At 60.9% G+C, this 115,343-nt stretch carries 94 protein-coding genes, 1 pseudogene and 4 riboswitches (1 of these 99 running past the window's edge); of the genes and pseudogenes, 47 read left to right on the top strand and 48 right to left on the bottom strand.

Annotation, left to right across the window (positions count from 1 at the left end; translation table 11 throughout):
- The 7 genes from DYI20_RS02110 to DYI20_RS02080 all read left to right on the top strand — a co-directional run.
- A protein-coding gene (locus DYI20_RS02110; RefSeq protein ID WP_122548735.1) for an efflux RND transporter permease subunit crosses the window boundary here: on the top strand, positions 1 to 1,522 show its 3' end. The gene continues 1,622 nt to the left of window position 1, outside the view; only the last 1,522 of its 3,144 coding nucleotides appear in the window; its start codon lies off the left edge, out of view; its stop codon occupies positions 1,520 to 1,522.
- Between the two features lie 272 nt (positions 1,523 to 1,794).
- Complete coding sequence (locus DYI20_RS02105) at positions 1,795 to 4,584, top strand: HAD-IC family P-type ATPase (protein WP_244924641.1); 2,790 nt, start codon at positions 1,795 to 1,797, stop codon at positions 4,582 to 4,584.
- A gap of 9 nt (positions 4,585 to 4,593) precedes the next feature.
- Complete coding sequence (locus DYI20_RS02100) at positions 4,594 to 5,622, top strand: MsnO8 family LLM class oxidoreductase (protein ID WP_208392207.1); 1,029 nt, start codon at positions 4,594 to 4,596, stop codon at positions 5,620 to 5,622.
- A 112-nt stretch (positions 5,623 to 5,734) separates the two neighbouring features.
- Positions 5,735 to 6,598 carry a cyclase family protein gene (locus DYI20_RS02095; RefSeq protein ID WP_110099160.1) on the top strand — a complete coding sequence of 288 codons (864 nt, stop codon included), beginning with the start codon at positions 5,735 to 5,737 and terminating at the stop codon, positions 6,596 to 6,598.
- On the top strand, positions 6,595 to 8,403 hold the full coding sequence (locus DYI20_RS02090) for a thiamine pyrophosphate-binding protein (RefSeq protein ID WP_110099159.1): 1,809 nt from the start codon (positions 6,595 to 6,597) through the stop codon (positions 8,401 to 8,403). The genes DYI20_RS02095 and DYI20_RS02090 overlap by 4 nt, the downstream gene beginning before the upstream one ends.
- Before the next feature lie 148 nt (positions 8,404 to 8,551).
- A complete protein-coding gene (locus tag DYI20_RS02085; RefSeq protein ID WP_110099158.1) occupies positions 8,552 to 8,935 on the top strand; it encodes a YtxH domain-containing protein in 384 nt (127 codons plus the stop codon).
- A gap of 348 nt (positions 8,936 to 9,283) precedes the next feature.
- The gene (locus DYI20_RS02080) at positions 9,284 to 11,071 is read left to right on the top strand and encodes a BCCT family transporter (RefSeq protein WP_122548734.1); all 1,788 of its coding nucleotides are present in this window, start codon (positions 9,284 to 9,286) and stop codon (positions 11,069 to 11,071) included.
- Positions 11,072 to 11,165: 94 nt separating this feature from the next.
- Here the strand turns inward: DYI20_RS02080 and DYI20_RS02075 are convergent, their stop codons facing one another.
- Together DYI20_RS02075 and DYI20_RS02070 are read right to left on the bottom strand one after the other, a co-directional pair.
- Entirely contained in the window at positions 11,166 to 12,575 is a 1,410-nt protein-coding gene (locus tag DYI20_RS02075; protein WP_110101333.1) for an LLM class flavin-dependent oxidoreductase, read from the bottom strand.
- A 12-nt stretch (positions 12,576 to 12,587) separates the two neighbouring features.
- Positions 12,588 to 12,685: riboswitch (SAM riboswitch) on the bottom strand.
- 97 nt (positions 12,686 to 12,782) lie between these two features.
- A complete protein-coding gene (locus DYI20_RS02070; RefSeq protein WP_244924640.1) occupies positions 12,783 to 14,042 on the bottom strand; it encodes an acyl-CoA dehydrogenase family protein in 1,260 nt (419 codons plus the stop codon).
- Between the two features lie 326 nt (positions 14,043 to 14,368).
- Between DYI20_RS02070 and DYI20_RS02065 the strand changes: the two genes are divergently transcribed.
- The 4 genes from DYI20_RS02065 (at position 14,369) to DYI20_RS02050 (ending at position 19,119) form a co-directional block, all read left to right on the top strand.
- On the top strand, positions 14,369 to 15,925 hold the full coding sequence (locus DYI20_RS02065) for a Cys-Gln thioester bond-forming surface protein (protein WP_122548733.1): 1,557 nt from the start codon (positions 14,369 to 14,371) through the stop codon (positions 15,923 to 15,925).
- A gap of 151 nt (positions 15,926 to 16,076) precedes the next feature.
- Positions 16,077 to 16,211: riboswitch (SAM riboswitch) on the top strand.
- Between the two features lie 3 nt (positions 16,212 to 16,214).
- Positions 16,215 to 17,105 (top strand): ABC transporter ATP-binding protein, encoded by an 891-nt coding sequence (locus tag DYI20_RS02060; RefSeq protein WP_122548732.1) that lies wholly within the window; start codon positions 16,215 to 16,217, stop codon positions 17,103 to 17,105.
- The gene (locus DYI20_RS02055) at positions 17,102 to 18,163 is read left to right on the top strand and encodes an aliphatic sulfonate ABC transporter substrate-binding protein (protein ID WP_122548731.1); all 1,062 of its coding nucleotides are present in this window, start codon (positions 17,102 to 17,104) and stop codon (positions 18,161 to 18,163) included. The genes DYI20_RS02060 and DYI20_RS02055 overlap by 4 nt, the downstream gene beginning before the upstream one ends.
- Positions 18,163 to 19,119 (top strand): ABC transporter permease, encoded by a 957-nt coding sequence (locus DYI20_RS02050; RefSeq protein ID WP_122548730.1) that lies wholly within the window; start codon positions 18,163 to 18,165, stop codon positions 19,117 to 19,119. The genes DYI20_RS02055 and DYI20_RS02050 overlap by 1 nt, the downstream gene beginning before the upstream one ends.
- Here DYI20_RS02050 and DYI20_RS02045 read toward each other — a convergent pair.
- The 9 genes from DYI20_RS02045 to DYI20_RS02005 all read right to left on the bottom strand — a co-directional run bounded on the left by DYI20_RS02045 (position 19,116) and on the right by DYI20_RS02005 (position 30,627).
- Complete coding sequence (locus tag DYI20_RS02045; protein WP_122548729.1) at positions 19,116 to 20,555, bottom strand: HNH endonuclease; 1,440 nt, start codon at positions 20,553 to 20,555, stop codon at positions 19,116 to 19,118. The two genes, DYI20_RS02050 and DYI20_RS02045, sit on opposite strands and share 4 nt — an antisense overlap.
- A 91-nt stretch (positions 20,556 to 20,646) precedes the next feature.
- Complete coding sequence (locus tag DYI20_RS02040) at positions 20,647 to 21,492, bottom strand: lytic transglycosylase domain-containing protein (RefSeq protein WP_243857646.1); 846 nt, start codon at positions 21,490 to 21,492, stop codon at positions 20,647 to 20,649.
- 12 nt (positions 21,493 to 21,504) lie between these two features.
- Entirely contained in the window at positions 21,505 to 22,569 is a 1,065-nt protein-coding gene (locus tag DYI20_RS02035) for a WxL protein peptidoglycan domain-containing protein (RefSeq protein ID WP_147472502.1), read from the bottom strand.
- 103 nt (positions 22,570 to 22,672) lie between these two features.
- Positions 22,673 to 24,217, bottom strand: coding sequence for an HtaA domain-containing protein (locus tag DYI20_RS02030; protein ID WP_122548727.1), 1,545 nt, complete (start codon positions 24,215 to 24,217; stop codon positions 22,673 to 22,675).
- A 77-nt stretch (positions 24,218 to 24,294) separates the two neighbouring features.
- Positions 24,295 to 25,860: an HtaA domain-containing protein gene (locus DYI20_RS02025; protein WP_122548726.1), complete on the bottom strand. Its 1,566-nt coding sequence runs from the start codon at positions 25,858 to 25,860 to the stop codon at positions 24,295 to 24,297.
- Positions 25,861 to 25,863: 3 nt separating this feature from the next.
- A complete protein-coding gene (locus tag DYI20_RS02020; RefSeq protein WP_110101324.1) occupies positions 25,864 to 27,420 on the bottom strand; it encodes a hypothetical protein in 1,557 nt (518 codons plus the stop codon).
- Positions 27,398 to 28,303: a heme ABC transporter ATP-binding protein gene (locus DYI20_RS02015; RefSeq protein ID WP_110101323.1), complete on the bottom strand. Its 906-nt coding sequence runs from the start codon at positions 28,301 to 28,303 to the stop codon at positions 27,398 to 27,400. Before DYI20_RS02015 ends, DYI20_RS02020 begins: the two co-directional genes overlap by 23 nt.
- Positions 28,303 to 29,466 carry a FecCD family ABC transporter permease gene (locus tag DYI20_RS02010; protein WP_110101322.1) on the bottom strand — a complete coding sequence of 388 codons (1,164 nt, stop codon included), beginning with the start codon at positions 29,464 to 29,466 and terminating at the stop codon, positions 28,303 to 28,305. Before DYI20_RS02010 ends, DYI20_RS02015 begins: the two co-directional genes overlap by 1 nt.
- 9 nt (positions 29,467 to 29,475) lie before the next feature.
- Complete coding sequence (locus DYI20_RS02005) at positions 29,476 to 30,627, bottom strand: heme/hemin ABC transporter substrate-binding protein (RefSeq protein ID WP_110101321.1); 1,152 nt, start codon at positions 30,625 to 30,627, stop codon at positions 29,476 to 29,478.
- Positions 30,628 to 30,911: 284 nt separating this feature from the next.
- Positions 30,912 to 31,012: riboswitch (SAM riboswitch) on the top strand.
- Positions 31,013 to 31,232: 220 nt separating this feature from the next.
- Here DYI20_RS02005 and acs point away from each other — a divergent pair.
- Entirely contained in the window at positions 31,233 to 33,209 is a 1,977-nt protein-coding gene (gene acs, locus DYI20_RS02000) for an acetate--CoA ligase (protein ID WP_370443921.1), read from the top strand.
- On the opposite strand, the gene DYI20_RS01995 is transcribed toward acs, so the two are convergent.
- Complete coding sequence (locus DYI20_RS01995; protein WP_110099142.1) at positions 33,206 to 33,868, bottom strand: TetR/AcrR family transcriptional regulator; 663 nt, start codon at positions 33,866 to 33,868, stop codon at positions 33,206 to 33,208. The genes acs and DYI20_RS01995 overlap by 4 nt on opposite strands.
- Before the next feature lie 92 nt (positions 33,869 to 33,960).
- Between DYI20_RS01995 and DYI20_RS01990 the strand changes: the two genes are divergently transcribed.
- From DYI20_RS01990 to DYI20_RS01975, 4 genes are all read left to right on the top strand, one after another.
- Positions 33,961 to 35,520 (top strand): class I adenylate-forming enzyme family protein, encoded by a 1,560-nt coding sequence (locus DYI20_RS01990; RefSeq protein WP_110101319.1) that lies wholly within the window; start codon positions 33,961 to 33,963, stop codon positions 35,518 to 35,520.
- 32 nt (positions 35,521 to 35,552) lie between these two features.
- Entirely contained in the window at positions 35,553 to 36,635 is a 1,083-nt protein-coding gene (locus tag DYI20_RS01985) for a phosphotransferase family protein (RefSeq protein WP_110101318.1), read from the top strand.
- A 32-nt stretch (positions 36,636 to 36,667) separates the two neighbouring features.
- Positions 36,668 to 38,023 (top strand): MFS transporter, encoded by a 1,356-nt coding sequence (locus tag DYI20_RS01980; protein WP_110101317.1) that lies wholly within the window; start codon positions 36,668 to 36,670, stop codon positions 38,021 to 38,023.
- Positions 38,024 to 38,461: 438 nt separating this feature from the next.
- Positions 38,462 to 39,148 carry a biliverdin-producing heme oxygenase gene (locus DYI20_RS01975; RefSeq protein WP_110101316.1) on the top strand — a complete coding sequence of 229 codons (687 nt, stop codon included), beginning with the start codon at positions 38,462 to 38,464 and terminating at the stop codon, positions 39,146 to 39,148.
- A gap of 35 nt (positions 39,149 to 39,183) precedes the next feature.
- Here the strand turns inward: DYI20_RS01975 and DYI20_RS01970 are convergent, their stop codons facing one another.
- From DYI20_RS01970 to DYI20_RS01955, 4 genes are all read right to left on the bottom strand, one after another.
- The gene (locus DYI20_RS01970) at positions 39,184 to 40,083 is read right to left on the bottom strand and encodes a siderophore-interacting protein (protein WP_110101315.1); all 900 of its coding nucleotides are present in this window, start codon (positions 40,081 to 40,083) and stop codon (positions 39,184 to 39,186) included.
- Between the two features lie 33 nt (positions 40,084 to 40,116).
- Complete coding sequence (locus DYI20_RS01965) at positions 40,117 to 41,502, bottom strand: NtaA/DmoA family FMN-dependent monooxygenase (protein WP_110101314.1); 1,386 nt, start codon at positions 41,500 to 41,502, stop codon at positions 40,117 to 40,119.
- Positions 41,502 to 42,851: an acyl-CoA dehydrogenase family protein gene (locus tag DYI20_RS01960; protein ID WP_233487987.1), complete on the bottom strand. Its 1,350-nt coding sequence runs from the start codon at positions 42,849 to 42,851 to the stop codon at positions 41,502 to 41,504. Before DYI20_RS01960 ends, DYI20_RS01965 begins: the two co-directional genes overlap by 1 nt.
- Positions 42,852 to 42,862: 11 nt before the next feature.
- A riboswitch (SAM riboswitch) is annotated at positions 42,863 to 42,961 on the bottom strand.
- Positions 42,962 to 43,050: 89 nt separating this feature from the next.
- Positions 43,051 to 44,430 carry an NAD-dependent succinate-semialdehyde dehydrogenase gene (locus DYI20_RS01955; protein ID WP_110101312.1) on the bottom strand — a complete coding sequence of 460 codons (1,380 nt, stop codon included), beginning with the start codon at positions 44,428 to 44,430 and terminating at the stop codon, positions 43,051 to 43,053.
- A gap of 156 nt (positions 44,431 to 44,586) precedes the next feature.
- On the opposite strand from DYI20_RS01955, the gene DYI20_RS01950 reads away from it, so the two are divergent.
- Together DYI20_RS01950 and DYI20_RS01945 are read left to right on the top strand one after the other, a co-directional pair.
- Positions 44,587 to 45,333 (top strand): hypothetical protein, encoded by a 747-nt coding sequence (locus DYI20_RS01950; protein WP_110101311.1) that lies wholly within the window; start codon positions 44,587 to 44,589, stop codon positions 45,331 to 45,333.
- A 13-nt stretch (positions 45,334 to 45,346) separates the two neighbouring features.
- Positions 45,347 to 46,786 carry an MDR family MFS transporter gene (locus DYI20_RS01945; protein WP_110101310.1) on the top strand — a complete coding sequence of 480 codons (1,440 nt, stop codon included), beginning with the start codon at positions 45,347 to 45,349 and terminating at the stop codon, positions 46,784 to 46,786.
- 93 nt (positions 46,787 to 46,879) lie between these two features.
- Here DYI20_RS01945 and DYI20_RS01940 read toward each other — a convergent pair whose 3' ends face one another.
- On the bottom strand, positions 46,880 to 48,874 hold the full coding sequence (locus tag DYI20_RS01940; RefSeq protein WP_110101309.1) for a BCCT family transporter: 1,995 nt from the start codon (positions 48,872 to 48,874) through the stop codon (positions 46,880 to 46,882).
- Positions 48,875 to 49,021: 147 nt separating this feature from the next.
- Positions 49,022 to 49,750 (bottom strand): DUF8175 domain-containg protein, encoded by a 729-nt coding sequence (locus tag DYI20_RS01935; RefSeq protein WP_146206437.1) that lies wholly within the window; start codon positions 49,748 to 49,750, stop codon positions 49,022 to 49,024.
- Positions 49,751 to 49,921: 171 nt separating this feature from the next.
- Here DYI20_RS01935 and DYI20_RS01930 point away from each other — a divergent pair, with 171 nt between their 5' ends.
- Both DYI20_RS01930 and DYI20_RS01925 read left to right on the top strand, forming a co-directional pair.
- On the top strand, positions 49,922 to 51,220 hold the full coding sequence (locus DYI20_RS01930) for an O-acetylhomoserine aminocarboxypropyltransferase/cysteine synthase family protein (RefSeq protein ID WP_122548725.1): 1,299 nt from the start codon (positions 49,922 to 49,924) through the stop codon (positions 51,218 to 51,220).
- A gap of 18 nt (positions 51,221 to 51,238) precedes the next feature.
- Positions 51,239 to 51,754, top strand: a complete 516-nt coding sequence (locus tag DYI20_RS01925) for a CoA-binding protein (protein WP_110101306.1) — start codon at positions 51,239 to 51,241, stop codon at positions 51,752 to 51,754.
- A gap of 185 nt (positions 51,755 to 51,939) precedes the next feature.
- On the opposite strand, the gene DYI20_RS01920 is transcribed toward DYI20_RS01925, so the two are convergent.
- The 5 genes from DYI20_RS01920 to DYI20_RS01895 form a co-directional block, all read right to left on the bottom strand.
- Complete coding sequence (locus tag DYI20_RS01920) at positions 51,940 to 57,495, bottom strand: YPDG domain-containing protein (protein ID WP_122548724.1); 5,556 nt, start codon at positions 57,493 to 57,495, stop codon at positions 51,940 to 51,942.
- 297 nt (positions 57,496 to 57,792) lie between these two features.
- Positions 57,793 to 58,605, bottom strand: a complete 813-nt coding sequence (locus DYI20_RS01915) for a thiamine pyrophosphate-binding protein (RefSeq protein WP_110101303.1) — start codon at positions 58,603 to 58,605, stop codon at positions 57,793 to 57,795.
- 533 nt (positions 58,606 to 59,138) lie between these two features.
- Positions 59,139 to 59,669, bottom strand: coding sequence for a TetR/AcrR family transcriptional regulator (locus DYI20_RS01905; RefSeq protein ID WP_110101302.1), 531 nt, complete (start codon positions 59,667 to 59,669; stop codon positions 59,139 to 59,141).
- Positions 59,662 to 60,195 carry an SRPBCC domain-containing protein gene (locus tag DYI20_RS01900; protein ID WP_110101301.1) on the bottom strand — a complete coding sequence of 178 codons (534 nt, stop codon included), beginning with the start codon at positions 60,193 to 60,195 and terminating at the stop codon, positions 59,662 to 59,664. Before DYI20_RS01900 ends, DYI20_RS01905 begins: the two co-directional genes overlap by 8 nt.
- Positions 60,196 to 60,248: 53 nt before the next feature.
- Complete coding sequence (locus DYI20_RS01895; protein WP_146206436.1) at positions 60,249 to 60,764, bottom strand: DUF2306 domain-containing protein; 516 nt, start codon at positions 60,762 to 60,764, stop codon at positions 60,249 to 60,251.
- An 86-nt stretch (positions 60,765 to 60,850) separates the two neighbouring features.
- On the opposite strand from DYI20_RS01895, the gene DYI20_RS01890 reads away from it, so the two are divergent.
- On the top strand, positions 60,851 to 61,495 hold the full coding sequence (locus DYI20_RS01890; RefSeq protein ID WP_110101299.1) for a MerR family transcriptional regulator: 645 nt from the start codon (positions 60,851 to 60,853) through the stop codon (positions 61,493 to 61,495).
- 890 nt (positions 61,496 to 62,385) lie between these two features.
- Here the strand turns inward: DYI20_RS01890 and DYI20_RS01885 are convergent.
- The 4 genes from DYI20_RS01885 to DYI20_RS01870 form a co-directional block, all read right to left on the bottom strand.
- Positions 62,386 to 63,186 carry a carbon-nitrogen hydrolase family protein gene (locus DYI20_RS01885; RefSeq protein WP_110101298.1) on the bottom strand — a complete coding sequence of 267 codons (801 nt, stop codon included), beginning with the start codon at positions 63,184 to 63,186 and terminating at the stop codon, positions 62,386 to 62,388.
- 15 nt (positions 63,187 to 63,201) lie between these two features.
- Positions 63,202 to 64,617 carry a threonine synthase gene (gene thrC / locus DYI20_RS01880; RefSeq protein ID WP_122548723.1) on the bottom strand — a complete coding sequence of 472 codons (1,416 nt, stop codon included), beginning with the start codon at positions 64,615 to 64,617 and terminating at the stop codon, positions 63,202 to 63,204.
- 34 nt (positions 64,618 to 64,651) lie between these two features.
- Positions 64,652 to 65,944, bottom strand: a complete 1,293-nt coding sequence (locus DYI20_RS01875) for an adenylosuccinate synthase (RefSeq protein ID WP_110101296.1) — start codon at positions 65,942 to 65,944, stop codon at positions 64,652 to 64,654.
- A gap of 148 nt (positions 65,945 to 66,092) precedes the next feature.
- Complete coding sequence (locus tag DYI20_RS01870) at positions 66,093 to 66,752, bottom strand: thymidine kinase (protein WP_110101295.1); 660 nt, start codon at positions 66,750 to 66,752, stop codon at positions 66,093 to 66,095.
- An 87-nt stretch (positions 66,753 to 66,839) separates the two neighbouring features.
- On the opposite strand from DYI20_RS01870, the gene DYI20_RS01865 reads away from it, so the two are divergent.
- The 8 genes from DYI20_RS01865 to DYI20_RS01835 all read left to right on the top strand — a co-directional run bounded on the left by DYI20_RS01865 (position 66,840) and on the right by DYI20_RS01835 (position 73,152).
- Positions 66,840 to 67,205: a TetR family transcriptional regulator gene (locus tag DYI20_RS01865; RefSeq protein ID WP_110101294.1), complete on the top strand. Its 366-nt coding sequence runs from the start codon at positions 66,840 to 66,842 to the stop codon at positions 67,203 to 67,205.
- Positions 67,206 to 67,211: 6 nt separating this feature from the next.
- On the top strand, positions 67,212 to 67,661 hold the full coding sequence (locus DYI20_RS01860; protein ID WP_110101293.1) for a TetR family transcriptional regulator C-terminal domain-containing protein: 450 nt from the start codon (positions 67,212 to 67,214) through the stop codon (positions 67,659 to 67,661).
- Positions 67,658 to 69,256, top strand: coding sequence for an ABC transporter substrate-binding protein (locus DYI20_RS01855; protein ID WP_110101292.1), 1,599 nt, complete (start codon positions 67,658 to 67,660; stop codon positions 69,254 to 69,256). Before DYI20_RS01860 ends, DYI20_RS01855 begins: the two co-directional genes overlap by 4 nt.
- Positions 69,253 to 70,203, top strand: a complete 951-nt coding sequence (locus DYI20_RS01850; RefSeq protein WP_110101291.1) for an ABC transporter permease — start codon at positions 69,253 to 69,255, stop codon at positions 70,201 to 70,203. Before DYI20_RS01855 ends, DYI20_RS01850 begins: the two co-directional genes overlap by 4 nt.
- On the top strand, positions 70,200 to 70,841 hold the full coding sequence (locus tag DYI20_RS01845; protein ID WP_244924638.1) for an ABC transporter permease: 642 nt from the start codon (positions 70,200 to 70,202) through the stop codon (positions 70,839 to 70,841). Before DYI20_RS01850 ends, DYI20_RS01845 begins: the two co-directional genes overlap by 4 nt.
- Complete coding sequence (locus DYI20_RS12500; RefSeq protein WP_244924646.1) at positions 70,736 to 70,972, top strand: hypothetical protein; 237 nt, start codon at positions 70,736 to 70,738, stop codon at positions 70,970 to 70,972. Before DYI20_RS01845 ends, DYI20_RS12500 begins: the two co-directional genes overlap by 106 nt.
- A complete protein-coding gene (locus DYI20_RS01840; protein WP_110101290.1) occupies positions 70,969 to 72,651 on the top strand; it encodes an ABC transporter ATP-binding protein in 1,683 nt (560 codons plus the stop codon). The genes DYI20_RS12500 and DYI20_RS01840 overlap by 4 nt, the downstream gene beginning before the upstream one ends.
- A 240-nt stretch (positions 72,652 to 72,891) precedes the next feature.
- A complete protein-coding gene (locus DYI20_RS01835; protein ID WP_110101289.1) occupies positions 72,892 to 73,152 on the top strand; it encodes a hypothetical protein in 261 nt (86 codons plus the stop codon).
- Positions 73,153 to 74,198: 1,046 nt separating this feature from the next.
- On the opposite strand, the gene DYI20_RS01830 is transcribed toward DYI20_RS01835, so the two are convergent.
- Both DYI20_RS01830 and DYI20_RS01825 read right to left on the bottom strand, forming a co-directional pair.
- The gene (locus DYI20_RS01830; protein WP_110101288.1) at positions 74,199 to 74,801 is read right to left on the bottom strand and encodes a response regulator transcription factor; all 603 of its coding nucleotides are present in this window, start codon (positions 74,799 to 74,801) and stop codon (positions 74,199 to 74,201) included.
- A gap of 14 nt (positions 74,802 to 74,815) precedes the next feature.
- Positions 74,816 to 75,571 carry a sensor histidine kinase gene (locus DYI20_RS01825; protein WP_166769900.1) on the bottom strand — a complete coding sequence of 252 codons (756 nt, stop codon included), beginning with the start codon at positions 75,569 to 75,571 and terminating at the stop codon, positions 74,816 to 74,818.
- A gap of 2,344 nt (positions 75,572 to 77,915) precedes the next feature.
- Between DYI20_RS01825 and DYI20_RS01815 the strand changes: the two genes are divergently transcribed.
- From DYI20_RS01815 to DYI20_RS01780, 7 genes are all read left to right on the top strand, one after another.
- The gene (locus DYI20_RS01815) at positions 77,916 to 78,794 is read left to right on the top strand and encodes an ABC transporter ATP-binding protein (protein WP_110110510.1); all 879 of its coding nucleotides are present in this window, start codon (positions 77,916 to 77,918) and stop codon (positions 78,792 to 78,794) included.
- A 9-nt stretch (positions 78,795 to 78,803) separates the two neighbouring features.
- Positions 78,804 to 79,511 carry an ABC transporter permease gene (locus DYI20_RS01810; RefSeq protein ID WP_110101284.1) on the top strand — a complete coding sequence of 236 codons (708 nt, stop codon included), beginning with the start codon at positions 78,804 to 78,806 and terminating at the stop codon, positions 79,509 to 79,511.
- A 488-nt stretch (positions 79,512 to 79,999) separates the two neighbouring features.
- Positions 80,000 to 80,473 carry an HTTM domain-containing protein gene (locus DYI20_RS12255; RefSeq protein ID WP_158278390.1) on the top strand — a complete coding sequence of 158 codons (474 nt, stop codon included), beginning with the start codon at positions 80,000 to 80,002 and terminating at the stop codon, positions 80,471 to 80,473.
- A 787-nt stretch (positions 80,474 to 81,260) separates the two neighbouring features.
- Positions 81,261 to 81,812 (top strand): hypothetical protein, encoded by a 552-nt coding sequence (locus tag DYI20_RS01800; protein ID WP_122548721.1) that lies wholly within the window; start codon positions 81,261 to 81,263, stop codon positions 81,810 to 81,812.
- On the top strand, positions 81,809 to 82,552 hold the full coding sequence (locus DYI20_RS01795) for a class I SAM-dependent methyltransferase (RefSeq protein ID WP_110101280.1): 744 nt from the start codon (positions 81,809 to 81,811) through the stop codon (positions 82,550 to 82,552). Before DYI20_RS01800 ends, DYI20_RS01795 begins: the two co-directional genes overlap by 4 nt.
- The gene (locus DYI20_RS01790; RefSeq protein WP_110101279.1) at positions 82,549 to 83,160 is read left to right on the top strand and encodes a response regulator transcription factor; all 612 of its coding nucleotides are present in this window, start codon (positions 82,549 to 82,551) and stop codon (positions 83,158 to 83,160) included. Before DYI20_RS01795 ends, DYI20_RS01790 begins: the two co-directional genes overlap by 4 nt.
- 1,616 nt (positions 83,161 to 84,776) lie before the next feature.
- Entirely contained in the window at positions 84,777 to 84,974 is a 198-nt protein-coding gene (locus tag DYI20_RS01780) for a hypothetical protein (RefSeq protein ID WP_183145574.1), read from the top strand.
- Between the two features lie 37 nt (positions 84,975 to 85,011).
- Here the strand turns inward: DYI20_RS01780 and DYI20_RS01775 are convergent, their stop codons facing one another.
- Entirely contained in the window at positions 85,012 to 85,929 is a 918-nt protein-coding gene (locus DYI20_RS01775) for a C40 family peptidase (RefSeq protein WP_110101277.1), read from the bottom strand.
- A 278-nt stretch (positions 85,930 to 86,207) separates the two neighbouring features.
- Between DYI20_RS01775 and DYI20_RS01770 the strand changes: the two genes are divergently transcribed.
- Positions 86,208 to 87,974, top strand: coding sequence for a choline/carnitine O-acyltransferase (locus tag DYI20_RS01770; RefSeq protein ID WP_110101276.1), 1,767 nt, complete (start codon positions 86,208 to 86,210; stop codon positions 87,972 to 87,974).
- A gap of 75 nt (positions 87,975 to 88,049) precedes the next feature.
- On the opposite strand, the gene DYI20_RS01765 is transcribed toward DYI20_RS01770, so the two are convergent.
- On the bottom strand, positions 88,050 to 88,472 hold the full coding sequence (locus DYI20_RS01765) for a DUF3151 domain-containing protein (RefSeq protein WP_370443920.1): 423 nt from the start codon (positions 88,470 to 88,472) through the stop codon (positions 88,050 to 88,052).
- A 233-nt stretch (positions 88,473 to 88,705) separates the two neighbouring features.
- Between DYI20_RS01765 and DYI20_RS01760 the strand changes: the two genes are divergently transcribed.
- The 3 genes from DYI20_RS01760 to DYI20_RS01750 are packed head-to-tail and all read left to right on the top strand — an operon-like array spanning position 88,706 to position 91,367.
- On the top strand, positions 88,706 to 89,713 hold the full coding sequence (locus DYI20_RS01760; protein WP_110101275.1) for a methionine ABC transporter ATP-binding protein: 1,008 nt from the start codon (positions 88,706 to 88,708) through the stop codon (positions 89,711 to 89,713).
- Complete coding sequence (locus tag DYI20_RS01755; protein WP_110099095.1) at positions 89,713 to 90,396, top strand: methionine ABC transporter permease; 684 nt, start codon at positions 89,713 to 89,715, stop codon at positions 90,394 to 90,396. The genes DYI20_RS01760 and DYI20_RS01755 overlap by 1 nt, the downstream gene beginning before the upstream one ends.
- A gap of 50 nt (positions 90,397 to 90,446) precedes the next feature.
- Positions 90,447 to 91,367, top strand: coding sequence for a MetQ/NlpA family ABC transporter substrate-binding protein (locus DYI20_RS01750; RefSeq protein ID WP_110101274.1), 921 nt, complete (start codon positions 90,447 to 90,449; stop codon positions 91,365 to 91,367).
- A gap of 119 nt (positions 91,368 to 91,486) precedes the next feature.
- Here the strand turns inward: DYI20_RS01750 and DYI20_RS01745 are convergent, their stop codons facing one another.
- The gene (locus tag DYI20_RS01745) at positions 91,487 to 91,816 is read right to left on the bottom strand and encodes a YqfO family protein (protein WP_110101273.1); all 330 of its coding nucleotides are present in this window, start codon (positions 91,814 to 91,816) and stop codon (positions 91,487 to 91,489) included.
- Positions 91,817 to 92,098: 282 nt separating this feature from the next.
- Here DYI20_RS01745 and DYI20_RS01740 point away from each other — a divergent pair, with 282 nt between their 5' ends.
- On the top strand, positions 92,099 to 93,940 hold the full coding sequence (locus DYI20_RS01740) for an HNH endonuclease signature motif containing protein (protein ID WP_166769901.1): 1,842 nt from the start codon (positions 92,099 to 92,101) through the stop codon (positions 93,938 to 93,940).
- 10 nt (positions 93,941 to 93,950) lie between these two features.
- Here the strand turns inward: DYI20_RS01740 and fbaA are convergent, their stop codons facing one another.
- From fbaA to pyrE, 4 genes are read right to left on the bottom strand one after another with little or no spacing between them, the layout of a single operon-like run.
- Positions 93,951 to 94,973 carry a class II fructose-bisphosphate aldolase gene (gene fbaA, locus DYI20_RS01735; protein ID WP_110101271.1) on the bottom strand — a complete coding sequence of 341 codons (1,023 nt, stop codon included), beginning with the start codon at positions 94,971 to 94,973 and terminating at the stop codon, positions 93,951 to 93,953.
- Between the two features lie 35 nt (positions 94,974 to 95,008).
- Positions 95,009 to 95,683 (bottom strand): TrmH family RNA methyltransferase, encoded by a 675-nt coding sequence (locus DYI20_RS01730; protein WP_110101270.1) that lies wholly within the window; start codon positions 95,681 to 95,683, stop codon positions 95,009 to 95,011.
- A complete protein-coding gene (locus DYI20_RS01725) occupies positions 95,680 to 96,030 on the bottom strand; it encodes a hypothetical protein (RefSeq protein WP_122548719.1) in 351 nt (116 codons plus the stop codon). The genes DYI20_RS01730 and DYI20_RS01725 overlap by 4 nt, the downstream gene beginning before the upstream one ends.
- Before the next feature lie 22 nt (positions 96,031 to 96,052).
- Complete coding sequence (gene pyrE / locus DYI20_RS01720; RefSeq protein ID WP_110099088.1) at positions 96,053 to 96,604, bottom strand: orotate phosphoribosyltransferase; 552 nt, start codon at positions 96,602 to 96,604, stop codon at positions 96,053 to 96,055.
- A gap of 157 nt (positions 96,605 to 96,761) precedes the next feature.
- Between pyrE and DYI20_RS01715 the strand changes: the two genes are divergently transcribed.
- From DYI20_RS01715 to nadE, 4 genes are read left to right on the top strand one after another with little or no spacing between them, the layout of a single operon-like run.
- Positions 96,762 to 97,160: a hypothetical protein gene (locus DYI20_RS01715; protein ID WP_110099087.1), complete on the top strand. Its 399-nt coding sequence runs from the start codon at positions 96,762 to 96,764 to the stop codon at positions 97,158 to 97,160.
- Positions 97,142 to 97,495 (top strand): hypothetical protein, encoded by a 354-nt coding sequence (locus DYI20_RS01710; RefSeq protein ID WP_110099086.1) that lies wholly within the window; start codon positions 97,142 to 97,144, stop codon positions 97,493 to 97,495. Before DYI20_RS01715 ends, DYI20_RS01710 begins: the two co-directional genes overlap by 19 nt.
- A 51-nt stretch (positions 97,496 to 97,546) precedes the next feature.
- Entirely contained in the window at positions 97,547 to 98,341 is a 795-nt protein-coding gene (locus tag DYI20_RS01705; protein ID WP_110101268.1) for an exodeoxyribonuclease III, read from the top strand.
- 44 nt (positions 98,342 to 98,385) lie between these two features.
- Positions 98,386 to 99,201 (top strand): NAD(+) synthase, encoded by an 816-nt coding sequence (gene nadE, locus DYI20_RS01700; RefSeq protein WP_110101345.1) that lies wholly within the window; start codon positions 98,386 to 98,388, stop codon positions 99,199 to 99,201.
- A gap of 3 nt (positions 99,202 to 99,204) precedes the next feature.
- Here nadE and DYI20_RS12495 read toward each other — a convergent pair whose 3' ends face one another.
- Positions 99,205 to 99,366: an AMP-binding enzyme gene (locus tag DYI20_RS12495; protein ID WP_233487981.1), complete on the bottom strand. Its 162-nt coding sequence runs from the start codon at positions 99,364 to 99,366 to the stop codon at positions 99,205 to 99,207.
- 233 nt (positions 99,367 to 99,599) lie between these two features.
- A pseudogene (locus DYI20_RS01695) lies at positions 99,600 to 100,610 on the bottom strand (AMP-binding protein); the annotation flags it as partial.
- Between the two features lie 69 nt (positions 100,611 to 100,679).
- Between DYI20_RS01695 and DYI20_RS01690 the strand changes: the two are divergent.
- Both DYI20_RS01690 and DYI20_RS01685 read left to right on the top strand, forming a co-directional pair.
- On the top strand, positions 100,680 to 102,308 hold the full coding sequence (locus tag DYI20_RS01690; protein ID WP_110101258.1) for a glycoside hydrolase family 13 protein: 1,629 nt from the start codon (positions 100,680 to 100,682) through the stop codon (positions 102,306 to 102,308).
- 36 nt (positions 102,309 to 102,344) lie between these two features.
- A complete protein-coding gene (locus DYI20_RS01685; protein WP_110101257.1) occupies positions 102,345 to 103,010 on the top strand; it encodes a metal-dependent transcriptional regulator in 666 nt (221 codons plus the stop codon).
- Here DYI20_RS01685 and DYI20_RS01680 read toward each other — a convergent pair.
- From DYI20_RS01680 to DYI20_RS01635, 10 genes are all read right to left on the bottom strand, one after another.
- On the bottom strand, positions 103,007 to 104,464 hold the full coding sequence (locus DYI20_RS01680) for a phytoene desaturase family protein (protein WP_110099082.1): 1,458 nt from the start codon (positions 104,462 to 104,464) through the stop codon (positions 103,007 to 103,009). The genes DYI20_RS01685 and DYI20_RS01680 overlap by 4 nt on opposite strands.
- Positions 104,464 to 106,743 carry a phosphoribosylformylglycinamidine synthase subunit PurL gene (gene purL, locus DYI20_RS01675; protein WP_110101256.1) on the bottom strand — a complete coding sequence of 760 codons (2,280 nt, stop codon included), beginning with the start codon at positions 106,741 to 106,743 and terminating at the stop codon, positions 104,464 to 104,466. The genes DYI20_RS01680 and purL overlap by 1 nt, the downstream gene beginning before the upstream one ends.
- Positions 106,744 to 106,751: 8 nt before the next feature.
- Positions 106,752 to 107,471 (bottom strand): phosphoribosylformylglycinamidine synthase subunit PurQ, encoded by a 720-nt coding sequence (purQ, locus tag DYI20_RS01670; protein ID WP_110101255.1) that lies wholly within the window; start codon positions 107,469 to 107,471, stop codon positions 106,752 to 106,754.
- On the bottom strand, positions 107,468 to 107,737 hold the full coding sequence (purS, locus tag DYI20_RS01665) for a phosphoribosylformylglycinamidine synthase subunit PurS (protein ID WP_110101254.1): 270 nt from the start codon (positions 107,735 to 107,737) through the stop codon (positions 107,468 to 107,470). The genes purQ and purS overlap by 4 nt, the downstream gene beginning before the upstream one ends.
- A 159-nt stretch (positions 107,738 to 107,896) precedes the next feature.
- On the bottom strand, positions 107,897 to 110,065 hold the full coding sequence (locus tag DYI20_RS01660; protein WP_110101253.1) for a 3-hydroxyacyl-CoA dehydrogenase NAD-binding domain-containing protein: 2,169 nt from the start codon (positions 110,063 to 110,065) through the stop codon (positions 107,897 to 107,899).
- Between the two features lie 11 nt (positions 110,066 to 110,076).
- Positions 110,077 to 111,285, bottom strand: coding sequence for an acetyl-CoA C-acetyltransferase (locus DYI20_RS01655; RefSeq protein ID WP_110101252.1), 1,209 nt, complete (start codon positions 111,283 to 111,285; stop codon positions 110,077 to 110,079).
- A gap of 136 nt (positions 111,286 to 111,421) precedes the next feature.
- Positions 111,422 to 112,432, bottom strand: a complete 1,011-nt coding sequence (locus tag DYI20_RS01650) for a glycine betaine ABC transporter substrate-binding protein (protein ID WP_233487975.1) — start codon at positions 112,430 to 112,432, stop codon at positions 111,422 to 111,424.
- Positions 112,429 to 113,175: an ABC transporter permease gene (locus DYI20_RS01645; protein WP_110101251.1), complete on the bottom strand. Its 747-nt coding sequence runs from the start codon at positions 113,173 to 113,175 to the stop codon at positions 112,429 to 112,431. Before DYI20_RS01645 ends, DYI20_RS01650 begins: the two co-directional genes overlap by 4 nt.
- Positions 113,176 to 113,177: 2 nt before the next feature.
- Entirely contained in the window at positions 113,178 to 114,401 is a 1,224-nt protein-coding gene (locus DYI20_RS01640) for an ATP-binding cassette domain-containing protein (protein ID WP_110101250.1), read from the bottom strand.
- Complete coding sequence (locus DYI20_RS01635; protein ID WP_110099074.1) at positions 114,398 to 115,039, bottom strand: ABC transporter permease; 642 nt, start codon at positions 115,037 to 115,039, stop codon at positions 114,398 to 114,400. The genes DYI20_RS01640 and DYI20_RS01635 overlap by 4 nt, the downstream gene beginning before the upstream one ends.
- Positions 115,040 to 115,343: the final 304 nt, after the last annotated feature.

Genomic DNA, 115,343 nt, shown 5'->3' with positions numbered 1-115,343 from the left:
CCCCGTGCTGTCTTTGGCCCTGTCACACCGCTGGATTACCGTCGCCCTGGCCATCGCGGTCTTCCTCGGCTCTCTGGCGCTGACCCCGTTGCTGAAGGTCAACTTGCTCGGCGACTCGGGTATGAACATGCACGCCGTGGACCAAACCGCCCCTGAAGGCACGAGCCTGCAACGCACCACCGAGCTGACCGAGGGCCTTTCGGAGCAACTACAACAACTCGAGGTGGTCAATGTGGTCCAGGTCGATATTGGCGCCGATGCCACAACCGGAGCTCTGGCCAGCAATATCGCGAACTACACGCTGATTACCGACCCCCAGGCCGATCAAGCCGAGGCCGCCGCCACCATCGAGCAGACCGTGACGGCCTATCGCGAAGAGCATCCTGAGGCCGGTGAGATACAGCTCACCGATGCCTCATCCATCCTGGGCTCCTCCACCGTCGATGTGGTGCTGGAAGCCCTCGACGATGACTCCCGCGCCGAAGCTAATGATCTGCTGGTCGATCAAATCGAACAGCTCGACTCGGTCGAACGCGTCGATTCCGATCTGGCCGGTAGCCAGCCCTCGGTGTCAATCACCATCGATCCACAGGCCGCCGCCGAGGCAGGGATGACCCTGAAGGAGGTCACCGGGCTGATCACCTCCTACACCACCGACTATCCGGTGGCCAATGTCAGTATCGACGGGGCCGATCTGGACGTCCACCTCACCCCGGCCGCCGATATTGACACCATCCAGGAATTGGAAGACCTCGATTTAGGCGGGATCCCACTGACCGATGTGGCCGACATCGAGCGGATTTCCATCGCCCCACAAATCAATACCTCCAATGCGGTGCGTACCGTGACCCTTTCGGCCACTCCGACCAACCCCGACGATATCGGTACTCTGACCGACGAGATCACCCAAGTTATGGACGACACCGATCTACCCGAAGGCGTCACCGCGGAGATCGGTGGTCTGGCCAGCGACATTGACACCACCTTCTACCAGCTGATGCTGGCCATGGTCGCCGCGGTCTTGCTGATCTACGTGGTCCTGGTCTGGCTGTTCAAATCCCTGATCCAACCACTGGTACTGCTGATGTCGATCCCCTTCGGCATCAGCGGGATGATCTTGGCGTTGTTGCTGACCGGCACGCCCATCGGCGCCCCGGCGATGATCGGCCAGCTGATGTTGATCGGCATTGTGGTCACCAACGCGATCGTGCTGATCGATCTGGTGAACCAGTACCGTGATCGGAAGATGTCGATCAACGACGCCCTACTCTACGGTGGCGGGCACCGCATCCGTCCGATCCTGATGACCGCTGCGGCCACCATCGGCGCGATGATTCCCCCAGCCCTGGGTCTGTCGGGGCAATCCAGTTTCGTCTCCGCCCCGATGGCGATCGCGGTGATCGGCGGGCTGGCGTTCTCCACCGTGGTCACGCTGATCATTGTGCCGGTACTGTACTCGCTGACCGAACGTGGCGGAACCTACCGCCGCGGCGAGCACGCCAGCAGTGACCACCAGCAGTGACTGACCCGAAACAGCACATGGCCCCGGCCGCTGACTGCGACCGGGGCCATGCACCTATTCTCATCACTCACACCTTGAAGAGGCACTATCTAGTCTAAGAAGCCGCGATGAAAGCTGGCCGGGAACCAGCTGGAAACTTACTGTGAGTCTCGATGAGCGACATCATCCTCCAGGAGGACCCCACCCACACCCCACACCGGCTAAAGTAAGGCCCGGACCGACACCCGGCCCGTCCCCAGACCACATCACACAGCCCAGGGAGGAACACCACGGTGACTGACCCGGAGAGTAGCCAGCGTACCCGCAAGATCCGGAAACGCTCTCAACCCTCCACCGAGGTTGACCCATCCCCCGACGCTCGCGCAAAATTCCTCCGCGAGCGGGATGTCAACGACCCCGGCCTGGTCACCGGCACCCAGGGCCTCACGGGCGAGCAGGTACAGGCCCGCATCGACCGCGGGCTGATCAATACCCAACCTGCGGGCACCTCCCGCACGCTGTGGGCGATCCTGTCCACCCACTTATTTACCATGTTCAATCTGGTGATTGGACTCTGCGCGCTGGTCATTATCCTTTTAGGCCGCTGGCTGGACCTGTTGTTCTCCTTGGCCGCGCTGTCCAACGTGATCATCGGCGTGATCCAGGAGTACTCGGCGAAAAAGAAACTCGATCGCATCGCGTTGCTGAATCGGGACGACATTGTGGTGATGCGCCACGGTACCCCCACCTCGATCGGCCTCACGGACGCGGTGCTCGACGATGTCGTGGTGCTGCGTCGTGGCGATCAAGTCCCGGCCGACGGGGTGGTGATCTCCTCCCAGGATTTTGAGGTCGATGAATCTCTGGTCACCGGTGAAGCCGACCCGGTGGCGAAAAAAGTCCAGCACACCGTGCTGTCAGCCACCTCGGTTGTCTCCGGAACCGCCCTGATGCGTATCACCGGGGTGGGGCACGATTCCCACGCCGCCCAGCTCACCTTGAAAGCCCGCGAATTCACCACCGTGCACTCCGAGCTACGCGCCGGGCTGGAAAAAGTCGCCGGCTGGATCACGGTCTCACTCATCCCGCTGATCGCCATCACCCTTTTCGGCCAGGTGATGGCCGTGGGCGGATGGGACCAGGTCTTAGGCCACGGCAGTCTGGAGACCCCGCTGATCTCGACCATCGCCGGTATTACCACCATGATCCCGCAGGGCCTGGCCCTGATGACCACGATCAGCTTCGCTATGGCCGCACTGTCGCTCACCGGCAAAAAAGTGTTGATCCAAGAACAACCCGCCGTGGAAATCCTGGCCCGTGTCGATACGGTCTGTCTGGATAAAACCGGCACTCTGACCGAAGGTGGCATCCTGTTCGACGCCGCCTACCGGATCGACCCGACGAGCGGTGATCTCACCACACTAACGACCCCCACCACATCAGCCACTGACTCCACGGCCCAGCCACCCGCCTGGCAACAGGTACTGGCCACCATTGGCGCCGACCCCAACGCCAACCCCACCGCGATCGCGTTGCGGGAACACTTCACCCAGCAACCCGATCAGCCACTGACCGATCACGTGGTCTTCGCCTCCGAACGGCGCTGGTCAGCCTTTGGCTTCGGCACCCCCACTACCGGGGACCCGGCAGCAGACGAGGTGACCGGTGGCTGGTTTCTGGGCGCCCCGGAGGCCCTGATTTCCCAGCTGGATCCCACGCTGGCACCGGTCATTCAGCAACACACCACCGCCCTGGCCACCAACGGTCTGCGCACCATGGTGCTGGCCCGAGCCCACGCCGGTGCTGCTCATGCTACCGCCGAGCACCCCTGGTTCGGTGACAGCGCTGACCTGCCCGATCGCTTAGTACCCGAGCTGGTGCTGACCTTCGGAGAGAACGTGCGTGACGACGCCGCAGAGACCCTGAACTATTTCCGTTCCCAAGGCGTACAGCTCAAGGTCATCTCCGGGGACTCTCCCCACACCGTGGCAGCCGTGGCCCGTGCCGTGGGCTGGGAGCACGACGCCCCAGCTAGCGAGCGCACCCAGAGTACGGCCCCCAGCCTCGCCTTCGACGCCCGCAATTTACCCGAAAATGACGCCGAACTGGCCGGCATCATGGACGAATATTCCGTCTTCGGCCGCGTCTCCCCGGACCAGAAGAAACGCATGGTCGAGGCCCTGCGCGCCTCCGGTCACACGGTGGCCATGACCGGAGATGGCATCAATGACGCCCTGGCGCTGAAGTCCGCAGATTTGGGGATCGCTATGGGCAACGCTGCCCCGGCCACCAAGGCCGTCTCCCGGATGGTGCTACTGGATTCAAAATTCGACCGCCTCCCCTCAGTACTGGCCGAGGGTCGCAAAGTTATCGCCAACGTCGAGCGCCTAGCGCATCTGTTCTTGGCCAAAACCGCCTACGCATTCGGCTTCGTGCTGATCTTCTCTCTGCTGTTCTGGCAATACCCGCTCCTGCCCCGCCAAGCCTCCACCGCCGACGCACTGTTCATCGGCATCGCGTCCTTCCTCCTCGCCCTGATGCCCAACCCGCGTCGCTATGTGCCCGGTTTTCTCCACCGCGCACTGCGTTTCGCCATCCCCTCCGGGGCGGTCATCGTCCTCGCACTGGTGGCGATCAACCTGGTAGGCCGGTGCTATGCCAGATCCTTCGCCGGCGAGCTCCCCTTCTTCGACGACCCCCTCGACGCGCTGGGCTCCCCGGCCTCTTGGGATGGGTACGTCGCCGCCGCAGAGCACGTCGCCGGTGCTGCGTTGACCATGGAACAACTCCAAACCGCTACCATGATCACCTTGACCCTGACCGGGTTGTGGCTGCTGAATGTCATCTCCCGTCCGCTGAATTGGCAGAAGATCGGGATCCTGGCGATCATGTACGCCGGCCTCGTGCTGGTGGTCGCCGTGCCCTTCTCGCAGTGGTACCACCAGTTCATCCTGCCCCCCACCCCGATCCTGCTGGCCTCGATCGGGATTGCGGTTGCCGGATCGCTCGGGCTCGAACTGGTCTACCGAGTGCACAACCGCTGGTTGTGCGCACATCAGCCCGAAGCACTCCCGGCGGGATAGGCTAGAGAGATGACCTGTGCAGAGCCAATATCCCCACCGAGGCAGACATCCCTGCCTCTGTCCATCCTGGATCGGGCCAATACGCGAACTGGCTCCTCAGCCGGTGCGGTCCTGCATGACGTCATCACCCGCGCCCAACACGCCGAAACTCTGGGGTACCACCGGTTTTGGGTCGCCGAACACCACGCGGTCCCCGGCATCGCCGGATCCACCCCCGCCGTGCTGATGGCCGCCATCGCCCAAGCTACCCAGACCATCCGGATCGGCTCCGGTGGGATCATGACTCCTAGCCATCAGCCCCTCGTGGCCGCCGAGTACATCAGCACCCTGGAGGCCCTGTTCTCCTCCCGGATCGATATCGGGCTGGGCTCCTCGGTCGGCTTCACGGCCCCAATCCGTCGCGCACTCCACCAACAACATGCCGACCGCTACCATTTCCCTGAGCAACTGCGCGAGATCATCGCTTTGTTGAACGGGACTGCTGAGATCACCCTGCAACCACCGAATGAGGCAGCCACCCCGTTGTTTGTGCTCGCCTCAAAGCGTTCGGTGGCCACTGCCGCCGAGGTGGGGGCCGGTGTGGTGATCGGCGGACCGGCCCTCCCCCAGTTCTCCGTAGCCCACCGCGACGAACTGGCCGCCTATCGGGATGAGTTTGTCCCCGATCCGCACCGCAACCAGCAACCCCGGGTGATTTTATCCCTCAACGTGGCAGTAGCCGAGACGGAAGCCCACGCCCACGACCTGTTGCTCTCCGAGGCCTGGGCGATGGCCCGCTCCCGGAACGTGGGCGCCTTCCCGCCCTTGGATGATCCCACAGAGGTCCGCCACGCCCTGGATCACGCCACCGCCCGCGAACGTGCGCACACCGATGAGCACCTCGCTCAAGGCCTGGCCGGCACCCCCGAGACCGTGGCCGCCCGGGTGCGTGAGCTGGCGGAATTCTACCAGGCCGATGAGGTGCTCCTCACCGGTGGCATCTTCGACCCCGCCGACCGGCTCGCCGTCGACAAACAACTCATCGCCGCGTGGGGTTGAGGCTCTGTCGGCCGGCTGCCTGAGGCGTGCGCGACTGTTGGCGCACCACCGTGGACCGGCACAACCCTGACAGGTCCTGACACACTCACGTCAGCCGTAGTAGGGTCAAGTTGTGAACGACTCCCAACGACCCCCGGTCCAGGGCTCACTGATCGACGCCCTGGTGCGGGCCCAGGCAACAGGCACGGTGGAGATCATCGATCTCACCAACGAGCTCTCAGCCGATATTGCGGTGTTGCGCCTGCCCGCCCCCTACATCAATTTGCACGACTTCTCCCTCGAGCCGGTGGCCGCCTTCGATGAGCGGGCCCCGTTGTGGGCGCATCATAATTTCCGGATGGGTGAACACGTGGGCACTCACGTCGATGCCCCCGCCCACTGGATCACCGGTCGCGATGGCAAGCACATCCACGAGCTGGCCCCAACCCGACTGATTGGTCCGGCCGTGGTCCTCGATTTCGTCGCCGAGGCGCGGGCTGATCCCGACTGGTGCCTGGAGATTGCCGACGTTCAGCAGTGGGAGCGCACCCACGGCCCCTTACCGCCAAACTGCTGGGTGTTACTACGCACCGGCTGGGATGCCTACGCCCGCGATCCCGAAAAATCCCTCAACGCTGACCAGCATGGCCCCCACACCCCCGGGGTGTCGCCCGCAGCCGCCGAATGGCTCTCCCAGCGTGAGGAGGTCTCCGGTTTCGGAGTTGAAACCGTCGGCATCGATGCCGGCCTGGCTGCCGGATTCGAGCCGGCCTTCCCGGTGCACCACTACCTGCTCGGGGCCGATAAATATGGGGTCACCTCCCTCCAAAACCTCGATCAGCTACCACCCACCGGCGCGTTGATCGTCGTCGCCCCATTGCCGATCAAAAACGGCACCGCCGCCCCGGCGCGCGTCTTCGCGATCGTTGAACGCCCCGGTGCCGTGGCCGGCCAGCACCCTGCCAGTCCTTCCAGCTCAGACGGTGATCGCCGATGACCGAACAACCAGCTCAACAACCCCAACCCGCCCCGCACGACTCACCCGCCCAGCCGACTCTGGTCCAACGTGTGGCCGAGATCTTAGCCGAGCACGGCCTGACCCACGTCTTCGGTGTGGTCGGCTCGGGGAACTTTCATCTCACCAACCAGCTGATCGCCGCCGGGATCGAGTTCACCGCAGCCCGCCACGAGGGAGCAGCCGCGTCGATGGCCGACGCCTACACCCGATTGGCCAGCCTCGATTCCCCCGAAACCCGACAGGTCCGTCCCGAGCTGAACCCCACCGGGTTCGCTGCGGTCAGCGTCCACCAAGGGTGCGGGCTGACCAATACCCTGACCGGACTGACCGAAGCCGCCAAATCCGGCACCGGCATGCTGGTGCTCACCGCTGAAACACCCCAGGAGTCGGTGGGCTCGAATTTCAAGATCGACCAGTTCAGCCTGGTGGAAGCCGTGGGTGCCACCCCGCTACGCATCAGTGACCCCAATGAAGTGGCGACAGTACTTGACGAGGTCTTCCAACATCTCGCCCGACGTCATACCGTGGTGCTGAACTTACCGATCGATCTGCAGACCCAACCGGTCACCGCCGAACGTCAAGTCCCCCACCGGGGCCCGCGCACCGGCACCATCCCGCAACTTTCCCAGGTGACCCGAGCAGCCAAATCCTTATTTCACGCCCAGCGCCCGGTGGTACTGGCTGGTCGGGGCGCGTTGCACGCCCGCACCGAGATCATCGCTCTGGCCGAAACCGCCGGGGCACTGCTGACCACCTCCGCGGTGGCCAACGGACTCTTCGAGGGACACCCGTGGAACCTGGGCATCTCCGGTGGATTCTCCTCTCCGGTGACCGCCGAGCTCATCTCCCAAGCCGATCTGGTGCTGTCCTTTGGTTGTGCCCTGAACGACTGGACCACCCGCCACGGGGAGCTGATTAACGACGAGGCCACCCTGATCCAGGTGGACCATTCCCCGTGGGCGATCGGGAAATTCCGAGAGGTCTCCCAAACCCTGGTGGCTGATTCCGCTGCGGTGGCGGAGGCCGTCAACGCCGAGCTAACTCGCCTACACCACGACGCTGCGGAACATTCCGAGACACCGTCGGTGACCGGGTACCGCACCGATCACGTGCGTACCAAGCTCTCGGCAAAATACTTCAACGAGGTCCCCCTTGCCGGTGGCGATCTGAGCACCGAGGACCGTATTGACCCCCGCGTGCTCTCTACCAAACTCAACCGGCTGTTGCCCGAACAGCGCGTGGTGACCACCGATTCGGGAAACTTCATGGGCTACCCGGTGGCCTATCTGCGCGTTCCGGACGTGCGCGGATTCTGTTTCACCCAGGCCTTTCAGTCCATCGGGCTGGGACTGGGCACGCTGGTCGGTGCTGCCTTCGCCGAACCGACCCGCATGCCGGTCCTCGGCACCGGCGATGGCGGATTCGCCATGGGCATCTCCGAACTGGAGACCCTGGTTCGGTTGCGCATCCCAGCGGTCGTGATCATCTATAACGATGCCGCCTATGGGGCCGAGCTCCATCACTTCGGCCTGCAACCGGGGCAAGATAGTGCCCGGAACACGGTGACCTTCCCCGACACCGACTTCGCCCGGATCGCTATCGGTTACGGGGCCCGGGGGATCACCGTGCGTGTCGCCGAGGACCTCAGCCAGGTCACCGATTGGCTCGAGACCGCCGTGAGCGCCGATGAGCACGGTCGTCTGACCGGCACCCCGCTGATCGTGGATGCCAAGATCGCCTCAGATGGTGGCGCTTGGTGGCTCGAGCAGGCCTTGAGGCACTAAGTTCGGCCCTGCGTGTCCTGGGAAGACGTCGAACATTGACCTTGCTACAGCCGTAGGGAAGAATCGAAGTGAGAGCACCCTCGCTTGAAAATCGGGTGTCCACCATTTCGTATCACCCCCACCTCGGGTGAAGAAAAAGGAGAATGACATGGGTCTTTTCAGCTTTCGTAACATCTTGACCTTCGGTGCCGGTGCTGCCGCGGGGTACTTTTTGGGCTCCCGCGAGGGGCGCAAGCAGGCCGAGGAGATCGCCCGCCAGGCCCAGGAATTCTGGACCGACCCCAAGACCCAGCAACAGGTACACGATGTGACCTCCAAGGTGACCAGTGTGGTCAAGGAAAAGTCTCCGGCTCTGGGCGACGCTGCTGAAACCGCCGCCGGCATCGTCGACAGCTCCACCGGTTACACCTCCGAGACCGCCCAGTCCGAGAACACCGGCACATCCGCTGATTCCGACACCACGTCCAACTCGACGTCGAACTCCACCTCCAAGACCACCAAGCCGTCCGGCGGTGCACACGCCAACTCATGATGACCACCGGCGTTCACCCGCCGTGTCATACACCGTCATATCCGGGCCTGGATCCCTCAATGAGCGGGGGTTCGGGCTCGGTTGTGATGCTCGAGAGCAACAGCACACCAGAACCTGAGACCTCCCGTGTTACGTCGTCATAACGGCTCCGTCACGCCGTTGTTCATCTATGAGTCACCATCAATATCACCTAATTCACTTGCATTTAACACCTACTTCTGTATCGTATAGCTCAGCCCTGAAAACCAGGGCCTGAACGTGCCTGAGACGACGAATACCCGCCCTTGGGTCGTGGCCGATGGCTCGGTTCATCATCTACTCAACCTTGTCAGGAGTGCTTAGGCACCGATGTTGACCAAATTGCACGACGCGTTAAAGTTGAAAACATCCCCGGTGATTTTCTTTTCCTCCGCCGGGATCATCATTCTGTTCGTGATTGCCACCATCGCCTTCACCGAGCCACTGGGCGGGGCAGTCTCCACCGCCTCCGATTGGTTGCTGACCAACCTGGGTTGGTTCTACGTCCTAGGTGTGACCGTCTTCCTGGGGTTCTTGATCTACATCGCGCTTGGCCGGTTCGGTCGCGTCAAGCTCGGCCCCAATGACGAAAAGCCCGAGCACTCCGGTCTAGCCTGGTTCGCGATGCTGTTCGCGGCCGGTATCGGTTCGATTCTGATGTTCTGGGGTGTGGCCGAACCGGTCAGCCACTTCGGTGATCCGCCACGTGGCCCCTCGCTGGGCATTGAGGCAGGTACCGACGAGGCCGCCGTGGAGGCGATGAACTTCACCTTCTATCACTTCACGTTGCACACCTGGACCATCTTCACCCTGCCGGCACTGTGCTTCGCCTACTTCATTCACAAACGCAACCTGCCCCCACGGGTGTCCTCGATCTTCCAGCCCATTCTGGGTGAAAGAATCCACGGTCCGATCGGTAAGTTCATCGACGTGGTGGCCATCGTTGGTACCGTCTTCGGTGTTGCAGTTTCCATCGGTCTGGGTACCCTGCAGATCAACGGTGGTCTGGGTCAGCTCTTCGGTGTGCCGAACTCGGCTGGCTGGCAGCTGATCATTATCGGTGTGGTCACCGGTGTGGCTCTGCTCTCGGTGTCGCTGGGGCTGGATAAGGGCATTAAAGTGCTCTCCAACATCAACATCGTGATGGCCATCGGTCTGCTGATCTTCGTGCTCATCACCGGTTCGACCCTGTTCATGTTGCGCGGTACCTTCGAGTCCCTGGGAAGCTACCTGCACAACCTGCCCGAAATGGCGCTGTGGAACGACACCTTCGCTAATACCGGCTGGCAGAACACCTGGACCGTGTTCTACTGGGCCTGGACCATCACCTGGTCGCCGTTCGTCGGAATCTTTATCGCCCGCATTTCCAAGGGTCGCACCGTGCGTCAGTTCGTGCTCGGTGTGCTGGCTATTCCATCGGCCTTCTCCATCCTGTGGTTCGGTATCTTCGGCTACGGTTCCTTCGATATCGAGCTCAATGGCGACGGTGGCCTGGTCGAGCGCGTGGTCGACGAGGGAGACATCCCCGGCGCGCTCTTCGCCTTCCTGGAACACCACCCGTGGTCCTACCCGATGTCGATCCTGGCCATCATCCTCGTGGTGATCTTCTTCATTACCTCGGTCGACTCGGCCGCACTGGTCACCGACACCATGGCCAACGGTCACGAGGACTACAACCCGCTGGGCCAGCGCATCTTCTGGGCGGTGGCCATCGGTCTGATCACCGCCACCCTGCTGGTCTTCTCCGCTGAGGGCGGTCTGACTGCACTGGAACAGACCATTATCTTGGTCGGTCTGCCATTCTTCGTGATGGGCTACTTCCAGATGTACGCGCTCTACCGCGCCCTGCGTGAGGACGCCGGTGAGTTGCCCCAGATCCGGACTCGCGAGTGGAAGAAAGTCCTGCCACCGGAGGAATACGCCCGTCGTGACGCCGACGATGACTTCAACACCGATGATGTGGTCGTCGAGCCCGAGGCCGAAGAACCGGCTCCGGTCATGCGCGATCCGTACCTGGATCTGGAAACGATCGAGCCCAGGGCCAAGCACGGTACCCTGGCTGCCCGCACTAGCTCGGCCCCGCTACCCAAGGTGCCCAAGAAGGACCGCAACCAGTAAGGGCCGGGGCTCGCTGAGTCCCACACGGCATGAGAAAACCGGCAGGGTTTCTCCCTCAGCGGGAGAGGCCCTGCCGGTTTGCTGTCTGGCGGTCCTAGCGCTGCAAAGATCCCGGCGTGAACTGGGAACCGTGGTGGCGTTCATTGAGGTGATCGCCCTGACCAAACAGCTTCTGACGCAACGTGCCCGGAGCGTAGCCGGTCTTGTACCGCCCCAGCTTCTGCAGCTGTGGCACCACGTACTCGACGATGTCCTCGAAGGTGCCTGGGGTGACCGCATAGGCTAAATTGAACCCGTCGATATCGGTCTCATCCTGCCACTGGATCATCTTCCGGGCCACGGTCTCGCCGGAGCCGACGATGACCGGGCCGAAGCCGCCCACACCGACCCATTCGGCCATTTTGCGCACGGTCCACTCCCCGTCATCTCCCGACGCCTGCTTGAAGGTCTCCACCGTGGACTGGATCGCGTTTGATTCCACCTCACCCAGCGGCTCGTCCAGATCGAACGTGGACAGGTCCAAGCCCATCCAGCCTGACATCAGCACCAGGGCGCCTTCCACATCGGCGTAGCTGGCGTAGTCTTCAAACTTCGCCTGGGCCTCGTCATCGGTGGCTGCGGTGATCACCGTCAGCATCGCGAAGATCCGCAGATCATAGGGGTCACGGCCGGCATCCACTGCCGCCTGGCGTAGCTTTTCCACAGTCGCGCTCATCAGCTGTGGGGTGGGCGAGTTAATGAAGGAGGCTTCAGCGTGCTTACCGGCAAACGCCCGACCTCGGGTGGAGGCACCAGCCTGGAAAATCAATGGCACCCGTTGCGGGGAGGGCTCGGTGACCGCGGTGCCGGGAACGGAGAAGTACCGACCCTGGTGGTTGATATTATGCACCTTGGTCGGATCGGTGAACACCCCGGTGCCACGATCCTCGACCACCGCATCGAGCTCCCAGGAGCCATTGAGTAACTTATAGACCACGTCCATGTACTCATCGGCGTGATCGTAGCGCTCGTCGTGTTCCATCTGATCGACATTGCCCATATTGCGGGCCGCGGAGGGCAGATACCCGGTGACCACGTTCCACCCGATCCGGCCGTCGGTGAGATGATCCAAGGTCGCCAGTCGCCGAGCGAAGGGGTAGGGGTGCTCATAGGCGGTACCGGCGGTGACCCCAAAGGAGAGGTTCTCGGTCACCGCGGCCATCGCCGAGACCAGCAAGAACGGGTCGTTGACCGGCACTTGGGCCCCGGAATTCAGCGCTGCCCGGGGTGAGTCCTCAAAGACGTCGTAGGGACCGAGCACATCGGCAATAAATAGCCCATCGAACAGGCCCTTTTCCAAGATCTGGGCCAGCTTGGTCCAGTAGCCGATCGTGTTGTATTCCCGGGCGTGATCCTCCGGGTGGCGCCACAGCCCCGGGGACTGGTGCACCACGCAATTCATGTCGAAAGCGTTGAAGAAAATCTCGCGCTCACCGTTCTGGCCGGTTTCAGGGGTGGTCGACATCGAAAGATACTCCTTCCATCGGTCTTGGCATTAGCACCCGGGCACGGACCGTGGACCACGGGTTGCTGCGGCGTCAACGAGCCAAGTCTCTCAGCCACTCTGGATGGGACGAGACCATCACCTGACCTGGGGCTTTTCGACAGAATGTGGGTGAGGCAAACCGCCGTGCGAGTGGAGACCGGTTGCTACCGGGGCGTGCTGCTGGGGCTATCGGTTCTGCGCCAGATAGGTGCTGGGCACGGTTCCGTTGACTTCCCAGTCACCGACCATCCTGGCCTTGAATACCGATGGATCATGGGTGGCCAAGGTCCGGGCGTTGCGCCAGTGCCGGTCCAGGGCCAAACCGGTGGAGGTCGCCGAGGCCCCGAGCACGTCAAAAATACCGGTGCAGACCTCCAACACCAATGACGGGACCGTAATCGCTGCCCGCTGGGAGGCCACCAGCGTCTCGATCCACCCGGAACCGGGCTGAGCCTCTTGACGACCAGCGTCGGTGGCCTCTTGGGCTACCACGGCCTCATCCAGTTGCGCACCGATCGCGCGCACCGCTTGCTCACACAGTGCTGATTTGGCGGAGAGTTCTCCCACAATCCCCAACAGTTGATCGTCTTCGCGCGGGGTGGACCCGGTCGAGGTGTTGAAAACGCGGGTGCGCTGTTGCAACGCGGCCATCCCATCGCGCAACGCCGCCCGGGCAATACCGGCCTGCAGGGCCAGCAACGTGACCTCAAGCATCACGTTGAGAATACCCCGCCGGGAATCACCCGGCCGGTCATAGACCGCCTCGGCCAAAGCGTCTTTCATGATCAGCGATCCGGTCGCAGTCAGCCGTTGCCCAAATCCGTCCCAGTCATCACGGACTCGCACGCGCGGCTGTTTCACCGCAACCACGGCCACCGCGGACAGACAATCCTCAACGCGCACCCCCGATTCGCCATGACGGCGTCGCTGACGGGCTCGTTTCAGCGCCAAATCATGGTCACGATCCACGCCCACCATCGTCCAGGTCGAGGCCAGCGTGCCCGTGGAGTAGTACTTGGTGCCCGACACGGTGAGGTTGCCCACCTCATCGGCGCTGACTGTGGTGGGCTGGGAGACCTGATCCATCGTGGCTGACAACGCCGAACCGCCCCACTCGCCCTGGTCAATCCGATGCCACCACTGCTGCATCTCGGACGAGGTGGTCACCGCGCGCAAATACTCAATAAACACCACATGCGATCGCCACATATGGGCGACGTTCACATCTTCGGTGGCGAGATCCATCATCAGGCGCAGCACCGTCTCGAAGCTTGCGACCGGTTGCTGCGGATCCTGTCGGGGCACCGTAATGGCCCCGAGCCCGGCATCGCGCAACTGCTCGAGCGGAATGATCGGAAGATGTCGCCCGGCTTCTCGCGCGCGATCACCACGGCCGATCTCGTCAAAGAGCTGCCGAAACTGTCGGGAAAAATGTGCGTAACTCACAGCCGGTAATGCCTCCATCATTGTTGGCATGAGCGCCCGCTCCCGAAAGAACAGGCGATTACTGCGGCGTCAACGAGCGAGGTTTCTCGGGCGCTCTGAACGATTGATGCATCCACTGTAACCGATGATCGCTCAGGCGCCAATCAGCGACGTGACCTGCCGATCGGCTGCATCAGGGCTCGCATAGCATATCGGGCTCGATCCATGCGAAGCCTCATCCACAGCGCGGGCTGTATCCACAGATTGGTTTGGTCCCGGCCCGGGGTAACCCACCGGCTCCTAACGTAAACACCGTCCGATACACCTCTGCTGAAGGGAAACTCGCTGTGAACGCACGCTCAACACCTCTGATTCCTACCCGGTTGCTGACCACCGGGGCCACGCTGGGTGTGGCCGTGGCGATGACCGCTTCCCCGGATCTCGCCCACGCCACTGTCACCGACCACCAGATCACGCAGACACGATTCACCGGCGTCTGGCGGGATACCGGCTCACAACAGACGGCCTCATGGCATTCGGTCCCGGACTTTGATGTGGGTGATTCCACCACACTGACCGGCCACGGTGAACCCGGCTACCGCGTGCACACCACTGAGGCCGACGGGAGCAACCCCCGGACGGTGGCCACCGGCCTGTTCCAGGTTGGGATCAACGGCGAGACAATTCCGGCCTACTGTTTGGAGATCTCGCAAGCGACCTTGATCGATTCTATCGGCACCGTAGATCGGTGGGACGATTTCGCCAAAACCTCCCCAGGCCCGGAACAAACGCGGGATGCCTCCACCTCTTTGCGGGTGGGGTGGATCGTGCAGAATTCCTACCCGGCCCTGGAACTGGAGGAGCTGGCGGCCAAAGTACCCGGGGTCAGCCAGTTGACCAGCGACGAGGCCATCGCTGCCACCCAGGCGGCAATCTGGCACTATACCGACGAGATCAAGCTGGAGGACAAGACCGTCTCGGCCTCAAACCGTAGCGCCGATCTGGGTGAGAACTCGGTGGATCACGTGCGGGCAGTCTACGACTATCTCATCGAAGAGGCCTCGGGACTTGATCTTCAGGCGCATCAGAGCACCGCGGCGGCCCCGGGGAGCCTGCAGGTGGACGCCGAAGAGTTTCTCATTCCTGCCGACCGTGATGCGTCAGACCCGACCTTGCTGGGGCCGGTGACCATCGACGCCGCATCAGGCCATCTGGCCCTGTCGGCTGAGTCAGACTCCGGCCTGGAGTACACCTACACCGATGAAGACGGCGAACCGGTCGACCTACAACGCGTGGCGCACGGCGACGAGATTTACCTAGCGCACACTGCGGATTCTCCTGACGAAGACACCGTGACTTGGACACTGGAACAATCCCACGTCTCCCAACACCGGTTCGTCACTCTGCCGGTACACCCCGAGTCACACCGTCGCTCTCAGGCGATCTTGCTCGTCACCGCCCGGCAACACGGGCACGAAGACCAGGTGGAGCTGAGTTTCCGGACCGAGACTCAGCCGGCCGTAGCGTCCAGTTCCCCAGCCGAGGAGCCGGCAGACTCTGAGACGTCGCCCGAAGCCACGCCCCAGCAGGCCCCAACCCCCGCAGAAACCCCCACACACGAACCGGAAGAATCCCCTGCCCAGACCAGTGAAGAGCCCGCAGACACCGAATCTAGCCCCGCGACCTCGGATGTCGCCAAGCCGGTCAATGCCCCGGCAGAGGTGGATGACACTGACCGGGCCGAGTCAGACAGCAACAACGGTGAGCACAACTCCCAGGTAGCTGACGATGAACTGGCCAAGACCGGCAGTACCTCCTCGTTGCTCTGGGCTGGCGTGGGTGGCGCGATCGTGTTGCTGGTGGGCATCCTGCTGGTGCGGTGGCGTCACCGAGACGACGCCTAAACGCTCTGGAATTTCCCGAGCTTTGAACTCCCCGATCAAGACCCCGACGAACGCGGTTTCACCACGGTGAGATCCCAGACCGCGTTTGCTCGGGGTCTTTTATGACACCCGATTTTGACAAGCGGAGAAACGAAAAGATTAGATAAGCACGTAACCATCCAGAGCGGTTGAGAGATCTGGCTCTTTGACACCGCAGCAACCCCGACACGTGAGACACAATTGTCTGTCGCTTCGACTGACACGTTGACGTGAATCAGCAGGGTGCTAACGCCAGGAACGATGGAGAGTGATGTACGTGCCTTCTGTTGCTTCGTCCACCCCCGGCGCCGGTGCCTCCGGTCAACCCCTTTCCAGTACCTCCGGTCAACTCGCGTCCGGTTCACAACTATCGGTCACCTTCGACCACGTCGGGCGTAGCTTTACCACCGACACCGGGACACGCACCATTCTGCGCGATATGTCGTTCACGGTTGCTCCCGGGGAGATCTTATCGATCATCGGAGCCTCCGGATCGGGAAAATCCACGTTGCTTCGCACCGTGGGGGGCCTGGATACCGAAAACACCGGGCACGTGCTGATCGGTGGCGACACGGTCGTAGCCTATGACCCCCGAACCGCTGTCGGATTCCAAGAGCCCCGCCTGTTGCCGTGGCGTAGCATTGCCGCCAATGTAACCCTCGGGCTACCCCGTGGCACCGGTCGGCGGGCCGGTCGCGAGCGCGTGGCCGAACTCCTTGAGCTGGTCGGGCTCGGGCAGGTGGCCAGGCACCGGCCTCGAGAAATTTCCGGGGGTATGGCCCAGCGTGCTTCTCTGGCCCGGGCGCTGGCACGGAGCCCGGAAGTGTTGCTACTGGACGAGCCTTTTGGCGCCTTGGACGCGCTGACCAGGATCAACATGCAACAGCTATTACTGGATGTTCATGCTGCCACCAACACCACGATCTTGTTGGTCACCCACGACGTAGATGAGGCCCTACACTTATCCGATCACGTCATGTTGCTGGGCTCGGACCAGTCTGGGCAACCCGGAGCGACAGTGCAGGAGATCTGCCAGGTTCCCGGTGCCCGGCCACGGGATCTCTCCACCCCAGAACTCGTCGACCTCGCCCGGCATCTGTACGAAGGGCTAGGCGTGACCGAATCGGCCGCCACCACCGACACAGCGGGGGCAGGACGATGACATTCCAGTTTCTCCGCGGTGGCGTGGCCACTGCGAGCGTGCTTGCGCTGTCGGTGACCCTGTCCGGCTGTCTGGTCGGTGAAGGATCGGGGTCCATCGATAATCCTGACGACACGCTGACCCTGGACTACGCGACGTATTCTCCGCTGAGCTTGATCATCAAAGATCAGGGCTGGCTCGAAGATGAACTGACCGATCAGGGGATCTCAGTGGAGTGGGTCTATTCAGCCGGTTCGAATAAGGCCAACGAGAACCTGCGAGCCGAAGCCATCGATATCGGGTCGGCTGCGGGATCGGCCTCTTTACTCAACCGTGCCAATGGGGCTCCGGTCAAGACCATTGCCATCACCAATCAACCGGAATGGTCGGCGCTGGTGACTGCAGCGGATGCCGACATCAGCTCGGTAGCAGACCTTGCCGGGGGCACCGTGGCAGCCACCCGTGGCACCGATCCGTTCTTCTTCTTGATTCAAGCTCTGCAAGAGCACGGCGTGGACCCAGCAAGCGTGGAAATCCAGAATCTGCAACACGCCGATGGCCGGCAGGCCATGGAGCAAGGGTCGGTGGATGCCTGGGCCGGGTTGGATCCGATCATGGCTGGGGCCGAAGCCGAGGGGGCACAGCTGATGTATCGGGACGTCGAGCTGAACACCTACAACTTCCTTAACGCCACCGAGGAGTTTGTTGATGACCATCCTGACCGGGCGCAACTGGTGGTCGATACCTATGAGCGGGCCCGACAGTGGGCCCTGGAGCATCCCCAGGAAACCGCGGAAATTCTGGCCGAGGAGGCCGGCATCGAGATCGAGGTGGCCGAAACGGTGATCTTTGAACGTTCGAACCTGGATATTTCACCGGTGCCTGGTCAGGATCAGCTGTCGGTGTTGCGCACCATCGGCCCCATCTTCGTCGAAACCGCAGATGTTGATCGGCCCGAACATATTCAGACCGCTTTGGACGAGATTTTTGAGCCCCGGTTTGCCGAGCAGGCGCAGCATGCTGGCAAGCATCAGCACACCGGGGAGACTGCACCCACTGAGAAGAGCACTGATCACTGATGAGCACTCACAGCACAAAAACTGTCACGACATCAACATCGTCAGCATCGGCCTCCGGTCGCTCTGGTAGCGCCGACACCCCTGAAACCGCTGGTCAGGCTGATCAGACCCTCAGCGTTGACCGTTCGGGAGCAGGGGCCAGGGTTCGGTCGGGTCACGCAGAAAAGCCACGGGATCAACGAGGCGGGCGCTCCTGGTGGTTGGGCACCACCGCGGGGCGGTTTGTGCTCGGGCTGATCGTGCCGGTCGGGCTGTTGCTGATGTGGTGGGGTGTCACCGCCGCCGAGGTCTTCAACCCGGTACAGTTGCCTTCTCCGTTCCAGGTCATCGATGCCGGTGTGGTGCTGGCAGAACGTGGCGATCTCGGGTTTCACATCCTGATCTCGTTGCAGCGGGTGCTCCTTGGTTTCGGCATCGGTGCCGCATTGGGGCTGGTATTCGGGGCCGTGCTGGGTCTAAACCGATGGGCTGAGGCGATGCTGTCCCCGATCCTGGGTGCGATCCGGGCGGTGCCGTCACTGGCGTGGGTTCCCCTGTTGATCCTGTGGTTGCAGATCGGGGAGAATTCCAAGGTCACGCTGATCGCCATTGGGGCATTCTTTCCAGTGTTCACCACGGTGTTTTCTGCTCTGAAACACGTGAACCCACAGCTGGTGGAGGCCGGCAGAGCCTTCGGCTATCACGGGTTACGACTCTTAGGCACCGTCCAGTTGCCGGCCGTGGTGCCGTCGATCTTTTCCGGGCTACGCCTTGCCTTGGCACAGGCGTGGCTGTTCGTGGTGGCTGCCGAGCTGATTGCCTCCTCGATGGGGCTGGGCTTCTTGCTCACGGATTCGCAGAACAACGGTCGGACCGACCGACTGATTCTGGCGATCATTCTGCTGGCGGTGATTGGCAAAATCACCGATGCGTTACTGGGTCTGTTGGAGAAGTGGGCCATCAAGCGGTGGGCCTAGAACGGTGGCGGGCCGTCGGTGCTAAAAGGGTCCGGGACGTCATCCGGTCCATGTTCGATTGCCTCCAGCGGGATCAGGGTATCGGGAGCTGGCGGATCGGGATCGGCGAGGTCGAGGCCGGGTAGCACTGGCGGGGTAGGGCGTCGGTAACGGTGGCCCGTCGGGGTTTCGACGGTCATGTCGGCGACGGTGGAGTGGTGTTTCCAGTGCTTCTTTTCTTTGGTCTGATTGCACACCCGACACAGTCCCTGGCCGTTGGCGAAGGAGGTCGGGCCACCGTCGGCAAAGCGTGTGGCGTGATCGAGTTCGTGGATGGGGTTCTCGCAACCCGGGGTGCGGCAGAGATCGTCGCGCAGGCGAATGAGTTCTTTCAGCCCGGGAGGAAAGAGTCGGGCGGAGGATTCCATCGCGACCAAATGGCCGGTCTGAGGGGCGGTAAACAACCGGTTGAGCAGGACGTTGGCCTCCGGGTTCGCAACCCACTGCCGAGCGATGTAGGCCGGCAGAGTGCCGACCCCGGGGATACGGGCCACGGTGTCATCGGTGCCAAAGAGCGTACGGTCGGTCATCACGAGTTTGACCTGGACGGGGATGGCCGGGGCGGAGGATTGGCCGGTGAGACGTTCGACCAGCAGGTCGGCGATAAGTTGTTCTTCGCTGCGGGTGTCCTCGCCGGTACGGATCATCCGGCGGGCGTCGCGTTGGAGCGTGGCGTGGCAGGCGGCGGCTTGTTCGGCGGGAAGATAAGCGTTGAGCGTTCCCATCCCCGGACCAGCGGGGCCAGTTTTCACATTGCGTTTGGTGCGGTTGGTGGAGGCCTGGCGATCCATGGTCTCGGGATCGAGGCGCTGGACATGGGCTTGAGCGCGCTGTCCCAATTCGGCTGGGGTCAGCGTCGCGTAGTCGCCGGCCAGGTGCTGATCGATGGTGCGACGGTGGTCAGCATCGACTCCTTGGGTGTCACGGACCAAGGTCAGGGCGGCGGCTTCTGACAGTCCCCCGTTGGTCATCGAGGCCAGCGCCTGGGGCAACGAGTCAGCGAGCGTCCGGGCGGCACGCAGTAGCTTGGCTCCGGTACGGTGGTCCACGCGACGGGCGAGCGCAATTTCGGCGCCGAGCCCGGAGCCACGGCGTAAGGCCGGGATGTTGTCGGCGGTTTCGGCCTCGATACGCAGGGTGGACAGCTGGGCGGTGAGTGTGGCTTTGATCCCGTCCAGAGTGCGGGTGAGATCTTCGGCAGCAGCCAGCAAATCAATGGCATCAGCCTGGTCGGTCAGCGACAGGGTGACGAGCTGGTGGCGGAGTTGATCGCCCGTGTTGTGGAAGGCATCGAGCAACTCAGCGGCGGGCGTGACGGTATCCTGATCCGCAGGTGCCGAGTGATCCGGCTGGACTGGATGAGCCGGCTGGGTTGGTGGAGGGAACTGAGCTGTCATACCGATGACGGTAGGAGATCGTTGCCAGCCAGGGTAGCCGTAGCGCGGCAACGGTGGAGAAAGCCGGCGAGTGTCCCACGTGTGTGGAGAACTAGCTGGCGGTGATCTCGGCGGCTGCTACCCTGTACCGTTCGGCGGTGGCGGCCACGTCGGCTTGGTAGTGCACCGAATTGTTGTAGGACCGGATCGCTGCGATCCACTCTTGAGAGCCTTCGAGCCCGGCGCGAGAGTGACACAGATAGCGGGCGGCGGTATAGGCGGCATCATCGATCTGATGAGGGTCGGCCACGCCGTCGCCCGAACCGTCCGCACCCCAACGGGCCCAGGTCTCGGGGATGAACTGCATCGGGCCGACAGCGCGATCGTACACCTCGTTTTGATCGAGTTCTCCCCCGTCGGTGTCGGGGACGTGAGCGGTATGGCCAGTGCCGTCCAGGGGGACGCCGTAGATCTTGGGGGTGACGCGGCCATCGTCGGCCACCGAGCCACCCTGCAGGGTGCCGTGCTGGGACTCGATCCAGCCAATGCCGGCCAGGGTGTTCCAGCCGACCGCGCACTGTTGTTCCTCGCGGACCCGTCGATCGGCGCTGGCATAGGCCGACAGGGCCCGGGGCGGGATCCCGGTGGCCTCGGAGACGGCGTGTAGCCAGTCGGGGTCAATCTTGTCTGGTGTCTGAGTCGCATCGCGAGCGGTGGACTCGGCATCCGGGGCATCGACGGCGGCCATCGGGGCGATGGTTGCCGAAGCCTGGGCTTTGTCAGCGTCGGTCATCTCCGCGACCCGATCCTGGCCGGTGGTGGGGCCGATGCCGAGTTTCGTGGCCCAATCGGGGCGGAAAGCCAGCACACCGAAGGCCACGATGATCAGCAGAATCAGCACCGCGAGGGATCCGAAGAGCAGATCCCGCACGGTGGTTGAACGCTGGGAAGAGGCCATACGGTGGAGTCCTTACTGGCGGGGTGACTGAGGCTTGGCTGGATCGGCTTGCTGGGTGTGGCGTCGGCGGGTGATCACCACGTAGGCAATAATCCCTCCGCTCACGACGAGAAGCACCACCAGGGTACCCCACGGGATGATGATCCCGGATCCGTTGGCTTCAACGGGTTCGCCCAGGGCACCCGAGACGGCTTCTGGGGTGAGCTTGACGGTGGCGTGATGGTAGCCGATCGGCCAGATGGTGGCTCGTTCTTCCACGATCCCGGTGCCGGAGGGCATCAGTTCCAGCACGGTACTGGAGTCTTGATCGGTGGCATCGGATTCATGGACGGCGCCCAGCCAGACCGAGTTGTCGGGGTTGATCCGGGTGAGCGCATTGCCGGTATTGGTGACTTCATACCGCACAGTGGCTTCCACAGGTGCGAAGGGTATCCAGGCCACCGGGGCGTCGACAATGCTGATCTCGTTGATCTCCAGCGCCGGGATGACCTCGCCGTCGACGGTGATCCTGATTTGGGAGGCCAGCCGGTGGTTGACTGCGACCTGGCCGTCGCCTTCCGAGAGCCGGGAGGTGACCACTCCGCCCAGGTGGTCTCCGGGTGTGGCATCAGCGGGGACCTCGATCGTGAAGGCCACGGTCTTGGATTCGCCGGGGGCGACGGTGATGGACTCGGTCTCCACGGTGCCCCAGATTTCCAGGCCGGTGGGCTCTTGGCCGGGTTCTTTCAGGGACAGTGTGCCATCCACGGAAGTTTCGGCATCGGCGATGGTGGTGTTGAGGGTGAGCTCTTCGGCGCCGTAATTGACCACGACCATCTGGTCTTCGATGGTCTCACCGGCAGAGACCTGGTAGGCAAACGAGCTGCGACCGGTGCCGTAGTCGTTATCTGCCGGGGCGATCCCCCAGGTCTCGGTCTGATCCGGGGAAAGGCTCTGGTCGGTAGCAGGGATCTCAGCCGAGGCTGGGGTTTCAGGCGTGGCAGCGGTGGCAACGGTGGGGGTGTACGGGATCAAGCACAGCAGGGCTGATAACAGGGTGGTGATCACGGCTGCGGGGACAGTCAGGCGGGTGGTCATGGTGCTCCGGGTGGTGAAAAAGGATCCGAGGCCTCGGTGAGGTGCGACCCCGTGGGGCACAACACCTCACCGAGGCTGTCGGGTGGTGTAATACTCTGCTGGGCTACTTCGCGATGGCGGTCACGGTCAGCACCGAGCGGTAGTTCCCACCGGAGGGGATATTCTGTTGCAACACGTTGAGGTTCAGTTCCGCACCCAGGGTGGTCTTTTCACCGGTAGCGCCGGTGGCGGTAGCCAGCGTGCGGTTGGCGGCCAAACCGTTCTCCACATTGGGCTTCACCTCGGCACCGGCTCGTGCTGTCTGACCGGTTTGGGTCACCCGCGGCACCCAGCCCAGGGCGGCTGCGCCGAAGGATTCGGTTCCCGCGGCGTTCTGGAAGGCCGAGGCCTGTCCGGTCACGTTCCAGCCCTGAGAGTTCGAGCGGGTATCGAGCACGGTGGCCTCGGGCAGGCGGCCGGAGGCCACCACCCCACCAGCCTGATCCACTTCACCCTGGCCCAGGGAGGTCTGGTTCTTCTCGATGGTCAACTTGAACGCGCCGGTGGGGGTGTCATCACCGTCACCATCGCCGGGACCTTCATCGGGTCCGCCGGGGTTGCCAGGGCCAGGTTGGTTCTGATCAGCATCGGGGATGGTCACATCGGTATCGACACATTCGGTGTTCTCACCGTCAGCTGCCCCGGCGGTGGTGCAATCTTCATGCTCGGGGGTCGGCTGGGCCGGGGCTTCCACCTTGGGGTAGGACACCGAGATCGGGGCGGCCGGTTTCTTGGGGTCGACCTGGCCGCCGGTGGAATACCAGTACCCGGCCTGGCCAGTGCCGACGTTGAAGTCCACTGTATCCTGGGGGAAGGAACCCCAGTGTTTGCCCTCCCGCTTCTGCGGGTTGGAGGGGCCGTTGGCTTCAACCTCAACCGCAACGCCCAGGTAATCGGGCTTGATCTCGATCCCGGTCTCGGTCACGTCGACATCGGAGAAGGTGGCCACGGTGGCATTGTGCATCGGATCGAGCTTGACCCACTTGGACAGGTCGTACATATCAGCGCCGTAACCGGTCAGGGTCGCGGTCAGTTCGCCCTTGCCGTTGGTGACGGTCAGCTTCGGATCGTTGATGCTCCAGTAGGTCATCCCGCCGTAGAACACGGTGGTGAAGGAACCGTCCCAGGAGATCTCGGCGTTCTCGCCTTCGGGATCAACGGTGCCGGAACCGGCGGCAATATTAGCCTGATTCCAGGAAGAGGAGCCCGGGGCTGTTTTCAAACGGTTTCCGGCAGGCTCACCATCGGCGGTGATGGATTCAAAATTCCGGGCCGCCCAGGTGGCTGGCACCTGGTTTCCCTGGGCATCCGGGCGGGTGATGGTGACGTTGCCGTCGCGATTCGTGAAGTACTTGGCGTCCTTCTTTTCATCCCAGACGGTGGCACCGCGGTTCTGATCGCCGTGCACATTGCCGACCTCGCCGGCCACCAGCCAGTTGGCGCCACCGAAGAAGGCACCGCCACCGGCTTCTTCGTTGACGGCCCAGCTAAACTGCACGTCGCTGACCGGGAGGTTCTGATCGGCGTTGGCGTCGGTGGCGGTCAGGCCACCGGCCAATAGCGCGATACCGGCGACACCGCCCAACAGGCGTGTGATCTTGTTCTGCATGTCTCTCCTTGCGTGGTGAGTTGATGGATTGATCGGTTGAAGGGTTGGCAGGAAAGGGGATTGTGGTGGTGGCAGGGTCAGTTTTTCCAGGGCAGTACGAGCCAGCCGCGCCAGAAGGCTAGACCGGTGCCGGCGCCGATCACCAGCAGTCCGGCCAGCGCCCACAGGAAGGCTTCGCGGTGATCCTGGAGGAATTGCGCGACGTCGTCGGGGATCAAGTTGCCTCCCAGCCAGTCAATGTCTTGGGCGGCTACGGGCTGCCCGTAGGAAGTTTTGGCTTCCTCGGCGGCTTGAGCGGCCGCGTTGGCATCGGCGAGTCCAGTGGCTTCTGGCGCGGCCGGGTGACCCATGGCGGCCAGCAGCGCACTGAGATCCAGCGGTTCGTAACTGGCGGTGGTCGAGGGCCCGGTGGGAGAGGCCCAGCCGGCTGAGGGGACCCGAGCGCTACCGGCCGGGTTCCTGACGGTCTGCAACGGTGCCTGGGGCGCGGGCGGCTGGGTCGCCTCACTGGGTTCCGTCAGCTGTGGGGGGACCTCGGTGGCGCTGCCGGACGAGATCGGGCGGGTGGCGTCGAAGGAGACAGTGATCGGAGTCGGGGGTTTGGCCGGGTCACGCAGCCCACCTGTGGTGTACCAGTAGCCGGCTTGACCGGTCAGGACCTGGAAGTCCACGAACTGTTGGGGGAAAGAACCCCAGTTGGGTTCGTTGCGGTTTTGCGGGTTGGAGGGACCCACCGCGGCAACATCAACTTTCACCCCGCGGTAGCGAGGGGTGGTGGTCAACCCGTTGAGTTGTTTGGTCTGTGGGTCGGTTTTCATTGACACGGAGTTGATGGTGGCCATGGGCACCTTTTTGTGGGTTTCCAGCACCGTCCATTTGGACAGGTCGTACATGTCCGCGCCGTACCCACCCAGGTCCGCGGTGAGCGTGCCTTTGCCGTTGGTGAGCTCTAGCACCGGGTCGGTGGCCCACCAGTAGGTCATCCCGCCGTAGAACACCACCGTAAAGCTCCCCTTCCACTTGATCCGGAGAGTATCGGTGGTCGCATCGTAGTGGCCTTGACCACCATCGATCACGACTTCGGCCTGGGTGCCGGTTTCTGCGGGGTTGGTCAGCACCGTGCGGGGTGTCGAACCGGTGAGATCCTGGCATTTGTTCTGCCAGGTGGGGGTGGTCCACTGTGTGGCGCCGAGCCGTTTTTCGATCCGGACATTGCCCTCTTTGACCTTGAACAACCTGTCGTTGCTCCAGACCTCGGACCGGCCCCAGTTGCCGGCCTTTCCGGCTTGCAGCCAATTGCAGCCGCCGAAGAAGGCCCCGGCGTTGGATTCGACGTTGATCCCCCACCGGAACTGGGCGTTGTCGATGGTGAAATTGCCTTGTTGGTCGGGAGTGACCCGGGCGTTGAGGCCCTCGGGAATCTCGACGCCAATATCGACCTGGCGACGTGAGGACCCCTGGGCGTCCGATGAGTCATCGAGTGAGGCGATGGCGGGGCTGGCGGCCAGCGGGACGCTGAGCAATGCGGTTAGGACCAACAGCAGTGCCGTCAACAATGCAGTCACTGCCGACGCGCGTCGTGGTGCGCCGAGTCTGCGCAGACAGCGCCGAGCGGCTTGCCGGGTTGGGGTGGTGTTAGCCATGGCTCACCACCGGTCCGAGGAGCTGAGGTGGCGGTGGCGTCCACCGCCCGAGAGGCGCTCAGCCGGTGCCGTTGCTGGCGAGGCGGCTGGCACGGTGGCGTAAGGGTCGTGGCTGGCCGAGATCTCCTCGGTCATCTGGGTGGCGTCATCATATTCCTCCAGTTCGGGTTCTGGATCGACATCGTCCTGCTGGTCGTATTCGTCGTATGGGTCAGACTGGTCAGGCTGCTCGGAGACAGTTGCTCGGGCCCGGCGACGCTTGAGGAGCGAGACGATGACGCAGACGATGACAAAGATCAGGATGGCCGCGGCCAGACACAAGACCGTGATGAAGGCCGGGGACCACCAGCTGGAGTTCTCGGCCGAGGTCGCGGTGGCGTTGGCCGCGACCGTGAATTGGGCTTCAACGGTTTGTTCCGAGGAGGCGCCGGTGAGTCGTAGCGTGTGGGTGCCCGGACTGGCATCGTCGGGGATCGGGATCGCTCCGGCTACTTCTCCTGTTGCACCGGCGGTCAACGGGCCGGCTCCAGAAGAACCATCGCCCAGGGTGACGACCACTTGCTCGCCCGGTTGGAAACCTTGCCCGGTGAAGCCCAGCACGTGACCGGCCTGGATGGCCTCTTGTTGTAGCCCGACGGTGGCAAAGGCGGCGTTGGCCTCAGCGGTGTTGTCGGTCAGTTCTTCTGCCTGTCCGGCGTCTACAGCGCCGGCGGAGTCGCCGGCCTCATCCTGTTCAGCTGGCTGTCCGTTGGCCAGATCAGCCGCAGCCGCATCGACGGCGGCCTGCTGAGGGTTCTCCACGGTTCCGGCCTGGCCGCCACCGCCAGTGTGGTGACCCGCAGCACTGCGGTTGGCGGCTGCAGCGGAGTCATCGACACTCACCGAGACGGTGTCGCCGGCAGCACCGACGATCTCGACCGGAGTGAAGGATTCATTGGACGGGTTGTGCACGCCGTGGGCGCCGATGGTGATGATCCCACAGGTGACTTTGGTGCAGTCCACGGTTTTTTGGTTGCCCTGACGGTCCACGGCGTTGAACTTCGCGCCCGGGGTACGCATGGTGAGCTTCCACGTCCCGTCGGCGGCCAGGGTTCCGCCGTTAGCGGCCGAAGCGGTGGATGAGCCGGGGAAGGTCACAAAGCGCAGGTAGCCGTTATTATCCTTGGCCTCGGTATCGGGGACGTACATGTAGTTCACGCCGGTCTTTCCACCCTGAGAGGGTTTCCACGAACCACCGCGGGGATCATCCACCCAGCCGAAGGCCACGTAGATGCCGCCGAACCCGCCCTGCAGTGACTGGAAGCCCCGGCCACTGACGGTGATATCGGTGATGCCACTAGCGCGCACCTTGGCTTGGCCGTCCAGTCCGGAGATCGCCACCTGCGGGGCGGCAGAGGCACTGGAGGCTGTCAGTAGCTGGTGGCCGATGACTCCAGCCAGGCAGGCCACAGCGATGACCACAGCGAGCAGGCCCGCCAGCAGGTGAGCCGGCAGGCTAGTACGCACGGTACGCCCAGCGTGGGCCAGCGTGCGAGATTCAGTGAAACAATGAGTTTTCATGAATGCAACTTCCAGATGTCGTAGGTGATGGTGTGGGTGATAGTGCTGAGCGTCGGGGGCGGTCACGGACCGGGGCGATGATCAGCTCCCCGTTGGTGGGGTGTTGCAACACATCGACCGGATGACCGTAGACCTCGGTGATCAGCTGTGCGGTCAGCACCTGCTTCGGGGTTCCGGTGCGGATGTGGCGACCATTGCTGATCATCATGATCCGGTCGGCGTAGGCTGCGGCCACCGACAGATCGTGAATGACCACCACCACGGCTGCTCCGGCGTTCGCGCGCTGGCGGACGTGGCGCAGCACGTGTTCTTGGTGGCGGATATCCATCGCGGCGGTGGGCTCGTCAAGGAGCAGCATCCGAGTCTCTTGGGCCAGGGTGCGGGCGAAGGTGGTGCGAGCTTTCTCGCCTCCAGACAGTTGCGGATAGGCGCGCTGGGCCAGTGGGGTGACCTCGGTGGCGTGCATGACCTCGTAGACCACGGCATCGTCACGGGCTTCTTCACCGGTGCCGGCCCAGGCGGCTCGACCCAATCGCACGACCTCACTGGCAGTAAAGGCAAAGGCGACCCGATTTTCTTGGAGTTGCACCGCGCGCAATCGGGCCATCTGGGCGGGGCGCAGCTCGGACAGCTCGGTTCCGTAGAGCGTCACGGTGCCGGCGCTCGGGGTGGTATCGCCAGTGAGCGTGGCCAAGAACGTCGATTTTCCGGCACCGTTGGGACCGACTAGTGCGACGACTTCACCGGGGTAGACCTCCAAGTCCAGGTGGTCAATCAGGTACTGCTCCCCGATCGTCACGGACACGTTGTCGGCAACCAGCACCGGGGCGCGATGGTTGGGCCGGGAGTTCCGGATGGGGGCACCGTGAGCAGTGTGGGTCATTAGTTCCACCCCCCGGCGCCACGTCGGGTGCGACGAATCAAGTAGAAGAAGAACGGTCCACCGGCCAGGGCGGTCAGAATTCCGATCGGTAGATCCGCGTAGGGAATGATCGTGCGCGCAGCAGAATCGGCTGCCAGCAGGAGCACCGCTCCCCCGATGATCGAGGCGGGGAGCAGCACGCGGTGGCCAGGGCCGACGATCATGCGGATGATGTGGGGTACCACCAGGCCCACGAAGGCAATGATGCCGGAGAAGGCAACAGCCGCGGAGGTGATGACTGCCACGAGAATGATGATCTGTCGGCGTAGCGATTCCACATCGACTCCCAGGTGGCGGGCCTGGCGTTCACCCAGGGCCAAAAGGTCAAGCTGGCGGGTGTAGAACAGGCAGAGACCAATACCAATCAGCATCACCGGTGCGGCGACGGAGACGTCTTGCCAGCGCGTGCCATTCAGCGAACCCAGTTGCCAGAAGACGATTTCTTCGCGGGCGGAGGTGTCGCCGATGAAGGTCATCACCGCGGTGAGGGCTCCGGCCACCGCGTTGACCGCAACGCCGGTGAGGATCAGGGTGACTACTTCGGTCCGACCGTTTTTGCGGGCGGTGAGATACACCAGGGTGGTGGCGAGTAGCCCGCCGATGAAGGCGCCACACACCAAAGTCCAGGCACCGAAGACACTCAGGCCCAGGGCGATAACCACCGAGGCGAAGGCAGCCGCACCGGCGGAGACCCCGACGATGCCGGGTTCGGCCAGGGGGTTGCCGAACACGCCCTGCATCAGTACCCCGCCGGTGGCCAATCCAGCGCCGACGATCACCGCGAGTGCCACCCGCGGGAAGCGCACATCCCATAGGGCGGCTTCGTAGTAGGTGTGCTCGGATTCGATGCCGGTGTCGATCCCGATCCCGCGAAGCACCGAGGAGATGACTTCTAGCGGTGCGATCTGCATCTGACCGATCCCGGCTGAGACCAGGATCAGGACGATGAACAAGGCCGTGAGCACCACGAAAAGCCAGCGGGCGCGTCCGTGGGACTGGCTCTGCAACACTGTGCGGGTGGCAGCGGAGTTGAGCAGGCCGGTGTCGACGTTATCGCCCACGGTCTGATGCGGGGCGAAGTACAGCGGAATTGCCGGAGTAGCCGGGGTCGTCGGGGTCTTCATGGGCAGGCTCTACTCTTCGGTGGAGGTACCAGATTCGTCGGTGGAGGTACCTGCGGGGTCGGGTGCGTAGATGGCCACGGCGAGCGCCTCGAGGATGCCGGCGGTATTGGGGCCAAAGGAGAGCACTTCGTAGTCGGACATGTCGACAATCCGGCGCTTTTTGCCGGCGGGAGTGTGCGCGAGAGCGGGCACGGCAGTCATTAACCCGTCGACTCCGTCGACCGATTCGAGCCCCTTGGTCATCATCAGCACTAGATCGGGTTGGGCTTCCACGATCGCTTCGTCGGTCATCGGCATCATGCCCTCCCAGCCGATCTCATCGGCCACATCGATCCCACCGACACCTTTGATCAACGAATCGGTGCCGGAGCCGGGCCCGAAGATGTAGTAGACCCCGGCCTGGCCACGGACGTAAAGGAACATCATGCGTAACTTCTCGTCGTCGGATTCGGGCACGTACTGCTGGATTTCTGCCAGCATCTCCTCGGTGTCGGCCTGGATGCGTTCGGCGAGCTTTTGGCCTTCTTCGGGTACGCCCAGGGCTTCGGCGATCTGCATGGTGAGTTCGTCAACGGTGTCGACATCGCGCTTGGAGTCGATAGCAACCACCGGAATACCGGCATCGCGCATCTGCAACATCACGTCCCAGGGTCCGAGGGAGGTGTCGGTGATGATCACGGTCGGAGCCAGCTCGAGGATGGCTTCGGCGTTGAGATCGTGCCCGTTTTCGGTTACCAACGGTTTTTCGGCGATCTCGGCAAAACCCGAAGAGATATCGCGGCCAACCACATGATCGCCGAGGCCGAGCTCATAGACGGTCCGGGAGGCGGTGCCGTAGAGGTCCACCGCCAGAATCCGGGAGGTATCGGTCACGGTGACTTGAGTGCCTTGGGCGTCGGTGACGGTAACCGGCAACTGGGATTGCGGGTTGGTGGCGATCGGGTCGATCGCCGAATTGGCCAAATGCGCGGTGGTGGGGCCTTCGTAATCCTTGGGGTTGTCGATGAACTGGGCGTTGTCCAGGGCCTGGCCAACATCAACGGTGCCACTAGCCTGTCCGCCACAACCGGTGATAACAAACAGCAGGGTGGCTAGCAGGGCTGCCAGTGTGGCGCGCTGGCCACTGCGTGATGTTCTCGGTGCGCGTTGGACGGTCTGCACGGTAGGTGACCTCTTCTCGACGGGATCGTATCCGGCGGGTGATGGTGAATACTCAAAGCTAACGGCAAGCTTAGCCTCACCTATCTTTATTTAGCAACTATAGCGACTGTATGTATGACTGCTAAGACTTTCCTACTTTTAGTGCAGATATCAGCTTGTGGGGCGTTCTCGACGACCACAAGCGGGCTCGCGGCGGGTCCGTGTTATTGCTGATCTCACAAGATGTCGGTCTGCGACACCTCGGTGTTGACCGCTTGATCGACGACCTAGACTAGAGGGCAGTACGACCATCCAGAGCGGTAGCAGAGATCTGGCTCGATAACGCCGCAGCAACCACCGACTCCATTGTCGATTCGGCAGGTGCTCATGCCAGAAGCGATGGAAGGAAGGTGCGATTTTTCGTGTCCGCAACACCCACTGAGCGTTCCGCGTCCCACCCCTCTGATCGGGAAATCTTTCAGTCCCTGATCGCCGAGCCCGTCCAGGTTGATCAGCGGTATCCGGCCGGGTTGGCCGCACAGCTTTTTACTTCTGAGTACCAGCCACTCACCCCGGAGCAGACCGGACTGCCAGGCATCGTGCCCGGACCGTTGCCCGCCGAGATCGTGGACGCCGCCGATCCGGATGTGCATCCCGGTCGAGATCCCGAGCTCTTACACGGCGGTCGCGGCGATGGACAGCCAGTGGACGAGCGGGCGCGGATCGCCTTCTGGGAGGCTGCCGCCCAACGGTTGGACTGGCACGAGCCATTCGACACGGTACACACCTGGACCAATCCTTCACCAGCCGCCGAACGTGGCCCGGTGATGCGGTGGTTTTCCGGTGGCAAGCTCAATGTGGCGGTGAATTGCCTGGATCGGCACGTGGACAACGGTCTGGGCGAGAAGGTGGCCCTGTATTTTGAGGGCGAGCCCGGCGATCGGCGGGCGGTGACCTACCGGCAGTTGCTCGCCGAGGTCTCTCAGACCGCCCATGCGCTAACCGAGCTGGGCATTGGCCCCGGCGATCGCGTGGTGGTCTATCTGCCGGTGCTGGTCGAGACCGTGGTGATCGCACTGGCGTGTGCCCGCATTGGGGCGGTGCACTCACTGGTCTTCGGCGGTTTTTCGGCCGAAGCCCTGAAGTTCCGGGTGGAGAATACCGCGGCGAAGTTGCTGGTCACCTCCGATGGGCAGTTCCGGCGGGGCAAAGCCGTACCGGTCAAAGACGCGTCCGATGCCGCGGTAGCCGGGGAAAACAACATTGAGCACGTGCTGGTGCTCAACCGCACCGGTCATCAAGACGAGATCACCTGGGTGCCGGGTCGAGACGTGTGGTGGCACGAGATCGTGGATCGGCAGCCTGCGACCCACACCCCGGAGTTTTTTGACGCCGAGCACCCGCTGTTCATCATGTACACCTCGGGCACCACCGGTCAGCCGAAAGGACTAGTGCATACCTCGGCCGGCTATCTCACCCAGGCGTCGTGGTCCTATGACTATCTCTTTTCGAATCCGGATATCGCGACCCGGGACCAGGACGTGCATTGGTGCACCGCCGATCTAGCGTGGGTCACCGCCCATACCTACGAACTCTACGGCCCCCTATCGAATGGGGTCACGCAGGTGATTTATGAGGGGGTGCCCAACCAGCCACATCCGGGCCGGCACTTTGAGGTAATCCAGCGTTACGGGGTGACCAGCTATTACACCGCCCCGACGCTGATCCGATCGTTGATGGGGTGGCACCCCGACGGGGTGGAGCCCGGCTATGATTTGAGCAGTATTCGGCTACTCGGGACCGTGGGCGAGGCAGTCAACCCTGAGGCCTGGCGGTGGGCGCGCACCCAGCTCGGTGGTGGCCAGGTCCCCATGGTCGATACCTGGTGGCAGTCCGAAACCGGTGCGACGGTGCTCTCACCGCGACAGGATGACACCGAGTTCAAACCCGGGTGTGGCTCCCGGCCGTTGCCCGGGGTCCACACCGCGGTGGTCGATGACAACGGGCACCCGACCCCAGCCGGTCAGCAGGGCGTGGTGGTGATCACCCGACCCGGACCAGCGATGGCACGGACCGTGTGGGGCAATCCGGCGCGGTTCTTTAACTCGTACTGGAAGGACTACGCCGATGCGGAAGACTCCCGTGGCTGGTTTGTGGCCGGTGACGGGGCGAAGGTGGATGCCGACGGGGACACCTGGATTCTGGGCCGGATTGACGATGTGATCAACATTTCCGGTCACCGGTTATCCACCATCGAGATCGAGTCCGCCTTGGTGACACACCCGCAGGTGGTTGAAGCCGGCGTCACCCCGGTACCGGATGCCAAAACCGGTCACGCTGCGATCGCTTTTGTGGTCACGCGGGACGGATTCGCCGCCGAGGAAGCGGTGGCCGAGTTACGTGAGCTGGTTTCGCAGACGATCGGCCCGGTGGCCAAACCCAAGGACATCGTGGTCGTCCCGGATGTGCCCAAGACGCGTTCGGGCAAGATCATGCGACGGCTACTCACCCAGCTCTACACCGGGGACACCCTCGGCGATACCACCAGTCTGCAAAATGAGCCGGCCGTGGCCAGTATTGCCGAGGTCCTGGCCACCCGCTAGACGCTCACACACCGCCGATCGGTGGGTAATTCTTCCGGTGCCTGGATGCATCCGGCGGTGGCGCGGGCGATACGCACGTGAATTGCGCAGACCTGATCCAAACTCAGCGGACCGTCTTGGCGGTACCAGCGCGAAATGCCTAGGCAAATGCTGACCACGGCTCGGGCCACATCCCCGGGGTCTCGGGTGGTGAATACCCCGGCAGCGATGCCCTCATCAACCACCCGACGCACGAGATCCTGTTCGCGACGGCGCTGGGCAATGTGGTGGTCACGGGCATCACCGTTCAGCGCACGAATCTCGGTAAACGACACGAAGGCTACCGCGGCAAAGTCGGCGTGGAACTGCACGAGGCATTCCACCAGCGCATCATAACGGTCCAGCGGGTCTGGACCAGCATGGTCAACAGCCCGCTGTGACGCATCGATCAGCTCATGCATCGCCACGTTACAGATCTCGACCAAAATCTCGTGTTTTGAGCCGAAATGGTGATAGATCCCGGGCACCGAAAGCCCAGCCGTTTGGGCGATCTTGCGAATACTGGTGCCGTGATATCCACTCACCGCAAAGCAGCTCAGCGCTGCTTGGGCAATGGGATGTAGCGGAAGTTGTAGCGGCAACATGCGCGGATGAATTGTGACCACCTCATCTTTGTCCATGAGTACCCTCCTGGTAGCTAAACGTGATATAAATTACATTATGCACGACCGAGCGAACGATCGGTCGGACCTGTTGGAGGGACAACACACACATGGATATCAACACCACGTTGACGCAGCTGTGGCGCCAGCGCGTCGCGGACGAACCACAAGCGATCGCACTGACTGATCACACCAACGATTACACCGTTGAACGCACCGAGGACCTGACGAACGCTCTGGGAAGCTATTTTCAATCTCGAGGTGTCGAGCCCGGGCAACGGGTGGGCATCCAGTTGCAGAACACCGTGAGTTTTCCGCTGTGCATGCTCGCGCTGTGGAAGATCGGGGCCACCCCGCTGATCCTGAACACCATGTACGGTCAACACGAATTGGCCGGCATTCTCCAAGACTCTCAGGCGGTGGGACTGGTGTCCTCGGAGACCACCGGTGCCGAGACCGCCACCTGGGGGTTGGCCGGCACCACACCGTGGGTCGTTGCCGCTGATCTCACTGACCCCAGCGACCCCGACCTGTGGCAGGAATTGGAGACTTTCCTGGGCACAACCCCCACCGCGCCGGAGATCACCGCGGACACTGCAGCGCTCCTGACCTATACCTCCGGAACGACCGGACCACCCAAGGGGGCCCTGGCGACCCACCGCAACCTCGCGGCGGTCGCACTGACCTTCCCGCAGCTGATCCACCAACAGCCCGGCGACGGTGTGCTGGCCGTGGCCCCGCTGTTTCACATCACCGGTGCGGTCGGCAGTGCCACCGCGACGCTCACCGCAGGCCGTGGAAAGCTGATTCTGCGTGGCCGGACCCGTACCGAGGTGGTGCTGGATGCGCTGCGGCGTGGCGATGTCAACCACATGGTGGGCTCCATTACTGTCTACAACGCGCTACTGGATGCCCCGGGCGTGACCGAAGAGGATTTCGCTACGCTCAAGTCGACCTATACCGGTGGCGCCCCGGTGCCTCCGGCGACCTTGCGTCAGTTCGAGGATCGTTTCGGCCACTACATACACAACGTCTACGGCATGACCGAGACCAGCTCGGCGGTGATCGGTGTCCCGCTCGGTGAGCGGGCCCCGATTCATGAAGAAACCGCCAGCCTGTCCATCGGTAAGACGATGCCGGATGTGGCAGCTCGCATTATCGGCGACGACGGCCAACAGGCCCCCAACGGCACACCCGGGGAATTGGTACTCCAGGGCCCCTCGTGCATTGACCACTATTTAAACAATCCCGAAGCCACCGCCAGCACCATTCAAAACGGCTGGTTATACACCGGTGACATCGGCATCCTCGACGACGAGGGCTGGATCTACATTGTCGACCGGCGCAAGGACCAGATCAATGTCTCCGGCTATAAGGTCTGGCCGCGCGAGGTCGAGGACGCCATCTACGACTACCCCGGCGTTAAAGAAGCTGCGGTCGTGGGCGTTGCGGACCCGTACTCCGGAGAGAAAGTCATCGCCTTCATCTCCGTTCAGGAGGGTCAAACCCTCGACCCCGAGGACGTACGGGCCACGGTCCACCAGAAGCTAGCGGCTTTCAAGGCCCCCAAAGAGATACACCTCCTCAACGACCTGCCCAAGACCCCGACCGGCAAGATTCAGCGTCGTGTGTTGCGCACGCAGTACACCGCTGAGCCCACCACCAGCTAACACCTCACCTGCCACCAGACCAAGGGACACTGATGACCAACACCACCCCCCTTATTGATGTTGTTCAGACTCCGCAACAGGCCCGCGATCTGCCCGAGCCACCACTGTTGATTCGCTCCACCGTGGAGCGTTTCTTGGATCAGCACGATATTGGCCAGGGCGGCCTGCAGATCACACGGATCGGCGAAGGCCAATCTAACGCCACCTTCCGGATTCAGCGTGACGGCGCCGATGTGATCTTGCGTCGCGGACCGCGACCGCCGATCCCGCGCTCAACCCACGACATGATTCGGGAAGCCCGCGTGCAATCAGCCTTGGCCACCCGCGGATTTGCGGTGCCCACGATTCGCGCGGTGGAAGAAACCGGCGAGCTGTTGGGCGTACCGTTCTACATCATGGACACCCTCGATGGTGATGTCATCACCTCAGAGCTACCCGAACGCTTCGAATCCGACGACGCCCGGCGCCAGATCGGATTTGCCGCAGTGGATGCTCTGCAACAACTGCACAGCCTCGATGTCTCGACCGAACCGCTGGCATCTTTGGGACGGCCCGAGGGCTATTTACAACGCCAGATCGAGCGCTTCACGCACCTGTGGCCCCAGCAAACACAACGAGATATTCCGCTGGTCGATGAGCTATCGCAGTGGCTTGGCCGGCATGTGCCCACCACTCAACGGCACAGCGTCATCCACGGCGACTATCGCATTGGCAACCTGATGTATTCACCCAGCACCACACCTGAGATCCAGGCGGTGCTGGACTGGGAGATGGCTACCCTCGGAGATCCGCTTGCTGATCTCGGCTACTTCGCTGCCACCTATGCCAGTGGCAGTGATACTCCCACCGTCATGGAACTCACACCAGTCACCCGTCAACCCGGTTTCCCCAGCCGCGATGAACTCGTGGCCCACTATAACCGAGAGTCCTCTCTCGACCTTTCCCAGCTGAACTGGTACCAGGTACTAGCTCTGTGGAAATCCGCTATCTTCTGTGAAGCGATCTACACCCGATTCCTCAACGGCGAAGCACCCGACGATCCGAGCTTCGCTGCGGGTCTGGAGCACGGAGTGCCCGCCCTGTTGGAATCCGCCCATCAATTCACCACCGCATAGGTCCTGACTTTTCGAGAAAGTCGGTAACCGTCATGACGACGACCACCACCCTGCCCAAAGAACCCTCACCCACCCAACCCACCCAACCCATCCAAGCAGCCCCGAAGAAATCTCTGATTGCTTCCACCTCCGGCCAGCTTTTGGAATGGTACGAATGGAGCGCCTACGCGGTCTTCGCGCCCTTTATTGCCGGGGCTATGTTCGATGACAGCGATCCGGTGTCTGCACTCTTGGCCACCCTGGCTGTTTTCGCGGTCGGATTCCTCGTCCGCCCGCTGGGTGGCATCCTGTTCGGTGCCATGGCCGACCGCAAAGGCCGCAAAGCGGTCCTGATTATGACCATGCTGACTATGGCCACCGCCTCGGTGCTCATCGGCGTCTTGCCCACCTACGAAACCATTGGCGTGTGGGCCTCGGCCGGTCTTTTGCTCCTACGCATCGCCCAGGGCTTGGCCCACGGCGGTGAGTCAGCAGCGGCTAACTCCTACGTTGCTGAAATCGCTCCCGCCCACAAACGCGGACAGTGGTCCTCGCTCGTATTTGTCACCATCTTCGGTGGCTCCGTGCTGGCATATAGCGTCGGTGGCGGTATCTCGGCGGTAGTGGACGAAACTGCTCTGGCAGCATGGGGATGGCGCATTCCGTTCGTCTTGGGTGCAATCCTGGCCGTTGTCGCTCTGCTGTTGCGTCGGAACATGGCTGAATCCGCCGTCCACGAGCAGGCGCATCACGAAACAGACGAGACACCTGTTGCCCCGGCACAGGCCAGCGCGCCAACCACGATGCAGCTCACCCCGCGCAAATTCTCCCAGACCAAAGCTATTCTGCTCATTATCGGTATGGTCAGTGGCGCTACCGCCGCCCACTACACGTGGAGCTCCTACGTTTCAACCTACGCCATCGTGGAACAAAGCATGGAGCCCACCCTGGCCTATACGGCCAGCGTCGGCGCGCAGTTGATCGCTCTGTTCTCGTTGCCATTCTGGGGACGCCTCTCCGACCGCATCGGTCGCCGGCCGATTATGGCAACGTTCGCCGTGCTGATGATCATCACCCAGATTCCGCTGAAGAGCATGATCTCGGATAACCCCTGGAGTTTATTCATTGCTGCCACGATCGCGTTGTTGATCGTCGGAGCAGCCGGTGCGTTGCTGTCCTGCATGATGTCTGAAGTCTTCCCGACCAAATTCCGTACCCGCAATATCGGTCTGGCCTACTCGATTTCGGTGGCCGTCTTTGGTGGATCAGCTCCCTACCTCAACCAGCTGTTCATCTCCATTGACATGTCCTGGCTGTCGAGCTTCTACATCATCGTCCTCTGCGTGGTGACCCTGTTTGCTGTGCGTCTGTTGCCCGAAACCCGTGGCATTGATTTGAATAAGGTCTAAAACGCCTCCGTTGATACCTCGGGTGGGCCACAGCTGCCGTCGAGGTATCCACGGACCATCTCGATTAACAAACCAGTGGCGGAGAATCCTGAGGAATTCTCCGCCACTGTTGTGTGCCGAGAACTCTCGGCGACGGGTCCACCCCACCTTGGGACCCGGGTCTGCGGGAGAGCCGCGCGATGAGCATGAGGGGCGTCTCACCGCGTGCCAACGTCTAACAGATTAGCTTACCCTGACTGAATTACTAACGCCGTACAGTGGTAATTTATGTCACATCTGGTTAAGATGGCCAATTTTCCAGGGAAACGACTTCATTTTTGTCAGACGCGGTGATGAAAATGTCAGCAGAACCCGATAGTCTCGTCCCTATTACTTCACTCACAAAGGGTAGCCTTCCTTAGCACACCGCTCCCGATCTTGCGAAAAGAGGCCGCTGCTATGGACATCCACGCCGCGACGACATCTGCTGACGATGTGCTCTCCACCAGAGTCCGCCAGCTGACTCGCGAGGACCACTCGCAGGCAGAAAATTCGGCGTTCATCACCGAGCTAATGTCAGGAAAACGCTCATTGCGCGACTACGCACTGCTGGTGTGTCAGTACTTTTACATCTATGGCGCCCTGGATACCGCGGTAGAGGCATGCCGGGAATCCGCGGGCAACGAAGCGTTCCGGGCCCTGTTCGATCCGAACCTAGATCGACGCGATGCCTTGGCAGCAGATCTGGAGTCCTTGTTGCCACTGACTGACTGGGACGCGCCGGCTGCTATGACAGCGACCACCGATTATGTGGCCCGGATTGTTCGGGTCTGCGATGATCCGGTCCGACTCGCGGCTCACCATTACTTGCGATACCTGGGCGATTTATCCGGCGGGTTGGCCATCGCCTCGCTGGTCCGTCGGCACTATCAGGCTCGTGACGATCAACTACACATGTATACCTTCGCCGCCATCCCAAAACCGAAGGTCTATAAGGATCACTACCGTGCCAGCCTGGATGCCCTCAAGCTGGATCAGCAGGACCGCGAGGCTTTTATCGACGAGACCCGGCGCGGGTTTCAGTTCAACCAAGCAATCTTTGAGGACCTCTTCGACTACACCCAGGCACATCCGGTGCGGCACTGAGCCATGGAGGATCGCTGACCGTCCGACGAGACGGGCTACTGCTGTTCGGCCGGGTAAATCTGCCCAATCGGATCGCGTTTTTCCGCCTGGAACGCGTCTTCGACCCGACCGTAGGCCCAGTAGGCCGACAGCGACAGTTGTGACCGGGACAGCCCGCGCTCGTCCATCAAATACGCGCGGAGCTGCTTGATCACTTCGCGCTCGCCGTGCACGAAGGCCTGAATACTGTGTGGGGCGCTGTGCAGGTAGTCGGCCGTGAGCTTCTTCGGCCAGGCCACATCGCGGACTGCCTCGGTCAGCATCGTGGTCTCCGGTGTGAAGGGACCGCCCCGGTGCAGGTAGCGTACTTGAACACCCTGCGGTGCCACGATGGGAAATTCGTCATCGGCGCCGGCGACCTCGAGCAACGCGACTCCGCAGGCGGCCGGATTGGTCTCAGCCAGTTCGGCCAGAGACGCCGCGATGGCTGGTAGGGCGGCTTCGTCTCCGGCCCAAAGGTGCCACTCGGTCTGCGGGTTAGGAGTGTATTGTCCGCCGGGGCCACTGAACTGAACGGGGTCCCCGACCGCAGCGCGTGCGGCCCAGGGGCCGGCCACCCCGGCATCACCATGCAAGACAAAATCGACCTGAAAGGTCTGGGCGACCGGGTCGATGGAGTGCACCGAGTAGGTCCGGCGCACCGGGAGTTGATGCTTGGGTAGCTCAGTGCGTAATGCGTCCAGATCAAAGGGTGGCTTCAACCCCAGGGAGGGATCCGGCGGTAAGAGCAGTTTGATGTAGCGATCTGCGGAGTGGGAATCGTGGGCCAGAAACTGCTCGAAGTCTCCCCCACCGAAGGTCAGTCGGATGAAGTGTGCGGAGAGTCGTTCGGTGCCGACGACTTCCATCAGGTGGGCCGGGTTTTTCGTGCGTGCTGGGCGGACTTTTTCAGACATACCCCTACCCTAACCTGGATAGGTTACCCTTCACTAGCGCACGGAGTGCCGGTAGCTGGTGGCTCGGTGATCGGCGGCGGTGTGCGGACCGGCGTTGAAGAACTGTTCGCGTAGGGTGCGCGGGGTGTCCTCGGGCGCCGGGGAGGCTAGCTGTCCTCGCTGAGCTAGCACCGGGGAGACGTAGGTGGCGAAGCGCTCCAGATCTGCCGGTCGCACCGCACCGGAGATATTGAACCCGTCGATGTCAGCCACCGTGGCCCAGCGCTCTAGCTGGTCGGAAATGGTTTCAGCGGATCCGACTAACACCGGGCCACGCCCGCCCAGGGCGACGAATTCGGCGAGGTCCTTGACCGTATAGGCACTGCCACCGGTGGCTTCGGCCAGGGTGGTCATCGCCTCCAGGGCGGAACGGTTGGCCTCGGTGGTGACGTATTCCAGCGTGTCGTCGGGGTCTGCCTGAGCCAGGTCCACACCGGTCCAGCCCCCGAAGAGTGCCAAGGCCCCTTCGGTATCGACGTAGTCCCGATAGGACTCCCAGCGGGCGATGGCGTCCGCATCGGTAGCGCCGGTGACCACGGTGGCCATGGCGAAAATCTTCACCGCGTTGCGGTCACGACCCCGGGCCCGGAGTCCGTCACGTAGCTCATCGACCCAGTGGCGGACCAATTCGGGGGTGGCACCGATGAGGAAGACGGCTTCGGCGTGATCGAGGGCGAGTGCTCTGCCTCGCGGGGAGGCGCCAGCTTGGAACAACAACGGGGTGCGTTGCGGTCCGGGGTGGGTCAAGGCCGGGCCGGGAACCGTGAAGAATTCGCCCCGGTGCTCGGCCGGGTGGATTTTCTGCGGGTCGACGACCACGCCGGCGTGAGCGTCGTTGACCACTGCGCCGGGCTCGACGGAGGATTCAAACAGCCGGTACATCACCTCCATGTATTCATCGGCGCGATCATAGCGTTGATCGTGCGGGATCTGCTGGGCGAGTCCCATGTTTTTGGCCGAGGAGTCCTGGTAGGAGGTGACGATATTCCAGGCCAAACGTCCTGCGGTGAGGTGGTCCAGGGAGCTCAGTCGGCGGGCCAGCAGGAACGGGTGCTCATAGGAGACCGAGGCGGTCACCCCGAAACCAAGGTGACGGGTGTGGTCGGCCATGGCCGAGACTGCCGACAGCGGGTCCAGCAACGGGTACTGCAGGCCACCGCGATAGGAGGTCTCGGCCGATGCCCCGTAGACGTCATAGACACCGAGCACGTCGGCCAAAAATAGGGCGGAGAATCGGCCTCGTTCCAGGGTTTCGGCCAGTTGCGTCCAGTACTCCAGGGTGTCAAAGGCCACGATCCGGGACTCGGGGTGGCGCCACAGGCCCGGGGATTGGTGGACCGGGACCATCATCTCGAAAGCGTTGAATAGCAGGGGTTTCATCACGCGTGCTCCTGGGGTGTCTGCGTCTGCGAGGAGTTGCCGGTGGGGGCATCACCGATGGCGTTGAGCCCTTCGGGGGCGGTGCCATTGACCAGCCAGTCCCCGATCGCCCGGGCACGGAAGACGATGGGGTTATGAGTGGCCACGGTTTGGGCGTTGCGCCAGTGCCGGTCGAGGTTCTTAGAGCGCAATGTGTTCGAGGCGCCACCGGTCAGGAACAGATCGGAACAGGTCTTGATCACGATCTCGGGGACCGTGACGTGCGCATTGGCCACGGCAATCTGGGCGGTGATAAATTCCTCGGGGACCTCGGCATGGGCGTTGTGCATCTGGCTTCTCGCGGCCAACGCCTCCAGGGCGCTGTCTAGAGACCTGGCGGCTTCGATCACGGTGGCGCGGGCGGTGAAAGCCCCGGCACCGAGGCGCCCGACGGTTTCGAGGATGAGCGGATCGTCACGGTAGGGCACGCCCAGACCGGTGTTGAAGGTACGTTTGCGGTGCCGGACCCCAGAAGTGGCGTCGTGAACTGCAGCAGCCCCGATGCCGGCGGAGACGGCCAGTAACACCAACTGGAAGAAGGTCGCTTCATGGTGGGCCTCGGGCGAACCAGGGACACGTGGTAAGACGTGGGTGGCCGGAACAGTGATGTCGGTGAATCGTGCGGTACCGGTGGAGGTCAGGCGTTGACCGAACCCGTCCCAGTCATCGAGGAGCTCCACCCCGGGATCATTGACCCCGACCACCGCGAATCCGCGACCTTCTTGGGCAGATCCGTCGGGATTGTAGAGGGTGGCCGACACCCGGGTATGACTGGCGAAAGCCGACCCGGTGGCGTAGTACTTCGTGCCGTTCAGGATCCCGCTACCGTCGGGGTGCAACGAGAGCGAGGTGTTGAGCGTGCCCAGGGTGTTCCCGCCGATTTCGGTGGAGGCGTTCCCGACGGTGACCCCGGACAGCAGTCGCTGAAACCACGCTGCTCGTTGCGGTTCAGGCAGAAAGTACAGGGATTCGGTGAATCCGGCGTGGGAGCGGTATTGGTGGGCGATATTCGCATCGGCGGTGGCTAGATCAATCAGCAACCGCGTAAAGGTTTCGATGCTCACCCCGGGGCCGCCGTATGCGGTGGGGACCCGCAACACACTGAAGCCGGCCTGGTTGAGCTCGCGGATCTCGGCGAAGGGCAAAATGCGTTGCTGTTCCCGCTGGCTAGCACCAACAGCGATCGAGTCAAACAGTGGGGCGAAATAGTCTTTCAGGCTGTGATAGTCCGAGACGGTCGGAACATGCGGGGCCACGGGGGTGGCCGAGATTGCGACGTCGTCGTGAAATGTCCGGGCAGAAGGCGACACAGCGAAGGTCCTTTCCATCGGAACTGGCATTAGCACCTGGGTGGCCTGAACGGCACCCCTGGTTGCTGTGGCGTCATCGAGCCAGCTCTCTCAGCCACTCTGGATGGTCTGGGCCTCACTGTAGTCAGTGACCATGTCACATCACAGGTCATTGAGAAATGTGACGTGAACTACTCGCCCTGCCAGGACTGGTGCAGGGTTAGTTCTTGCTGTATTTCACCAACCGGACGTTGACGAACTCTTTGATGCCGTACGGTCCCAGCTCACGCCCGAAACCGGAGCGCTTGACACCGCCGAAGGGCAACTCTGCGGCGGTGGTGGAGGTTTCATTGATGAACACTTGGCCGGTGTGGATCTGATTTCCCACCTCAGCCGCGCGCGCCGGGTCGGAGGAGTGGACGGTAGCGGTCAAACCGTAGGGCGTGTCGTTGGCGAGCTTGATGGCTTCTTCTTCACTTGCCACCGAGTAGACCATGGCCACCGGGCCAAAGAGCTCTTCGGAATAGGCCCGCATCTCGGGGGTGAGCCCGGTGAGCAGAGTGGCCGGGTACCAGGCCCCCTCGCGGTCTTCGGGCGCCCCTCCCACGTGTGCGGTCGCACCGTGGTCGATGGCGTCGCGGACCTGAGCGTCGAGATTCTCCAACGCTTGCTGGGAAGACATCGGTCCCATGGCCGTCTCCGGTTGGGTGGGGTCGCCCAACCGGACTTGTTCCACGGCGGTTTTCAGTTGTTCCACAAAGTCGTCGTAGAACTCCTCGAGCACAATGAGGCGTTTAGCCGCGTTGCAGGCCTGGCCGGCGTTACCAAACCGCGAGGTGGCAGCCAGCTCGACGGCCTGGGGCACGATGTCGCGGTCAAGCACGATGAAGGGGTCGTTACCACCCAGCTCAAGCACCACTTTTTTCAGGTGTTTACCGGCGGTCTCGGCCACCGCTGCCCCCGCCCGGTCAGAGCCGGTCAGAGACACACCCTGGACCCGCGGGTCGGGAATAACTCGCTCGGCGATCTGCTCGTTGGAGGCGTAAATATTGACGTAGGCGCCCGCGGGGAATCCGGCCTCGTGGAAGATCTGCTCCATCACTTCGGCCGATTCCGGACACTGCGGGGCGTGCTTAAGCACGATGGTATTTCCGGCCATCAGGTTCGGCCCAGCAAAACGGGCGACCTGGTAGTAAGGGAAATTCCAGGGCATGATGCCCAACAGCACACCCACCGGGTCGTATTGCACTTTGGCCTGACCACCGCGAGCAACTGGGAGTTCTTCATCGGCGAGGAACTCCGCGGCGTGATCGGCGTAGTAGCGGTAGATCGAGACCGAAATTTTGACTTCAAACTCGGCTTGGCGGACCGGTTTACCCATCTCCCGGGTGATGATCGAGCATAGCTGGTCGAGACGCTCTTCGTAGAGATCGGCAACGCGGTGCATCCACTGGGCGCGCTGCTCAAAGCTGGTGTTCGCATAACTTGTGAAAGTCTCGGCAGCCAGGTTAACTGCCTCGCTAATCTGTTCGTCGGTTGCGGTGGGGTAGGTCTTTTCAACAGCACCGGTGGCGGGGTTAGTCACTGCATAAGTCGTCATACCCCTAACCTACGGCGCGCGTGTGGCAGATCACAATACCTGGGGGGTCGAAAACCACGAAACCGCGGCCGGGACCAGAGACAGGCGAAAGGCCCCCGCAGTGAGTAGCCTAGAAGAATCTCCCCGGCACGACGTCTATTGACAGGATGATTCCCGATGCTTTTCTCCACGCCCGCGCTCGCCGCGCGGTACCGCTCGGTGGCGCTCGCCACCCTGGTCAGCCTCAGCGCCCTGGGGTTGACCGGTTGTGGTGGCGAGGACGACCCGGGATCCGGGCAGGCCCAAGATCCCGCCACAGCGATTCCCTCCGATCAAGCACCGGAACCCCGCGAGGAATCGATTGCCCTGGCGAACCAGGTCGATGAGACCCTGCAGGAGGCGATGGTCTATACCGGCGAAGAAATCTGGGGCGACCGGTGGCTCGTGGTCGATTCACTCCGGGAGGTGTCGGACCCAGACCAGTGTCAGCAGGCAACACTCTCACAGCTCGAGGTTGCCATGGACTCAACGGATCCTGCAGTCTATGCCCAGGTTGACGGCGAGACTCAGCTTGATGAGACGGCCTCGGTCGAAGAACTCGATCTGGTCGAGTTCAGCACCGATGCGGATCGCCGTGAACGGGTCGAGCTCGAAGAAGCTCGAGAGACCGACTGTGTGAATGAGGAGATGACCGAGATCGAGGACGACACCGTCTCCGCCGAGGCCGGTGAGGTTTCCATCCGAGAGGTGGTCGTCTCGGATTTCCTTACGGCCCGGACCGCTGAGCTGGAAACCGGTGGCACCTGGCTTCGGTACCGGTCGGTGTATCCTTCAGCCACCGATCCTCAGGACGGGATAGCATTCGATGCCTGGGCCGAGTCGGCCAGCGAACGCATTGACGAGATCTACACCGCGACGCGTTAGGAGTACGGCCAGCATGTCATCACAGCACTCCGAAACCACCCAGACCCCAGGAGCATCCTTACCACCGGGCGCTGTGGGGGTGCTGGCCATGTTGGCGCTGGGCTCGTTCGTGATGATCCTCAACGAGACCATCATGTCGGTGGCCTTGCCGGTGCTGATGGACGAATTTCAGCTCACCCCGGCCACCGTCCAGTGGCTCACCACCGCGTTCATGCTCACCATGGCCGTGGTCATCCCCACCACCGGCTGGCTACTGACCCGGTTGCCGATCCGGGTGGTGTTTGTCATCTCCACCGGGTTCTTCGTCCTCGGCACACTGGTGGCCGCGACGGCACCTGTCTTCGGACTACTCGTCACCGGTCGCGTCATCCAGGCCGCGGGCACCGCGATCATGTTGCCGTTGTTGATGACCACGGTGCTCAACGTAGTGCCGTTGCACTTACGCGGGCGCACCATGGGAGTGGTGTCGATCATCATCGCGGTCGCTCCGGCGGTCGGGCCGACCGCCGGCGGTCTGATCCTGCATGCGTTGAGCTGGCGGTGGATGTTTTTGATCATTCTGCCGATCGGAGTGTTGGTGGTGCTGTTGGGGCTGTGGCGGTTGCGTAACGTGACCGAGACCCGCAAGGTGCCGCTGGATGTTTTTTCGGTGGTGTTGTCAGCGATCGGTTTTGCCGGCGTGATTTATGGACTGAGTTCTATCGGTGAAGCTGCCACCGGACATGCGGTCCTGTCGCCCTGGGTGCCACTGGTCATCGGCGGGGTGGCGTTGGGGATCTTCACACTACGACAGATCTCCTTGCGGGATATCGCGCTGTTGAATCTGCGGGTATTCACCGTCCGCACTTTCACGCTGTCCACCATATGCGTCTTGATTGCCATGGTGGGGCTGTTCGGCGTGATCGTGATTCTGCCGATCTACATGCAGGACATTCTGCACTTCTCTGCTCAGGACACCGGGCTGGCCATGCTCCCGGGGGGCCTGGTGATGGCCGGTTTGGGATGGCTGGTGGGCCGGGCCTATGACGCCGTCGGTGCCCGGGTGCTGTTAATCCCCGGCGCCGTGGTGGTTTCGGTGGCGATGTGGCTGATGACCACCTTCGATGCCGACACCGGGCTCGGTAGCTTGATCACCACCCACGTGGTGATGTCGATCGGGCTAGCGGCCCTGATGGGGCCACTGTTTACCTCAGCGCTGAACTCGCTGACACCACGGCTGTATTCTCACGGCTCGGCGGTGATCAATTCACTGCAACAGGTCGCCGCTGCCGGTGGCACCTCACTGTACATCACGGTCATGACACTGGCCACCACCCTCGGGGTGCGCTTGGGCCAGGATCTTGCAACGGCTGAGATGACCGGTATTCACAACGCGCTGCTGTACGGAGCGGTGCTATCGGTGGTCACCGTGGTGCTGGTGCCGTTTGTACGGACACCGAAACCGCAATCCTAGCAACCGGCCCGGGTTCTAAGGGCAGAATGCCCATCAGAACCCGGGCCATGGTGGAGTGCAACACCTACCGCGCCGGACGAGTCGCGCTCGCGACTACTCGCGGTCGTCCCGGTTCTTGTCGTCCCGGCTCTTTTCGTGCCGGCGTAGCCCAATTCCGGGCATGTTGAACCGGGACGGACGTGTGCCTGGCGGTGGCGAGGCGGGGTCTCTGCTCTTCTGGTTGAAGATCCCGCGGGTGGCCTCCAGCCGGTAATCGATCCAGTCGTCAATGTGGCTGGTGAGCTGTTCGGGGAAGTCCCACTCGTAGTCGTCAGCCATTCTGCTGGCGAACTCATGGTAGCGGTCATCCAGCTTGCTACGTTCCACGCGGGCGTAGTCGGCGCGCAGACAACGCACCAAAGACCAGCACATAAACAACAACACCACAGAGAATGGCAACGCGGTGGCCAACGCGGCGGCTTGCAAAGATTCTAATCCGCCGGCCAGCATGAGACCGATAGCCAGCGCACCGGCAGCGGTGGAGAACAACACGCGCGACCAGATCGGCGGGTTGGGGTGGCCGCCCGAGGAGAGCATGTCCATCACCAGGGATCCGGAGTCTGAAGAGGTCACGAAGAAGATGGTGACCAACAGGATCCCCACAATGGAGAACAACATCCCCAAAGGCAGGTCGCCGAGCACGTCGAAGAGCACCCCTTCGGGGCTGACTTCGCCGTCTTCGACCAGGTCACCGGCCCCAAAAAGCTGGCGGAAAATCCCGGTGCCGCCCAGCACGCCGAACCAGAGGAAACCGACCAGCGGCGGCACCAGGAGCACACCAGCAATGAACTGGCGCACGGTGCGACCGCGGGAGATTCGGGCGATGAAGATACCGACGAAGGGTGCCCAAGACACCCACCAGCCCCAGTAGAACAGGGTCCAGGACGAGGCCCATGCGGATCCGTCTTCCCCGGTATAGGTGGCCACGTCCAGCGACATTTCGAAGAAGGTGGCCAGGTAGACGCCCAGCGATTCCACGAGGTTCTGGAAGATGAACAGGGTCGGTCCCATCAGCAACAGTGCGATCAGGACCACGCCGGCCAGACTGAGGTTGAAGTTCGACAGCCACTTCATTCCGCGTCCCACACCGGAGACCACAGAGAGTGTGGCGATGAACGTGATGACCACGATGAGGATGACCAGCAGAACAGTATCAGCGGTTTCGACGATGCCGATCTTTTCCAGACCGGTCCCGATCTGTTGCACGCCGAGGCCCAGTGAAGTGGCCACACCGAAGATGGTGCCGAACACCGCCAGGATGTCGATCACGTCACCCAGAATGCCTTTAACACGCTCCCCCAGCAGAGGTTCAAAAACCCAGCGGATCGAGACCGGACGCCCACGCCGGTGAATGGTGTAGGCCACGGCTAGGCCAATGATGGCGTAGACCGCCCAGGGGTGGATGCCCCAGTGCACGAAGGTTTGGGCCATGGCTTGCTTGGCGATGTCGGCTTCGCTGCCTTCCCAGCCGGGTTTGGGTTCCACGGTGGCAAAAGTCAGCGGCTCACCGACGCCATAGAAAACCAACCCGATACCCATGCCGGCGGCGAAGAGCATACAGAACCAGGACAGCAACCCGTGGTCGGGCTTGTCTTCAGGGGAACCGAGCTTTAGTCTGCCGTATTTCGACAGCCCAAAAAACAGGGCAAAGCCGATGAAGACCATAATGCACAGTACGTAGTACCAGCCCAGGGTATCGACGATCCAGGTCTGGATGGCGTTCAGGACTTCACCGGTCGCGTCCGGCAAAAAGATACCGCACAGTGCCACGGCAATGACGATGATAGTCGATGGCCAGAACACGTGCGGGGCAATCATGCCCCGGCCGATCTTCACACCCTGCCGTCTCAGCTTGGCCACGATGCGGCTATCAGAATCATGCTCGCCAAGCGACATGTACTGGGGCAAGGAGGCGGTCTTATCGATTTCTTCCGCTTCGGTTTCTTCGGTCAGCACCGATCCCTCACCGGATGTCTCGGTGGTCGTCGCCCCCGCGGACTGAGCCGTGGGTGGCTCGTCTGGTTCGTCTGAAGGATCATGATTCGACATGCGATGGTCACTCCTTAGATCGTCAGATGAAATCAAGGACGCGTCCGGAATACGACAGCCCGGTACAGATGATCTATTATAGGAATATTTCTTGAATTTGCGAACAGGAGGCTACTCGCGACGTCACCGCCGGGGTGCGACGAGGTCTTAGGCACGAAATTGCTGGAAACCAATGTGGTCCTGCAAGTCTCTGATCTCAACGGGTTGCTCATCCAGGTCACCGACGATTTTCCAATCACCATCGACCCACTCCATCGCTAACAACAACGAGGCTCGAGTGGTGTGGGTGCCGTCAAAGCTGGTGACCGCGACCTCAATCAGCCCAGCGTCACCGTCGTAGCGGACCAGCCGAAAACCACCGATCGCGGAGTCTTCGCCAGCGAAACGCTCTCGCACCTCATCGACCATCTGTGAGCTGTGCTGTTCGGTATCAACGCCGGGTCCCAGTGGCATCGCGAGCGCGGTGTCATCGAACCGGTCCGGGTTCGTCAGCATGGCGGTATATGACACGGCAGCAAACATCATGCCCCGTGGTGAATGCTCAAAACAACTAGGTACCCCGTCATCATTGCGCTGACCAGGCCCGTATTGCTCAGAGACGGGGAAGAAAATATTGCGGTGGTTTTCCCAGTCAGCGTCGGGAGTGCTACCAATGGATCCTTCACGCGCGACACCGCCGAGCCCACAGATCGAATCCGTGGTTTCGCCGGTATAGGTGGCCTCTTGCCCCACGCCCTCGGCATCGGGGCCGACCGCACGCACCACACCGAAGATGATGATGGCCGTGATGCCGATAGCGATCAGCGCAATGGTGAGCACGCCTTTGCCCGTGACCCAAAAGTTCTTGCGCTCGCTCGTCGATTGCATTTCACTCATCAAGTCCTCACACACTGATCTGGTTGGCCTCAGCCAAGCTCTCTCTAGTCTAGGTGACCTCATGAGTCATAAAGGTCGCATTCTCCCCGGAGCGCGAGAACAATAGACAAGAAGAGAAACAGACCCCTCATGCAGTGATCTGCACTAGTGACCTGAAATGGAAGGACGACGATGGCTGAACGCCAATTTGGGTTCCGCACCCGTGCTTTGCACGCCGGAACCGTTCCCGATGCGGTGCATGGATCGCGTGCACTCCCGGTGTATCAGAGCACCTCATTCGTCTTCGAATCCACCGAGGATGCCGCGAACCTGTTTGCCCTGCAGAAATACGGCAATATCTATTCACGCATTGCCAACCCCACGGTGGCCTCGTTTGAAGAACGGATGGCCTCCTTGGAAGGCGGTATCGGCGGGGTAGCGACGTCGTCGGGGATGGCCGCAGAGTTCGTGGTATTCGCCGCACTGGCTCAGGCCGGGGACCACATTGTGGCCTCATCGCGACTCTACGGTGGCACGGTGACCCAGTTGGACGTCTCGTTGCGTCGTTTCGGCATCGAGACCACCTTCGTGGATTCCACGGAGGCCACCGACTTTGAAGCGGCTATGCAGCCCAATACGAAAGCGGTCTACACCGAGATCGTGTCGAACCCCTCATCGACGATCGTGGATTTGTCCGGTCTCGCGCAGGTGGCCCATCACCACGGGGTTCCTTTGGTGGTAGATTCCACGCTGACCACTCCTTATCTGATTCGCCCGTTCGAGCACGGCGCCGATATTGTCATCCACTCCGCCACAAAGTTCTTGGGCGGCCACGGCACCACCTTGGGAGGAGTCGTGGTGGAGCACGGCACCTTCCCCTGGGATAACGGCAACTTCCCATCCATGACCGAACCCGTGGAGTCCTATAACGGACTGAGCTGGTGGGGCAACTTCGGCGAATACGGGTTCTTGACCAAAGTCCGCAACGAGCAACTGCGCGATTTTGGCCCTACCCTGGCACCGCAGTCAGCCCAGCAACTGATGGTAGGGATTGAGACCTTGCCACAGCGCATGGACGCGCACATTGCTAATGCACAACAGGTCGCCGAATGGCTGAACGAGGACTCGCGCATTAGCTACGTCAACCATGCGGGGCTTCCCGACAACCCGTACTACGAACGGGGGAGACAGCTCTTGCCACAAGGGGTCGGCTCGGTCTTCAGCTTCGGGGTGAAGGGAGGTCGCGACACCGGAAATACCTTCATCCAAAGCGTTCAGTTGGCATCCCATCTAGCGAATGTTGGCGATGCTAAAACGCTGGTGTTGCACCCGGGTTCGACCACGCACCAGCAACTCTCAGATGAACAATTGGCTGCTGCCGGTATTCCGGATGATTTGATTCGTATTTCGGTGGGGATCGAAGACGTCGACGACATTATCTGGGATCTTGACCAAGCGTTAACCACCGCCACCGATGGTGCAAGCCACTAACTCCAGGAAAGGACCATCATGAGCACAGCATTGCCAGACCGCACCTGGACCGGCCCCTCGGCTCCGGAACGTTTGAGTCTGCTTCGTCAGAGCCAGTCCATTGCCATCGTGGGCGCCTCGGATAAGCCCTCCCGTGCGTCCAACTTTGTCGCGACTTACCTGCTTAGTTCCACCACCTTCGATGTGTATTTCATCAACCCGGTTCTCGCGGAGAAGGGTGGGAAAATCTTGGGCCACAAGGTGTATCCGAGCCTCGAGGCACTGCCCGTCGTACCCGATATCGTCGACGTCTTCCGAAAACCCGAAGACACTCCCGCGGTTGTCGAAGATGCCCACAACGTCGGGGCCAAGATCGTCTGGCTCCAGCTGGGTATCTGGAATGAAGAGGCGGCACACCTGGCCGAGTCGTATGGCATGAATATCGTCATGGACCGTTGCGTGAAAATTGAACACGCTCGCTTCCACGGCGGGCTGAACCTCGCTGGTTTCAACACCGGGGTCATCTCTTCGCGCCGCCAGGAATTAGATCGATAGAACCAGATTCGTGCAAGGGACCACAATGAGGGGCTTTCACACGTGTGAAAGCCCCTCATCGTTTATGCCACACCGTCACGCCCGTCGTGGACGCCTAAAAACGCCAGTGGCCGGTCCCGTGTAGTTCCGAAGAACCCGGGACCGGCCACCGCCAGTAACTACACCACTAGTAGCAGCGCAGAGTCTTAGTCCTCAGACTTGCGACGACGGGCCAACAGGCCACCGGCCGCAGCCAGCAGACCACCCAGACCCAACGCGCCCAGCACGCCAGCACCAGTCGAAGCCAGCTTGTCACTGTGGTCACTCGACGCATCGGAGGCGTAACCAGCGCCATCGCCAGCACCGTCACCAGAACCGCCATCACCAGGCTTGCCGGAACCGTCACCAGCACCGTCACCAGCGCCGCCATCACCAGGCTTACCGGAACCGTCACCAGCGCCGCCATCACCAGGCTTACCGGAACCGTCACCAGGCTTGTCGCCACCGTCACCAGGCTTGTCGCCACCGTCACCAGCACCGCCATCATCAGATGGCTCGGTCACGGTCACGGTGATCTCATCGATCACGTTGCCGTCCTTGTCCTTGACGACCACCACAATGGTGTCACCAGGCTTCGCATCCTTATCGATTTCGACAACCAGGTTGCCGTCCTCGTCGATCGAGGCACGTCCTGGGCCTTCCACCTCAACAGTGGTGTCCTCAGGAACCTCGCCACCCTCATTCGGGATCACGATCCGCTCACCAGGCTCACCCTCAGCGTCACCCCAGTTCGGCTTCTCCTGCTCACCAGGTCCCTCACCACCATCAGATGGCTCGGTCACGGTCACGGTGATCTCATCGATCACGTTGCCGTCCTTGTCCTTGACGACCACCACAATGGTGTCACGAGGCTTCGCATCCTTATCGATTTCGACAACCAGGTTGCCGTCCTCGTCGATCGAGGCACGTCCTGGGCCTTCCACCTCAACAGTGGTGTCCTCAGGAACCTCGCCACCCTCATTCGGGATCACGATCCGCTCACCAGGCTCACCCTCAGCGTCACCCCAGTTCGGCTTCTCCTGCTCACCAGGTCCCTCACCACCATCAGATGGCTCGGTCACGGTCACGGTGAAGGTTTCGGTGTCAGTGGAGCCATCCGGGTAGGTCACGGTCACGGTAATTTCGGTCTTGTCGCCCGAGGTGGCACCTTCTGGGGCAGTCACCTTGATAGTGCTACCGTCCTCGCCAACCTCAACGGTCCAACCGTCCTGATCGGACGCAACTTCGACCTGAGAGCCTTCCGGCAGTTCGTCACCGTTATTCGGCACCTCAACAGTCTGACCTGGTTGAGCAGTGGTGTTGTCCCAGTTCGGAGTTACCTCGCTCGCTTGGTCACTGCCAGGTTCTTCACCACCGTTATCACCACTCGGGTCATTGACGGTCACGGTGAAGGTCTCGGTGTCAGTGGAACCGTCCGGATAGGTCACAGTTACCGTGATCGTGGTTTTATCACCCGTGGAGGCATTCTCCGGAGCAGTGACAGTTATCCCGTGATCATCGCCGACGGTCACGTTCCAGCCATCCTGGGAAGAAGTCGCTTCGACCTCAGAGCCTTCTGGCAACGCATCACCATTATTCGGCGCAGTCACCGACTCGCCCGGCGCCACTTCCTGGTTATCCCAGTTGGGCTGAACCTCAGCAGCTTGGTTGTTGTTGTCATCGTCATCACCGACAGCCGGGTCAACGACAGTGACGCTGACCTGTTCGGTGTCAACAGAACCATCCGGGTAGGTGACCTGGACAGTCACCACAGCCTTGTCACCGTGCGAGGCACCTTCCGGTGCAGTCACGGTCAGAGTGCCGTCGTTGGTGGCCGAAACTTGCCAGCCTTCGGCATCAGTGCTGGCTTCAACGGTGGAACCTTCCGGAATCTCTTCGCCCGTGTTCGGAACCTCAACGGACTCACCGGGAGCAACCTGGCTGTTCACCCACGATGGAGTGATGTCATCAGCCTGGGTACCGTCCTCCTCATCGTCGCCACCACCATTGGGGTCGTTGACGGTCACGGTGACCTTCTCAACATCCTGCGAACCATCCGGGTAGGTCGCGGTCACCTCGATAGTGGTCTTGTCACCGTCAGCAGCTCCCTCGGGTGCGGTGACGGTGAGGGTACCATCATCGGTGGCCGACACCTTCCAACCTTCAGCATCGGCAGTGGCCTCGACCTTGGAGCCTTCCGGCAGTTGGTCACCAGAATTCGGGATATCTACCGACCCACCAGGCTCAACGGTACCGTTCTCCCACGTCGGTGTGGTGATGTCAGCCAGGGTGTCCTCCTGGCCACCGCCGTTGTCCGGCTCATCCACCGTCACGGTCACCGTGACCTCATCGGTGGAACCATCCGGGTAGGTCACGACCACAGGAATCTCAATGGTCTCACCAGGGGTAGCACCCTCCGGAACAGTGAACGTGATCTCACCAGTGTTCTCATCAACACTGACACCCTCGGGAGCGTTCTCACCAGCCTGGAACGAGGTCCCCTCCGGAGCCTCGGCCTCTTTACCTTCAGCATCGGTGAACGAAGGAGCCGGGACAGTTACCTGCTCACCCGGCGCACCAGAAGCGTTCTCATATGCGGGCTCGAAGGTTTCAGCCTGCGCCGGAGCCTTCGGATCAACGTCGATGGTCACCGAACCCTCATACGTGGGCTTACCATCCTGATCCACAACCCGGACCGGAACCTGAACCGGGCCCTGGGTATCAGCATCCTCACCAGCATCCACGGTAATCTGACCCGTCTCCGGATCAATCACCACCGTAATGTCATCAGCAGGATCTTCAGTGCCACCATTCCAAATAATGGTATTGCCCGACTCATCAGAAGGATCCTTCACGAATCCATCCGGCAACTCACCGAACTCAAACCGGTCACCCTCACCCTTCTCAGCAGGGTTACCCTCAGCATCAGTAATCACCGGATCCACAGACACCTGACGATCCCCATCATCACCCACAGTCACATCCGGGTAAGACACAACACCAGGCTCAACAACCTCCGGCTCATCCACCGTCACGGTCACCGTGACCTCATCGGTGGAACCATCCGGGTAGGTCACCACCACAGGGATCTCAATGGTCTCACCAGGGGTAGCACCCTCCGGAACAGTGAACGTGATCTCACCAGTGTTCTCATCGATGGTCACACCCTCAGGAGCGTTCTCACCAGCCTGGAACGAGGTCCCCTCCGGAGCCTCGGCCTCTTTACCTTCAGCATCGGTGAACGACGGAGCCGGGACAGTTACCTGCTCACCCGGCGCACCAGAAGCGTTCTCATATGCGGGCTCGAAGGTTTCAGCCTGCGCCGGAGCCTTCGGATCAACGTCGATGGTCACCGAACCCTCATACGTGGGCTTACCATCCTGATCCACAACCCGGACCGGAACCTGAACCGGGCCCTGGGTATCAGCATCCTCACCAGCATCCACGGTAATCTGACCCGTCTCCGGATCAATCACCACCGTAATGTCATCAGCAGGATCTTCAGTGCCACCATTCCAAATAATGGTATTGCCCGACTCATCAGAAGGATCCTTCACGAATCCATCCGGCAACTCACCGAACTCAAACCGGTCACCCTCACCCTTCTCAGCAGGGTTACCCTCAGCATCAGTAATCACCGGATCCACAGACACCTGACGATCCCCATCATCACCCACAGTCACATCCGGGTAAGACACAACACCAGGCTCAACCACGTTCACCGTGGCGGTCACGTGGTCAACGGACTCATCAGCGTAAGTCACCACGACGGGGATATCGATCGAGGACCCATTTCGTGCATCCTCTGCAATCGTGTAGGTGATCTCACCGGTGTTCTCATCGATGGTCGCCCCCTCGGGGGCGTCGTCCCGCAGGGCGTATTTTGTACCAGCTGGGGCCGAAACATCCTGGCCCTGGTTGTTCTTGTAGGTCGGTGCCGGGACAGTTACCTGCTCACCCGGCGCACCAGAAGCATTCTCATAAGCAGGGTCCAGCGTTTCTGCGTATTCAGTGACGCGGAAAGCTGCCGAGTCCATAATGTTGCCGTTGATGATCAACCGCGCCTGGTAAACGGTTCCAGGCTCAGCATTTTCGGGTACCGTGAAGGTGCAGTTGGCAGCCTCAGCAGCCGAGGTAATCTTGCAGTCATTACCGACCTGGTTACCGTTCTCATCAACCCAGCGGATGGCGTAATTCTGGCCGGGGTAGAATACGGTATTGACACTCGGGGTCACCACATCACCAACACCGGCGGTGTTGGCACCGGTGTCGTGATCAAGCGAAATGTCAGCACGGTTCGGGTCAGGCACCAGCGCGAAGTACACGTTGTACAGGGAGCCACGAGCCGGCTGCCAGAAGGCCGCGGTGTGAGTACCATCATTCGGATCACCAAACGCCGGGACAGTCCACGGCGTGTAACCAGCCACAATCTCATCGTCGGTATTAATCACGAAACCATACAACGCGTCAGCATTCGGGATAGGCTGATCGAAACGCACCGTGTACCGACCATTGTCCCCAACCGGGGCAACCACAGTTTGCTTAATCTGCTGCGGATTCGCTTCCAACAACGCTTTCTGCTGCTGAAGCCGCTGACCCGTAGGCAGATTACCCAAACCACGAATAGCCGAACGACCTTCCGCAGTCAGCACCGACATCACCACCCGAGTACCGGGAGCAGGATTCTCACCGGCGCGGGTCGGGAAAGGAACGAAAAGATCAGGTTCGCCCGATTCCCACCAAACACGGCCAGAAACCATGTTGGGGCCGTTGCCACCCACACCGGAAGTGTTGGACGGCGTGGGCACCGGACCTTCGTTATCGATCTTCCACTGATCACGCGGGGTCGTCAGGTAGCTAGCAGGATCCGCACCCTCAGGCTTCTCATAAACCCACACCGAACCACGTTGAGTGGAGAACTGTTCGGTGGTAAAGGAACCAAAGTGACCATCACGGCCGGGGTTCATGAAGCCGTTCATCATCCCCGGACCCTGACGGATAGCCTTCAACTCACCCCCACCGGGACCAGTCTGGCCCGGAGCAACCCACACCTTGATCCGCACATCGTTAATCAAGCTCATCGGCTCGTAGACGTGCAAGGTACCGTTCTCATCAACCCAGTTCAGATCACCAAAACCGAAAGCCCCGTCGGTACCGGCCAATTTGTGCGTCTTCGCGGTGAACACCGGGCTAGCAGGCGAGTCCTTATCCATCCACTGCAAGTACAGAGTCACATCATTCAACGCCTCCGCACCAGAGTTACTGGAGTCGAAAGACACACCATTGCTGTAGTACAAACGACCTGAGAAGGTCCCCAACGAGCCACGGTTGGTGACGTCAGCGAATTGACCATAAGTACGAACTCGACCAGCAGCAATCGCATCCGCATCCACCGGACCAGTGACTTCACTAGCGACCGGAGCCGGACGAGTACCCTGCGGATTCGTCGCCCGCGGGTAACGATTTGTCGCACCCTCAGGGTTCACTTTCTTGGGGACAATGGCGTCACTGACGTCTTCGCCGGTAGCGGGGGTGGTTGCGTCTTCTCCTGCTGCGGGAGCGTCTGTTGCAGGAGCGTCCGCTTGATCAGCTCGCGCCACGGTGGCCTGGGTCACGTCACAGACAACGCCACCACCAACCAAAGCAAAAGCGGTAAAGGCAGCCATGGCACCGCGCCGCCAAGCTGGCCACTGTCCCGCAGAGTTTTTGGAAATCTCAGTCATTACGGCTAGTCACTTTCTGTCGAGAAAAAACGTGACCACACCACAGAACGCCGTGCACGCGCACGGAAAAACCTTCTGAAGGTGATCGTGATGATAGACCCTGCGGCCGCTGTCACCGACCATAGAGTAACCTACCGCTCAGAATACCACGGCGTACAACTATCTAGTTATCTTTCGTTACAACAAATAACCCAAGTCCTGCAGAAGATCAGTGGCATATGTGCACCTCTTGAGACCGTGATCAAGAAGCCAGCCACTTGGAACCCGAATTGCTGCCCCTGAACGCTAAGTGGGGTCTTAAACACCGGTGGCCGGTCTCGTGTGGTTCCGAAGAACCTCGGGACCGGTCACCGCCGCAGGTGGACGGCCCAGCCCGCGGTCGACGCGGGCGGTGGAGAAGGCCTCGTGCTCGCTGCGCATCCGCTCCAGTCGGGTGCGGCGGGCTTCCGCTTCCGAGGTGGCCGGCACCTCGGCGGTCAGAGCCGGGAGGATGGCGGCCGAGCTGGAGGCCGGGATCGCATCATAGACGCGGAAGTCGGAAGTCACCGACACCCCGTGGGCTACACACCAGGCGGCCAGCTCGGCTCCACAGCCGTCTTGCCAGCCGTCACCGCCGATGACGACCGGTTCGGGCCGTCCGCCGGCAGCCATGCGCATGGCATCGGAGACGAGTTCGCCGGCGGAGCCCGGGTCGTCGAGGACGAGAACCTTCTTCGCCGTGGAGCCGAACCACGCATGCTGGTCGAATTCCTGGAAGGACTCCCGATTGCGGTCGGGGATGGGGATAAGGCCGACGAACATCACGAGCGACGTCTGGTCCTGATAGGCGGTGTGGATGGCAATCATCGCGTTCGCCACACCCGGTCCGCGGGTGACCATGACGACGCCGGGCCTGCCGGTCAGGCGCGCCTCGGCCAGGGCCATGAATCCCGAGCCACCTGCGTGGCGGGCGACGACGTTGGTGATCGGGGCGTCGTAGAGGCCGTCGAGGATGTCGAGGAAGCTCTCACCGGACACGCTGTAGAGGGGCTCGACGCTTTCGCGCACGAGCTGTTCGACCATGAGGTGGCCGGCGCTACGGCCTGCGGGCATGGATGGTTCGGAGGTCATCCAGGCTTCTCTCCTCGTCAGAAACGGTGAGCGGATGGCCTGCAGCGATCCTACCGAGGCACAGCCAGTCGAGTGCACGGCCGCGCCTCACGCGCGCCTGTCCGGCTGCTCCGATGCGGCCGATGCACCGCGCCTGCTCTCCTATGCCGAGGAGGTGCTCAAGACCCTCGAGGAGTACTCGTCATACGCACAGCGCGCCTACCTTTGACCCGCGCCCGCTGACGCACCGGGTCGCCGAACCCGGGACGTGGGCGACAGAGCGCGAGGTGTGGGTGCCGTTCCTCAACGAGCACCTGACGGAGATGTTCCCCAGCGGCGGTCAGAGATCCAGGCTGGCCTGGCGACCCTCGCCGCTGATGAGCGTGAGCGCGTCATCGATACCGTGCTCGTCTACCTCGGCTGCGGCTGTTCCGCGAGTGCACCGGTCTTGATGTCACCATCCCAGCCGAAGCTTTGGCAGTCCTGCTGGCTCTCGGCCGGCACCGCAGGCGGCGCGCTGATCCGAACAGTCAGATCCGCTCGATCAGATCCGCTCACTTGAACGCTTCGGCGAGTTCCTCCCAGGCGGCATCGACGTCGCTGCCGGGCGGCAGTCGCCCGTCGAGTTCGAGGATCGTGAGCCCGTGGGTGGCCGCCCACAGTGCTTGTCCGATCACCAGGTTTCCCGTGACGACGAAGAACGGCCGGCCGGACCACTCCTCCAAACCCTCAGGCAGCGCAGCCCGGTCGAGCGGCCCGCTCGTCGCCAGCCGGTAGAGCTCCGGTGACGCGGCAGCGGTGGCGCGGTAGGCGCGCAGCAGTAAGTCGATCGAGGCTTCAGTCTCGATCACCCGCCAGCATGCCTGCCCCATCCGGGCGAAGGCGTCGATGAGCAGCTGGGTGCGCACCGCCTCCTTGTTCGGCAGGTGCTTGTACAGCGACGGGGCGCGGATCCCGAGGTCGGTTGCCAGCATGCGCATGCTCAGCGCCTCCCAGCCCGCGGCTTCGACGCGGCGGCGTGCGGCGACGAGGATCTCGGTCTGGCGCGGGCTACGCGTCGGCAGCTTGATCGGGATCTCAGTCATGGGCACCAGTCTGCCGCAGATCGGCGGCCCGCTGCCCGATCGCCTCATTGACCTCGGCGAAGTCGGCTTCGAGGTCAGTACGCATCGACGTCATGAACGGCACGACGACACCGGTGAAGGTCTCCTGCTGGGTCAGCCGGGTGCCGCCGCCGGGCAGCGCTTCGAGCCGGAAGGAGTGCTCGCCATCAGCCAGGCCCGGGACCCACATCCGCCCGATCCACGTCAGTTCGCGACCGGGTTCGGCGGTCAGGATCGTGGGGGTGAAGGTCATCGTGCCGTCTGCAAAGATGACGGTGTTGTGCAGCTTCTCACCGGCGGCGACGGTGCCGGAGCTCTCGATAATCGAGGGATTCCATTCGCTGTAGCGCTCAGTGTCGGCCAGCACCGTCCACACTTCATCAGGTGAGGCGTCGAGTTCGGTGACGACGATGATCGAGACCGGGTTGAGGCGGCTGTAGGCGAAGATGCCGGCGACCAGGATGAGGGGGATGGACAGGCAGATGGCGATGATGCGGGCGACGGTCATGGCGGGGACTCCGATCGGTGCGGGTGAGCGTCAGCCACTACTGGCTAACATTGTTAGCCTACTGGTTGGCGAGGCCCCTCCGCAATGCCCTTTCGCGAGCCTTTCCCTCCACCGCTGCCGAGGCGGGCCTTGAGAACGGCGAACCACGCACCTGCGATGAGCGCAAGCGCACCGGCGAAGGCGGCGAGCGCGACCGGGCTGGTCACCGCTGTCGTCCAGATGAGGCGGGTGGGCACGAAGGCCGCGAAGCCGAAGGCGATGAGGGTGCCGATGTAGGAGCCGACCATGTTGCCGATGTGCCCGCGCCTACTGCCGCTCACGATCATCCAGACCCCGAGGGTGACGGTGACCGTCGTGAACACCGAGAGCCCGTGGAGGAAGGTGAAGCCGTCCTCGAGGCCGAAGAAGAAGCTGGAGCCGCAGGTGAGGTACATGAGCCCCACCCAGGTGCGCCCGAGCACCCGGTGCACGGCGTCGCGGCGGGGCCGGAAGATGTTGACGGGGCCGATGATAAGGACGAGGAACGCCGCGCTGGCATGGACGATAACGGCGAGCGGGATGGTCTCCATACTCGGTAAGATAGTGACGTTGTCCAAGTGTGTGCAACGTGGATAGCCACACCCCGATTCAGTATCCGACCGCCAAGGAGAGCTAAGTGAAGCTCAGCGCGCTGGCAGCGGCCACCGGCACCTCGACAGCCTCGATCAAGTACTACCTGCGCGCAGGCCTCCTGCCGCCTGGAGCCAAGCGGAACCAGACGACCGCGGTCTACGACGACTCCCACGTCGAGCGCTTAGAGCTCATCGCCGCGCTCCGGCAGCTCGTCGGCCTGTCGATCGAGCAGATCGGCACGCTCACCGCCGTCATCGACGACCCACTGGCGAGCATGCTCGATGTCATGCAGACCGCCCAGATCCTCGGCGGCGGGCTGCCACCGCTCTCCGCTGACTCGCCGGCTGCACCGGATGCGCGCACGGCCGCCGCCGAGGCGCGGGTCACCTCGGTCATGGAAGCCCAGGGCTGGCCGGACGCGCCGAGCGCCGCCCGGGCAGCGGCCACCTCGGTGGTGGCGGAGATGACGGAGCTGGGATTGGAGGTCAGCGACGAGTATCTGCAGCTCATCGGGGCAGCCGTCGACATGATCTCCGGCTCCGATCTCGACGTCTCCGGATCCCGGGACCGGATGGCGATGCATGTGGCCGTCGGCACCCACCGGTACTCACGCCTCGTGCTCGCGCTCCTGCAGCTCGGCCAGACCTCGCACAGCATCGCGCGGGCCGGTGAGCACACGGACCGGTGACACAGAATTCATGTGCTCGTGAACGGACTGTCGCCGCAGATCAGTGTTGTTCACGCTACACTCCCATGCCATGATCCCCACCATGCACTCCCCCGTGCCCGCACCACACCCCACCCGCCCTTTGGAACCGAACCCCTCAGCTTCGGGAGCGTCTTAGTCTCACCGGGCTTAAGCACAGTCCATTCAAATTTGTCAGAAAAGCTCCAGAAAGGATCTATTCAACGAGGCGTAATGGACTCTCATCCCCCGTATTGCTAGTGTCCGAGGGCTGATTTTGGTCTGCAGATGCCACATCCGCCCGGGCCACGCCACACACGACACCACCACCAAGCAACGCAAAAGCCGCAAAAGCAGCCAACACCATTCTTCGATGCTTTAGACATTTCTCTCACGTCTCTTTCTCTTCGCGGAAATAGTCACACATCCCGCGAGAGAACACCGCGCCGACGCACAGCAAACCCCCAACGCAGGTGCTCAATGTGATGAATCTCCTGGAACGCCCAGCAACCGGACACACCCCAATGCCAGGGCCACAGTAACACCAAAAACTACCGTTAAGTAACCTCTTGTCTGCCACCTAACTTCCCCAAGATACCGGGAAACCCCACCCGCCCCACCGAACCCACCAACCCTGAACCACTACCGACAGGTCCCGGGCCGTTTCGAAGTCAATCGCGCCTGAAGAGTGTAGAAAAGACAGCAACAAGCCCCCGTCCGAAGCGTGAGGGGAACGCTGTGATAATCGGACGGGGGCTTATGTCATCACTCGCACCTTGATGAGGTACTTTTGAGTCTAAGGTGACGAACAGGGCGAGTCTAGGGTTTAAGCTGACAATTTCCTGTTAATTCTACTCAGGTGACCCTAAATACCTTGGTGACATGGGCGTTCGCTAATTCTTGAGATCGGTCACATCCGTGCGTCGGTTGGCTAAGACTGGTACTATCGAGCGCACTTCCGCCACCCGATCTGTGCTCACCTCCGCCAGCACGACGCCTTCCGGCTCAACACCGAGCTCCGCTACTGCAACGCCCAAGGGATCGACGATACTGGAATAGCCGATCGTGTCGGTCCCAACGGTGTCCGCGGCGAGTATCCATACAGTGTTCTCCATCGCTCTGACGGTCAACAGTGACTGCCAGTGCATTTTCTTGTGTTCGCCAGCAAACCATGCTGCCGGGGTGATGATGGCCTGAGCGCCCCGTAGTGTCAGCGCGCGAGCGACCTCGGGGAATCGGATGTCGTAACAGGTTTGCAGACCCCAGGTGATGCCTTCGAGATCCACGGTGACTACCCCTTGGTCACCGGCAGAGATCTCGTCTGATTCACGATTGTTAAAGGCATCATAGAGATGCAGTTTCCGATAGGTGCTCACCTGCTCACCCCGGTCGTTGACGACCAGCAGAGTATTAAAAGGCTTGCCGGTTGCGGACGGTTCGAACCCTCCGGCCACCACATGCACATCATGTTGCTGAGCTAGCCCGCACAGTTGCTCGACAAACACGGGCCAGGCTGTGGCAACCGCTTCGGCCAGAGATCCTTCGACCAGGCGGTAGGCCAGCATCGCTTCTTCCGGCAGGACCACGAGTCTGGCCCCGCGTTGGGATGCTTCGGTGATCAGCCGTTTGATCACACTCAGGTTGTCATTGACATCGGCTGTTGGCCCAAATTGTGCAACCGCTACTGTGACCATCGCCTTGCCACCTTTCTACCGCACAGCGTGTTCTGCAATGTAGTCGCGTAGTTGATCAACGTTGTCGCGGATCTCGATGATGTGTTGCTCGCGTTCTAACATGTTCTGCAGGTCCTCGCTCAACTCCGGTGCCTGACCAATAGCTTCGACGACCGTGTCGGAAAACTTTTCCGGTTTGGCGGTTTCCAGCACCAGCATGGGCACCGAGTCATCCCGATACTGTTCGGCGATGGTGACGCCGTCAGCGGTGTGCGGATCAATGAGCACATGCGCGTGCTCCCAGGTCTGCCGGATGGCCGTCAACCGGTCGGCGTGCGTGGAGGCACCGGAGACCATCCCGAACTCTTCGGCAAACCGGGGTTGATAGCGGGACAGATCGAGTGTTCCCACGTCATCCAGCGCCTGGAAAGCGCCAGAGAGTTTAATCGGATCGGAGCCCAGGACCAGGTAGATCAATCGTTCCAGATTCGAGGCCTTCGAAATATCCATGGACGGTGAGGAGGTGGCCACGGTCTGTTGAGCCGAACGCGGGGTATAAACTCCAGTGCGGAAGAACTCGTTCAGCACGTCGTTCTCGTTGGTGGCCAACACCAATCGACGGATGGGCAGGCCCATGAGCCGGGCGAGTTGCCCAGAGAAGATATTGCCGAAGTTTCCGGAAGGAACCGTGACGTCGATCGGCTCGGTGCTACCGGGGTGCTCATCGCTGGCGCGGAGCCACCCCCAGAAGTAGTAGACGCATTGGGCAACCAACCGGCCTAGATTAATCGAGTTGACGGTGCCGAGCGTATTGGCACGCTTAAATGGGAGATCGCCGTTGAGTTGTTTGACCATGTGCTGGCAATCATCAAAGACTCCATCCACCACAATATTGTGGATGTTCTGATCGGTCAGCGAATACATCTGAGCACGTTGGAATGCCGACATTCGCCCCTGAGGGGAGAGCATGAACACCGCCACATTCGGTTTGGCAGCAAAGGCGTGCTCAGCAGCTGAGCCGGTATCACCGGAGGTCGCCCCCAAGATGTTGAGGGTCTCACCTCGTTCGGTCAGTACGTATGGAATCGCCTCACCCAGAAATTGCATCGCCATATCTTTGAAAGCCAGCGTGGGGCCTTGCGAGAGGTCCAAAAGCCACGTGTTGTCCCCAATCTGAGTCCGGGGGACGACGTGGTTACTGGAGAACTGGTCACCATAGGCGGCGGTGACGATCTGTTCGAGGTCGTTCGTGGGGGTCTCGGTCCAGTACCGGCCGATGACTTCTCGTGCCAGTTGCGGATAGCTCAGCTCACGCCAGGATTCGATAGTGACCTGGTCGATCACCGGAATCTCGGTGGGCATCACCAGCCCACCGTCGGGGGCTAGGCCTTCCAAGAGAATGTCGGAGAAGCTGGCGGGGTCCATCCCGCCACGAGTGGAAACATACTGCATCGGGACCTCGCAGAACTCTTTCGTGTTGTGGTGGCTAGTCGTTCCAAACCAAGTCGCGGACCTGAATCACTTCGTCGCGGCCCGGCCCCACACCGATACCGGAGATCCTGGTGCCCGATAGCTCTTCGAGAGCATGCACGTAGCGTTGAGCAGCCTCGGGGAGATCAGAAATGCTCCGTGCCTGAGAGATGTCATCGTGCCAGCCCTGGAAGTACTCGTAAATGGGGACCGCATGGTGGAAATCCGTCTGGGTCATCGGCATCGAGTCATGCCGGACGCCGTCGACATCGTAGGCGACACAGACCGGAATCTGGTCGATGCCGGTGAGCACATCCAGCTTGGTGAGGAAGTAGTCGGTAAACCCATTGATCAGTGAGGCGTGCTTGGCCATGACCGCATCGAACCAGCCGGTCCGACGGGGACGACCGGTGTTCACCCCGAACTCGCCGCCACTGGTGCGTAGTCGCTCCCCCATCTCGTCATCCAGCTCGGTCGGGAACGGTCCGGCACCCACACGGGTCGTGTAGGCCTTAATAATTCCCAGCGTGCGGGTGAACCGGGTGGGTCCGATTCCAGCACCCACCGAAGCTCCTCCCGCGGTGGGGTTGGAGCTGGTGACAAACGGGTAGGTCCCGTGATCAACGTCGAGAAAGGTGGCCTGTCCACCTTCCATGAGCACGACCTTGTTATGGTCCAATGCTTCGTTGAGCAGGATCACCGAGTCCACCACCATCGGGCGCAGTCGCTCAGCGAAGCGATCGAAGTATTCCACAATCTCATCAACACTAAAGGCCCGGCGATTATACAGCTTGACAAGTAGCTCATTCTTCTGCCGCAGTGCGCCCTCGATTTTCTGACGCAGAATCGATTCATCGTAGAGGTCCTGGACCCGGATACCCAGCCGGGCAACTTTGTCTTGATAGGTGGGCCCAATACCGCGACCGGTGGTACCGATCGCACGTTTGCCCAAAAATCGCTCGGTGACTTTATCCAGGGTCTGGTGGTACGGGGCGACCACGTGAGCGTTGGCAGAGACCTTCAGGTGCGAGCAGTCGTGACCACGTGCTTGAAGTCCGTCGATTTCCTCAAAGAGCGCTTCGAGGTTGATCACCACCCCGTTGCCGATCACCGGGGTCGCATTCGGAGAGAGAATACCGGCCGGCAGGAGCTTGAGTTCGAATTTCTCACCGTTAACCACCACGGTATGCCCAGCGTTATTGCCACCGTTGGGCTTGACCACATAGTCAACAATTCCACCGAGCAGATCGGTTGCTTTGCCTTTGCCTTCGTCTCCCCATTGGGCGCCGACGATTGCGATAGCTGGCATAGTTGCATCTCTCCTGATCAGGACGCGCAGGACGAGCCCTCAACATAGAAAACGTTCCCGACCGACACCTTGGCCTGAGAACCCTACCTTCCTAGTTTATCAGGCGAGCAAGGTCACCAGCTCGGGCGGACAGTGGGCCCCAAGGGCTTTATGACAGCTCCGGTATCCCCGAGCGCTCCCGCTCTTTTAGATAACAGCGAGCGCACAGCGAGATATACGTGACATTGGTGTGCTGAGAACCATCGTCATCGTCGATGGCCACCTGAGCGCCATCAAAGACAAATCGGTCACCTAGTTTCCTGGTATTAAACAGAGCCTTACGACCGCATCGGCAGATGGTCTTTAGCTCCTCAATATTATGGGCCAATTCAAACAGTCGGCGCGCTCCCGGAAATGATCTGGTTTGAAAGTCAGTCCGGATCCCGTAGGCCAACACGGGTACATCATCGAGCACCGCGATCCGCAACGCATCTTCGACCTGTTCGACACTCAGGAACTGAGCCTCGTCGATGAGTAAGCATGATACCGGCTGGCTGGCCGCGTCCAAATCAGGCACCAAGGAATACGGGTCGCGGCCCGAGGCTCGTTGCGCAAAGCTCTCCCGCAACGAGGCTCCCTGCAATACGAGGAAATCCACCGTGCGCACCACACCCAGACGCGAGACAATCTGATCGGCACCCTTGGTGTCCACCGCAGGTTTGGTCACCAGCACGCGCATGCCACGTTCTTCATAGTTAAACGCTGCCTGCAAGAGCGCGGTGGATTTGCCGGAGTTCATTGCGCCATAACGGAAATACAGTTGAGCCACGGAGCTTTACTCTAGTCGCCCGGGAACAATCCCGATATTGCGATTGCCCCTGAATGTGAATCAAAGTATTGCGATCACCGCAAGCCGGTGATACGTTTACTGCGTGACTCACGCCTGGCCCAGCAGATGGGTCTCGATGAATCCAAACTCTCCAAATCTTTAGCCGGGGTGCGCAAATTTTCGGCCACCGAACTGCATGCGCTGGCGCGACTAACCGGTGTGAGCGTGGACTGGCTTCTGGGCGATGGCACAGATACCTCCTCGCATCCCTTCCCCACCCGCCAGGACACCAACACCCAGTGCTCTCGGCGCGAAGCGGTGGTGGCTGCTGCCTGGGAACTGTTTGCTTCCCGCGGATATTCCACCGTGAAAATCGACGATATCGCCCGGGCTACCTCCATGTCCCCGGTCGCGGTGCTGTACTACTTCGAGAATAAGAACGCCATCTTCTGAGCGACGTTGCACCACTGCAGCCAGTTAGCTGCCCAGTCCCAGGCACGGTCGCTGGCGATCACCGACCCCGTTCAGGCACTGCGATCGCTGACCCGCACCCAGTTACCCACCACTGAACGTACTCGACTGGAATGGGCCACCTGGGTGCAATTCTGGTCGGCTGCCCCCGCCTTCCCGGATGCTAAAGAAGTCAACGCCACCGCTTACCAACGCTGGCTCGACACCGTCACCACGCTCATTCAGACCGGTCAAGACCAGCATGTCCTGGTCGATACCCCTGTCGATGCACTCCGCGATGTCTTTGCTGCTTTGATCGACGGGCTGGGCATCCGGGTGATTACCGGAGGACTTGACGCCGATCGGGCCGTGACGCTGGCCGATCAGCTCATCTTGGGCCATATGGTTTCCGAAACCTATCACCATCATCACACCACCACGGGGTATTCCTCACTATGAACCACCATCACCGCATCCCCGACCCCCGCCCGGCAGGCTTGCACCTGAATCGGCGCCAGCTGTTAGGCGGGGCTCTTGGCCTGGGCGCGCTCGGCGTGCTCTCAGCCTGTAGCGCACCCCCGGTCACCCAGGTGGATACCTCCGGCCCGCCTACTCAAGGTGGCACCTTGCGAGTTGGGCTCGCCGGCGGGTCAGCAACCGACTCGTTAGACGCCCACGCACCGGTGAACTCCGGAGACACCGCGCGGGTGATCAACCTCTACGAGGGGTTATTGCGCCGGGACGACAACTATGAATTGGAATACCGGTTGGCGGAGTCCATGGAGGTCAACGACGACGCCACCGAATGGAGGCTAGTGCTACGCGAGGGCGTGACGTTCTCCGATGGTCGGCCGGTCCGCCCCGAAGATGTCATTGCTACCGTCGAGCGGGTGCGCAACCCTGATGATCCAAAGAACGGGGCCTCGATGATGGAAGTCATCGACAGCATGGAGGTCGTCGATGAACGCACCCTGATTTTCAAGCTCTCCACCCCGGATGCGGAGCTCGACGATGCGTTTTCCCAGTACCAGATGGGCATCGTCCCCGAAGACTACGATCCAAGCGACCCCATCGGGGCCGGCCCCTTTACGCTCGGTGAATTCGAACCCGGTCAGATCACCACCCTGAACCGCAATGACAACTACTGGGATACTCCCGCCCACCTGGATCGGGTCGAGCTGGTGAACTTCCAAGAAGAAGACGCCATGCTCAACGCGTTACTCTCCACCCAGGTCGATGCCATCGGCCAAATCAACCCGACCCTAACCCGGGTGGTGGATGCCGATGAGCGGTTGCAGGTGTTGAACTCCGAGACCGGGATGTGGCTCCCGTTTACCATGCGAGTCGATACCGCCCCATTCGACGATGTGAAAGTCCGCCAGGCCATGCGACTGGCCATCGACCGTGAGCAAATGGTCAACCAGGTGTTCTCCGGTCACAGCCAGCTTGGTAACGATATGTTCGCCTTCTACGACCCGGGGTACCCGGACCACCTCGAACAGCGTCAACAAAACATCGAACAAGCCAAACAGCTCCTCTCGGAGGCCCGCTACCCCGACGGGCTCGAGGTGGATCTGGTCACCAGCGAGATCCAAGCCGGCGCGGTCCGGGCCGCGCAGGTGCTAGCCGAACAAGTCCGAGCCGCCGGAATTACGGCCAATCTCCACCAGGTCGACACCACCACCTTCTACGGTGACGGTAACTACCTGCACTATCCCTTCTCACAGTCCTTCTGGTACACCCGCAACTTCCTCGCCCAGGTAGACCAATGCGCCACGGACACAGCACCGTTTAATGAAACCCACTGGGAGGGTCCCGACTTCGCCGCCCGAGTCTCCGAAGCCCAAGCCACCGCCGATAACGCCGAACGCGAAGGAAAGATTGCCGAGCTCCAAGAAGAATTCTTCGACCGGGGTGGCTACATCATCTGGGGCTTCTCCAACCAGGTCGACGCGATGCAGAAATATGTGATGGGTTTTGAAGAAAATGCCACCGGCTTGCCCCTGTCTGGCTGTAACTTCCAGCGGGCCTGGATTGCTGAGGTGAACGCATGACCAAGCTGATTGTGCGACGATTGGGAATCAGCCTGCTGATTCTCTTGGCAGTTTCCATCGTGGTCTTCTGCGCCACCCTGCTGTTGCCGGGTTCTCCGGCCACCGCCATCCTGGGCCAACAGGCCACCCCCGAACGCATCGCCGCCCTGGAAGCCGAGATGAACCTCGACCGGCCCGCTTGGGAACGATATTTCCTGTGGCTGGGTGGACTGTTCACCGGCGACTTCGGCACCTCCACCTCCACCGGCGGGCCGATTTCCGAATACTTGGGCGAACCGCTGGTGAACTCGCTGGTGCTGATGGTACTGGCCGCCGTACTGTCCATCCCGATCGGAATTGGTGTCGGCATCTATACCGCACGACACCGCGGGAAGAAACGCGACCAAACCATCACCTGGATCTCCCTGGCCCTGGCCGCCATGCCCGAGTTCGTCATCGGTATCGGCCTGGTGACCCTGTTTGCCACCTCGGTGTTCCAAATCTTGCCGGCGGTGACCATGAACCCACCGGATCAACGGGTCTGGGAATTTCCCACCCAGCTGATTCTGCCCACCCTGGCCCTGTTGCTGGTGGTCAGCCCGTATATTGCCCGCATGACCCGAACCACCATGATCGAAGCCCTGGACTCCGGGTACGTGGAAATGGCCCGCCTGAAAGGTGTGCCCGAACGGCGAGTGGTGTTCCGTCACGCACTGCCCCACGCGATCGGACCGGTCGCCCAGGTGGTGGCCATCCAGTTAGCCTGGTTGGCTGGCGGTGTGGTCGTGATCGAGTACCTGTTCCGCTACCCCGGCCTGGGCCAGGCGCTGATCGATGCGGTCACCTATCGTGACGTGCAAGTCGTGCAAGCCATCTCGTTGTTGATCGCCGTGGTCTACGTCCTGGTGAACCTCGCCGCCGATATCGTCGGCATTCTGGCCAACCCTAAGCTCAGGAGTGCTTCATGAGCCAGCTGAAAACCTCCGCTTCCAAACCCGACCCACTCATGGCCCGCATCTGGGCTCAACCCGAAGGCAAAATCGGTGTCATCCTCACTGGCCTGGTGCTGCTTATTGCCCTGGTCGGCTACTTTTTCGCCCCGGAGATCACCGGATACTCCACCACCGAATTCGTCGGTTTGCCGTTCACCAACGACGCGCTGCTGGGTACCGATAATCTCGGCCGGTCGGTCCTCTCCCGCTTCGTGGGGGGCGGGCTCCTGTTGCTCCTGTGCGCAGCGGCCGCCACCGCCATCGGTCTGGTCCTCGGCGCCCTGTTGGGTATGATTGCCGCCTACGCCGGTGGGATCACCGACGCGATCATCATGCGCGTCAACGACGTGGTGCTGGCCTTCCCCCAACTGATTCTGGCCATGCTGGCCATCGTAATCTTTGGTCCCTCCGCCCTGGTGCTCATCCTGGTCATCGGCTTCACCCACGCCCCCCCCGCATCGCCCGGGTGGCCCGGGCTGCCACGCTGGCAGTCACGTCCGAAGACTACATCCGCGCCGCCGAACTCTATGCGGTCCCGCGTACCCAGATCCTGGTTCGCGAGATCTTCCCCAACATCACCGGCCCGCTGGCCGTGGAAGCCGGGCTACGCCTGACCTACTCGATCGGCACCAACCTGCTGGCCGACGCCTTGGCACGTGCCACCGCCCTGCCGGTGAAGGCCTCCCGACTGGCCACGAAGACCAATACCCCCGAGACCACCGCGGAGAAAGTAGCCAACCGATGAGTCCCGACCATCCCACCAGCGCAACTGACACCGTGGTGCTCACCATCCGGGGGCTGAGCGTCTCCGCCACCGGCACCGGCCACCAGATCATTCACGACCTGGACCTGGATCTACACCGTGGCGAAATCCTCGCCCTGGTCGGAGAATCCGGCTCCGGTAAGACCACCGTGGGGCTTGCCTGTCTGAACCACTTCCGCACCGGGCTAGCCCAGACCGGTGGCGAGATCACCCTCTACCCACGCACTGGCGAAACTCCAATCAACGTCATTGAACTCACCGATGACCGCATTCGAGCCCTGCGTGGCGAACGCATCGCCTACATCCCCCAAGACCCGGCGTTGAGCCTTAACCCGGCCATGCGGGTGGGCGACCAAATCCGGGAAGTACTCGACATCCACGGCTACGGCTCCAGCTCCTCCGAGCGCGCCCAGCGAGTCGCCCAGGTCTTAGGCGATGTCGGTTTGCCCGATGATGATTCCTACCAGCGTCGCTGGCCACACCAGCTCTCCGGCGGCCAACAACAACGCATCGGTATTGCCATGGCCTTCTCTATGAACCCCGACGTGCTGGTGCTCGATGAGCCCACCACCGGGCTGGATGTCTCCACCCAAGCCCACGTGCTCGACACCATTCGGGAAATGACCGCCCGCCACGATGTGGCCTCGCTCTACATCACCCACGACCTGGCGGTGGTCGCCGAATTGGCCCACCGCGTGGCGGTCATGCTACGCGGTGACCTGGTGGAAATCGGCGATTGGCGCAAAATCCTGAACGAACCCGACCACCCCTACACCCAACGCCTCCTGCGGGCAGTACCCGATCTAGCCGGAAAGAAAAATCTCACCGAAACCAACCAGGCGCCCGCGATCACCGAGCCTTCCACCGCCGCCCAGGGACAGTCTCAACCGCAGGAGAAATCCGGGCCCAGCCAACACCTGCTGGCTGTGCGGGAGTTGCGGATGTCCTACGGGTCCCATGAGGTGCTCAAGGGAATCAACCTCACCATCGATCCCGGGGAATCGACCTTATTACTCGGCGAATCCGGTTCCGGTAAAACCACCCTGGCCCGATCGATCGCCGGGCTCAACCCGGACTACACCGGCACCATCCAGCTACGGGGCCAGGCACTGGAACACCGGGCCCGCAAGCGTAGCCTCGATGCCCGCCAAGACATCCAGTACATCTTCCAGTCGCCCTTCTCCTCCCTAAACCCGCGCCAATCCATCGGGAAATCCCTGACCGTACCGTTGCGGATGTCCCAGCGGCTACCTTCCTCCCAACACCGGGCTGTGGTGGAAGAAACCCTAGAAGCTGTCCAGCTGGATCCCAGCTTCTACGACCGCCGGCCCGGAGACCTCTCCGGAGGGGAACGCCAACGCGCAGCCACCGCCCGCGCCCTGGTCAACGCACCCTCGATGCTGGTCTGCGATGAAATCACCTCAGCCCTGGACGTCTCCGTGCAAGCCTCCATCCTGGCCCTGTTGAACCAATTGCGCCACCAGCGCGGGCTGGCCCTACTCTTCGTCACACACAACATCGCCCTGGCCCGACACATCGCCACGCAAGTGGCAGCGTTGAACCAGGGCGAAATTGTCGACCACGGGCCGGTCAATGACGTCCTTGACAACCCGTCACATTCCTACACCCGACATCTACTCGACGACCTACCCCAGCTGTAACACTCCAGCTGGGCTGAGCATTACAGGTGGCCACTCCTGGTAGCGACAAATGCGTTCCCACCACACGATATCCCCTTGATGGCGGGACTCTTCACTCGAGGCTCAAGATAAGACTGTGCTCGGCGTTGAGAGAGAATCTCAGGACTTCACGAGTAGGTCATGACACAGTGGCACTAGAGCAACTCGCCTATTCCGCCCACGATGGGAGTGCAATTACCCCTAGTGAAGGAGAGCTCGACGATGCAAGCAGTACGCTTTGTTTCGCTTGTAGTCATGATCATAGCCCTGGTGGTCGCGGTGTTTGTTGTCCTCAATAACGTGATGGATCCCAGTAGCCTTCCGGATCCCATAGCCCCGGCTGTTGAGGTCCTTCCGGAGCAGGGATCCGGTGCAGCTATTGTGCTAACAGTCGTGGTGGTAGGCGTAGGCATCCTGGCCTCGGTAGTCCATAAGAACGCGAAGAAAGCACTGGAAAAACAGGACTCGAAGAAAGACCTCTAAGACAAGTCCGGTTCACGGAGTAAAATTCCCTTGCCGGTCCCCCGAGACGTATGAGTTGGACTTTCCTGCGCACGGCGCCATCGGTGGATAGCGCACCATGCGCAGGGTCGGGGTGAATCGTCGCTCTGTTTTTGCTGTCATGGGACAGGCGCTTCTTGACGGGCCTAGGATTCCCATTCTCATGACACGTTCGGCAGGTTTTCCTCGAAAAACTGACGTTGTCGCTCTTGAAAGCCGGCAATATATCGGTTCTGAAACCCATTTGGTTCATTTCTTGAGAATAGACCAGAATCCAAGAGTCTTTGACCTGCGGACCAACAGCAATTTGCCAGATCCAGTACAGGTACCAGCTGGGCAACGGCCAAAGGAAGCAAGGCAGGAATAGAGAGAACGGGAGCCCACGCGTCGCCACAGGTGGGCGTAACATCACATTCCCACCGGTGACTCTCGGCGTGATACGGAACCGGATGGCGCCGGTCGAAAGCGCCAGGGAGGCTAACACGTGCAATTCAAGCCCGAACGTAATGCACAACGATCGCTTCTTCACACGCACAGTTCTCCGGAGGTACTGGCAGAGGGTGCCGGCACCCTCTCTAATCCGAGTCCTGAGGGAAACGAGATGGTGCCTGTGATCGTTGCTGGTCTCGGTGACTCTCCCTCTGAGCCCAGCCTAGTGCCAGTCCACACAGAAAAACAACGACCGGAGCGAACCACACAAGCCCACCTAGTGAACTGGCAATAGCTTCCACCCACCCTGGTAGCGGGTCTACGGACAGATGCACGAGAAGGGCCGGCACGCATAACAACACGGATACAGCCATCAGGACATAGAGCAAATTTCGAAGAGTAGACATGTTTCCAGTGTTCATCGTCTGACCCCCCCAGCTGTAGTGACACCACGTCACCGAGGATTTTGGTACCGAAGGCCAGGACGAACCTCAGGGTGGAGTACCGAGACTACGGCCCCGGGTCTGATTGTAGGAACGTCACGGTCGGTTGTCAGATGCCCCGCAAAGAGAGGAACTAACACGATGGGGACTAGGGGCTCATATCCAATCAAGATCGCGAGCGAATCGCGCTGCTTCGTGCCGGTTTGTTGCATGTGTTTTGGCTATGGCACTTGAAAGGTAGTTCCGTACGGTGCCTTGAGAGAGAAAAAGTTTAGCCGCGATTTCTGACGCTGAGAATCCTTCTCGGGTTACGCGTAAGACATCTTTCTCACGTTCTGTAAGTGGGCAGTCGTCGCTTACCGCCGATGCTGAGACGTCGGAGCCGATCCAGCGCTTTCCTTGATGAACGGCCTCAATGACGTCAGCGATATGAGAAGGGTCGGCAGATTTACTCTCGAACCCTTTAACTCCCAGCCGAAGAGCCTTGCGTAGCACTCCAGGTTTGGCGTGCCGGGTTAACATGAGCACTGGCTGACGTGGTAGCTGTTGCTGAATTGTCTCTAGCACCTCGAGGCCGTCGATCTCAGGCATCTCAAGATCAAGAACCAATACATCGGGCCGATAAGTCACAGTAGCCTCAACGGCTTCATGCCCGGTCTGGGCTTCTGCAACAACTTCTATTTCTCCTTCATAGGGCAAGATTTGTGCCATTGCGGCGCGCAGGAGGTTTTCGTCGTCTGCAAGCACAACACGAATCATGTTGCCATGCCTTTCTAACGTGTGGGGAATCGAAGTTCAGTGATGAACCGGTTTTCTTCACAGTGCGCCATGAGCGTACCGCCAAACGCTGAGACTCTTTTCTTAAGGGCGTCAAGCCCACTCAGCTCTGACGCTTCAGAAGTGACTCCGTCATTGCTGATTCCCACGATGTTGGAGTTGACCGTTATTTCCACCTGTCTAGCGTCGGAGTGTCGCAAAATGTTCGTTGTCGCCTCCCTGAGCACCAAGCTTGCTGGTTCTTCACGTTCGAGCGGGAGATCGGCATCAGCGTGGTGAACATTGACCGTAGCACCTGTAGCCTCAAGGAGGTTTTTCGCGTTCTCCAACTCGCCCTGCAGGGTTAGACGGCGTTCTCCATAGGCAAGTGACTTGGCTTGCGAGATCGTATCTGTCAGAAGACCACGGACCTCGTCCAATTCCTGCTTGGCAGCGTCAGGAGCGTCGTCCATCTGTCGCTGAGCAAGGGCCGTTTTCATCTTGACTACATGCAATGTGTGCCCCTGAATATCATGTAAATCAGCCGCGAAACGGAATTTCTGCCGATAAAGGGCCAATTGAGTCTGGGCTCGGTGGGCATTGTCGAGCTCCCGCACAACCCGCACTGTCCACCGAGACCCGAAGAAGACGGCCACCCAGAAGAGGCCAAAAACCACAGTAGTCGTCACATAAATAGGCGCCTGATCCGGCTCATGCACTGTCGAGAGGAGCGCCAGCCCTACCGCGACACCTAGGAGACCGGCAGTGGCCACGACTCGCATTCTCGGTAGCGTGGAGAGGTAGGCAGCGCCTGCAATCAACAATCCGCCCGTGGCTAAGGGGCTTACTGCCAACCAGCTGGCTACCCCGGCAGTAAGAACGCCGACTAGCAAAGACCACACCAAGAGGTTTCGACTGAGCTTCGCCCACCGTAGTGCGACGCAAAACGACAGTGTCGCGCTGGGCAAGAGAATCAGCACGTGCCAGAGGGGGTCAAGTGCGGTAAGCAGCCCCGCAGCCCAAAAAACAGCCAGTCCTAGCAACAGTCCCTGGGTCGTATTGGTCCGGACACGCTCTAGAGAATGTCGCTGCCACGTCCCAGAGATTCCAATGGATTCTTCTGTTTCGTTCCTGTTTCTTTTGTTGTCAGCCATGGATTCTCCTCCTGGCAGCACCTACTGCCCTCTCGGGCGGGAAGACTTTGAGCGAGTCGTAACTCACTCTATTTTATCCAGCGAGCCAGTGAAGTTGGGCTTGTTCTAGAAATACGGTTCAAAGATCCACATTTCTGGGGATATTTTCAGCCTTGCAACCGATTAGTGTTGGAAATGTCCGGACAACACCCGGGCACGTAAAGTAGGACATCCCTGAGAGGAGGTTAGATCATGCGAAATGACCTGACACATTTTGCGGACACACTGAATATCGGCGAAGTCGGGCACGCCGTTACTGCGATGCCGACTCTCGCAACTCCCGCGACCACAGCGACTACAGCAACTACCGCTATCTTCGGGTTTACCGATAGCAACCCAGTTACCGTGTCGGCCGAGGTCGCACCCTATGGTTCAGTCAACGAACTGATAAGGGCTCGTGAGAGTGCTCTTCAACCTAACGGCACACAACTCACTCTACAAGGTGGCGGAGGGCCACGCTAAAATGCTCGCGAAGCACCTTCGATTCCTCCTGCACCGATGACAGCCCCGTCGGTGTGACGCCGAGAGCTATGGGACGTGGGTTGTCGATGTCGGCGACGGCGAAGACATGAAAGACGTACGCGTTCCAGTACGCAAGGGCGTTCAAGGAGTACGGAAGCTTGTTACTCAACGACCCCGTCGCCGACATCGGCAGGCAAAGAGATAACTCGGGTATCACCCAGTCTCAGGACGCAACCCGTGCTTCAGGCCGTTGAAAGTCCTTCATCGCTTTTGGGCCACAGGCCGAACGCAGTGTCGAATTTTTCTGGCCACCGAGATGCAGGCCCCGGTAGATCCCGTAGCATACGGGGAGGTGGTGTTTTAGTAGCGCCGATACACCGATATGTTTCTGGGCCAGTTACTACTGGATATCGCTGGAGACAACCGAACGCCACCTCGCTCTTGTAGTTGCGAAGTACGGTTCGAGGCGATTGCGCGGCGCGGCCCTCGCCGTTACTACCCCAATCGCTCCAGCTCGGGCCAGTAAGTGGGGCGGTCGCGGACCCGCATGGTTTTTCTGAGCGGCAACACTCTTGCGAACCGAGGGCCGACGTTACACGAGGAGTTCTTCTGGCCCTGAACCTGACTCACATATCAACGTGATATGAAAGATCGCCCGATCGATACGCAAATACGCACACCTGCATGTCTTAGCAGAGTTTGCTACCACAGTCTCTCAAGTGCTGCTCGAGTTCAACGGGCGCGCCTTCGATAACAACAACCAGTTCATTAATCACGACGTGACCGGCTGGGTAACCGGTATGAAGATCTTCTTCAAGGGGTCGCGACCCTAGAAAGAAAAACCTCGTAGCCGTGACCGGGTCGACTAGTAACTACCACGTGCGCGATACACGTATTCAGGGCTCCACGACAACCCGCTGCGCTGGCGGTTCTCGATCTCCCTTACCGTTCGTGAAAAAACCGGCAAGGTTGATTCGCCCTCCTGAGCACAGTCGTCGCGTGGGCCACAGACTGACTCGGGCGTCCACATTGCATCACGATGACACGAAAACGCCGTCCTGCCGGCCCCTCGAAGCGAATGTGTTCACTCAGCTTCAGGAACGTGGGCTGAACAAACACACCACCAGCCCGAACCTCCCTGACCGCACCCTGAGTGGCCGGTCGCTCAATGACCGACTCACCACAATGCTCAAACCTTCAATAGTGGCCCACAGATCAGCCTGGATGCCACTCCGCCCATCCTCACTCGCGGCGTCAGGCTCCGACCGGTGAACCGACCAGGCCAGCTTGTCTTGCGATCAGTTTCACGTGATGCGTCGGTTAGATTCCGCCCGTAACTTGAGGCGAGAGGCTCCGGGTTGTGTGTCGCAAACGCGGCACACAACCTCTTTTTCGGAAAGCGTCCCTAACTCATGACAGTACGTCACTGGGGCCACTCCGCCAATTTTGCTGGGATGAAGACATGGTTACACGAAAGGTCATTGACGTCCAAGAGCTCACCGTGAGCTATGGAAAGTTCACGGCGGTTGAGGAGCTCTCGTTCGAAGTACAGCAAGGCGAACTCTACGCTCTTCTAGGCACAAACGGCGCAGGGAAGACATCGGCACTGGAGACCATCGAGGGGCACAGGCGTCCAAGTTCCGGTACGATTCGAGTCTTTGACCAAGATCCCCGTGATCGCAGATCGGTTCGACCCCGAATGGGGATTATGTTGCAGGAGAGCGGATTCGCTCCGTCTTTGAGGGTCGGGGAGACCGTTGAACTCTTTGGGGCCGTGAGCGGCCGGCAAGACGATAAAGACCGCGTCCTTCAACGAGTCGGGCTCTCCCATAAGGACACCGTCCAGGTTTCTCAACTCTCTGGGGGAGAAAAACGCCGCCTGGACTTCGCAACAGCAATTTACGGTGACCCCGAGCTTGTCTTCCTGGATGAGCCCACCACCGGCCTTGACATAGAAGCACGCGACGAACTCTGGCAGGTAGTTAGCGAGCTCCGTGACCAAGGCGCCACGCTAGTGCTGACCACCCACTATCTCGAGGAAGCCCAGGAGCATGCCGATCGAATTGGATTGATGCACCGAGGCCGACTCGAGCTTGAAGGCACATTCAACCAGCTGGCAGGATCGTTCCCCACAACGATCAGTTTCAGCACCCCCGAATATCGTGGCGAAGTTCCTGTCCCCGTAGATACCACGGATCGTGGCTGGAAACTACAAACTCAGGACCCTCAGCGCGATCTGTTCAAACTTCTGCAATGGTCAGAGGAGAAGGCCATAAGGATCAGCAACTTATCGGTCCAGCCAGCAAGCCTCGACGATATTTTCCGAACACTGAGCAACTGAGGAGACCAGATGTTACCTATCGCCAAAGCCGAGTTCATCCAGATGCTCAGGGACCCTTTGGTCCTGTTCATGGCAACAGTCATTCCTTTGGGCATTTCCGTGTTCCTTTATTGGAACCGCGACACGATAGGCGGAACCCCTGTGATCGCTTCTCTGGTCATGGCAGTGATCCCTTCTTTCGTGGTCTACGCCAGCACTACCACTACGTTGGCTTCAAGACGCCAGAATTTGTTCCTCAAACGCATGAGGTCGACCTCCCTCAGCGATCCCGCCATCCTTCTCGGCCTCTCGTTGGTACTCATTGTGCTCTCGGCGGCACAGACGCTGGTGATTCTGATGGTCTTAACACTGGTGGACAGCGGTCCAAGCAGTCCAGTGCATGTGGTCGCTGTCTTGTTGCTGACTCACGCCATGTTTTTCGGCCTTGCCCTCGCTACAGCTGGCATAACGAGTTCTCCCGACAGTGCCCAAATCACAGTACTACCGATTACCATGGGTGTGGTTGGAGTGGCCACGTGGGTCGCAGCTACCGGCACAGACGAGATGGCCGGCTTAAAGCTCTCTCTACCAGGAGGAGCGGCTGCCGAACTAATCGTCCAGGCATGGAGCGAGGGGGCCACCGGCGAAATGACGATGCTACTCATCCCAACCCTAGCGTGGGTGGGCCTCGCATTCCTTGCGGCACGGTTCCTCTTTCAATGGGAACCGAGGCGCTGAAGCGCGCTCTCGCTTGGCACACCAGGCACAATACACTCCCTCTAATAGATTCCAAAGCACACGCAACAGGCGCTATAACAGCATGTAGGAGCCAAGATACCGGAAGGAGACCTGTGTTTTCCTCGTCATGCAAGTCAAATCCAGGACAAGCACTAACACGAGGGTCGCGGATAGCAGCGATAGGGAGCTTGGTTGGATCGCTAGAAGAATTGAGCCGACCGGCCGACGTCAAGTCCGATTCCTTACTCGCCTGGCGACTACGGCGCACTTCACTACCGATGTTCCAAGGCCGCCTTGGCCGTCAGTTGGACAAATGCTTCGAACATCCTGGATACCAGTATCTGGTATTCCTTCGGTCGCTGGCAGCTATCGGCACGATCATTGCCCCGGAACGGACAAAAGTCCGCACCCTGTCGATAACCACCCTGACACTACTCCTGTGGGCAAAAAGTTACCGAGGCTGGTACGGGTCCGATGGATCCGACCAGATGTCCTTTATCGTATTCTCATCAGGCGCCCTTGCGGAGCTGATGCCCCGAAACGAATGCAACGCTACCCTTCTCAGTTCCTTTGTCGCGTTCCAGAGCCTACTTTCGTACTTTGCATCTGGGGTCGCCAAAGTCGTCTCTCCGTCGTGGCGAGATGGAAGCGCCCTCAAAGGGATTTTTAGAACACAAACCTACGGCGATGAAAGGTTTTACCGTTTCCTGACCGCGAAAGAGTGGAGGGCGGCCGCCATGAGCCGAACTGTCACAGCATTCGAAGTCCTGTTTCCAGCAGTAGTGCTGATGCCAAAAACCCTCCGCACCATAGGGCTCGGCATCGGAGCCGCGTTCCACATAGCCAACGCCCGGTTCATGGGGCTGAACAGGTTTTTCTGGGCCTTCTGCGGGACCTACCCGTCCATCATTTCCGTCGCGAAGGCCATTCGTTTTTCATGGAAGCACCGCCTCTTACAATAATCCCGTCCTGACGGGAACCGACTATGCCGCCCCTCTTCATTCAGAGCTACTCAGCTCAGGTTCTTGCCCACTCGGAAGTCTACGAGTCAACGGGAGATCTAAATTCTACGTCTTTTCCATTTTTACAATCGAGATAAAATACCGACTCTCAAAGCGCGAGCAGTCCCGCGATACTAGAGCGCCGCAGAACGGTTCCTCGACCGTCTCCGAACCAAAACCGTTGTGATCTTCTCGAACCACTCCTTCCGAGGTGTGTTAGATGCGCACTTCGTAGCCCATATGACACAATGTGTCAGTGGATTGGCGCTGGTTGATTCCTCTAACACCGAAGTGACTCATCCCTCGCCTCGGTAAGAGCAAGCGATTCGCACTCTGCGGAGACATTTACGACGAGCCAAGTGACGCGCTTCCTCTCTAAGAGGTTGAGCCATTAGGCAAGTAATGTGGCCAAAATATCTCGCGAATACGCAGTGGAATTCAGCAAAGAAGATAAAAAGTGCCTGCCGACCTGCGAACTTGGAACTCACATTGACCGGGCTTCTCAAGCGTAGCTGGGAGCTCAAAAAACAGCACTCTATTGATAACCCGCCCTATATGGCTTTTCGTGCCAGCGACAGTTGCATGGAACTTCAGGAAGTACTGCGTTCGATTCCTGAACGCAGCCCACACATCACCATCCATCAAGCCGCGCACCGTGCAAAGTTATGGCTTCGGCTATTCACTGAAAATCGTGAGGGCAATGGCCACGTACTTTTGGCCACATAATCACTCGAAGGAGGGCGCTTAAGTGAATACAACAAGCATCTGCCACCACTTCACCACGTACACACTTGCTGGAACGCTGGGCATCTGGGCCACGGCCACCGTGCTTTCGCAATTTGATATCGGTCGGAAAACGGCCACCAAAATCGACAAGACAGGTCTGATGGTCCCAGATTCGCGGTTCTTTGCTCCTAACCCAGCTTGTCACGAAATTAGGCTCGTGTACCGCAGTCAACTTCCGAACGGGGATGTCACAAATTGGCAGGAACTAACGTACAGTCAAAAGCGTAGGTTTACGCACCTAATTTGGGCGCCACATCGCCGCCTGGAGAAGGGCCTTTTTGACGCGACCGATGAATTGGTGAGAACCCACGAATCCACTCAAGACTTCCAGCGCGTCAAACTGAGCACAGCGTATTTGACATTGTTGAATACCGTTACTCACAAAGGTGAACATCCTCAGGATAGTGTACGAACGCAATTTATGCTGATGCGCGCTACATCTTACGAACCACGCGTCGCTCCTGAGCCAGTTCTGGTTTCCGACTTTCATAATTTGGAGGCTGGTATGCCATGAAGCCACCCTACCCCGATGAGTCTATTGAAACGTATGAACTCGTCCACTCCGTCCAGAATGATGTTAACTTGATTTCCGACTTCGTTAGTTCGTTACCCCGCATGCCAGTGACGGTGCTGGAGTTCGCGGCGGGGACTGGGAGGTTAACCCTACCTCTTGCTGAGGCCGGCTTCTCGATAACAGCCTTGGACCTATCACCAACCATGCTCGAGATCCTTCAACGGAGGACCCGGGGGTACGACGTTTCTACAGCCTGTGGTGACTTTAGAAATGAGCTAGTCCACGGAATTTTCGACCTTTGCGTGATAGTGACAAATACTCTATTCATGGTTCCCGGATGGAAAGAACAACAACGAGTTCTCTCTCAAGCAGCTAATTGCACCGCGGACAACGGCTACTTGATTCTAGAGACATATGACCCGCGGATTTATCTCGATCAGCCGGAGACATTCAGCCTTTCGGTGCCTCTAACTGAGCAGCACCTGCTCACCGATACTGCCTTCGTCGATCACGTTGCCGAAAAAGTAACTCTGATCCGCACAGTCACGGGGCCCGAGAACCAATCGTTTTACACCGAGACGAGCCACTGGTTAGCACCTCGCGAGCTTGACATTCTCGCTTCCAGCGTTGGCTTCGAACTTCTCGAACGATATGAGGACCTAGCCAAGAATCCATACGTCACCCAGAGCAAGAACCTGGTATCGGTTTACCAAAAGACTTGCCAAGGAGAAGAACGATGATTACTCTCTCCACCATTTGTGGTACTGGCGAAGCCAGAAGCGTGAGCAACGTTGAGAGCTTGTTGAAAGACTTTAATATTGGCCATAACAGGGTCGTCGGTGTGGCCAAGCTTCCTGAGGGTCCGAATATACTTCTCATCGGAGAGCCTTCGCTTCAACAGGTGATACACGAGCTCAGATGGTACAGCGATGTTGACGCTCTCACCATCCTCCTGGCCACCCCCGACCCCCATGAGGTCATAGCGCTGGGCTCCGTCCGAGTAGTGGTAGTAGGAACCCCGTTAGACACCGCCGAGATTATCAGCGCGGCCGTCTCGGTATCATTACCCGGGGAATACGTCTCGCGGCACCAAGTCGCCCGGAAGTTGAGCCATCATATATTAGAGAACCCTCTCACGGCACGCGAGAAGGAAGTACTCCACCAGATCTCTTTGGGCAAACGAGACGACCAGATCGCGCAGACGCTTTCAGTAAGTACAGCCACGGTCCATACTCATGTGAAGAACCTTCGTAGTCGGCTACAAGCAAGAAGCCGTACTCATGCAGTCACCTTGGGACACAATCTTGGAATACTACCATTGGCCCTCCCCGGCCCCTCTTCCCTGTAAGCCCTAAAGCTTCCCAAAAAGCTCAACCGCCTTTAAACCAGATGATTCGTCTGTGGCGTCAAGGGTCCCAACGGTTGGACCGATACGCGGATACTTGCTGTCGCAGGGTAGGAGGTTCGCGTTGACGTGCATCAACAAGTCAGGTCCCGATAGCCACCTCTCGCAACCACACCTCTTGCGGGTTGACCGATTTGGCCTCGACGGGGGCGCTACGCTTTGAACACTGAACTTTGACGCTGACGGTGACGTGGAATGGTTCGGAATGACCACAGTTGCCGAACCACCAGCATCCATGACCAACCATTCCGCCACGTCTTGATCAAAACGCGCGACAAACTGGGCGATGACTTACGACGTTTTCCTCACCGATGACCCGGGCAAGGCTGTCATGCTGGTCACCCGACAGCCCTCGAGTCTCGAGAGCATTGCACAGGGAACCCAGTAGGCTCAAGCCTTAGACGCAAGCATCGATACCACGTTTTCCACGGTTCTTCAGGGGAAATCAGGCATTCGGCTACGAAGCTTAGAGTCGTCGAGGACATAGTCATTGTCGAACTGGTACATCATCTCCCGCTGTTCGCGCGCAGCGTCGCTGAAGCTACCAGCGACCGTGAGAACAAGTTTTCCCCACAGTAGCTGGTTTGAACGTGCGACCTACCGCAGAGGATAGTTCTCTGGATAGGTCATTGGCGGAAAACGCGGTGATCGCTGGCATGTGAAGCGTCGGCATGGACCGGAGATCTGGCCTGAGGCATGTTTCAGCTACCCCCTGGGCAACACCGCGAGGCAACACGAACGAATGCCTGTTGTCCGGCTTGCCGAACCACATGAATGAGCACTTTCTTCCTCTGACGACCTTCTCGAGAGAGCTCCACGGCATAACCGTGGTCTCTGCACCCGGATCGAGAAAATCTGCCGCCCGGCACACGACCACGTCGTGACCGTCCAGACGCGCCTGATCAAGAATCTTCGTCCCTTCCAACCTGGCGGTTCCCTTCCCACTGCAGGGTCCCATCGGGTGCGACTCCGTTATCGGTAAGGTGGCGCGACCGTACACATAGAGATTGTCGAGGAAAGCCGGCGGAATCGGGCGGCTTTCGGTCGATGACACCATGGAACGGACCAAACCTGGACACTCCTCGCTTGAGCTCGGCGGTTTCATACGATGAGATCTAACAATGGGAAAGCTCGCCAGTGGAGAGGGCATCGCTTCGTAGGCGCGAGATGGCAACGACTCGAATACCACGTTGGGAAGTGCACGCGCGACGAGACTTCCAATCTGCCCACTTGCACCGATCACGGCAACTCGTCGCTCTCTGGTCACTGATTCTTCTCCTTTGATTCCTCGGTGGCGACGCCGAGGCAGTAGTGCCTCGAACCCACAGTGGCCGGAAAGCCTTTGCATTGCACGGAGCCAGAGGATCGAGACACCGTTTTCGTGCGTGTTGTTCGTGCCGACTCGTTACGCGATCATGTTTAATATTCTTCTTAGTGCAATGAGCTCATCGCTCATAGTGCACCCGATCCTTTGGTTCGATAGGGCCTGTATTCACAATGTAACCTACCCCGTATCTAGTCATCTAGTCGTCGAGACTCATCTGAAAACCGCCCAGGGCGTGAACCAATTGCGCCACCAGCGCGGGCTGGCCCTACTCTTCGTCACACACAACATCGCCCTGGCCCGACACATCGCCACGCAAGTGGCAGTGTTGAACCAGGGCGAAATTGTCGACCACGGGCCGGTCAATGACGTCCTTGACAACCCGTCACATTCCTACACCCGACATCTACTCGACGACCTACCCCAGCTGTAACACTCCAGCTGGGCTGAGCACCGAGAGCTCGGTGGTCTTAGAACCGAGCAGCGGTCTGGATCGGCGGGTTGTACTGCTGGTAGGTCGACAGGTTGTCAATGGTAATACCCGCGCTGGGGTTACGGGCCTGAGCAATCTGGCCATCACCGATGTACATGGCCACGTGGTAAATGCCCGAGGCGGAGCCATTATTGGACCAGAACACCAGGTCACCGGCTTGCAGGTTGTCCAGGGAGACATGCTGGTTGGCTGCCGAGTACTGGGCGGATGAGGTACGTGGCAAGTCCTTGCCCGCACTGGCGTAAGCGGCCTTGACGAAGGCCGAGCAGTCGTAGGCCGAGGGACCATTAGCGCCAAAGCTGTACACAGCACCGGAATTGACGATGTCGATGGCCGCGTTCACGGCCTGGCCCTGCCAGCCACTGGCCGAGCTGGTTGCCGAGACGGTTTGAACGTCCAGGGGTTCATCGGCCGACGCCTCACTGGTTGCTGTCTCAGCATTGGAGGCAGTATTAGAGGCAGTCTGCGCCTGTTCCCCGGTGGACTCCGTTGCGCCCGGAACGGTCAGTTCTTGGCCGGGGTAAATGGTGGTAGAGGCCGAAATACTATTGGCCTCCAGTAACTCATTGAGGCTCACGCCTAACTCGCCGGCGATCTGTGAGAGCGTATCCCCGGCTTCCACGGTGTAGGTATCAGCAGATGTTTCAGCAGAAGCGGTGTTGGCGCTATCGGAGGTGCTATTCGGGCCCACCTGAGCCGCCGTCGAGGAGCCCTCCGCGTCGGCCGGCACATCTTCCAGGGCAGCGGTGGCCGAATTCATTCCGGTGAAGGTAGCACCAGCCACCGCAGCAACACCGACCAGCCCGCTGGTCACATTCTTCCGACGACGGCGGGTGGCAGCCTGCTTCAAGGCCCGCTCAGCGTCAATACGCTCGCGACGAGTTAAATAAGTCATCAATCAGGATTCCTTCTCTATCTCGTGATCTCTACTCGTGATGAGAACATCAATGGACCGCGCCCGAACAGCGCGTTGTTATCTGACTGTTATCCACCGTGACACAATCGTTATCTGTTCGCAACCGACCGTCTGAATTAACTGAGGATTCACCCCGAAGTCATACCCTTTAATCCGCATGCTCGTGCCGATCCCGGGAAAACCTGAGAATATCCTGTTATTCTTTCGTGACTTTATCTACCGGATGGTAGGGCTCCTGACAGCAACCTCACCGACAGGTGACAATAGAGGTAACCCATCCTGTCGAAGAGAAAGCCCATACCGCTGTGACCCTCACCCCGCACCCGGCCACCGTCGACCTCAAGCCACTACCTCTCCCACATCTTGATGACACCTTGGACACGCTCCGCCACGCGCTACGTACCCTGTTGGCCGGGGAGGAATTTGCTCACGCCGAAAAGATCATCGATTCCTTCCGCACTCGCAATGGCCCCATCCTGCAATCTCAGCTGGAACAGCTAGCCTCCCGGGCCGAGGCCACCGGCACCAACTGGATGTCGGATTATTGGTACTCCAGTTATCTCGCGGTCCGCGAGCCACTGATGCTGGCCTCCAATGTGGCTTTCCAGATCGAAATCCCCTCCGAGAAGACCGGATCTGCTCGAGTCGCAGACCTCGTACACCGCCTGCTCCGGTTCCACCTCATCCAGGCCCGTGGCGAGATGCCCGAAGAGATCGATGCCCGTGGCAACCGCATCACGATGAACCAGTGGTTTACCTTCAACGGCGGGATCCGCACCCCGCAGGTCGATGAAGACGTGATCGAGCCGTGCACCCTCGATGCCCGCGAGCGCGAGATTGGCGTGTTCCACCGCGGCCAGCTACACGCGGTCACCGTGACCGATCAGACCGGCACCCTGGCCACCCCCACGCAACTGCGGGTCGCCCTCGACCAGATTCTGGACGAGGCACACACCGCCCAGCAAGCCCAACAAGCCCAGCAACCAAACTTCGCCGCGATCTCCGCACTGGGCTCTGAGTTCTTGGCCGAGCACCTGCCAGAACTGCGGGCTGTAGGAGAGAATGAACAGACCTATCAGCGGTTGAAAAACACGCTCTTCACCGTCGACATCACCGAGGCAGACCTGCCCCGGGCCGCTGAGTTGCGCAACTTTGCCTTCCGCCCCGGGGCAGCCTGGGTCTATAAGCCCATCAGCTACCAGGTCGGGCTCCACCACGACTGGTTGTGCATGGAGGTCGAACACACCGGAGTGGACGGGGCCACCCTGGTCACCGCACTCCAACGGATCCAGGCTCTCGACCCCCAGCCCACCACCATGGATCCACACCAGCCCGAGCTAGCCAGTGAACCGTTGACCTGGGAGTTCACCGATGAGCTACTGGAGCGCTTCACGCCTGAGGTGGAGCACTACCGCGAGCGCGCTCGCCACTATCAGGTGGCGATGGTCGAGGTGGACCGGCTCTTACCCGTGGATAACTATCCGCTCAAGCTCAGCCGAGACGCCTGCGCCCAGCTGATGATGTCGACCGCCCAGTACTTGACCTTCCAGCATATCCGGGCGGTCTACGAGGCCGTGGACATACGCGAATTTCGCGCCGGTCGCACCGAATGCCTCCGGGCTGCCACCCCGGAAGCCGTGCGCTTTGCCACCGCGCTGGCTCAAGGGAAGGCTACCGAAAATCTGCTGATCGATGCGCTGAACCCCCACCGGATCTGGGTCAAGAAATGCAAGGCCGGATCCGGGATGGACCGACACCTGCAACTATTGGAAGCCACCGCGATCGCCGATAACACGCTGATGGCCTCCGACCCGTTCTTCACCGACCCGGCCATCCGGTCGGTCCGCCGGGACTTTTTGTCCACCACCTCGGTTGGTGGCCCCGAGCAGATCATCCGGTATGCCTTCGCCCCCCACGATCTCCGAAGGCTTCGGCATCAGCTACACGCCCAAACCCGCCCACGGAGAATTCTGCGTCAGCTGGCACGACAAAAACTCCCAAGGCCCCGAGACCTTCCTGGCTAACCTCGCCCGCGCCGGCGAGCTATTTTGGGAGTTTATCGACTCACTACCCCGCCCACAGCAGGACAACCCGTAACGCTAGCGAGCCTCGATCTGCTCCACCGCGCTGGGGTCACAGTCATGCAACAGTGTCGTGATCCGCTCCACCTCATCGGATTCCCCGATCGCGGCAGCGGCTCGGCCCAGAGCGTACAGTGCGCGCAAAAATCCGCGATTGGGTTCATGCGAGTACGGGACCGGGCCCTGCCCGCGCCATCCGGCCGCCCGTAGCGCGTCCAGTCCCCGGTGGTATCCCACCCGCGCATAAGCGTACGAGTCCACGGTCCGCCCCTCCTGCCAGGCGTCCTCGGCCAATAACGCCCACACCAGCGAGGACCGCGGGGCCACCGGCACCAGATCCTCCGGCAGGTCACCGGCCTGCAGCCGTTGGTCCACCTCCGGTTCCGCCGCCAACAGAGTGGGCTCGGGTTCCATCAAGTTCTTACCGATCATCGAGGCCACAACAGGCTCCTTTCGCCACCTCAGCGCATAGATTCTGCTTCCACTGTACCCAGCCTGGCGAAGTTCCGAAGATGACACCATGTGACATTCCCGGTGAAATCACGTTCACACCGATACCGCGCTGCGAGTCAGTGTCCCCTATTCTTGAGGTACCTCATTGTCAGCAATGTCAGCACGCGCACGATGCACTGAGCCCACCGGCTCTGCGCATCAGGATCAGGAGATACCCCTGCATGATCACTGTTGAAGGCCTGACCAAGGTCTACCGACAAAACGCCCGTGAGGTTCGGGCGTTAGATGACGTGAACCTTCAGGTTCCCACCGGCTCGATCCACGGCATTATTGGTCGTTCCGGGGCGGGGAAATCCACCCTGGTGCGTTGCCTGACCCTGTTGGATCACCCCACCGAAGGCACCGTCGCGGTCAACGACACGGTGCTGAGCAACTCCTCGGCCAAACAACTGCGTCAGGCCCGCCGTCGGATCGGCGTGGTGTTTCAGAACGCCAACCTGCTGTCCTCGCGCACCGTCGTCGACAACGTGGCCCTGCCGTTGGAGATCTCCTCGGTCTCCAACTCCGAACGCAAACGGCGTGCCGCCGAACTGGTCAATCTCGTCGGCCTCGACGGCTTCCACGAGGCCTACCCTGCCCAGCTGTCGGGCGGACAGCGTCAACGCGTCGGCATCGCCCGCGCCTTGGCTGCCGACCCGGACGTGCTACTGTGCGATGAACCCACCTCCGCCCTCGACCCGGCCACCACCAAAGAGATCCTGGAGCTGATCCGCTCGGTGGCCCACCGACTCAACCTCACCGTGGTGGTGATTACCCACGAAATGCACGTGGTCAAAACCCTGTGCGACGCCGTCTCTCTGCTGGACGCAGGTCGCATCGTCGAATCCGGTCCGCTGGAAGAAGTCGCCGCCCACCTGAACGGTCAGCTCTCCGCCGCGTTGTTGCCACTGGACGAACTCGATGAAGCCCACCGCGACCCCCAAGCCACGCTGATCGAGGTGCTGGGCTCCGGCGAACACCTACCCGCCCCTACCACCGTGCTGGAAGAGGCCCTGCCGGTGAAGGCCATCGTCTCCACCGGCACCATCGAATACCTCGGACCCACTCGGTTCGCCCACCAGCTACTGTCCGTAACCGGCGGGGACCAGCCACCCGCTGCCGAACCAGCCTTACAAGTCCTGCGCGCCGCCGGATTCCAAGCTCGCGCCCTGAAGGCAGGTGATCTGTAATGGATTGGTTCACCGAGAACGTGCTCGAAAACCGCGCCATCACCAATGCCGTGCCCGAAGCCCTGTGGGAGACCATCCAAATGGTGGTGATCTCCTCGATCGCGACCATCATCCTCGGGCTGATCGTCGGCCTGATCATGCACATCACCCGCCCGGGCGGACTTGCACCGGTACGTTGGCTGTACGTGATCATCTCCTCGATCATCGTCAACATCACCCGCTCGATCCCCTACGCGATCTTGATCGTCGCGCTGATCCCCTTCACCCAGTTCTTGGTCGGCACTGCCATCGGCCCCATCGCCGCCACGGTGTCCCTGACCATCGCCACCGCACCGTTCTTCGCCCGCCTGGTCGAAACCGCACTGCGTGAAGTCCCCGCCGGCACCGTGGACGCCGCCCAGGTCATGGGCCTATCGAAGGCCCAGATCGTGTCCAAGATCTATCTGCCCGAAGCCCTCCCCGGACTGGTGGCCGCTTCCACCAATACGATCGTGGTGCTGATCGGCTACTCCGCCATGGCCGGGCTGGTCGGCGGTGGCGGTCTGGGCCGACTCGCCTATAACTACGGCTACCAGCGCTTCGACACCGCCGTGATGCTGGTGACCGTGATCCTGATCGTGGTGCTGGTCCAGATCATCCAGTTCATCGGCGATCAGATCGTCAAGTACGTCGACCACCGTTAAGCTTTCCTCCCCAACGAACCACACACCCACCTTGGAAGGAGAACTCTCTGATGACCTCATTCACCTCACGCCGTCGCATCCGCCACGGACTGGCCCTCGGGGCTACCGCCACCATCACCGCCCTGGTGCTGACCGGTTGCGGTGAAGAAGGCGGTGGCGACAATGGTGGCGACGGAGACGTCACCACCATCACCGTTGGTGCCAACCCGGTTCCGCATGCTCGGATCCTGGAGTACGTCGATGAGAATCTGGCCGAAGATGCCGGTATCGACCTGGAAATCAACGAATACGATGACTACCAGACCCCGAACCGTGTGCTGGACGAAGGCGGCGACGACGCTAACTACTACCAGCACCTGCCCTTCCTGGAACAGCAGGAAGAGGACCTGGGATACGATTTCGATCACGGCGATCCGATCCACCTGGAGCCCTACGCTGGCTTCTCCGAGAAGCACGACTCCATTGACGATCTGCCCGATGGCGCCACCATCGGTATCACCAACGACCCGGCCAACCAGCCCCGCGCACTGCAGCTGCTGGAAGCCGAAGGTCTGCTGGAAGACATCGGTGACGACCAGGGCGCGCTGGATCTGACCGACGAACAGAACCCCAAGGGCCTGGAGTTCGAAGAATCCCAGCCGGAGTTCTTGGCTCAGGTCGTCGATGATGACTCCATCGACCTGGCCATCATCAACGGCAACTACTTCCTGGAGGCCGGACTGAGCGTCGATGACGCCCTGGTCGTGGAATCCGCCGAGGACAGCCCGTGGGGCAACATGCTCGTCTGGCGTGCCGGCGACGATAACGACGCCATTGCCACCCTGGAGGAGCTGTTGCACTCCCAGGAAGTTGCCGACTTCATCACGGAAGAATGGCCCAACGGTGAAATCATCCCCGCCGAAGGCGACAGCTCCGAGTCCTCCGAGGACGCCTCAGACGAGGAAAACGCCGAGGAAGAAGACGCTGAGTAACTCTCACCGAGTCTGACTAAGGGTTTGACTAACGCCTGCCACCGCAGCCAACCACCACAGTTGTGCCATCGGTGGCAGGCTTTTTTAACGCCCTGGGCGCCCCGGTGCCCGGGCACCCATTACTCACGAAAATCCTCCAGGGTCGAGACCGGGATGATGTGATAGGCCGGTTGCTCGTACGGGTGCACCGCGAGTGCGGCTTGCACCGCTGCCCGCGCTTTATCGATCGGGGCCATCATCTCGATCCGGTCTTCAGCCACTTCCTCGGCACGCGCTACCTCTCCAATGGCCGGTGCAGCCCCCGGCAACGGAGTGAACCGCCCGGTGCCCTGAGAGGTGAACGATGCTCCGTAATACTCACCGATCGGGCCCACCGCCTCAGCGAGCGCGTCACGGACTGCTTCGGCGTTCTCGGTCGGTACGTAGATCACAATCACGGCATAGCTCATGGCACATACTCTAAACGACCACCGTGGGCTGGAATACCTCCGCAGAGTTGTTGCCGGTGACTGTTCAGACGTCGCACATGTTCGATTAAGCCGTTCGAGTGCCGGTTGTCCACTGTTCGAAACGCACACTTGACGTCAACCGCAACTCCCGCATGATTAAGCGGTTTGCAGCCATCCACACCCTTCGCGCACACCCTTGTTATGGGAACAGCTGTACGATATTATGGGAGTATAACTCGAACAATCAGATGGTTTATCGAACGCATTGAGGTGGTGAAGAGCATGTCAGTGACGGCGGATCCGCGCAGTCGCGACATGCAGGCTGTCCCGGGCCTCCTCGACGAAGAAGCCCTGCGAGAGGCATCGCCGGGCGAGATGCTCCACGCCGCGTGCCGGGTACTCCAAGCATTAGGGTCGCGCATGGGCTCAGAGAGTGCCTTCGATGACCTCGCCAGGTGGCGCGAAGACGCCTCGGCTACCGACTGGAACTCCACGCTGGCCTCTGATCGTGATTCCGAGCAGGTCGAACTCACCGCACCGGATAACTATCACGACAGCTTGCCCGGTCTCACCCATGCAGCCGAAGAACTCAGCACCGGTCTTGACGGCCTCCAGACGACGCTGATGGGGCTCACCACCCGGGCCTTGACCACGACCGCAGAACAACAAGCAGTTCTGGGAGTTCCCCGCACAATTCGAGGACCGAAAAATGAAAAAAAGTACCTCGAGGAATACCACGGACTGGGTCGCAGAGATATCGCCCAGCGAACGATGCGGGCCCACTATACGGTTCCGCCCCCACCACCGATTTCAGGTGGCCCCGCCCCTGAACTTGAGTTCCCAGACTTTGCGCGTAGCTTCCAGCGCGGTCACATGCGGACCGCTAACGCCGACCGCCTGATCAAGCTCACCGAAGATCTCAAACGCTATGCCCGTAGAACATCCGCGGATCCGGCACGGGTGGACGCGATTCTTCACGAAATGATGCCAGTGCTGACCCGTCACGCAGAAACCATGAGCGTCGGCGACTTCCATCAAACGTGCCGTGAGTGGTTGCCCAAACTGTGCTACTACATTGATGCCGACGGCCCCGCACCCGAAGATGGCCTTGAACCACAACCAGCTCAAGAACAGTTCTGGGTCGCCTCGCGACAGGATGGTGGTCTGGACTTCGGCGGGACCGTCTTCGGCCTCAATGCCGAGCTGTTGCGAACCATTGAGGCCGCAGCAAACAACTATGCCGTGCTACGTCGTGGTTCTGAGACAACCGGTGTCACTGACAGCCACAACTCAGATGATGAGAGCTCGGCGACCGAGCCGAAGAACCCGGTTATTCAGGCATTGAAAGCAAACTTTCCCGAGATTTCCCCCGATGCACTGGCCAGTATCGATGCAGCGGGAAACCAGCACTCCTTTGACGGGGAGAACCTCTACGATCCCCGTCATCGCGCACACCGTGCAGTGAACGCGCTGTTCGGTGTACTGATTGCCGGCATTGGCGCCGGGAACGCCAAGAACGGGTTGCCAGCAACGCGCGGTCAGTCCACCAAGATGATCATCTCGATGGACTACGAGACCCTGAGCGAACAATTGTCGCGACGACACCAACTCGATGACGATTTGAAGAGACAATCACTCGTGAAGTTCTTCAGTCACCACCGAGAAGGCGATCCAGTCGATGATGATTCTCCGGGCCACCGATTCAGATCTGAAGGTCAATTCTCTGGAACCATTCATCCCAGCAAATTACGATCAGCCGCCTGTGACGCAGGATTGATCCCGCTGGTGTTTGGCAGTGACAGTGAAGTGCTCAATCTTGGCCGAGAAAAACGAATGTTCTCCACCGCGCAATACCGTGCATTGGTGGCTCGAGATCGTGGTTGTGCCACACCGGGGTGTACTATGCCCGCTGCCTATTGCCAGATCCACCACATCACCGAATGGGAAAACGGTGGCGACACCAATATGGGCAATGCGGTCTTGCTCTGCCAGGGCCACCACACCGATGTGCACTTAGGCAAATGGCGCATTCAACGCATCGACGCCAAGGGGGTCTGGTTTGTCCCAGAACCCTGGGTGAGCCCAGATCCAACCCCTCGGCGTAACGCATATTGGCATCACTAAGGGTCGCAGCTTATGTCAGCGCGTGGCCAGCCGATCCCAGCGCCTGGCAGGCCTGAACGATCCGCTCGCTCATAGAGGCTTCGGCTTTCTTGCCCCAGGTACGCGGGTCGTACATTTTCTTGTTGCCGACTTCGCCATCAACTTTGAGCACCCCATCGTAGTTCTCAAACATGTGGGCAGCCACCGGACGCGTGAAGGCGTACTGGGTGTCGGTATCGATGTTCATCTTGATCACACCATAGGACACAGCGTCAGCAATTTCTTGATCTGTCGAGCCCGAACCACCGTGGAAGACCAGGTCGAAGGGGCGCTCCACGCCGACCTTGGCTCCCACCTCACGCTGGATTTCGTCCAACAGCTCGGGACGGAGCTTGACATTGCCCGGCTTGTACACCCCGTGAACGTTACCGAAGGTCAGCGCGGTAATGTAGCGACCCTTCTCGCCGGTTCCCAAAGCCTCAACGGTCTTCATGCCGTCTTCGACCGAAGTGTAGAGCTTGTCATTGATCTCGTTCGCCACTCCGTCTTCTTCACCACCGACAACACCGATCTCCACTTCGAGAATCTGGTGGTTGGCCTGAGTTCGCTCCAGGAGCTGTTCGGCAATGCGCAGGTTGTTTTCCAGAGGCTCTGCCGAACCATCCCACATGTGAGAGTTGAAGATCGGATCACGACCGGCCTTGACTTCTTCGGCGGAGGCGTCCAGGAGCGGGTTAACGAAGCCCTCGAGTTTGTCCTGCGGGCAGTGATCGGTGTGCAGAGCGATGGTGACACCGTAGGAATCAGCAACTACCTTGGCGAAGGCGGCGAAGGCCTTCGCCCCCACGACCATGGATTTCACCGACTGACCAGAGAAATACTCGGCACCACCGGTCGAAACCTGGATGATCCCGTCAGACTCTGCCTCAGCGAAACCGCGGATAGCAGCGTTGAGAGTCTGTGAACTGGTGACGTTCACCGCGGGATAGGCATAGCCACCCTTTTTCGCGGCGTCAATCATCTCAGCGTACTTATCGGGGGATGCGACAGGCATATAAGCTCCTTCATCGATCTGGTTTTGCCCCCAGTCTAACCATCCACCACCCGGCGGTCAGGACCTGCCGGGCGAACCGCATGCTGTCGCACCCATTCATGCATCGCGATACCGGCGGCCACCCCGGCATTGATTGAACGGGTTGAGCCATATTGCGCAATGGCCAACGTTGCCGTGGCAGCCCGATGAATGTCCTCGGAAATCCCCGGTCCCTCTTGCCCAAAGACCATCACGCATTCCCTCGGGAAGCTGAACTCCTCGATCGCCACCGAATCCTCAAAAAGGTCCACGGCCAGAATCGGTAGGTTGTTCTCTTGCGCCCACGCCACAAAGTCGTCAATAGTGGGATGATGCTCAACGTGCAGGTAGCGGTCGGTGACCATCGCACCACGACGATTCCACCGGCGTTTGCCAATGATGTGCACCCCAGCGACGTTAAACGCGTTCGCGGTTCTCACCACGGTTCCGATATTGAAATCGTGCTGCCAATTCTCGATGGCAATGTGCAGACCGTGGCGCGATCGGTCGAGGTCGGCCACAATGGCCTCCACTGTCCAATACCGGTACCGGTCCAACACATTGCGACGATCACCCTCAGCCAGTAGTTGCGGATCGTACTGTTCGCCGGTGGGCCAGGGTCCTTCCCAGGGGCCTACACCGACTTCACGGTGGTAGCCGTTGTCGGTGGGGTGCTGCGCGGAGTCCGTCACGTCGTCGGGCCGTCGATGTGCGGCTCGGTGTGCCGATCATGCACCGCCCAGGCGGCCCCCGAGGCGATGCCGGTGACCGTCAGTACCGATGGCCACGCGCCAATTTTCTTCGATAACCAGTGCGACGCGCCGAAAGCGCCCAGGTATACCGTCGCCAGTCCCACGGCGCGTCCAGCGCCACCTGCTTGCGCCCAGGCTTTTGTGGCGTAGCTACCGGCCACACCCAGTCCGACCGCGCCCAGGGCCCGAATCTTCGTCAACCGAGCCGTGGCGTAGCCACCGATCAGCCCGGCGATCACCGCCGGTGCGGTCTTGCGGTGCTGAATCTCCGTCTTGTGGTCTGCCATAGTGATCCTCCTTCAGGGATGGTTAGAGTCCGAGATCGCTCAAACGGAAGGCGGCCAGATACGGGACGCCGGCCTCGTCTTGGATCCGCTCGGCCGCTCCGGTATCCCGATCGACCAGCACAGCGACGGCTTGGACCTCACCGCCGGCAGCGCGCACACCCTCAACGGCGGTCAAGGCAGATCCGCCGGTGGTCGAGGTATCTTCCAACACCACGACTTTCCGCCCCTCGATCGAGGGTCCTTCCACCTGGCGTCCCATACCGTGTTCTTTGGCCTGTTTACGCACCACGAAAGTATCCAACTCCCGGGCCGGGTTGGCTTGGTGCAACATTGCGGTGCCGACCGGGTCGGCGCCCATGGTCAATCCTCCGGCCGCGGAAAACTCCACGTCGGAGAGTAACTCCAACATGACCCGCCCCACCAGCGGAGCTGCGCGGTGGTGCAAAGTGACTCGCCGCAGGTCGATGTAATAATCGGCCTGTTTGCCCGAGGACAGCGTCACTTTTCCGTGCACCACCGCCAAGTCTTTGACGAGTTCTGCCAGTTCAGCGCGATCCGAAGCATAGGTTCCCATGCAGGCTAGTTTACGCGGTGCATCGCCGGATCAGCCTCGGCGGGTGCACCGCCCACTGTTTATCCTGGTCAACACATCGTGAGTTGGAAATTGGCGTCACGAGCGTTGCCCCTTTAGTAGAGTGTCAACAGCACCGCTTTTTCGGAGATGAGGAACCATGAACCTGAAAAAAACCGTTCTCGGAATCAGTGCCGTGGTCGGGCTGGGTCTCACCCTGACCGGTTGCACTGGCAACGATGAAATCGCCACGACCTGTCAGAAGCTCAACAACGTCACACTCAAGGTCCAAAACGCCCTAGGGGAGTCCGGCGATGACGCCGAACGCGCCACCGGCCAGATGGAATCGGCGTTAAACGAATTTTCTCGGATGGTTCATGACACCTCCGATCAGGAGCTTGCCAACGCTCTGGAAGATATCGAAGGCTCCTACCACAGCGTCTACCAGTCCCTGGAAGACGGAGCCAGCATCGCAGAAGCCCAACAACAGGGTCTCGAGTCACAGGTCGATCCCACATCGGCCGAGGTTCTGGTTGATAAATGCGCCTCCGGCATCTAAGTCTCATTACTCTCGCGACGGGGTTGGCGCTGACCGGGTGTAGCTCCGGTGGCGATGACGCGCTCGAAGACTCGTGCGAGCAATTGCAGGGCCTACCTGAGCCCGCCGATGAGGGATTCATCGAGCAGGCCGAGGAGATCAAAAATAACGCCTCGGATGAGCAACTACGCCACGGCATCGACCAGGTCATCTCCATGGCCGAGATTCTGGAAGACCACCGCACCGGCGATACGTCGGATACCGACGCCTACGCCGAGGTGGTCGAGCTGGCCGATGACGACGAGTTTGTGGACGGGATGACCTATCTGCAAGACCACTGCGAGGTGCAGTTCTAGTCCGCTTTATGGAGTCCACGTGTGGTGGTGTGAAAAACGAGGAGACGTAGCGTGAAATTAGCGACCTGGAATGTGAACTCACTGCGGGCCCGGGCCGACCGGGTGGAGGACTTCCTCGAGCGTAGCGACACCGATGTGTTAGCCATCCAGGAAACCAAGTGCAAAGATGAGAACTTCCCCTGGGAGGTTTTTGAGCGCTTGGGTTATGCGGTCGCACATTTCGGGTTTAACCAGTGGAACGGTGTCGCGATTGCCTCCCGGGTGGGCCTCACCGATGTCCAACGAACCTTCCCGGGCCAGCCGGCCTTCGGCAAAGGCGGTCACGACCCGGTGCAAGAGGCTCGGGCAATCTCGGCGGTCGTAGGAGAAGATCTGCGGGTGTGGTCGTTGTACGTTCCCAACGGTCGGGCGCTCAACGATGAACATATGGCGTATAAGCTCAACTGGCTGGATGCGTTGCGGGAGCACATTGGCGCTGAACTCGACGAGAACCCCCAGCAAAAATTAGCACTGGTCGGCGACTGGAACATTGCACCCTACGATCAGGACGTATGGGATATCGAATTCTTCTATGAGAACGAGATGACCCACGTGTCCGCTCCGGAGCGGGAGCGCTTCCACGCGTTCGAAGAGATTCTGCACGATCCCGTGCGCGACCAGCACGAGCAGGCTTTTACCTACTGGGACTATCAGAAACTGCGTTTCCCGAAGAACGAGGGCATGCGGATCGACTTTGCCTTGGTCTCACCGGCAGTGAGCACCGGGGAAACCATGATCGATCGGGACGAACGCAAGGGTAAGGGCCCCTCGGACCACGTTCCGGTGATCGTGGAGGTTTGCTCATGAGGAAGGTCTCCTGGTGACGTGATCTAATAGATAGCATGGGTGCTATGAGCACGAGCGCACAGCAACAGATCATCAGCGCCCTGAACGTCGCCCCGGAGATCGATCCGGCCACCGAAGTCCAGCGCCGGGTGGAGTTCTTATGTCAGTACCTGCGACAGGCCGGAGCTTCCGGGCTGGTGTTGGGCATTTCCGGTGGGGTGGATTCCACCGTGGCGGGCCGGTTGGCTCAGCTGGCCGTCGAGAAGCTCCAGCAGGACGGTATTGAAGCGCGGTTTACGGCAGTGCGTTTGCCGTATCGGATGCAGGCCGATGAGTCCGATGCCACCGCTGCGGTGGAGTTTATTCGTCCGACCCGGGCAGTGACGTTCCAGATCGGTCCGGCCACCGATGAGTTCGGTGAGACCTTCCGTCAGGCCACCGGCGAGCAGATCAGCGATTTCAATTTCGGCAATGTCAAGGCGCGGATGCGCATGGTGGCGCAGTATGCTCTCGCCGGGATCGATGGCGATCTGGTGGTGGGCACCGATCACGCCGCGGAGGCGGTGACGGGGTTCTACACCAAGTTTGGGGATGGCGCCTTCGATATCGGCCCGCTCCAGGGACTGAATAAGCGACAGGTGCGCAGCATCGCCCGGTATTTGGGTGCACCGGAACATTTGTGGGCCAAAGTCCCCACCGCGGATCTGCTCTCCGATCAGCCCCAGCGCACCGATGAAGATGAGCTGGGACTGACCTATGATCAGATCGATGACTTTCTCGAGGGCAAGATCGTTCCCGAGGACGTGGCTGAGCGGATCATCTCCGCGTACCGGGCCTCAGCGCATAAGCGTGCGCTACCGGCAGGTCCGGTCGCGTCCTAAAGGCTAGGACTGTCCGCGCAACTCGTTCTTGCGGATCTTTCCGGTAGCGGTGCGCGGTAGTTCCGTCAGGATCTCGAAACGGTCGGGCACCTTGAACCCGGCGAGTCGTTCCCGGCAGTGGGCCCGCAGGTCCTCGGGATCGACGTCGCCGACAATGTAGGCCACGGGGCGTGGATCACGCCTTCCACCTCGATCGAGGAGATGTTCTCGCCACCGGAAATGATGATGTCTTTGAGCCGGTCAGTCAGTCGTAGGTAACCGTCGGGGTCGATCACGCCCACATCGCCGGTGTGGTACCAGCCACCGGCGAAGGCAGTGGCGGTGTGGTCGGGATCCTTGAAATATTCGGCCATCACGCCGTTACCGCGGACCACGACCTCGCCGAGGGATTCCCCGTCGTGCGGTAAGAAATTCATCTGCGGATCCACCACGGCCAGCTCGCCGGCGTGGATCATGGGCACGCCCTGCCGGGAGAGCTTGGCGTGGCGGTCCTCCCAGTCGGGTTGGGCCTGAGTAATCGAGAAGGGCCCGTAGGTTTCGGTCAGTCCGTAGACCGGGATCGGCGTGATGCCCAGTTCTTCCAGCCCGGCAATGATCGACGGTGGCGGGGCGGCCCCGGCGGTGGTGAGTTTGACGCCCGGGACTGGGTGGGCGCGGGGCGAATCCAGGATAGTCGCGCACACCACCGGCGCCCCGCACAAGTGGGTCACGGTATCGAGCTGGTCCCAGATAGCGTCCTGACGAACCGCACGCAGACACAGGTGGGTGCCACCGGCGGCGGTGACAGCCCACGGTGTGGTCCAGCCGTTGCAGTGGAACATCGGTAGCGTCCACAGGTATCGGGTGGTGGCATCATAGCCGTAGTGGTAGGCAGCCGACAGAGCGGCCAAATAGGCCCCACGGTGGGTATACACCACGCCTTTCGGCGGGCCGGTGGTACCGGAGGTGTAGTTCAGCGCGATCGGGTCGTCCTCTGCAATCGTCACCGCTGGTGGGGCGGGAGCATCGGCGATGAACCGCTGGTACTGCTCATCCAGCGTGATCATTTCGATCCCGAGCTCGGTACACACCGGTGTCAGACGGTCGGCGACATCCGGGTCGACGAACACGATCCGGGCCTCAGCGTGATCGAGAATGTAGCGGAATTCGGCCGAGGTCAGGCGCGGGTTGAGCGGGTTGAGGACCGCCCCCAGCATCGGCACCGCAAAGTGGGCGACCAACATCTCGGGCAGGTTCGGAGCCACCACCGAAACGGTCTGGCCCGGCGAGACGGTGGCCGATAAGGCCCCGGCGAGCTGGCGCACCTGCTGGTGAAATTCGCGATACGTCCAGCTGGTGCCTTCACATTCCACGGCGGTGTGGTCGGGATAGATGGCGGCGGTACGGTCAAGATACGTGACGGGAGTCATAGTGTGGCGCATGAGTTCAGATTAGCAGGTCAGCAGAACTGCCTGTCCGGGTGCGATTAGGCTAGAACCATGTCCAAAACTCCCTGGTGGTCCCATGCTGTCATTTACCAGATCTATCCCCGCTCCTTTGCCGATTCCACGGGGTCGGGGATGGGTGATCTGCCGGGGGTGATCGCCAAGCTCCCGTATCTGGCCGAGCTCGGGGTGGATGCCATCTGGCTCTCGCCCTTTTACGTCTCCCCGCAACAGGACGCCGGCTATGATGTGGCCGATTACCGGGACGTGGACCCGCTGTTTGGCACTCTAGCCGATGCCGACCGGCTGATTACCGCCACCCACGAGCACGGGCTGAAAATCATCGTGGATTTGGTGCCGAACCATACCTCGGATCAGCACCCCTGGTTCCAGCAGGCCTTAGGCGACCCGGCCGCCCGGGATCGGTATATTTTCCGCGACCAGCCCAATAACTGGTTGTCGCATTTCGGAGGAAAGGCCTGGACCCAGATTACCGAACCGGATGGCACCCCGGGCCCGTACTATCTGCACCTGTTTGACACCTCGCAACCGGATTTGAACTGGGAGCACCCCGAGGTGCGCGAAGAGTTCGAGAATATTCTGCGGTTCTGGTTGGACCGCGGGGTCGATGGGTTCCGAGTTGATGTGGCCCACGGGCTGGTCAAACAGGCTGGACTACCCGATCATCCGCACCGGCCGGGAATGATCACCGATGCCGAACTGGATCACAATATCACTGATTCGGACAGCTTCACCCCGGTGCACCCCTTCTACGATCAGGAGGGCGTGCACGAGATTTACCGTAGCTGGCACCGGGTGCTGGAGGAATACCAGGATCGGATGATGGTTGCCGAGGCCTGGATCTCGCCGCTGTTCCGGCTGTTCCGCTACGTGCGCCCCGACGAGATGCAGCAGGCCTTTAACTTCACCTTCCTCACCGCCGGCTACGATGCCCAGGCGCTCCACGAGGCTATTGACATCTCGTTCGCCGAGGCGCACGCGGTGGGGGCGCCGGTGACCTGGGTGCTGTCGAATCACGATACGGTCCGGCACGCCTCCCGCTTCGGACTGCCGGATCCCACCAGCTATCCGGACAGCATCACCGCCGAAGACATCCAGCCGGATGAAGCCCTGGGACGCCGACGCGCGTTGGCGGCGGCGATGATCGAGCTGGCACTGCCGGGCTCGGCCTATATCTATCAGGGCGATGAGCTGGGCCTGCCCGAACACACCACCCTGCCGAACGAGGCACGTCAAGATCCGACCTACCGGCGCACCCGGGGTGCCGAGTACGGTCGCGACGGGGCCCGGGTGCCCATGCCGTGGCGGGCCGGTCAGCCCGACGGGTGGCTTCCGGCCCCGGAGTCCTATCACCGCTTGGCCGTGGATCAACAAGACGGGGTGCCCGGATCATTTTTGGAAACCTACCGGCAGTTGTTGCGCCTGCGGGCTGAATACCGGTTGGGTTCCGGTCAGTTCGCCTGGTCCGCCCACCACGATCCGCACCGCGGGGTGCTGGCCTTTACCGTCACCACTGAAGACCATACGGGGACTCAGCGCGTCGAGGTTATTGCCAATCTGTCGGATCGGCCGGTGACGGTCGCCCCCGGGGAACTACTGATCGGCCCCGGTTACGCCGAGAGCATGGTGGAGCCCGATTCCACCGCGTGGCTCATACGGTAGTGTTAGGTTAACCTCAGTCAAGGAGTGAATGCCACGATGTCCGATCACCACGACCTGGTCGATACACAGGAAATGTATCTGAAGGCCATTACCGAATTGCACGAGGCCCGCCTGCCGGCCCTGCGCGCCCGGTTAGCCGAACGCTTCGAGCAGTCCTCCCCGACCGTCTCGGAGACGGTAAATCGGATGTCGAAGGCCGGGTTGCTGGTGTTGGGCAACGACCGGGTGTTGCACTTTACCGCAGAAGGCGAACAGCAGGCCTTATCGGTGATGCGCAAACACCGAGTGATCGAGCAGTTTTTGCATCAGGTGGTCAAGCTCGACTGGTCGAAAATTCACGCCGAAGCGTGCCGATGGGAGCACGTGGCCAGTGATGAGGCCGTGGAGTTGATGGACGGGCTCTTGGAGCACCCGGAGGTGGATCCTTTCGGCAATAAAGTCCCGCAACTCAATGGTTCCCAGGTGCATTCGGTGGACCAGCCCGCCGATGACAGCATTGTGGACCGGGACCACGGCATCCTGTCGCGGATCGGGGAAATCGCCCAGATTGATCAGGAGTTCTTGGCCGATTGCCTGGCCCAGGGCATCACGCTGGGTACCGACGTCACTGTGGAACAGGTTCCGGACGGGTATGTCTTGATCCACGGCGAGGCTGAGGTGTTTGTGCCCGAGGGCTATGCCCGAGGGGTGTTCCTCAGCTAAGCTTCCCGGGGTTCCGCCCCCATCGCCTGGGCGGCCCAGTACCCGGACATACCGTGCACCCCGGCCCCGGGCGGGGTGGCTGCCGAGCCCATAAAGAGCCGGTCGGTGAGCCGGTAGGGTTCGCGGGTGAGACCGGGACGTAGCACCGCCTGACTGCGGGTCATCGCCCCACCGGCAATATCGCCACCGATGAGGTTCGGGTTCCAGTCCTGCAGATCTTGTGGGGAGACCAGGTGGCGGTCCAGGATTCGGTCGCGGAAGTCCGGGGCGAACCGGGAAATTTGGGCCTCGATCCGCTCGGCTACCAGTCCGCGACGGGGCTCGTGATAATTGGCCGGCACGTGCGCGTAGGTCCACAGGATCGTGCGCGAATCGGTGGTCCGGCTGGGGTCAGCGACTTGTTGCTGACACACCATCACAAAGGGCCGTTCGGGCATGCGTCCGGCGGTGATCTGGGCTTCGGCCAACCGGATCTCAGCGGCTTGACCGCCCACGTGAACGGTCACGGCCTGACCGACGCGGTCATCGCTCCAGGGCACCGGCCCGTCGAGCAGATAGTCGACCTTATACACGCCGGGTCCGTAGCGCCAGCGAGACAGCCGGCCCAGGGTGGTATCGCTCAACCCGGCGGCGGTCTCGCGTCCGGCGAGGGTCATCACCTGGGCCGGGGTCATATTCAGCAGGATTTTCTCGGCATCCAACTCGTGTAGCGAGGTGATCTCCGTATCGGTGTGAATCCGTCCGCCGTGGCTGGTAATCACCGATCCCAGGGCGTCGGAAATGGCCTGGGAGCCCCCCTCGGCCACCGGCCAGCCACGGGTCATGCCCAGAGCGCCGAAGATCGCGCCATAGGCGGAGGTAAACGGGTGACCCAGCGGGGTGATGGCGTGGGCGGCCGAGCCGATAAATAGCGCCCGGGCGGGCTGGTCGCGGAAGGCGGTGCGAGTGAACCACGTCGAGGGTGGGGATCCGAACAGCCCGAATTGGGCCATGCGTACCGGGTGGGCAGGGAACCGCAGCAACGGACCCATGACGTTTTCCAGGTCCTTGTCAATATTGTCGACCAGGGACCGGTGAATCATCCGCCAGGCGGTGCCGTCGCCACCGAGTTCGGCGGCGGTGTCTTCTAGGCTGTGATGTAAGACCACGGCCGAGCCGTCGTCCAACGGGTGGGCCATGGGGTAGCGGCCGTGTCGCCAGCGTAGCCCATGATCGGTCAGTCGCAGTCGGGCGAAGACCGGGCTGGCCACCCCGAAGGGGTGGGCGGCAGCCCCCAGGTCGACCACGGTGCCGGGCCCGAAGATCTCCGCTGAGGAGCTGGCTCCGCCGATGCGGGCATTGCGTTCGTAGACGTCGACCTGCCAGCCGGCCTTCGCTAGCAGGGCGGCGGCGGTGAGCCCGTTGGGGCCGGCGCCGACGATGGCTGCCGTACGGGATGGTGAGCTGGTGGGCACTATCCGAAGTACTCGCTGATCAGGTTCGCACGGGTCCGGTTGATCTCACTGAACATCAGTGGCTCAAGCCCGTTGATGTGCAGGCTGGTGGAGGCGGTCACCGCCCCGATCTGCGCCAGTGGCACGTGGTGCGCTTCGGCCAGTTGCTCCAGGGCGGTCACCTGCACCGGAGGCACCGAGACGATGGCCCGACCCTGAGATTCGGAGAACAACAGGGTCGGCAGGTCAATCCCATCGCGGTCGGCCACGTGGTTCAGCTCGCACTCCGCGCCGACCTGGAACCGCAGGCAGGCTTCGGCCAGCCCGGCAGCTAGTCCCCCACCGGAGAGATCGTGGGCCGCGGAGATCAGCTGGCGTTGTGCGGCGGTCTGCAACAGTTGCGCCAGTGCCTTTTCGGCAGCCAGGTCGACCTGGGGCGGTACGCCGCCGAGGTGCCCGTGCATCCGCGCCAGTTCGGAGCCGTCGAGCTCATCGGCGGTGGTGCCCAGCAGGTAGATCACGTGACCGGCGTGGGCGGACTGCCAGCCAGAAGGTACCCGGTTCTCCACGTTCTGGTGTACGCCCAGCACGGCGACCACCGGGGTGGGGTGGATGGCCTGGGCGCCGGTGGAGTTGTATAGCGAGACGTTGCCACCGGTAACCGGGATGCCCAGTTCCAGGCACCCATCGGCCAACCCGCGCACGGCTTCGGCGAATTGCCACATCACCGCTGGATCTTCCGGGGAGCCGAAGTTCAGGCAGTCGGAGACCGCCACCGGGCGGGCCCCGGAGGTGGCCACATTGCGATAGGCCTCGGCCAGGCTGGCCTGAGCGCCGGTGTAGGGATCCAGGGTGGTGAACCGCGAGTTGCAGTCGGTGGCCACGGCAATGCCGAGCCCGGTGGTTTCGTCCACGCGGATCACCCCGGCGTCATCCGGTTCGGCCATGGCGGTGTTGCCCTGCACGTAGGAGTCGTACTGGGCGGTGATCCAGGAGGTATCGGCCAGATTCGGGGTGGAGAGCAAGTCCAAGATGGTCTGGCGCAGATCGGCCTCGGGGGCCTGGAAATCGAGGGCCTGGAAGTGGTCGGTGGCCAACGCGTCCTGACTGTCCGGACGGTGGTAGGGGCGGTGGTATTCGGGCCCGTCATGAGCCACGGTGCGCGGGTCCACGTCGACGATCACCTCGCCGTCCCACTCAATGATCAGCCGGTTGGTGTCGGTCACCTCGCCCAACACCGAGTACTCGACCTCCCACTTATCCATCACGGCTTCAAAGTCGGCCAGTTTCTCGGGGGTGACGACGGCCATCATCCGTTCCTGGGATTCTGACATCAGAATCTCGCTGGGGGTCAGGCTCGGGTCACGCAACAGCACCTGGGTGAGGTCCACGTGCATCCCGCCCTCACCGTTGGAGGCCAACTCCGAGGTGGCACATGAAATGCCGGCAGCACCCAGGTCTTGGATACCTTCCACCAGTCCGGAGTGGAATAGCTCCAGGCAGGCCTCGATCAGGACCTTTTCGGCGAACGGGTCACCGACTTGCACCGCCGGGCGTTTGGAGGGTTTGGTGTCGTCGAAGGATTCTGAGGCCAGCACGCTGGCGCCACCGATGCCGTCACCGCCGGTGCGGGCACCGAAGAGTACGACCTGATTGCCCGCCCCCGAGGCGTTGGCGGTGCGCAGATCCTCGTGGCGCAGTACGCCGACCGCCAGCGCGTTGACCAACGGGTTACCGCGATAGCACTCGTCAAATTCGGTTTCTCCGCCGATATTGGGTAGCCCCAGCGAGTTACCGTATCCGCCGATTCCGGCCACTACGCCGGGGAGTACCCGTTGGGTGTCGGGGTAGTCGATCGGACCGAAACGTAGCGCGTCCATGACCGCCACCGGGCGGGCACCCATCGAGATAATGTCGCGCACGATCCCACCCACGCCGGTGGCTGCACCCTGGTAGGGCTCGACGAAGGACGGGGAGTTATGGGACTCGATCTTGAAGGTCACCGCCCAGCCGTCACCGATGTCGGTGACCCCGGCGTTCTCACCGATGCCCACCATCAGGTCCTGACGCATCTCGTCGGTGACCTTCTCACCGAATTGGCGCAGGTGGACCTTGGAGGACTTATAGGAGCAGTGCTCGGACCACATCACCGAGTACATCGCCAGCTCGGCGTGGGTGGGCCGGCGCCCCAAGACCTTTTTGATCTCGGCGAACTCGTTGTCCTTCAATCCCAGTTCGGCCCAGGGAAGTTCTTCATCGGGGGTGGCAGTCGCGTGGTCGACGGTGTCGAGGTTGAACATCGTAATCCTTAGGCTCTCGCAAGTGAGGTCAGCACGGACTGGAACACGCCCAGCCCATCGGTTCCCTGGCGCATGGTGGCAGGTGTGGCGGTTCCGGAGGCCAGTGAGGGGCCGAAACCGGCTTCCACCGCGTGTTCGGGGTGGGGCATCAGCCCCACCACAGTGCCTGCCTCATTGGTGATACCGGCAATGTCATTGCGGGAGCCGTTCGGGTTGTGGCCACGGTAGCGGAAGACCACCCGGTTGGACTCCTCCAGCATCGCCAGCGTCTGCTCATCGGCAACGTATTGGCCGTCCTGGTTCTTCAAGGGCACCACAATCTCCTCGCCCTGACGAAACGAGGACGTCCAGGCGGTGGTAGCGTTGTCAATGCGCAAACGTTGATCGGTGCGGATGAACTTCAGGTGATCGTTTTTGATCATCGAGCCCGGCAATAATCCGGCCTCGGTGAGGATCTGAAACCCGTTGCAAATGCCCAGCACCGGCAGGCCGGTCTCAGCTGCGGCCACCACCTGGGTCATCATCGGGGCTTTGGCGGCCATCGCCCCGGCGCGCAGATAGTCGCCGTAGGAGAATCCGCCGGGGATCACCACCGCGTCGCTACCGGCCAGGTCGGTGTCCTTGTACCACAGCTGCACCGGCTCGGCGCCGGCCAACCGCACCGCTCGGGTAGCATCGCGGTCATCGAGTGTTCCAGGAAAGGTGATAATGCCAATACGTGGGCTCATGCCTGCTCCACCGCATCGTCGTCAGCCACAGACACATTCACCACGTCTTCGATCACCGGGTTGGAGAGCAGTTCTTCACCGGCCCGACGTGCTGCCTGCAGGTGGGCCTCGGTGACCTCACCGTCGACGAACAGTTCGAAACGCTTGCCCTGACGGACTGCGGAGAAATCGGAGATCCCGATTCCGGGGAGCTGGTGGGCAATGGCTTTACCCTGCGGATCAAGAATTTCGGGTTTGAGCATCACGTCAACGACGATACGAGGCATCTGCAGTCTCCACCTTCTGACGAAATCGTGTACGTCAAAATCTTAGGCGCTTCAGCCACGCTTTGCCTATTCCGGGGGTTTTCATTGCGGGGTTAACACACCGCACCCGCCAGCACACCTCAAAGAAGCGCTGACGGGTGCGATGAGTATATGGAGTTTTTACTCGTACTTCTCGCCGGCCTTGGCCTTCGCGATCAGCCCTTCGGAGGGCAGGAAGTGGTCACCGTACTTCTCGGCGAGCTCCCGAGCGCGAGCCACGAAGCCCTGCAGGCCGCCGGCGTACTGGTTGACGTACTGCAACACGCCACCGGTCCAGGCCGGGAACCCAATACCGAGGATCGAGCCGATATTAGCATCGGGTACCGAGGTCAGCACGCCTTCTTCCAGGCAGGCAATGGTGTCCAGTGCCTCAGCGAAGAGCATGCGTTCCTGCAGGTCGATCAGCTCCGGCACCGAGGTCCCGGACTTGAAGTGCTCCCGTAGCCCCGGCCACAACAGCTGACGCTTGCCGTTCTCGTCGTAGTCGTAGAACCCGCGACCGGACTTGCGGGAAGGACGATCGGCTTCTTCCACCATCCAGCGCAGTACGTCCTGGGAAGGGTGGTGTGGGGTCTCGATGCCGGCAGCACGGTCTGCTTCTTCGGCCTCAGAACGGATCTTCAGCGGCAGGGTCAGCGTCAGGTCGTCCAGCAGCGACAGCGGGCCGGAGGGGTAACCGGCCTGCATCGCGGCGTGCTCGACGGTGGCCGGCTCCACACCTTCACCCACAGCCGCCAGGGCTTCGCGCATGTATTTATCGATCACCCGGGAAGTGAAGAAACCGCGCGAGTCGGTGACCACGATCGGGGTCTTGCGGATCGCGGCCACGTAGTCGAAGGCGCGTGCCAGTGCCTCATCGGAGGTCTTCTCGCCGCAAATGATCTCCACCAGTGGCATCTTGTCGACCGGGGAGAAGAAGTGAATGCCGATGAAGTCTTCCTGACGGTCCACGCCAGCAGCCAGCGAAGTGATCGGCAAGCTGGAGGTGTTGGAGCCCAGCAGTGCGTCCGGGGTGACAATGTCCTGGATCTCCTGGAACACCTGGTGTTTGAGCTCCACGGATTCGAAGACCGCCTCGATGACGAAGTCCACGCCCTCAAAATCGGAGGCCTCCCCGGTCGGGGTGATGCGGTCCAGCAGAGCCTGGGACTTTTCTTCGGTGGTCTTGCCCCGCTGTAGAGCCTTGGCCTCAAGCTTGCGGGCGTAGTCCTTACCCTTTTCAGCCGCCTCCAGCGAAACGTCCTTGAGCACCACGTCCAGTCCAGCCTTGGCGGACACGTAGGCGATGCCTGCGCCCATCAAACCGGCTCCGAGTACGCCGAGCTTTTTGATCTCCCGCGGGGCAATGCCGTCGGGACGGGAGCCACCGGACTTGATGTGCTGCATGTCGAAGAAGAAGGCCTGGATCATGTTCTTGGCCACCTGAGAGTGGGTCAGGTGAATGAAGTACCGGGTCTCAATCGCCAGTGCGGTGTCGATATCCACCGAGGCGCCCTCTACCGCAGCAGCCATGGCAGCACGCGGTGCCGGGAAGTTCGCGCCCTTCAGCTGGCGACGCAAGAGTGCCGGTAGGGCCGGCAGCTGGCTGGCGACCTTGGGGCTCTTCGGGTCCCCGCCGGGGATTTTGAAGCCCTCTTGGTCCCAAGGCTGGACCGGTTCGGGGTTGTTCTTGATCCAGGCCACCGCAGCCTCGCGGAGCTGCTCGGCGGGCACCAGCTCATCGATGAGCCCCAGCGCGTGGGCGTCCTCGGCCTTGAACTGGGTACCGGGAATCACCACTTTCTGCAGGGCGTCCTGGATACCGAGCATGCGCACCAGGCGAGTCACACCGCCACCGCCGGGAAGCAGTCCCAGGGTCACTTCGGGCACACCGTAGCGTGCCTTGGGATTATCGGAGGCGGCCAGTCGGTAGTGCGAGGCCAGGGCGATTTCGAGGCCACCGCCCAGGGCGGCACCGTGCATGGCGGCCACCACGGGTTTACCCAGTTGCTCCAGACGACGCAGTAGCGACTTGATGTGGCTGAGTTCTGCCACCTGGGCGTCGGTGTTCTCGGGGGTCATCTCGCGCAGTTGCTCGAGGTTACCTCCGGCGAACCAGGTCTTTTTCGCCGAGGTGATCACCACGCCGGTGATCTCTTCGGCTTCCAGCCGGTCCACGGTGGCTGAGAAGGCCTGCACGAAGTGGTCGTTCATGGTGTTGACCGAGGCATTGGGGTCGTCCATGGTGATGGTCACGATGCCATCGGCGTCTTGGTCCCACTGGTATCCGGTGTAGTTCTCTGTCGTCATGACTGTTCCCCTTAGACTCGCTCGATAATGGTCGCAATACCCATGCCGCCACCGATGCACAGGGTGGCCAGACCGCGCTGCTGGTCGGTGCGCTCGAGCTCATCGAGCAACGTACCCAAAATCATCGCGCCGGTCGCACCCAATGGATGGCCCATGGCGATGGCACCACCGTTGACGTTGACCTTTTCATCCGGAACGCCCAGCTCCTTCTGCCACTTCATCACCACAGCGGCGAAGGCCTCATTGAGTTCGAACAGGTCAATATCGTCCACGCTCAGACCCGCCTTGGCCAGTGCTTTCTCAGTGGCCGGGGTCGGGCCGGTGAGCATGATGGTCGGTTCCGACCCGGTGACCGCCGTCTGAATAATCTTGGCGCGCGGGGTCAGGCCCAGCTTCTCACCGATCTCGGCAGAACCGAGCAACACCAGGGCGGAGCCGTCAACGATGCCGGAAGAGTTACCGGGACCGTGGACGTGGTTGATCCGCTCCAACCAGTGGTATTTCTGCAAGGCAACGTCATCGAAACCAGCCTGGGCACCGATCTTGGCGAAACTGGCGGGCAGTTCGCCCAGGGATTCCACGGTGGAGCCGGGACGGCGGTGTTCATCGTGGTCGAGCAGCACATGACCGTTGATGTCTTTCACCGGCACGATCGAGCGGTCGAAGCGACCTTCTTGCCACGCGGTCTCAGCCCGCTGCTGGGAACGAGCGGCGTAGGTGTCGACGTCTTCGCGGCTGAAACCTTCCACCGTGGCAATCAAGTCTGCGGAGATACCCTGGGGCACGAAGTAGGAGTCATAGGCGGTGGCGGGGTCCTGAGAGTACGGGCCACCGTCAGCACCCAGTGGCACCCGCGACATGGATTCCACGCCGCCGGCCAGCACGAGATCTTCGAAGCCGGAGCCGATCTTCTGGGCGGCCAGGTTCACAGCTTCGAGGCCGGAGGCGCAGAACCGGTTGACCTGCACACCAGCCGCCGTGTCAGGTAGGGACGAAGCCAGGGCAGCGGCGCGAGCGATATCTCCACCCTGGTCTCCAACCGGGGAGACCACGCCCAGGACAATGTCGTCAATGAGTTGTGGATCTAACGAGGGGTTGCGTTCTTGGATAGCCTCGATCAAGCCCACCACCAGGTCGATGGGTTTCACCGAGTGCAACGACCCGTTCTTATTCTTCCCGCGCGGAGTTCGCACGGCATCATAGATATATGCCTCGGGCATGGACCTTCCTTTTCCTTTTCTGTGAGCTAGGACTCAACCAACAGTATTGAGGATAGCGTCTCATACCTGCAACTCGAGTTACAGGTAGCTGAGCCCGAGACAACGTTTTAGCGGACGTTGTCATGCCGTCCGCTCCCTAGCTGTCGGTGACTACTCCCAAATCTTTAAGGTATTCATAGGCCACGTCACCGTAATCTTCTCCGTCCACGTCCACGCGGGCATTAAGTTCCTGCATCCGGTCATTGTCTAGGTCAGCGACGACCGGCGCAAAGAGGTCTTCAAGCTGGGGATATTGCTCGGCGAGCTCACTGTCAACGACCGGTGCCATGTTGTATTTGGGGAAAAATCCCCGCGGGTCTTCCAGCGCTACCAGGTCCAACGCCTTAATACGACCGTCGGTGAAAAATACCTCACCGAAGGTACAGGTTCCGTTAGCAAGGGCCGCATAGATCGCTCCGGTGTCGATAATCGACACCTGTTCAGAAGGAGGTTCATCCATCCCGTATTCCTCCAGCATCGGGATAAACCCATCATTGCGAGCCTGGAACTCGGCATCCACACAAAATGTTTGTTCTGCCTCGGGGAGCTTCGTCATATCGTCCAGGGATGAGACCCCGTATTCTTCAGCCGTCTCCCTGCGCACAGCCATTGTATACGTGTTGTTCATGTCAGCGGGCTCGTACCACGTTAGCCCGTTGGACTTGTCCGCGTCCCGCACAGCTTCGTATTGTTCCTGGGAATCGGGTATCGGATCAGTGTGCCCCATATATGTGATCCAGGCTGTCCCTGTATATTCCAAGGTGAGGTCAACATCACCTGTCAACTGGGCCTGGCGAACCGAGGTCGAGCCGGGAATATTCGTCAGGTCCTGAACGTCAGCCCCCGCTGACTGCAGTAGCACCACAGCGATCTTGCCCAGAAGGATTTGCTCGGTGAAGTTCTTGGAACCAACGGAAATACTGGCACCGTCAAGGCTAATGTCGGCGACCTCACCGGTCAGCGTCCCCGAGGGAGTGTAACCGCCGGCAGTACCCAAACCACAACCGGACAGGACCAGGCTTCCGATGAGCCCGAGACTACTCACGCCGATAACAGCTCGACGTTTAGCGACCCGAAGCAACATCTTCAACGACATTGACCGTTTCACGCAGTCACCCCCTTCGGAGCCAAGATCGCTTCGCACAGTCTTCCCACCCATTCGATCAGCAGGGCTAGAGTACCAATCAACAGGGCACCCGAAATCAGAATGGGAAACCGGTACAGGCTGATTCCGGTGGTGATGAGTGTCCCGAGGCCACCAGCGTCAATAAAAGTCGCGAAGGCCCCAGCACCCACCAATAGCACGAGTGCTGTGCGCACCCCCACCATGATCACTGGTAGTGCCATCGGTAGCTCGACTCTGAAGAGAACTTGCCACGGAGACATCGAAATCCCCCTGGCAACCTCAATAAGTTCGGGGTCAACGGAGCGCAAGGCTGCAATCGTATTGGCCAGCACGGGCAAGAAAGCGTAGATCCACAGCGATACAACAGCAGTTGTCGCCCCGAATCCCCACCACATAGCCAGTAGCACGATCACACCGATCACCGGTGCTGCCTGTCCCATATTGGCAATGAAGGTCACCGGAGTTGCCAGCCGGCGTAAGCTACCGCGCGTGAGGAGAATTCCGACGGGAATCGCGGTGAGTACTACAACAATGGTGCAGACCAAGACCAGTACAACGTGCTCGCCCGCCATGACCGCCACGTTGGAGAGGTCCAAGGTACGGGCTTCAATATCGTCCAAAGTTGCGGCCGCTTGCCAGACCAGCCAGCCCCCCAGCAAGATGATCACGAGCACCGGGATACCCGCCAGCAAGATTTTGTCTTCGCGAGAAAGCCTTCGCCACATGATCAGTTCACTCCCCGCACATCGTCAGTCAGATTGTCGGATGAACCGGGCTGTTGCTCGTCGTGTACCGGCTGCGCAACCTGTTCATTCAGGGCGCGGACATAATCCGTCACCGTCTCATAAAGCAACACACCCTGGTAGGTGCCACGCTTGACCACCATGGCACCACCGTGGGAGGAGGTGAGCATTGCGTCGAGCGCGTCATTGAGAGTTGACCGGTGGTCGATGACGGTCTGCAAATCCGCCTTGGGATCTGGCACCGTAGCCTGTCGTTGGAGCGTGCGCAGGCTGACCCAGTCACGGGGCTCGTCACGCTCATTAAGGATCACAACAGCACTCGCTCCCTCTACTGTGGCCCGTTGCACTACCTCATCCACAGACTCGCCAATCCGGGCTGTGGGTGGATGCGACAACCCAAGTTCGTCAACCCGCCGTAAGCTGAGCTGTTTTAAAGTGGATCCAGCACCGATGAAATCGTCGACAAAATCGCTGGCCGGTGCGGCGAGAACCTTTTCTGGCGTGTCGTACTGCGCGATCGTGGCTCCTGGTTGGAAAATCACCATCCGGTCACCCAGTTTGATCGCTTCATCTATATCGTGAGTCACGCACACGATAGTCTTCTGCAGTTCAGACTGAATCCGCATAAGTTCATCCTGCAACCGCGAGCGCGTCACCGGGTCAACCGCGCCGAACGGCTCATCCATCAGCACGATCGGGGGATCAGCAGCCAGTCCACGCGCCACACCCACACGCTGTTGCTGTCCGCCGGAGAGTTCCCTCGGATAGCGGTCACGGTAAATCTGCGGGTCAAGCCCCACCATGTCCAGAAGCTCATCTACTCGGGCGCGGATCCGCTTCTTATCCCACTTGAGTAGCCCCGGGACGAGGCCAATATTGGCGCCCACAGTCAGGTGCGGCAACATCCCACCGCCCTGAATCACGTAGCCGATATTGCGACGCAACCTCGTGGGATTGTGGTTGGTCACATCGTCCCCGTCAATCAGAATCGTGCCAGCGCTTGGTTCGATCAGTCGATTGATCATCTTCAACGTGGTGGTTTTCCCACATCCCGATGGCCCAACAAACATCACCATCTCACCGGCAGGAATGACGAGGTCCATCTCCTGGACGGCAGGATTTTTCTGCCCGGGGTACCGTTTGGAAACCTTGCGAAGTTCGATCTCAACGCCGCGGTTGGATTCGTGATGACGCTGTGACTCTGTCATGCTTTTTGTCCCTTCGAAGTGGTGAGCCGGGTCAGACCCATGAGTAAGAGGTCAAGAATGAGCGCCACGATCACGATGCCAAAAGTGCCGACCAAGGCGTAGTACACCGCGTTTGCCCCTCCAATTTGACTGAGGCCCGAGAAAATGTATCCACCCAGTCCAGGTCCTAGGGCATAGGCCGCGATGGCGGCTACACCCATGGACATCTGAGCAGAGACTCGCACGCCGGTCATAATGATCGGCCAGGCCAGTGGCAACCGCACTCGAAACAACACCGCCGCAGGCCCCATCCCTTGACCACGGGCGGACTCGACAACCAGCGGATCTATGGCTTGCAAGCCGACAATGGCATTTCGCATGATCGGCAGGATCGCGTAAAAGGTCACCAAGACCACCGACGGTAAAGTACCGATACCCACGATGGGAATCACCAGCCCAAGCAAGGCCAGTGAGGGCACGGTCAACCCGATAGAGCTCAGAGCGTTCGCAACCGAAGCACCCCACGGCCGTGACGACACCAACATTGCGATCACTAAAGCAATAATCGTGGCTAAGATCAGCGCTTGAACCACTAAGCTGGCGTGTTGGTAGGAGCGAAAAAGAATATCTCCCCACCGCGAAGTTAGAAACTCAAGCACATTCAGGACCGCCTTCCAAGGAATCCATGAGACGTCATGCGTCACCCTCAGGTCGTCGCAGGGCGAGTTTAACGGAGTGATATTTTCTTATTCAACCCCCCGACGTACCTTATTGATATTGAGCGCGTAGCTCAGGTCGTGCCTCACGTATCGTGAGCGCGAAGCCATAGTGTGAACGCATGGATAAGGACATTGTCTCGATGAGTGCTCGGATTGAAGTCACCAAGCAATTACGTAGGGATTATCGCACGGGGTCCAAGGCGGAGAAGTCAGCGATTTTAGATCAGTTTTGTGCTTCCACTGG

The organism is Auritidibacter ignavus (assembly GCF_003703835.1).
In the GTDB taxonomy this organism is placed as follows: Bacteria; Actinomycetota; Actinomycetes; order Actinomycetales; family Micrococcaceae; genus Auritidibacter; species Auritidibacter ignavus.
Note: the sequence above shows the minus strand (reverse complement) of the source record. Positions and strands in the feature narration are given on the sequence as shown.

Coding starts and splice junctions, on each gene's coding strand:
- DYI20_RS12255 (WP_158278390.1), top strand. CDS start 80,000: ATGTCCTTTATCGTATTCTCATCAGGCGCCCTTGCGGAGCTGATGCCC.
- purS (WP_110101254.1), bottom strand. CDS start 107,737: ATGCCTCGTATCGTCGTTGACGTGATGCTCAAACCCGAAATTCTTGAT.
- DYI20_RS02045 (WP_122548729.1), bottom strand. CDS start 20,555: ATGACAGCTCAGTTCCCTCCACCAACCCAGCCGGCTCATCCAGTCCAG.
- DYI20_RS01965 (WP_110101314.1), bottom strand. CDS start 41,502: ATGAAACCCCTGCTATTCAACGCTTTCGAGATGATGGTCCCGGTCCAC.
- DYI20_RS02050 (WP_122548730.1), top strand. CDS start 18,163: ATGAGCACTCACAGCACAAAAACTGTCACGACATCAACATCGTCAGCA.
- DYI20_RS01975 (WP_110101316.1), top strand. CDS start 38,462: ATGGACATCCACGCCGCGACGACATCTGCTGACGATGTGCTCTCCACC.
- DYI20_RS01940 (WP_110101309.1), bottom strand. CDS start 48,874: ATGTCGAATCATGATCCTTCAGACGAACCAGACGAGCCACCCACGGCT.
- DYI20_RS01740 (WP_166769901.1), top strand. CDS start 92,099: ATGTCAGTGACGGCGGATCCGCGCAGTCGCGACATGCAGGCTGTCCCG.
- DYI20_RS01935 (WP_146206437.1), bottom strand. CDS start 49,750: ATGAGTGAAATGCAATCGACGAGCGAGCGCAAGAACTTTTGGGTCACG.
- DYI20_RS01755 (WP_110099095.1), top strand. CDS start 89,713: ATGGATTGGTTCACCGAGAACGTGCTCGAAAACCGCGCCATCACCAAT.
- DYI20_RS01915 (WP_110101303.1), bottom strand. CDS start 58,605: ATGACCTCCGAACCATCCATGCCCGCAGGCCGTAGCGCCGGCCACCTC.
- DYI20_RS02060 (WP_122548732.1), top strand. CDS start 16,215: ATGTACGTGCCTTCTGTTGCTTCGTCCACCCCCGGCGCCGGTGCCTCC.
- DYI20_RS01850 (WP_110101291.1), top strand. CDS start 69,253: ATGACCAAGCTGATTGTGCGACGATTGGGAATCAGCCTGCTGATTCTC.
- pyrE (WP_110099088.1), bottom strand. CDS start 96,604: ATGGGAACCTATGCTTCGGATCGCGCTGAACTGGCAGAACTCGTCAAA.
- thrC (WP_122548723.1), bottom strand. CDS start 64,617: ATGCAGTATGTTTCCACTCGTGGCGGGATGGACCCCGCCAGCTTCTCC.
- DYI20_RS02100 (WP_208392207.1), top strand. CDS start 4,594: ATGACCTGTGCAGAGCCAATATCCCCACCGAGGCAGACATCCCTGCCT.
- DYI20_RS02055 (WP_122548731.1), top strand. CDS start 17,102: ATGACATTCCAGTTTCTCCGCGGTGGCGTGGCCACTGCGAGCGTGCTT.
- DYI20_RS01835 (WP_110101289.1), top strand. CDS start 72,892: ATGCAAGCAGTACGCTTTGTTTCGCTTGTAGTCATGATCATAGCCCTG.
- DYI20_RS02010 (WP_110101322.1), bottom strand. CDS start 29,466: ATGAAGACCCCGACGACCCCGGCTACTCCGGCAATTCCGCTGTACTTC.
- DYI20_RS02040 (WP_243857646.1), bottom strand. CDS start 21,492: ATGGCCTCTTCCCAGCGTTCAACCACCGTGCGGGATCTGCTCTTCGGA.
- DYI20_RS01690 (WP_110101258.1), top strand. CDS start 100,680: ATGTCCAAAACTCCCTGGTGGTCCCATGCTGTCATTTACCAGATCTAT.
- DYI20_RS01745 (WP_110101273.1), bottom strand. CDS start 91,816: ATGAGCTATGCCGTGATTGTGATCTACGTACCGACCGAGAACGCCGAA.
- DYI20_RS01900 (WP_110101301.1), bottom strand. CDS start 60,195: ATGACCGTCGCCCGCATCATCGCCATCTGCCTGTCCATCCCCCTCATC.
- DYI20_RS01980 (WP_110101317.1), top strand. CDS start 36,668: ATGACGACGACCACCACCCTGCCCAAAGAACCCTCACCCACCCAACCC.
- DYI20_RS01885 (WP_110101298.1), bottom strand. CDS start 63,186: ATGGTCACAGTAGCGGTTGCACAATTTGGGCCAACAGCCGATGTCAAT.
- DYI20_RS01920 (WP_122548724.1), bottom strand. CDS start 57,495: ATGACTGAGATTTCCAAAAACTCTGCGGGACAGTGGCCAGCTTGGCGG.
- DYI20_RS01660 (WP_110101253.1), bottom strand. CDS start 110,065: ATGACGACAGAGAACTACACCGGATACCAGTGGGACCAAGACGCCGAT.
- DYI20_RS01815 (WP_110110510.1), top strand. CDS start 77,916: ATGGTTACACGAAAGGTCATTGACGTCCAAGAGCTCACCGTGAGCTAT.
- nadE (WP_110101345.1), top strand. CDS start 98,386: ATGAGCACGAGCGCACAGCAACAGATCATCAGCGCCCTGAACGTCGCC.
- DYI20_RS01810 (WP_110101284.1), top strand. CDS start 78,804: ATGTTACCTATCGCCAAAGCCGAGTTCATCCAGATGCTCAGGGACCCT.
- DYI20_RS01715 (WP_110099087.1), top strand. CDS start 96,762: ATGAACCTGAAAAAAACCGTTCTCGGAATCAGTGCCGTGGTCGGGCTG.
- DYI20_RS02075 (WP_110101333.1), bottom strand. CDS start 12,575: ATGTCGACCACCCCTGAAACCGGCCAGAACGGTGAGCGCGAGATTTTC.
- DYI20_RS02085 (WP_110099158.1), top strand. CDS start 8,552: ATGGGTCTTTTCAGCTTTCGTAACATCTTGACCTTCGGTGCCGGTGCT.
- DYI20_RS01905 (WP_110101302.1), bottom strand. CDS start 59,669: ATGACTGAGATCCCGATCAAGCTGCCGACGCGTAGCCCGCGCCAGACC.
- DYI20_RS01645 (WP_110101251.1), bottom strand. CDS start 113,175: ATGTGGCGAAGGCTTTCTCGCGAAGACAAAATCTTGCTGGCGGGTATC.
- DYI20_RS01725 (WP_122548719.1), bottom strand. CDS start 96,030: ATGGCAGACCACAAGACGGAGATTCAGCACCGCAAGACCGCACCGGCG.
- DYI20_RS02030 (WP_122548727.1), bottom strand. CDS start 24,217: ATGCAGAACAAGATCACACGCCTGTTGGGCGGTGTCGCCGGTATCGCG.
- DYI20_RS01970 (WP_110101315.1), bottom strand. CDS start 40,083: ATGTCTGAAAAAGTCCGCCCAGCACGCACGAAAAACCCGGCCCACCTG.
- fbaA (WP_110101271.1), bottom strand. CDS start 94,973: ATGCCTGTCGCATCCCCCGATAAGTACGCTGAGATGATTGACGCCGCG.
- DYI20_RS01685 (WP_110101257.1), top strand. CDS start 102,345: ATGTCCGATCACCACGACCTGGTCGATACACAGGAAATGTATCTGAAG.
- DYI20_RS01945 (WP_110101310.1), top strand. CDS start 45,347: ATGTCATCACAGCACTCCGAAACCACCCAGACCCCAGGAGCATCCTTA.
- DYI20_RS01790 (WP_110101279.1), top strand. CDS start 82,549: ATGATTACTCTCTCCACCATTTGTGGTACTGGCGAAGCCAGAAGCGTG.
- DYI20_RS01795 (WP_110101280.1), top strand. CDS start 81,809: ATGAAGCCACCCTACCCCGATGAGTCTATTGAAACGTATGAACTCGTC.
- DYI20_RS01930 (WP_122548725.1), top strand. CDS start 49,922: ATGGCTGAACGCCAATTTGGGTTCCGCACCCGTGCTTTGCACGCCGGA.
- DYI20_RS01995 (WP_110099142.1), bottom strand. CDS start 33,868: ATGGACAAAGATGAGGTGGTCACAATTCATCCGCGCATGTTGCCGCTA.
- DYI20_RS01925 (WP_110101306.1), top strand. CDS start 51,239: ATGAGCACAGCATTGCCAGACCGCACCTGGACCGGCCCCTCGGCTCCG.
- purQ (WP_110101255.1), bottom strand. CDS start 107,471: ATGAGCCCACGTATTGGCATTATCACCTTTCCTGGAACACTCGATGAC.
- DYI20_RS01875 (WP_110101296.1), bottom strand. CDS start 65,944: ATGCCAGCTATCGCAATCGTCGGCGCCCAATGGGGAGACGAAGGCAAA.
- DYI20_RS01895 (WP_146206436.1), bottom strand. CDS start 60,764: ATGGAGACCATCCCGCTCGCCGTTATCGTCCATGCCAGCGCGGCGTTC.
- DYI20_RS02015 (WP_110101323.1), bottom strand. CDS start 28,303: ATGACCCACACTGCTCACGGTGCCCCCATCCGGAACTCCCGGCCCAAC.
- DYI20_RS01775 (WP_110101277.1), bottom strand. CDS start 85,929: ATGACTTATTTAACTCGTCGCGAGCGTATTGACGCTGAGCGGGCCTTG.
- DYI20_RS01710 (WP_110099086.1), top strand. CDS start 97,142: ATGCGCCTCCGGCATCTAAGTCTCATTACTCTCGCGACGGGGTTGGCG.
- DYI20_RS01990 (WP_110101319.1), top strand. CDS start 33,961: ATGGATATCAACACCACGTTGACGCAGCTGTGGCGCCAGCGCGTCGCG.
- DYI20_RS02080 (WP_122548734.1), top strand. CDS start 9,284: ATGTTGACCAAATTGCACGACGCGTTAAAGTTGAAAACATCCCCGGTG.
- DYI20_RS01855 (WP_110101292.1), top strand. CDS start 67,658: ATGAACCACCATCACCGCATCCCCGACCCCCGCCCGGCAGGCTTGCAC.
- DYI20_RS01750 (WP_110101274.1), top strand. CDS start 90,447: ATGACCTCATTCACCTCACGCCGTCGCATCCGCCACGGACTGGCCCTC.
- DYI20_RS01985 (WP_110101318.1), top strand. CDS start 35,553: ATGACCAACACCACCCCCCTTATTGATGTTGTTCAGACTCCGCAACAG.
- DYI20_RS01840 (WP_110101290.1), top strand. CDS start 70,969: ATGAGTCCCGACCATCCCACCAGCGCAACTGACACCGTGGTGCTCACC.
- DYI20_RS01950 (WP_110101311.1), top strand. CDS start 44,587: ATGCTTTTCTCCACGCCCGCGCTCGCCGCGCGGTACCGCTCGGTGGCG.
- DYI20_RS02090 (WP_110099159.1), top strand. CDS start 6,595: ATGACCGAACAACCAGCTCAACAACCCCAACCCGCCCCGCACGACTCA.
- DYI20_RS01830 (WP_110101288.1), bottom strand. CDS start 74,801: ATGATTCGTGTTGTGCTTGCAGACGACGAAAACCTCCTGCGCGCCGCA.
- DYI20_RS02035 (WP_147472502.1), bottom strand. CDS start 22,569: ATGACCACCCGCCTGACTGTCCCCGCAGCCGTGATCACCACCCTGTTA.
- DYI20_RS01845 (WP_244924638.1), top strand. CDS start 70,200: ATGAGCCAGCTGAAAACCTCCGCTTCCAAACCCGACCCACTCATGGCC.
- DYI20_RS01640 (WP_110101250.1), bottom strand. CDS start 114,401: ATGACAGAGTCACAGCGTCATCACGAATCCAACCGCGGCGTTGAGATC.
- DYI20_RS02020 (WP_110101324.1), bottom strand. CDS start 27,420: ATGAAAACTCATTGTTTCACTGAATCTCGCACGCTGGCCCACGCTGGG.
- DYI20_RS01760 (WP_110101275.1), top strand. CDS start 88,706: ATGATCACTGTTGAAGGCCTGACCAAGGTCTACCGACAAAACGCCCGT.
- purL (WP_110101256.1), bottom strand. CDS start 106,743: ATGTTCAACCTCGACACCGTCGACCACGCGACTGCCACCCCCGATGAA.
- DYI20_RS02025 (WP_122548726.1), bottom strand. CDS start 25,860: ATGGCTAACACCACCCCAACCCGGCAAGCCGCTCGGCGCTGTCTGCGC.
- DYI20_RS01655 (WP_110101252.1), bottom strand. CDS start 111,285: ATGCCCGAGGCATATATCTATGATGCCGTGCGAACTCCGCGCGGGAAG.
- DYI20_RS01955 (WP_110101312.1), bottom strand. CDS start 44,430: ATGACGACTTATGCAGTGACTAACCCCGCCACCGGTGCTGTTGAAAAG.